The organism is Luteibacter sp. CQ10, assembly GCF_040900725.1.
Classification (GTDB): domain Bacteria; phylum Pseudomonadota; class Gammaproteobacteria; order Xanthomonadales; family Rhodanobacteraceae; genus Luteibacter.
In genome coordinates this window covers 800,012-915,354 of record NZ_JAEUYM010000002.1, presented here as the reverse complement: position 1 = coordinate 915,354, position 115,343 = coordinate 800,012, and the positions used below count along the sequence as shown (strand labels likewise).

96 protein-coding genes (2 of these 96 running past the window's edge) are annotated in these 115,343 nt (G+C 66.6%); 57 read left to right on the top strand and 39 right to left on the bottom strand.

Annotated elements, in window-relative coordinates; translation table 11 throughout:
• Positions 1-138, bottom strand: partial view of an arginine decarboxylase gene (gene speA, locus JNG39_RS12865; RefSeq protein WP_368311878.1) — the 5' portion only. The gene continues 1,746 nt to the left of window position 1, outside the view; 138 of the gene's 1,884 nt are visible here — the first part of the coding sequence; the start codon lies at positions 136-138; its stop codon lies off the left edge, out of view.
• Between the two features lie 256 nt (positions 139-394).
• Here speA and speE point away from each other — a divergent pair, with 256 nt between their 5' ends.
• The 4 genes from speE to JNG39_RS12845 all read left to right on the top strand — a co-directional run bounded on the left by speE (position 395) and on the right by JNG39_RS12845 (position 4,404).
• Complete coding sequence (gene speE, locus JNG39_RS12860) at positions 395-1,252, top strand: polyamine aminopropyltransferase (RefSeq protein WP_368311876.1); 858 nt, start codon at positions 395-397, stop codon at positions 1,250-1,252.
• Between the two features lie 84 nt (positions 1,253-1,336).
• Positions 1,337-2,161: an SAM-dependent methyltransferase gene (locus tag JNG39_RS12855; protein WP_368311874.1), complete on the top strand. Its 825-nt coding sequence runs from the start codon at positions 1,337-1,339 to the stop codon at positions 2,159-2,161.
• Positions 2,162-2,287: 126 nt separating this feature from the next.
• Positions 2,288-2,596, top strand: coding sequence for a hypothetical protein (locus JNG39_RS12850; RefSeq protein WP_368311872.1), 309 nt, complete (start codon positions 2,288-2,290; stop codon positions 2,594-2,596).
• A gap of 89 nt (positions 2,597-2,685) precedes the next feature.
• Entirely contained in the window at positions 2,686-4,404 is a 1,719-nt protein-coding gene (locus tag JNG39_RS12845; protein WP_368311870.1) for a GGDEF domain-containing protein, read from the top strand.
• Here JNG39_RS12845 and JNG39_RS12840 read toward each other — a convergent pair whose 3' ends face one another.
• On the bottom strand, positions 4,405-5,448 hold the full coding sequence (locus tag JNG39_RS12840) for a hypothetical protein (RefSeq protein WP_368311868.1): 1,044 nt from the start codon (positions 5,446-5,448) through the stop codon (positions 4,405-4,407).
• A 177-nt stretch (positions 5,449-5,625) separates the two neighbouring features.
• Here JNG39_RS12840 and JNG39_RS12835 point away from each other — a divergent pair, with 177 nt between their 5' ends.
• The 5 genes from JNG39_RS12835 (at position 5,626) to JNG39_RS12815 (ending at position 9,590) form a co-directional block, all read left to right on the top strand.
• Positions 5,626-5,823: an antitermination protein NusB gene (locus tag JNG39_RS12835; RefSeq protein ID WP_368311867.1), complete on the top strand. Its 198-nt coding sequence runs from the start codon at positions 5,626-5,628 to the stop codon at positions 5,821-5,823.
• 53 nt (positions 5,824-5,876) lie between these two features.
• Positions 5,877-6,509 carry an AAA family ATPase gene (locus tag JNG39_RS12830; protein ID WP_368311865.1) on the top strand — a complete coding sequence of 211 codons (633 nt, stop codon included), beginning with the start codon at positions 5,877-5,879 and terminating at the stop codon, positions 6,507-6,509.
• Positions 6,510-6,573: 64 nt separating this feature from the next.
• Complete coding sequence (locus JNG39_RS12825; protein ID WP_368311864.1) at positions 6,574-7,047, top strand: histidine phosphatase family protein; 474 nt, start codon at positions 6,574-6,576, stop codon at positions 7,045-7,047.
• A gap of 9 nt (positions 7,048-7,056) precedes the next feature.
• Positions 7,057-7,611: a YceI family protein gene (locus JNG39_RS12820; RefSeq protein WP_368311862.1), complete on the top strand. Its 555-nt coding sequence runs from the start codon at positions 7,057-7,059 to the stop codon at positions 7,609-7,611.
• Positions 7,612-7,661: 50 nt separating this feature from the next.
• Positions 7,662-9,590, top strand: coding sequence for a phosphatidylserine/phosphatidylglycerophosphate/cardiolipin synthase family protein (locus tag JNG39_RS12815; protein ID WP_368311861.1), 1,929 nt, complete (start codon positions 7,662-7,664; stop codon positions 9,588-9,590).
• Positions 9,591-9,743: 153 nt separating this feature from the next.
• Here JNG39_RS12815 and JNG39_RS12810 read toward each other — a convergent pair whose 3' ends face one another.
• Positions 9,744-10,247 carry an energy transducer TonB gene (locus JNG39_RS12810; protein WP_368311860.1) on the bottom strand — a complete coding sequence of 168 codons (504 nt, stop codon included), beginning with the start codon at positions 10,245-10,247 and terminating at the stop codon, positions 9,744-9,746.
• A 43-nt stretch (positions 10,248-10,290) separates the two neighbouring features.
• Entirely contained in the window at positions 10,291-11,577 is a 1,287-nt protein-coding gene (locus JNG39_RS12805) for an acetyl-CoA C-acetyltransferase (RefSeq protein ID WP_368311859.1), read from the bottom strand.
• Between the two features lie 195 nt (positions 11,578-11,772).
• Here JNG39_RS12805 and JNG39_RS12800 point away from each other — a divergent pair, with 195 nt between their 5' ends.
• Together JNG39_RS12800 and JNG39_RS12795 are read left to right on the top strand one after the other, a co-directional pair.
• Complete coding sequence (locus tag JNG39_RS12800) at positions 11,773-12,900, top strand: hypothetical protein (protein WP_368311858.1); 1,128 nt, start codon at positions 11,773-11,775, stop codon at positions 12,898-12,900.
• Between the two features lie 125 nt (positions 12,901-13,025).
• Entirely contained in the window at positions 13,026-15,164 is a 2,139-nt protein-coding gene (locus tag JNG39_RS12795; RefSeq protein ID WP_368311857.1) for a putative bifunctional diguanylate cyclase/phosphodiesterase, read from the top strand.
• A gap of 102 nt (positions 15,165-15,266) precedes the next feature.
• Here JNG39_RS12795 and JNG39_RS12790 read toward each other — a convergent pair whose 3' ends face one another.
• From JNG39_RS12790 to JNG39_RS12780, 3 genes are read right to left on the bottom strand one after another with little or no spacing between them, the layout of a single operon-like run.
• Positions 15,267-15,722 (bottom strand): GNAT family N-acetyltransferase, encoded by a 456-nt coding sequence (locus JNG39_RS12790; protein WP_368311855.1) that lies wholly within the window; start codon positions 15,720-15,722, stop codon positions 15,267-15,269.
• A 4-nt stretch (positions 15,723-15,726) separates the two neighbouring features.
• The gene (ntrC, locus tag JNG39_RS12785; RefSeq protein WP_368311853.1) at positions 15,727-17,112 is read right to left on the bottom strand and encodes a nitrogen regulation protein NR(I); all 1,386 of its coding nucleotides are present in this window, start codon (positions 17,110-17,112) and stop codon (positions 15,727-15,729) included.
• Entirely contained in the window at positions 17,105-18,091 is a 987-nt protein-coding gene (locus JNG39_RS12780) for a nitrogen regulation protein NR(II) (protein ID WP_368311851.1), read from the bottom strand. The genes ntrC and JNG39_RS12780 overlap by 8 nt, the downstream gene beginning before the upstream one ends.
• A gap of 655 nt (positions 18,092-18,746) precedes the next feature.
• Here JNG39_RS12780 and JNG39_RS12775 point away from each other — a divergent pair.
• A complete protein-coding gene (locus JNG39_RS12775) occupies positions 18,747-19,952 on the top strand; it encodes an AAA family ATPase (protein ID WP_368311849.1) in 1,206 nt (401 codons plus the stop codon).
• A gap of 522 nt (positions 19,953-20,474) precedes the next feature.
• Here JNG39_RS12775 and JNG39_RS12770 read toward each other — a convergent pair.
• Positions 20,475-20,933: a hemerythrin domain-containing protein gene (locus JNG39_RS12770; protein ID WP_368311848.1), complete on the bottom strand. Its 459-nt coding sequence runs from the start codon at positions 20,931-20,933 to the stop codon at positions 20,475-20,477.
• A 190-nt stretch (positions 20,934-21,123) separates the two neighbouring features.
• Here JNG39_RS12770 and JNG39_RS12765 point away from each other — a divergent pair, with 190 nt between their 5' ends.
• Positions 21,124-21,996, top strand: a complete 873-nt coding sequence (locus JNG39_RS12765) for an SDR family oxidoreductase (RefSeq protein WP_368311847.1) — start codon at positions 21,124-21,126, stop codon at positions 21,994-21,996.
• 76 nt (positions 21,997-22,072) lie between these two features.
• Positions 22,073-23,866, top strand: a complete 1,794-nt coding sequence (locus JNG39_RS12760) for a glycoside hydrolase family 15 protein (RefSeq protein ID WP_368311845.1) — start codon at positions 22,073-22,075, stop codon at positions 23,864-23,866.
• A 21-nt stretch (positions 23,867-23,887) separates the two neighbouring features.
• Here the strand turns inward: JNG39_RS12760 and JNG39_RS12755 are convergent, their stop codons facing one another.
• From JNG39_RS12755 to JNG39_RS12745, 3 genes are read right to left on the bottom strand one after another with little or no spacing between them, the layout of a single operon-like run.
• Positions 23,888-24,691 carry an SDR family NAD(P)-dependent oxidoreductase gene (locus JNG39_RS12755; protein ID WP_368311843.1) on the bottom strand — a complete coding sequence of 268 codons (804 nt, stop codon included), beginning with the start codon at positions 24,689-24,691 and terminating at the stop codon, positions 23,888-23,890.
• A 15-nt stretch (positions 24,692-24,706) separates the two neighbouring features.
• A complete protein-coding gene (locus JNG39_RS12750) occupies positions 24,707-26,230 on the bottom strand; it encodes a GMC family oxidoreductase (protein WP_368311841.1) in 1,524 nt (507 codons plus the stop codon).
• Entirely contained in the window at positions 26,220-27,587 is a 1,368-nt protein-coding gene (locus tag JNG39_RS12745) for an alpha/beta fold hydrolase (RefSeq protein ID WP_368311839.1), read from the bottom strand. The genes JNG39_RS12750 and JNG39_RS12745 overlap by 11 nt, the downstream gene beginning before the upstream one ends.
• Positions 27,588-27,791: 204 nt before the next feature.
• On the opposite strand from JNG39_RS12745, the gene JNG39_RS12740 reads away from it, so the two are divergent.
• The 7 genes from JNG39_RS12740 to JNG39_RS12710 all read left to right on the top strand — a co-directional run bounded on the left by JNG39_RS12740 (position 27,792) and on the right by JNG39_RS12710 (position 35,774).
• The gene (locus JNG39_RS12740) at positions 27,792-28,895 is read left to right on the top strand and encodes a sensor histidine kinase (protein ID WP_368311837.1); all 1,104 of its coding nucleotides are present in this window, start codon (positions 27,792-27,794) and stop codon (positions 28,893-28,895) included.
• Complete coding sequence (locus tag JNG39_RS12735) at positions 28,892-29,632, top strand: LytR/AlgR family response regulator transcription factor (protein WP_368311835.1); 741 nt, start codon at positions 28,892-28,894, stop codon at positions 29,630-29,632. The genes JNG39_RS12740 and JNG39_RS12735 overlap by 4 nt, the downstream gene beginning before the upstream one ends.
• Before the next feature lie 94 nt (positions 29,633-29,726).
• Positions 29,727-30,887, top strand: coding sequence for an acyltransferase family protein (locus JNG39_RS12730; protein ID WP_368311833.1), 1,161 nt, complete (start codon positions 29,727-29,729; stop codon positions 30,885-30,887).
• Between the two features lie 141 nt (positions 30,888-31,028).
• Positions 31,029-32,774: an FAD-binding oxidoreductase gene (locus JNG39_RS12725; protein WP_368311832.1), complete on the top strand. Its 1,746-nt coding sequence runs from the start codon at positions 31,029-31,031 to the stop codon at positions 32,772-32,774.
• Positions 32,775-32,858: 84 nt separating this feature from the next.
• Positions 32,859-33,950, top strand: a complete 1,092-nt coding sequence (locus JNG39_RS12720) for a sensor histidine kinase (protein ID WP_368311831.1) — start codon at positions 32,859-32,861, stop codon at positions 33,948-33,950.
• Complete coding sequence (locus JNG39_RS12715) at positions 33,947-34,630, top strand: LytR/AlgR family response regulator transcription factor (protein ID WP_368311830.1); 684 nt, start codon at positions 33,947-33,949, stop codon at positions 34,628-34,630. The genes JNG39_RS12720 and JNG39_RS12715 overlap by 4 nt, the downstream gene beginning before the upstream one ends.
• Positions 34,631-34,796: 166 nt before the next feature.
• Positions 34,797-35,774, top strand: a complete 978-nt coding sequence (locus tag JNG39_RS12710; RefSeq protein WP_368311828.1) for a TolB family protein — start codon at positions 34,797-34,799, stop codon at positions 35,772-35,774.
• A 9-nt stretch (positions 35,775-35,783) separates the two neighbouring features.
• On the opposite strand, the gene JNG39_RS12705 is transcribed toward JNG39_RS12710, so the two are convergent.
• Positions 35,784-36,251 (bottom strand): DUF1348 family protein, encoded by a 468-nt coding sequence (locus JNG39_RS12705; protein WP_368311826.1) that lies wholly within the window; start codon positions 36,249-36,251, stop codon positions 35,784-35,786.
• Between the two features lie 98 nt (positions 36,252-36,349).
• Here JNG39_RS12705 and JNG39_RS12700 point away from each other — a divergent pair, with 98 nt between their 5' ends.
• From JNG39_RS12700 to JNG39_RS12685, 4 genes are all read left to right on the top strand, one after another.
• The gene (locus JNG39_RS12700; RefSeq protein ID WP_368311825.1) at positions 36,350-36,919 is read left to right on the top strand and encodes a TetR/AcrR family transcriptional regulator; all 570 of its coding nucleotides are present in this window, start codon (positions 36,350-36,352) and stop codon (positions 36,917-36,919) included.
• A 108-nt stretch (positions 36,920-37,027) separates the two neighbouring features.
• Positions 37,028-37,318 carry a hypothetical protein gene (locus tag JNG39_RS12695; RefSeq protein WP_368311823.1) on the top strand — a complete coding sequence of 97 codons (291 nt, stop codon included), beginning with the start codon at positions 37,028-37,030 and terminating at the stop codon, positions 37,316-37,318.
• A 116-nt stretch (positions 37,319-37,434) separates the two neighbouring features.
• Positions 37,435-37,839 (top strand): hypothetical protein, encoded by a 405-nt coding sequence (locus JNG39_RS12690; RefSeq protein ID WP_368311822.1) that lies wholly within the window; start codon positions 37,435-37,437, stop codon positions 37,837-37,839.
• Entirely contained in the window at positions 37,836-38,468 is a 633-nt protein-coding gene (locus JNG39_RS12685) for a GIY-YIG nuclease family protein (RefSeq protein WP_368311820.1), read from the top strand. The genes JNG39_RS12690 and JNG39_RS12685 overlap by 4 nt, the downstream gene beginning before the upstream one ends.
• A 73-nt stretch (positions 38,469-38,541) precedes the next feature.
• Here JNG39_RS12685 and JNG39_RS12680 read toward each other — a convergent pair whose 3' ends face one another.
• Positions 38,542-38,889 (bottom strand): helix-turn-helix domain-containing protein, encoded by a 348-nt coding sequence (locus tag JNG39_RS12680; protein WP_368311818.1) that lies wholly within the window; start codon positions 38,887-38,889, stop codon positions 38,542-38,544.
• 175 nt (positions 38,890-39,064) lie between these two features.
• Here JNG39_RS12680 and JNG39_RS12675 point away from each other — a divergent pair, with 175 nt between their 5' ends.
• Entirely contained in the window at positions 39,065-41,236 is a 2,172-nt protein-coding gene (locus tag JNG39_RS12675) for a TonB-dependent siderophore receptor (RefSeq protein WP_368311816.1), read from the top strand.
• 172 nt (positions 41,237-41,408) lie between these two features.
• On the opposite strand, the gene JNG39_RS12670 is transcribed toward JNG39_RS12675, so the two are convergent.
• Positions 41,409-42,323, bottom strand: a complete 915-nt coding sequence (locus tag JNG39_RS12670; protein ID WP_368311814.1) for a LysR family transcriptional regulator — start codon at positions 42,321-42,323, stop codon at positions 41,409-41,411.
• Positions 42,324-42,446: 123 nt separating this feature from the next.
• On the opposite strand from JNG39_RS12670, the gene JNG39_RS12665 reads away from it, so the two are divergent.
• From JNG39_RS12665 to JNG39_RS12655, 3 genes are all read left to right on the top strand, one after another.
• Entirely contained in the window at positions 42,447-43,196 is a 750-nt protein-coding gene (locus tag JNG39_RS12665) for an SDR family NAD(P)-dependent oxidoreductase (RefSeq protein ID WP_368311813.1), read from the top strand.
• Between the two features lie 30 nt (positions 43,197-43,226).
• Positions 43,227-43,766, top strand: a complete 540-nt coding sequence (locus tag JNG39_RS12660) for a carboxymuconolactone decarboxylase family protein (protein WP_368311811.1) — start codon at positions 43,227-43,229, stop codon at positions 43,764-43,766.
• Positions 43,767-43,941: 175 nt separating this feature from the next.
• Positions 43,942-45,450 (top strand): hypothetical protein, encoded by a 1,509-nt coding sequence (locus JNG39_RS12655; RefSeq protein ID WP_368311809.1) that lies wholly within the window; start codon positions 43,942-43,944, stop codon positions 45,448-45,450.
• A gap of 67 nt (positions 45,451-45,517) precedes the next feature.
• Here JNG39_RS12655 and JNG39_RS12650 read toward each other — a convergent pair whose 3' ends face one another.
• Positions 45,518-46,297, bottom strand: a complete 780-nt coding sequence (locus JNG39_RS12650) for an MBL fold metallo-hydrolase (protein ID WP_368311808.1) — start codon at positions 46,295-46,297, stop codon at positions 45,518-45,520.
• Positions 46,298-46,371: 74 nt separating this feature from the next.
• On the opposite strand from JNG39_RS12650, the gene JNG39_RS12645 reads away from it, so the two are divergent.
• Entirely contained in the window at positions 46,372-47,268 is an 897-nt protein-coding gene (locus tag JNG39_RS12645; protein ID WP_368311806.1) for a LysR family transcriptional regulator, read from the top strand.
• A 26-nt stretch (positions 47,269-47,294) separates the two neighbouring features.
• On the opposite strand, the gene JNG39_RS12640 is transcribed toward JNG39_RS12645, so the two are convergent.
• Entirely contained in the window at positions 47,295-50,162 is a 2,868-nt protein-coding gene (locus JNG39_RS12640) for a beta-galactosidase (protein WP_368311805.1), read from the bottom strand.
• Positions 50,163-50,402: 240 nt separating this feature from the next.
• On the opposite strand from JNG39_RS12640, the gene JNG39_RS12635 reads away from it, so the two are divergent.
• Genes JNG39_RS12635 through JNG39_RS12625 form a run of 3 tightly spaced genes read left to right on the top strand, consistent with a single transcriptional unit; the run spans position 50,403 to position 53,412 of the window.
• Positions 50,403-51,557: a Fic family protein gene (locus JNG39_RS12635; protein WP_368311933.1), complete on the top strand. Its 1,155-nt coding sequence runs from the start codon at positions 50,403-50,405 to the stop codon at positions 51,555-51,557.
• A gap of 59 nt (positions 51,558-51,616) precedes the next feature.
• Positions 51,617-52,696 (top strand): sensor histidine kinase, encoded by a 1,080-nt coding sequence (locus tag JNG39_RS12630; protein ID WP_368311803.1) that lies wholly within the window; start codon positions 51,617-51,619, stop codon positions 52,694-52,696.
• A complete protein-coding gene (locus tag JNG39_RS12625) occupies positions 52,696-53,412 on the top strand; it encodes a LytR/AlgR family response regulator transcription factor (RefSeq protein ID WP_368311802.1) in 717 nt (238 codons plus the stop codon). Before JNG39_RS12630 ends, JNG39_RS12625 begins: the two co-directional genes overlap by 1 nt.
• Before the next feature lie 108 nt (positions 53,413-53,520).
• Here the strand turns inward: JNG39_RS12625 and JNG39_RS12620 are convergent, their stop codons facing one another.
• Positions 53,521-54,456 carry a phosphatase PAP2 family protein gene (locus JNG39_RS12620; protein WP_368311801.1) on the bottom strand — a complete coding sequence of 312 codons (936 nt, stop codon included), beginning with the start codon at positions 54,454-54,456 and terminating at the stop codon, positions 53,521-53,523.
• Between the two features lie 153 nt (positions 54,457-54,609).
• On the opposite strand from JNG39_RS12620, the gene JNG39_RS12615 reads away from it, so the two are divergent.
• Positions 54,610-55,512 (top strand): LysR substrate-binding domain-containing protein, encoded by a 903-nt coding sequence (locus tag JNG39_RS12615; protein ID WP_368311799.1) that lies wholly within the window; start codon positions 54,610-54,612, stop codon positions 55,510-55,512.
• A 112-nt stretch (positions 55,513-55,624) separates the two neighbouring features.
• Here JNG39_RS12615 and JNG39_RS12610 read toward each other — a convergent pair whose 3' ends face one another.
• Positions 55,625-56,656, bottom strand: a complete 1,032-nt coding sequence (locus JNG39_RS12610) for a L,D-transpeptidase (RefSeq protein WP_368311797.1) — start codon at positions 56,654-56,656, stop codon at positions 55,625-55,627.
• A gap of 120 nt (positions 56,657-56,776) precedes the next feature.
• Between JNG39_RS12610 and JNG39_RS12605 the strand changes: the two genes are divergently transcribed.
• Together JNG39_RS12605 and JNG39_RS12600 are read left to right on the top strand one after the other, a co-directional pair.
• Positions 56,777-57,436, top strand: coding sequence for a glutathione S-transferase family protein (locus tag JNG39_RS12605; protein WP_368311931.1), 660 nt, complete (start codon positions 56,777-56,779; stop codon positions 57,434-57,436).
• Between the two features lie 55 nt (positions 57,437-57,491).
• Positions 57,492-58,112, top strand: coding sequence for a transcriptional regulator (locus tag JNG39_RS12600; RefSeq protein ID WP_368311796.1), 621 nt, complete (start codon positions 57,492-57,494; stop codon positions 58,110-58,112).
• Between the two features lie 99 nt (positions 58,113-58,211).
• On the opposite strand, the gene JNG39_RS12595 is transcribed toward JNG39_RS12600, so the two are convergent.
• The 8 genes from JNG39_RS12595 to JNG39_RS12560 form a co-directional block, all read right to left on the bottom strand.
• Positions 58,212-59,753, bottom strand: a complete 1,542-nt coding sequence (locus tag JNG39_RS12595) for a methyl-accepting chemotaxis protein (protein ID WP_368311794.1) — start codon at positions 59,751-59,753, stop codon at positions 58,212-58,214.
• Positions 59,754-59,912: 159 nt separating this feature from the next.
• Positions 59,913-60,518, bottom strand: a complete 606-nt coding sequence (locus tag JNG39_RS12590; protein ID WP_368311792.1) for a histidine phosphatase family protein — start codon at positions 60,516-60,518, stop codon at positions 59,913-59,915.
• Positions 60,519-60,552: 34 nt separating this feature from the next.
• A complete protein-coding gene (locus tag JNG39_RS12585) occupies positions 60,553-60,819 on the bottom strand; it encodes a DksA/TraR family C4-type zinc finger protein (RefSeq protein ID WP_247371700.1) in 267 nt (88 codons plus the stop codon).
• 156 nt (positions 60,820-60,975) lie between these two features.
• Positions 60,976-62,430 (bottom strand): alpha-L-fucosidase, encoded by a 1,455-nt coding sequence (locus JNG39_RS12580; protein ID WP_368311790.1) that lies wholly within the window; start codon positions 62,428-62,430, stop codon positions 60,976-60,978.
• A 149-nt stretch (positions 62,431-62,579) separates the two neighbouring features.
• Positions 62,580-63,056, bottom strand: coding sequence for a VOC family protein (locus JNG39_RS12575; protein WP_368311788.1), 477 nt, complete (start codon positions 63,054-63,056; stop codon positions 62,580-62,582).
• Between the two features lie 90 nt (positions 63,057-63,146).
• Positions 63,147-64,055 carry a LysR family transcriptional regulator gene (locus tag JNG39_RS12570; protein WP_368311786.1) on the bottom strand — a complete coding sequence of 303 codons (909 nt, stop codon included), beginning with the start codon at positions 64,053-64,055 and terminating at the stop codon, positions 63,147-63,149.
• A 58-nt stretch (positions 64,056-64,113) separates the two neighbouring features.
• Entirely contained in the window at positions 64,114-64,941 is an 828-nt protein-coding gene (locus tag JNG39_RS12565) for a copper resistance protein B (protein WP_368311784.1), read from the bottom strand.
• Positions 64,938-66,602, bottom strand: coding sequence for a copper resistance system multicopper oxidase (locus tag JNG39_RS12560; RefSeq protein ID WP_368311782.1), 1,665 nt, complete (start codon positions 66,600-66,602; stop codon positions 64,938-64,940). Before JNG39_RS12560 ends, JNG39_RS12565 begins: the two co-directional genes overlap by 4 nt.
• 125 nt (positions 66,603-66,727) lie before the next feature.
• On the opposite strand from JNG39_RS12560, the gene ligD reads away from it, so the two are divergent.
• Positions 66,728-69,286 carry a DNA ligase D gene (gene ligD, locus JNG39_RS12555; RefSeq protein WP_368311780.1) on the top strand — a complete coding sequence of 853 codons (2,559 nt, stop codon included), beginning with the start codon at positions 66,728-66,730 and terminating at the stop codon, positions 69,284-69,286.
• A gap of 30 nt (positions 69,287-69,316) precedes the next feature.
• A complete protein-coding gene (locus tag JNG39_RS12550; protein WP_368311930.1) occupies positions 69,317-70,216 on the top strand; it encodes an acyltransferase in 900 nt (299 codons plus the stop codon).
• A 115-nt stretch (positions 70,217-70,331) separates the two neighbouring features.
• Here JNG39_RS12550 and bla read toward each other — a convergent pair whose 3' ends face one another.
• The 4 genes from bla to JNG39_RS12530 form a co-directional block, all read right to left on the bottom strand.
• Entirely contained in the window at positions 70,332-71,126 is a 795-nt protein-coding gene (gene bla, locus JNG39_RS12545; RefSeq protein ID WP_368311779.1) for a subclass B3 metallo-beta-lactamase, read from the bottom strand.
• 148 nt (positions 71,127-71,274) lie between these two features.
• Positions 71,275-72,342, bottom strand: a complete 1,068-nt coding sequence (locus JNG39_RS12540) for a PepSY-associated TM helix domain-containing protein (RefSeq protein WP_368311777.1) — start codon at positions 72,340-72,342, stop codon at positions 71,275-71,277.
• Entirely contained in the window at positions 72,342-74,558 is a 2,217-nt protein-coding gene (locus JNG39_RS12535) for a TonB-dependent receptor family protein (RefSeq protein WP_368311776.1), read from the bottom strand. Before JNG39_RS12535 ends, JNG39_RS12540 begins: the two co-directional genes overlap by 1 nt.
• A gap of 82 nt (positions 74,559-74,640) precedes the next feature.
• Entirely contained in the window at positions 74,641-75,318 is a 678-nt protein-coding gene (locus tag JNG39_RS12530; protein ID WP_368311775.1) for an HD domain-containing protein, read from the bottom strand.
• A 97-nt stretch (positions 75,319-75,415) separates the two neighbouring features.
• Here JNG39_RS12530 and JNG39_RS12525 point away from each other — a divergent pair, with 97 nt between their 5' ends.
• Together JNG39_RS12525 and JNG39_RS12520 are read left to right on the top strand one after the other, a co-directional pair.
• The gene (locus JNG39_RS12525) at positions 75,416-76,390 is read left to right on the top strand and encodes a GlxA family transcriptional regulator (RefSeq protein ID WP_368311774.1); all 975 of its coding nucleotides are present in this window, start codon (positions 75,416-75,418) and stop codon (positions 76,388-76,390) included.
• 69 nt (positions 76,391-76,459) lie between these two features.
• Positions 76,460-76,957: a hypothetical protein gene (locus JNG39_RS12520; protein ID WP_368311773.1), complete on the top strand. Its 498-nt coding sequence runs from the start codon at positions 76,460-76,462 to the stop codon at positions 76,955-76,957.
• Positions 76,958-77,005: 48 nt separating this feature from the next.
• Here JNG39_RS12520 and JNG39_RS12515 read toward each other — a convergent pair whose 3' ends face one another.
• Positions 77,006-77,626 (bottom strand): response regulator, encoded by a 621-nt coding sequence (locus tag JNG39_RS12515; protein WP_368311771.1) that lies wholly within the window; start codon positions 77,624-77,626, stop codon positions 77,006-77,008.
• Positions 77,627-77,741: 115 nt separating this feature from the next.
• On the opposite strand from JNG39_RS12515, the gene JNG39_RS12510 reads away from it, so the two are divergent.
• Both JNG39_RS12510 and JNG39_RS12505 read left to right on the top strand, forming a co-directional pair.
• Positions 77,742-78,560: a DUF72 domain-containing protein gene (locus tag JNG39_RS12510; protein ID WP_368311769.1), complete on the top strand. Its 819-nt coding sequence runs from the start codon at positions 77,742-77,744 to the stop codon at positions 78,558-78,560.
• A 26-nt stretch (positions 78,561-78,586) separates the two neighbouring features.
• Complete coding sequence (locus JNG39_RS12505) at positions 78,587-79,234, top strand: DUF6348 family protein (protein WP_368311767.1); 648 nt, start codon at positions 78,587-78,589, stop codon at positions 79,232-79,234.
• Positions 79,235-79,369: 135 nt separating this feature from the next.
• Here JNG39_RS12505 and JNG39_RS12500 read toward each other — a convergent pair whose 3' ends face one another.
• Positions 79,370-79,816, bottom strand: a complete 447-nt coding sequence (locus tag JNG39_RS12500; RefSeq protein ID WP_368311766.1) for a putative toxin-antitoxin system toxin component, PIN family — start codon at positions 79,814-79,816, stop codon at positions 79,370-79,372.
• Entirely contained in the window at positions 79,813-80,817 is a 1,005-nt protein-coding gene (locus JNG39_RS12495) for an LLM class flavin-dependent oxidoreductase (RefSeq protein ID WP_368311765.1), read from the bottom strand. Before JNG39_RS12495 ends, JNG39_RS12500 begins: the two co-directional genes overlap by 4 nt.
• Before the next feature lie 195 nt (positions 80,818-81,012).
• Here JNG39_RS12495 and JNG39_RS12490 point away from each other — a divergent pair, with 195 nt between their 5' ends.
• The 8 genes from JNG39_RS12490 (at position 81,013) to JNG39_RS12455 (ending at position 92,054) form a co-directional block, all read left to right on the top strand.
• Positions 81,013-81,717 (top strand): pirin family protein, encoded by a 705-nt coding sequence (locus JNG39_RS12490; protein ID WP_368311764.1) that lies wholly within the window; start codon positions 81,013-81,015, stop codon positions 81,715-81,717.
• A 236-nt stretch (positions 81,718-81,953) separates the two neighbouring features.
• Positions 81,954-84,554, top strand: a complete 2,601-nt coding sequence (gene mprF, locus JNG39_RS12485) for a bifunctional lysylphosphatidylglycerol flippase/synthetase MprF (RefSeq protein WP_368311763.1) — start codon at positions 81,954-81,956, stop codon at positions 84,552-84,554.
• Positions 84,551-85,336, top strand: a complete 786-nt coding sequence (locus JNG39_RS12480; protein WP_368311762.1) for an AcvB/VirJ family lysyl-phosphatidylglycerol hydrolase — start codon at positions 84,551-84,553, stop codon at positions 85,334-85,336. Before mprF ends, JNG39_RS12480 begins: the two co-directional genes overlap by 4 nt.
• Before the next feature lie 861 nt (positions 85,337-86,197).
• Positions 86,198-87,364 (top strand): HlyD family secretion protein, encoded by a 1,167-nt coding sequence (locus JNG39_RS12475; protein WP_368311761.1) that lies wholly within the window; start codon positions 86,198-86,200, stop codon positions 87,362-87,364.
• Positions 87,357-89,453 carry a peptidase domain-containing ABC transporter gene (locus tag JNG39_RS12470; protein WP_368311760.1) on the top strand — a complete coding sequence of 699 codons (2,097 nt, stop codon included), beginning with the start codon at positions 87,357-87,359 and terminating at the stop codon, positions 89,451-89,453. The genes JNG39_RS12475 and JNG39_RS12470 overlap by 8 nt, the downstream gene beginning before the upstream one ends.
• A gap of 63 nt (positions 89,454-89,516) precedes the next feature.
• The gene (locus tag JNG39_RS12465; RefSeq protein ID WP_368311759.1) at positions 89,517-89,693 is read left to right on the top strand and encodes a hypothetical protein; all 177 of its coding nucleotides are present in this window, start codon (positions 89,517-89,519) and stop codon (positions 89,691-89,693) included.
• Between the two features lie 154 nt (positions 89,694-89,847).
• Complete coding sequence (locus JNG39_RS12460; RefSeq protein WP_368311757.1) at positions 89,848-90,861, top strand: RimK family alpha-L-glutamate ligase; 1,014 nt, start codon at positions 89,848-89,850, stop codon at positions 90,859-90,861.
• Positions 90,858-92,054, top strand: a complete 1,197-nt coding sequence (locus JNG39_RS12455; protein ID WP_368311755.1) for a hypothetical protein — start codon at positions 90,858-90,860, stop codon at positions 92,052-92,054. The genes JNG39_RS12460 and JNG39_RS12455 overlap by 4 nt, the downstream gene beginning before the upstream one ends.
• Positions 92,055-92,262: 208 nt before the next feature.
• Here the strand turns inward: JNG39_RS12455 and JNG39_RS12450 are convergent, their stop codons facing one another.
• Both JNG39_RS12450 and JNG39_RS12445 read right to left on the bottom strand, forming a co-directional pair.
• Entirely contained in the window at positions 92,263-93,030 is a 768-nt protein-coding gene (locus tag JNG39_RS12450) for a transporter (RefSeq protein WP_368311754.1), read from the bottom strand.
• Between the two features lie 105 nt (positions 93,031-93,135).
• Positions 93,136-95,343 (bottom strand): glycoside hydrolase family 3 C-terminal domain-containing protein, encoded by a 2,208-nt coding sequence (locus JNG39_RS12445; RefSeq protein WP_368311753.1) that lies wholly within the window; start codon positions 95,341-95,343, stop codon positions 93,136-93,138.
• Positions 95,344-95,469: 126 nt separating this feature from the next.
• Here JNG39_RS12445 and JNG39_RS12440 point away from each other — a divergent pair, with 126 nt between their 5' ends.
• Positions 95,470-99,774, top strand: coding sequence for a DEAD/DEAH box helicase (locus tag JNG39_RS12440; protein ID WP_368311752.1), 4,305 nt, complete (start codon positions 95,470-95,472; stop codon positions 99,772-99,774).
• 411 nt (positions 99,775-100,185) lie between these two features.
• On the opposite strand, the gene JNG39_RS12435 is transcribed toward JNG39_RS12440, so the two are convergent.
• The 3 genes from JNG39_RS12435 to glk form a co-directional block, all read right to left on the bottom strand.
• Positions 100,186-102,447: a family 20 glycosylhydrolase gene (locus JNG39_RS12435; RefSeq protein WP_368311750.1), complete on the bottom strand. Its 2,262-nt coding sequence runs from the start codon at positions 102,445-102,447 to the stop codon at positions 100,186-100,188.
• Between the two features lie 340 nt (positions 102,448-102,787).
• A complete protein-coding gene (locus tag JNG39_RS12430) occupies positions 102,788-105,520 on the bottom strand; it encodes a TonB-dependent receptor (protein WP_368311748.1) in 2,733 nt (910 codons plus the stop codon).
• 96 nt (positions 105,521-105,616) lie between these two features.
• On the bottom strand, positions 105,617-106,636 hold the full coding sequence (glk, locus tag JNG39_RS12425; protein ID WP_368311746.1) for a glucokinase: 1,020 nt from the start codon (positions 106,634-106,636) through the stop codon (positions 105,617-105,619).
• A 377-nt stretch (positions 106,637-107,013) separates the two neighbouring features.
• On the opposite strand from glk, the gene JNG39_RS12420 reads away from it, so the two are divergent.
• From JNG39_RS12420 to JNG39_RS12395, 6 genes are all read left to right on the top strand, one after another.
• The gene (locus JNG39_RS12420) at positions 107,014-108,303 is read left to right on the top strand and encodes a sugar MFS transporter (protein WP_368311744.1); all 1,290 of its coding nucleotides are present in this window, start codon (positions 107,014-107,016) and stop codon (positions 108,301-108,303) included.
• A 68-nt stretch (positions 108,304-108,371) separates the two neighbouring features.
• Positions 108,372-109,397 (top strand): LacI family DNA-binding transcriptional regulator, encoded by a 1,026-nt coding sequence (locus JNG39_RS12415; protein ID WP_368311743.1) that lies wholly within the window; start codon positions 108,372-108,374, stop codon positions 109,395-109,397.
• Positions 109,398-109,629: 232 nt separating this feature from the next.
• Positions 109,630-111,117: a glycine betaine/L-proline transporter ProP gene (gene proP, locus JNG39_RS12410; protein WP_368311741.1), complete on the top strand. Its 1,488-nt coding sequence runs from the start codon at positions 109,630-109,632 to the stop codon at positions 111,115-111,117.
• A 172-nt stretch (positions 111,118-111,289) separates the two neighbouring features.
• Positions 111,290-112,633, top strand: a complete 1,344-nt coding sequence (locus tag JNG39_RS12405) for a TolC family outer membrane protein (RefSeq protein WP_368311740.1) — start codon at positions 111,290-111,292, stop codon at positions 112,631-112,633.
• A gap of 26 nt (positions 112,634-112,659) precedes the next feature.
• Positions 112,660-113,973, top strand: coding sequence for an ABC transporter permease (locus JNG39_RS12400; RefSeq protein WP_368311739.1), 1,314 nt, complete (start codon positions 112,660-112,662; stop codon positions 113,971-113,973).
• Between the two features lie 5 nt (positions 113,974-113,978).
• On the top strand, positions 113,979-115,205 hold the full coding sequence (locus JNG39_RS12395; RefSeq protein ID WP_368311738.1) for an FtsX-like permease family protein: 1,227 nt from the start codon (positions 113,979-113,981) through the stop codon (positions 115,203-115,205).
• Positions 115,206-115,212: 7 nt separating this feature from the next.
• Here JNG39_RS12395 and JNG39_RS12390 read toward each other — a convergent pair whose 3' ends face one another.
• Positions 115,213-115,343 carry the final stretch of an EamA/RhaT family transporter gene (locus JNG39_RS12390; RefSeq protein WP_368311737.1) on the bottom strand. It continues 709 nt past the right edge of the window, so only the last 131 of its 840 coding nucleotides appear in the window; its start codon lies off the right edge, out of view — the gene reads right to left on this strand; the stop codon is at positions 115,213-115,215.

The following is a 115,343-nucleotide window of genomic DNA, read 5'->3' as shown; positions in this document are numbered from 1 at the left end:
GGGCAGGTCGAGGGCCGGGCCCTCGTCGCCGCGAGGGCGCATCGTGAGGCGGCCGTTGCCGGCCACGTCGACGTAGCCGTTGCTCCAGTGAGGAATCGCGTAGGTCAGCTTGGCGCGATCGATGGTCCAGTTCGCCATGGGCGGGCGGTCTCCAGGTGATTGTGTCGTGTCCCCTTGAGGGGGCGCGGAACAGTCGCAGCGGCGAACCTTGACTCGAACGGGCCTGGCGGCCGGGAGCCTCGCACGCCGCGGGGCCGACCAGACCGCCTATTGTAGCGGCGGCCGACGACATCCGTGTATCGCCGCCGGCCGGCCGATTGGCCGCTTTTTCACCGGGAGCCGGTACAATGCGGCGGTTAGAGACTCCCTTACCCGAATTCCAGGATTCCGCGTCATGTCGCAGCAGCAGCTCAGCTGGTTTACCGAGGCCCACCAGGCTTCGGGCTCTTCCATCGGTTTCCGCGTCGAGCGCCTGTTGCACGCCGAGAAGACGCCGTTCCAGACCATCGAGATCTACCAGACCACCGACTGGGGCAACCTCATGGTGATCGACGGCTGCGTGATGCTCACCGGCCGCGACAACTTCCTCTACCACGAGATGATGACGCACCCGGCGCTGTTCACCCACGCCCGCGCCAAGCGCGTGGTGATCATCGGCGGCGGCGACTGCGGCACGCTGCGCGAGGTGCTCAAGCACGAGGAAGTCGAGAAGGCCACCCAGGTGGAGATCGACGAGCGCGTCACCCGCCTGGCCGAGCAGTACTTCCCGGAGCTGTGCGACGCCAACAACGATCCCCGCGCCGAGCTGCTGTTCATCGACGGCATCAAGTACATGGCCGAGGCCGAGCCGGAGTCGATCGACCTCATCATCGTCGATTCCACCGATCCGGTCGGTCCGGCCGAGGGCCTGTTCAACGCGGCGTTCTACGCCAGCTGCCACAAGGCCCTTCGCCACGGCGGCATCCTGGTGCAGCAGTCGGAGTCGCCGCTGGCCCACATCGAGCTGATCAAGGCCATGCGCTCGGCCATGCGCACCTCCGGCTTCAAGGCCGTGCGCACGCTGCCCTTCCCGCAGCCGTGCTACCCCACCGGCTGGTGGAGCTGCACCATGGCCCGCAAGGACGGCGACCTCTCGGGCTTCCGCGAGCGCGGCGCCATCAGCAAGGGTTTCGCCACCAAGTACTACAACGCCGACATCCACAAGGGTGCACTGGCGCAGCCGGAATTCATGCGCGAACAACTGGGCGACTAAACTCCCCGCGACACCGTGAAGGCCCCTCCGGGGCCTTCTTTTTGCGACATGTGCCCGTCGTGACAATTGCCGTACTATCGCGAGATGAACGCACATTCATCTTCGTCGAACGCCATGCCTCGCGGCAGCATCGCCGTGGTCGGCATGGGCATGACCCTCGGCTCCCACCTGACCCCCCTGGCACGCAGCCACATCGAACAGGCGGACGTCGTCTTCGCAGGTTTGTCCGATGGCGTGGTCGAACTGTGGCTGCATCGCATGCATCCGGACGTGCGCAGCCTCCAGCCGTATTACGGTGAAGGCAAGTCGCGCGTCCAGACGTATCGCGAGTGGGTCGAACTCATGATGACCGAGGTGCGCGCCGGCAAGCGCGTCTGCGGTGTGTTCTACGGCCATCCGGGCATCTTCGCCTGGTCGCCGCACAAGGTCATCGAGACCGCCCGCGCCGAAGGCTTCCATGCGTATATGGAACCGGGCATCTCCGCCGAAGACTGCCTTTACGCCGACCTGGGCATCGATCCGGGAAGCGTCGGCTGCCTGCACTTCGAAGCCAGCCAGTTTCTCTATTACGAGCGCCGCGTCGATCCCTCCGCGTACCTCGTGCTATGGCAGGTGGGCATGATCGGCAACCGTTCGGTAGGCCACCTGGAGAACACGGCCGGCTATCGCCAGGTGCTCGTCGACCTGCTTGCCGCCGACTATCCGCTCGACCACGAAATCATCCTTTACCGGGCGGCGACCTTGCCGATACAGAAACCGCGCATCCGCCGCATCGCCCTGGGCGACCTGCCCCAGGCGTCGTTGCCGCCGGAGGAAACCGTGGTGCTGCCGCCGGCCCGGTCCCTCAGGCTCAATCCCGCCACCCGGGACCGGCTCAAGGCCCTCGATGCGGCGACCGCGACGGCCTGATACGCGACCGGAAGGGGGGGGGCTTCCGGCGGATGCGTGCACTCGATGACGGCTGTCATCATGTCCGAACGAGCCTGATCTCATGCCATTGCGTGAGGTCAGGCAAAAAAACAGGGGGAAACATCCATGACCGATACGCTGGAACTGCTGGAATCCATTGGGCGTGACGCCTCGCTGCGCCATGCCTCGGCCGAGGTGCTGGGCCGCGTGCTCGACGAGGCCAAGGCGTCCGACGGCCTGCGCGCCGCGGTGGCCTCGGGCGACGGATCGAAGCTCGACGTCGATTTCCGCGACGAGAAAAACTACATGGGGCACCAGCAGCCGCCTCCGCAGAGCACGCAGTACCCCGGCGGCGACGAAGAGAAGACCGACGACGACGAGGACAGCCCGGACTCCACCGAGAAGACCCCCGGCGACGGGACGTCGTCCGGCTGATCGTCCGTGACGGGTTGATGCGCATGCGCCGGCCGACGCGCCGTCTCCGAACATGGTTCGCACTGGCGGCCTTACTCGGAGGCGCGTTCGTGCCGGTCGGCCACGCCCAGCAAAACGGCATCGGCGATCCTTCGACCTTCCTCGCGCGCACCGAAAGCCTGCGGACGAAGGATCATCCGCGCTTCGTGCGGATGCTGGAAGAGGTTCGTCGCGAGGCCCCCGCCCTGACGAAAGCGCAGGCATGGTACCTGCGCTACCTCGATGCCTGGGAAGACATGTACGGCGGCGACTATCTCAAGTCCGAAGCCGGGTTCCGCGACATCATCGCCCATGCGGGCGATGCCACGCTCGCCGCCAAGGCCTCGGCGCTGCTGCTGACCAACCTCGCGCACACCCGCCGCTACGAGGAAGCCTTCACGCTTGCCAACAAGGTAACGGCCGACCTGCCGCGGATCACCGATCCGCTGGCGCGATCGATGTCGTTGATCGGCCTGTCGCAAATGTTCGACTTCGCCGATCAGACCGACCTCGCCATTCGTTACGCGCGGATGGCGCAGAACAGCGTGCCGCCCGGTGAATCGCCCTGCCAGTCGCTCACGCTCGAAGTGGCCGCGATGTTCAATGCCCGGCGCCTCACGCCCACCAGCCCCGAGCTGCAGCACACCCTCGGCGTTTGCATCGCCGACGACCAGCCGGTATCGACGAACGCCATGTGGCTCACGCTGGGCGCCGTCTATCTCGGTCGGAACGAGCCGAAGAAGGTCATCGCGCTCCTCGACCGCATCGGGCCGAGCATCCGCGTCAACCGCTATTATCAGCACGTGATCTCGGCCACGTTGCAGCGTGCACAGGCGTTCGAAAAACTCGGCGACGACGCCGCGGCGAAGGCCGGCGCGCTGGCCACCGTCGCCCTGACCAACCCCGACGACCTGAGCGACTGGCAGAAGGAAGCCTACGAGTTGCTCTACCGCGTGGAGAAGAAGCACGGCAACACGACCGCCGCGCTGAACTACTACGAGCGATTCGCCGCACAGGACAAGGGCTATCTCAACGACGTCAGCGCCAAGGCCCTGGCCTACAACCTGGCCCAGCAGCACACGCTGGCGCAACGGCTCGAAACCGAGCGCCTGAGCAAGCAGAACAACATCCTGCGCCTGCAACAGGCCCTGGACACCAAGGCGGTGGAAACCGGCCGCCTCTATATCGCGCTGCTGCTGGCGGTACTCGCCTCCATCGCGCTCTGGCTCTATCGACTCAAGCGTTCGCAGATGAAGTTCAGGAAGCTCGCCCAGCGGGACGGGCTGACGGGCATCTTCAACCACCAGTATTTCATCGAGGAAGCCGACCGCGTATTGCACGTGCTGGCGAGAAAGGACGGATCGGCCTGCCTGATGATCATCGACCTGGACCATTTCAAGCTCGTCAACGATACGCACGGGCATGCCATCGGCGATGCCGTGATCCGCCATACGGTGACGCTGTGTCGCGAACTGCTGCGACCCGCCGATCTGTTCGGCCGCCTCGGCGGCGAGGAGTTCGGCGTGCTGCTGGCCGGGTGCGGACGCGACGAGGGCATGGCGATCGCCGACCGCATCCGCGAAGCCATCGACATGTCGCCCGCCCCGGGCGATGGCGCGGCCGTGTCGTGCTCGGCGAGCATCGGCCTGGCCTGCACCAGCGCATCGGGCTACGGCCTGCAGACGCTTTGTCGCGAAGCGGACGACGCGCTCTATCGAGCCAAGCGCAACGGCCGCAATCGCGTCATCTACGCGGCCGGCCCCGGCAACGGCGACCTGGCCGTGGCCTGATCAACGGCTGCCTTCGACCCTCGCCGGCTCCCAACCCGCCGGCGCTTCCGCCGGAATGCCGTAGGCGTTGAGCGAGGCGAGTACCACGCTCATCTCGGTACCGCCACTGCGGGCGAGCGAAAGCAGCTTCTGCGCCGTGGCCTTGTCGCCCTGCGCCTGCACGTGCAGGCGGCCGAACTGCTGCATCTGCCAGACCAGGTTGAGCCGGGCGTTCTTCGCGGCTTGCTGGTCGGCGGTGTCCGAGGAGAGGGTTTCGCGCAGGTGCAGGCCGAGCGAACGGCCCAGGGGACTGCTGCCCCACTCGAGCACCTTCGCCAGTTTCAGGCAGTCGGCGACGATGCCCGCGTCGGCCTTGTTCGATTCGCAATAGGTGGCGGTGGCGGGAAACACCGGCTGCGGTTGCGCCGCGGCGAGACCGAAGACGATCTCCATCTGCACGCCCGCGGCACCGGCACCCTGCAGGGCGTCGAAGGTGTCGGGAGGCGGCGGCAACTGGCTGACCGACGTGGCGAGCGCCTTCATGCTGCCGCCGAGGTAGTCGTCGTAGAGCTTGGCACCGGCGGCCCGGGCGAGATCGGCGCGGGTGTCCTTGTCCGAGCCCGTGTGGGCGTCGATGCCCAGCTTCAGCAGCCAGACGGCCGCGTTGTCCGGCGCCTGCTTCTGCAAGGTGGCGAGCGCATCGGCATTGGGGCATTCGCCACCCTTGGCGTTGCAGTCGGCCAGTTGGGCCCAGGTCACGGCCGGGCCGGCATCGGCGTTGCGCGACGCGCGCTCGAGCAGGGCGTGGTAGGTCAGCACCTCGGGCGGATCGGGCAGCGGGCGGGCCAGCAGGGCCGCGCCGAGCAACGGATCGGCCTCGGTGCGCAGCGCCAGCACGCTGGCCAGGTCTTTCTGGAATTGCAGCAGGGACTGGGTACGATCCTTCTTCGCCGCCACCGGACCTTTCGCCGGTGCCTTCGCGGCGCCGGGCCAGGGTTGGGTCGCGAGGACCGGCAGCGAAAGCAGGCCGCTCAGGGCCAGGGCGGCGATGCGACGTCCACGCATGAACCCACTCCGTAACATAAAACGACAAGCATACGGCTTCACCATGAACGGAAGCTGGGGGTAGATTCCTTCACGATCGCGAGACATTGCTACCATCGGCCTTCACCACGTATGAGCCCGAACCGGCGGGGGCCGCTCGTCACGCTCATTAATCCTGCGACAGAACAGGAGCTTACAATGGATCAATTCGCCATTCTTGCCAGCGAACGCGCCGGCTTCTTCGTCGGCTGGGGCACGCTTTCCCTGATCAACGCCGGCCTGGCCCAGGGCAAGAACCGCAGCGGACTGCTGTGGTGGGCGCTGTCGCTGATCCTGGGTCCGATCGCCACGCTCATTCTCGTCGTCTTGCCCAAGGTGAGAACGAAACTCTTCTGACCGTCGCCCGGCTTGTGTAGGCTAGGACCCCTCCTACCCAGGCAGATGCGCGCATGCTTACGACGCTCGTGGCAAGCAGCAAGGGCGGTTGCGGTAAGACCACGCTGGTGACCCAGCTCGCCACCCACTGGGTGCAGGCGGGCAAGCACACGGCCATCGTGGATGCCGACCGGCAGCACTCCAGCCTGAAGTGGGCCCGAAGGCGCCCCGAGAACGTGCCGGCCGTGACCGCCATCGAGGGCAGCCGCAAGGCGTTCGACCGGCTCTCCGACGACATCCAGCGGGTCATCGTCGACACGCCCGCCGGCGTGGACGAAAAAGACCTCGAGCCCTATCTCGAACGCGCCGACGTCATCCTCGTGCCGGTGCTGCCGTCGCAGTTCGACCTCGACGCCACGCTCGACTTCCTTTCCCTGCTCAAGCGAATTCCCCGGGTCAAGCGCGGCAAGCTGCCGGTGGGCCTGGTGGGCAACCGCCTCAAGCCGTGGACCAACGCCAGCCAGGCGGCCGTCTCCGACCTGGCCGAGCGCGCGCCGTTTCCCGTGATCGCGGAACTTCGCGACTCGCAGGCGTACGTCTTGCTCACCGCCCTCGGCAAGGGCATCTTCGACTACCACTCGGAAAACGTGCGCGGCCATCAGGACGATTGGACGAAACTGCTGCGCTGGATCAAGCGCAGCGGCTGAAACGGACCTCGCCCGCGTCGACTCCCCGCCACGCCCCGTGGCACCCAGCGAAAGGACAGTACCCATGCGAGAACTCATCCTGTTGCGCCATGCGGAAGCGACGCCGCATGGCAAAGACGGCAAGGACGACCGCGAGCGAGAACTCACCGACCATGGCCGCCGCGAGGCCCACGCGGCGGGCGAATGGCTGAGCAGCCACAAGTTCCACTTCGACCGCGTGCTCTGCTCCCCCGCGGTGCGCACCCGCCAGACCGCCGAGCTGGCCCTGGGCGACGCGGTGAAACCCACCTACGACGACAGCATCTACGATGCCACCGTCGGCGACCTCTACGACCTTCTCGACGCCCAGGCCGACGTCGAGCGCGTGGTGCTCGTCGGTCACAATCCCGGCATGGAGCAGCTGGTAGCCTTCCTCGTGGAAGGCCGGTCGGAGGACTACCGCGGCATGCCCCCCGCCGGCATGGCCCGCCTCATCTTCGATGGACCGTTGCAACCGGGCTCGGCCAAGCTCGAAACCTTCTGGTCGCCCCCAAACTGAGTCCATCGAATGCGCCACCTGCTGTCGGCGATCGCCCTGCTCCTGCTGGCGGCGCCCGTTACCGCTGCCGAACTTCGGATCGACCCGGTGCGCTCGCGCGCCGATTTCAGCGTGCGACTGCTCTGGGTCAGCACGGTCAGCGGCAGTTTCAGCGGCATCCGCGGTGACGTGACCGTCACCCATCCCGACGCCACCGCCGTGGTCACCGCGCACATCGACACCGACAGCATCCGCATGGATTCCGCGCGCCTGCGCCGCTGGGTGCTGGCGCCGGAATTCTTCGACGCCGAACACCATCCGCGCATCGACTTCGTGTCGCTGCCGATCCCCATGCGGGCGCTCACGCAAGGGGGCGAGGTCCAGGGCTCCCTCACCATGCGTGGCGTGACGCGGCCGGTCACCTTCCGCATCGAGTCCAACGATTGCCCTCCTGAGTCGCTGGCCGGCTGCGTGCTGCGCCTGCAGGGCATCATCGACCGCACCGACTTCGAGATGCGCGGCCACCGGGGCGCCCTCTCCGACCGGGTGAACCTCGGCATGGCCATCGTGCTCGAAGCCTCCTGAGCCCGGACGGCTCACGTGCCGTTGCCACGTCTCCCCTAGAATCCCCGGCCATGCGCCGTCTCCTCACCCTCCTTCTCCTCGCCGCCACGCTGGCCACCGGCGGCTGTTCGCTGTCGAAGGCACGGATCCAGAGGGCCGACGCCGTGGTCACCCTCACGGTGGATCGCGAGTCCAGCTGCGACCGTACCGACCATTGCGCCGCACCGTCCCCGCTGATGGACGCCGCCGCCGAGGCCGACGCCGCGTCCACCCCCGCCCGGCCCGTGCACGTGGCCACGCTGCTGGAAGACGGCGATACGGCGCTCGCCGCCCGCGTGAACCTGATCCGCTCCGCGCGCCGGAGCATCGACGTGCAGACCTACATCTGGGAAATGGACGACGCCGGCCAGCTCGTGCTCGACGAGTTGATCCACGCCGCGCGGCGCGGCGTGCGCGTGCGCATCCTCGCCGACCAGCTGTTCTCGTTCGGCGACCCGGCGCTGCTCGCCGGGCTGGCGCGGGCGAGCGACCATCTCGACATCCGCCTCTACAATCCCACCTTCCACAACGCGCACACGACGCCGCTGGCATTCGCCGCCGGCATCGCCTGCTGCTTCTTCCGCTTCAACCAGCGCATGCACAACAAGCTGCTGGTGGTGGACGACCTCATCGGCATCACCGGCGGGCGAAATTACGAAGACCGCTATTTCGACTGGGACGACACCTTCGATTACGTCGATCGCGACGTCATGGTCGGCGGCCCCGCCGCCAAGGCCATGGGCAAGAGTTTCGAAACGTTCTGGCGACACAAGCGCTCGGTGCCGCTCACCCACCTGCGCGACGTGAATCGCGCCATCGTCGCCGACACCGACGACATGCGAACCTGGAAGCCGCCCACCTACGCGCATCCCGAACGCGTGGCCGAGCTCGTGGCCGATGCGCAGGATCCCGCCTGGCTCGCCGAGCACATCGGTGCCGCCACCCTGCGGCTGAACCGCGTGGAATACCTCTCCGACCTTCCCGGCAAGACCGACGAGCCCCGCCGGCGCGAGGCTCGTGAACTCACCCGCCACATCATGGGCCTGGTGCGCAACGCGAAGACCGAAGTCGTGCTGCAGACGCCCTATCTGGTGATGAGCCGCCCGGCCAAGAAGATCTTCGCCAACCTGCGCCAGCGAGACGACCCGCCGCGCGTGATCGTCTCCACCAACTCCCTCGCCTCCACCGACGCGTTCGCGGTGTATGCGATGTCCTACAAGCATCGCAAACGCTACCTCACCGACTACGGCTTCGAGATCTACGAGTTGAAGCCGCATCCATCGAACGCCGATCCCGATGCGCTGGAGGGCCGCTCGCATGCGGTGGCCGTTCCCGCACCCGTCGACGGTGCACCGGCCACGAAGGGCCGGCGCGGGCGCGCCCGGCCCGGATCCGCGCCCAACGGCGCGCCGTCGGAGTCGTCGGGCTTCTTCGCCGTCGGGAGCCAGACCAGTCGAGGCGCGCGCCATCGTCCGGCGCCCCTGCTCACCGCCGGCGTTCGCTTCGGGTTGCATGCCAAGTCGATCGTGGTGGACGACACCTTCGCGATGGTGGGCACGCACAATTTCGATCCGCGATCGGACCACTACAACACCGAGGCCGGCGTGATCGTCTACGACAAGCGGTTCGCCGACCGGCTGCGCGGTTCGATCATGCAGGACACCCTGCCCGGCAACGCATGGGTGATCGGCCCGAGGCAGAAGACCATCCCCGTGCTGTCGTCGATCAACGAGTTCATCGGCGACGTCTCCGAACGCCTGCCGTTCTTCGACCTGTGGCCGTTCCGCTACGCCACCAGCTACGACCTCAAGCCCGGCTGCATCCCGATGCGCTGGACCGATCCGCAATTCTTCGAGTGCTACGAACCGGTAGGCGACTTCCCCGAGGTGGACGTTTCGCTGAAGCTGATCTACACGCGGATGATCACCGCTTTCGGCTCCTCCGCGGCGGGGATCCTCTGAATCGCCGATACGATCGGCTCCCACCCCTTCGGTAGCCAGGCCATTGCAAACGGCCAGCCAAAGGGCATGAGAGACAACCCGTCGAGACCAGCCTACCGAAGGGGTGGGAGCCGATCGTATCGGCGAAAGCCCACGGAGCGATGACGCCGGAACCTACATCGGCGAAGTGAGCTCGAACCGCACCGGCAAATCCGCCGTATACCGCGCTGGCCGGTCCGCCGCCGCGAAGCGCCAGCGGCGCACGGCCTCTTCCGCCGCGTGATCGAGGTCGAAGTCGCCGCTGGAGCGGCCCACCGACACGCCCATGACATCGCCCTCCGGCGTAACGGTGACGCTGAGCACCACCTGCCCCTCGCGATGCGCGCGCAACGCCGAGATCGGGTAACGCGGCGACGGCATGTAAACCGGACGCAGGGGTTCGGGCCGGGGCTCGGCACGAGGTGCCGAAACGATGTCGGGTTTCGGATGGGCCACCGCCACGGGACGCGGTGGCGCGGCCTCCACGCGTTTCGGTGCGGCGGACGGCATCACCACTTCCGCGAGGGGACGCGCCGCCGGGGCGCGCTCATAGGTGAGCGCGGTGAGCCAGCTCGTGCCGGCGATACCGAAAACGAGGCCCAGGGCGCTCAGGGATGTACTGGTGCGTAATGCGAGCATACGGGCCTTGCAGGGGCGGCGCGGGCGCCGCCCGTTCTTTCTGTCAGGGGCGTTCGAGGATCGCCGTCACACCCATGCCGCCGGCGGTGCAGATGGAAATCAGGCCGCGGCCCGAGCCCTTCTGCTCCAGCATCTTCGCCAGCGTGGCGACGATGCGCGCGCCGGTCGCCGCGAAGGGATGACCCGTCGCGAGACTGGAGCCGTTGACGTTGAGTTTCGACGGATCGATCGATCCCAGCGGGCCGTCGAGGCCCAACCGGTTGCGGCAATAGTCGTCGCTCTCCCATGCACGCAGCGTGCAGAGCACCTGGGCGGCGAAGGCTTCGTGGATCTCGTAGAAGTCGAAATCGCCCAGCCCCAGCCCGGCCTGCTTGAGCATGCGCGGCACGGCGACGGTCGGCGCCATGAGCAGGCCCTCGCCATGCACGAAGTCCACCGCGGACACCTGGGCATGGGTGAGGTAGGCCTGGATCGACAGGCCGCGCGAGGCCGCCCATTCGTCGCTGGCCAGGAGCACGGCGGCGGCGCCGTCGGACAGGCCGGTGGAGTTGCCCGCCGTGAGGGTGCCACGGCCCGAGGTCTTGTCGAACGCGGGCTTGAGCGAGGCCAATTTCTCCAGCGTGGTGTCCGGACGCAGGAAGCCGTCGCGCTTGAGCCCGCGGAACGGCACCACGAGGTCGTCGAACAGGCCGACGTCGTAGGCGGCGGCGAGCTTGCGATGGCTGGCCAGCGCCAACTCATCCTGCTCGACGCGACCGATGTGCCACTCCTTCGCCATCAGCTCGCAGTGGTCGCCCATCGACTTGCCGGTGCGCGGTTCGGCCACGCCCGGGAACGACGGCTTGAGTTCCTTGAGCGAGAAGCCGCGCGTGGCGACGGCCAGCTTCTCCTTGAGCGTCTTGGCGCGATTGAGCGCCAGCAGGCGCTTGCGGAGCTTGCGCCCGTACACGATGGGCACGTCGCTGGTGGTGTCCGAACCGCCCGCGATGCCGGCGTCGATCTGCCCGGTGGCGATCTTGTTGGCGATGATGATCGCGTTGTCGAGCGACGTGCCGCACGCCCGCGCGGTGGTGATGCCGGGGGTGGTCGGCGCCAGGCCCGAGGACAGCACGGCTTCACGGGCCACGTTCCAGTCCGCCGAATGGCGGATCACGGCACCCATGGCGACCTCGCCCAGCTCCACGCCGTGCAGGCCGTACTTCTCGACCAGCGAACCCAGCACCTTGACCGACATGCCGAAATTGCCGACGTCGGCGTAGGCCGTGTTGTTGCGGCAGAAGGGAATGCGGACGCCGCCGACCACTCCCACGCGCTTTTGCGTCTTTTCCATGCTTAGAGGGACTATCCGAAACCGAGGGGGTTTGTCCGACCGGGGACGAACCCGTTCGAAGCCGAAGATGCCACGGACGCCGACGATCGCCGACGAAACGCGTATCGGCAAGGCTAACGCGCATCCGCGCTCGGCGAAAGCCTAAAGGGGCACGAATGGTAGAATGCGTTCCTTTGCCGTTCTGGAACGCTGGCCATGACCGAGTCGCTGATCGCCTGCCCTGCCGTCCTGGCGCTGGAACTGGCCGAGGATGGCGCCCCGGACCGGCTGGCGCTCACCCGCGACGAGGTCCAGGCGCTGGCCGCCCTCATGGCCGACGACCTGCGCAAGCTGCTCCCGGGCGTGGAAACCGCCCGCTTCGCCGTGGCCGGCGCCCTGTTCGACGGCGTGGAAATCCTCCGTCCCGGCTTCCCGGTGTTCGCCACCCTCGACGAGCTGGCCCGGCGGATTCCGCGTGTCACCTCGGCCGGCGGCGTGGTGGCCTTCGGCACCCACGAGGGCAACATGCCGGCCCAGCCCCTGGTCCCCGATCCGCGCTATGCGGGCGGCCCGATGCGGCTCGTGCCCTGGATGCTGCTCGTGCCGGCCGACGAGGCCGACGACCTCGCCGCGACGATGGAAACCGAGCTCGTGGGCCGCGGCGAGGCCGGCGAGCGCACGGCGGATTTTCTCATGCGCACCCTGGGCATGCGCCTGGAACACGCCCGTTACCTCAGCCGCGACGACCTCATCGCCCTGACCTGCGTGCAGTACGAACACGTGAACCTCGCCCCGATGTGGACCATGCTCGAGGCCGCCCTGCTCACGCCCTACCAGGAAGAAAACGCCCTGGGCTCGCGCGGCCTGCCCCTGCGCTACGCCGAAGGCCGGGTCGCCATCCCGGGACCGTCGACGTGGTTCGCCGCGTCGGGCACGAAGGGTGACAACCCGGTGCACGAATTCGCCGGCACGCTGTTCGAGCTACGCCAGTACGCCGCCCTGCTCGATGCCCATCGCGTACCGTTGCACCTGGAAGGCGAGCCGCCCCGCCCGGAAGCCTTCCTCGTCGAGCACCTGGCCGATGCCGATCCGCAGTTGCCCGAACCGGTCCTCTACGCCCATGAGGCCGCCGGGCTGGGCATGGCCGCCATCACCGTCGCCCAGCCCGTACCGGGCAAGGCGCGCGTGCTGGCCCACGGCTATCCGCTGGCGCCGGGCGCCCTCGGCCCCTTGCTCGACGCACTGGTGGAACGCTACGGCGCCGCCGCCGAAGTGCATACGCTCGGCCGCATGATGCTCGACGCCGACGGGCGCCTGGACGCACCGGCACCCGCCCTGCACTGAGCGTCGGCGCCGGTCGACCGAGCGGGTCGGTTTTTACGATAAGTCCGATATACGACGGCCCGGCGGCCCGGTTAGAGTGATGCCATCGATCCACCGGCACGCCCATGCACCGCCAGCCACCCTCCATGACGGCCCCGACCGACGCTTCCGGGCGCACGCTGGAAGCTCGGCTGAAGGAAAGCGAAGACCGCTTCGCCCTCGCCTTTCGCCACGCCGCCATCGGCATGGCCATCGTGGCGCCCGATGGGCGGTGGCTCCAGGTGAACGAGGCGATCTGCGAGATCTTCGGCTACAGCGAGACGGAGTTGCTCTCGTCGGCCTTCCAGGACATCACCCACCCCGACGACCTCGCCGCCGACCTGGAACTCACCCGCAAGGTGCTTTCCGGTGAGCGCGTGTCCTTTCACCTGGAGAAACGCTACATCCGCCGCGACGGCGGCGTAGTGCACGCGCTGCTCAGCGTCTCGCTGGTGCGCGACGAGCATGGCCAGCCGCTCTACTTCATCTCGCAGGTGCAGGACATCAGCGATCGCAAGGCCTTCGAAGACGCGTTGTTCCGCGAGCGCGAACTGGCCGAGGTCACGCTCAAATCCATCGGCGACGCGGTGATCACCACCGACACCGATCTCCTCGTCACCTCGATCAACCCGATCGCCGAAGCGATGACCGGCTGGAACAGCCACGAGGCGGTGGGCCGTCCGATGGACGACATCTTCCAGCTGCGCGATCCGCTCACCCGGCGCCCCATCGTCAATCCGCTACGTACCGCGGTGACGAAGAACGCCATCGTGGGCATCACCACCGACGCCATCCTCCTGCATCGCAACGGTTTCGACAGCCCCATCGAGGATTCGGCCGCGCCGATCCACGATTACGCGGGCAACGTGGTGGGTGGCGTGGTGGTGTTCCACGACGTGAGCGAAACGCGCGCCCTCGCGCTGAAGATGGCCCACCTCGCCCACCACGACACGCTCACGGGGCTGCCCAACCGCACGCTGCTGCAATCGCGCATGGACTTCGCCGTGACGGTGGCCGCGCGGCGCAACCAGCGCGCGGCGCTGCTTTTCGTCGACATCGATCACTTCAAGCAGATCAACGACAGCATGGGCCACGCCGCCGGCGACGCGCTGTTGAAGGAAGTGGCCCGGCGCATCCGTGCCACCGTGCGCCCGGACGACACCGTGAGCCGCCTCGGCGGCGACGAATTCGTGGTGCTGCTGCCGCACATCGACAACGCGTCCGACGCGGCCGGCGTCGCCGAGAAGGTGCTCGAGGCCTGCGGTGAAGCGGTGGGCGTCGACGCCTCCGCGCTGGCGATCAGCTTCAGCATCGGCATCAGCCTGTTTCCCGACGACGCGAACGACGCCGAAGCCTTGCTGCGTCATGCCGATACCGCGATGTACGAAGCGAAGATGCAGGGCCGCAACGGCTACCGCTTCTTCAACGCCTCGATGAACGAGCGAAACACCGCGCGCGTGCGCATCGAGGTGGAGCTGCGCAAGGCGCTCGCGCGCAACGAACTGAGCCTGCACTACCAGCCCAAGGTCGACGTCGAACTGGGCACCGTCGTCGGCGCCGAGGCGTTGCTGCGCTGGCAGGTGGAGGGTGAAGACGTCTATTCGCCGGAGCAGTTCATTCCCGTGGCGGAAGACTGCGGTCTCATCGTACCCATCGGCGAATGGGCGCTGCGCGAAGCCTGTCGCCAGGCGAACGCCTGGGCGACCGCGTATCGCCCCCTATCGGTGTCGGTGAACGTCTCCGCGCTGCAGTTCCAGCACACGCGCTTCTTCGAATCGCTGCGCGGCATCCTCGACGAAACCGGCCTGCATCCCACCCTGCTCGAGCTCGAACTCACCGAGCGCACGGTGATGGAAGGCGGCGATCACATCGCCGACCTGCTCAAGCGCATCAAGTCATTGGGTGTATCGCTCAGCCTCGACGATTTCGGCACGGGCTATTGCAGCCTTTCGTACCTGAAGCACTTCCCCGTCGACATATTGAAGATCGACCGCACCTTCATCCGCGACGTGGCCTGGGACAACGACAGCGCGGCTATCGTCAGCGCGATCATCACCATGGGCCGCGGCATGAACAAGCAGGTGCTCGCCGAGGGCGTGGAAAGCGTGGAACAGGCGCAGTTCCTGGGGCTTTCGGGTTGCTCGCAGATGCAGGGGTTCTTGTTCGGCAGGGCCGTTTCCGCGAAGGACTTCGAAGCGCGGATCGGGGAAGTGGACCTCGGCGATCCCAGGCAAGCCGTGGAGTAACCGCTCCGCAGGATTCGCCGATACGATCGGCTCCCACCCCTTCGGTAGCAAGGTTTCGACGACCTCTCTACCGGAGGGGTGGGAGCCGATCGCATCGGCGAATCAACCTCGCAACATCGCCTCGTACATGTAGTAATGGCACCGCTCCATGCCCAGCCCATCGTACGTCGCCTGCGCCCGCTCGTTCTCCGTCTCCACGTAAAGCCGCACACCCACGGCACCCGCCGCCTCGGCCTTCGACCTCACGCTCTCGTACAGGGAACGGAACACCCCGCCCCGGCGCGCCTCCGGCGTCACGTACACGCTCTGGATCCACCAGAAATCCCCGCAACGCCAGTCGCTCCATTCGTACGTGACGAGCAGGCAGCCCACCGCCACGCCGTCGCGCTCGGCCACGAGATAGAACCCCCTGCGCGGCTCGGCGAACACGGCGCGCACGCCGCGTCCGATGGTGTCCGGATCGAGCGCCTTGCGCTCGGTCTCCCAGGCCATGGCGATATTCCAGCGGGCGATGTCGTCGGCGTCGTCGACGGCCGCGGCGCGAATGGTGAGGGTCATGCGGTTATCCGTTGGGCGGGCGGCGCGTACGCGACGCACCGAGTTTGCGGGTGAGGGTATTGCGGCCGACGCCGAGCGCCGCGGCGGCATGCTGGCGATGGCCGTCGTTGGCGATCAGCGCCACTTCGAGCAAGGTCTTGTCCAGGGCGTCGCGGGCGCGGGCATGGATATCGGCTTCGTTCTGCGCCAAGGCGTCCTGCACCCAGGCGCGCAGGGCGTCGGTCCATTCACCGCTACGCGTCTCGCGGCCAGGCAGCGTGCCCAGGTCGGAGGCCAGGATCTCGCTGCCCGGCGCGATCACCGCCAGGCGGCGGCAGAGGTTTTCCAGCTCACGCACGTTGCCGGGATAGTCGCGTTGCTCGACCAGTTTCATCGCGCTTCGGGAAAAGCGTTTCGGCGGCAGGTTGAGTTCGGCGGCGGCCTTGGCGAGGAAGTGACGCGCCAGCATCGGCACGTCGCCACGCCGCTCCCGTAACGACGGCAAGGCAATGCGCACGACGTCGAGGCGATGTTTCAGGTCGGCGCGGAACTGGCCGGACGCCACGCGAGCATCAAGATCCTGATGCGTGGCGGCGACGATACGTACGTTGCCACGCAGCGGCTCGCGACCACCCACGCGGTAGAACTCACCGCCCGACAGCACGCGCAACAACCGCGTCTGCAAGGCCACCGGCATGTCGCCGATCTCGTCGAGAAAGAGCGTGCCGCCTTCCGCCTGCTCGAAGCGGCCGACGTGCCGTCGCGACGCTCCCGTGAACGCCCCCGCCTCGTGACCGAACAGCTCGCTCTCCAGCAACTCCGAAGGGATCGCCGCCGTGTTCAGCGCCACGTAGGGCTTGCCGCTGCGCGCGCTTTCCTCGTGCAGGGCGCGCGCCACCAGTTCCTTGCCGGTGCCGGTCTCGCCCGTAATCAGCACGTTGAGGTCGCTGGCCGCCACCCGCCCGATGAGACGGAAGACCTCGCGCATCGCCGGGCTTTCGCCGAGCAGCGCATTGGCGTCCCGCTTCAGTTCCGGCACCACCACTTCTTCGCGCGACGCCTGCAACGCACGCTCCACCGTCGCCACCGCGTGATCGAGGTCGAACGGCTTGGCGATGTAATCCACCGCGCCCGCGCGATACGCCGCCGCGGTCGTCGCCACGTCGGTAAACGCGCTCATGACGAGCACGGGACCGATGTTGCGCCGGGTGAGGTCTTCCAGCAGGCGCAAGCCATCCTCGCCGGGCATGCGCACGTCGGTGACGAGCAGCGCCGGACGGCTTTCGTTCAAGGCCGCGCGCACCGCGTCGCCCGCGCTGAATTCACGCACCGCGTGGCCGGCGTCGCGCAAAGCTTCGGCGAGCACGAAACGGACGCCGCGATCGTCGTCGGCGATCCATATCTCAGTCATGCGCACGCTCCATCGGCAGGTAAAGGGAAAACACCGTCTCGCCCGGGCGGCTCACGTAGCGCAGGTCGCCGCCGTGTTCGAGCGCGATCTCACGCGACAGCGCCAGCCCGAGCCCACTACCGTCGGGCCGCCCGGACACCAGGGGCTGGAACAGCGAATCGCGCACCTCGTCCGCCACGCCAGGGCCATCGTCGACGACATCGATGCGCAAGGCCGCGCGCACCGTGCGCTCGCCGAGGCGCGCGCCATGCTCCACGCGCGTACGCAGCAGCAAATGGGCCGCACCCGCTTCGCGGGCATTGCGCGCGAGATTGATCAGCACCTGCAACAGGCGATCGCCGTCGCCGAGCGTATCGGGCAGGCTGGGGTCGTAGTCGTGGCGCAGATGCAGCGGATCGGGCTCGGCGAGCACGAGCTGTTCCAACCGCTCGAGCAATTCATGCACGTTCACCGGCACGATCCTCGCCGCGCCGCCATGGCGCAACAAGCCATCGGCCAGCGCCGCGAGGCGGTCGGCCTCGGCGATCACCATCGCCGCCAGCGCCCGCAGGTCGTCGTCGCGCACGCGCCGCTGCAACAACTGCGCGGCACCGCGCAGTCCGGCCAGCGGGTTCTTCACCTCGTGCGCGAAGCCGCGCAGGGTGGCCGACAACGGCGTCGACCCGGAGCCCATGTCCGCCGACAGGGGATGCACCTCCACCAGCACCCGCCCCTCGTCCAGCGGCTGGAGTAGCAAATCCGCGAGCAGCTCGCGCCCCCGGGCCAGTCCCAGGGTCACGGAGCGCAGATGAAACCCCCGCCCCTCCGCCCGCACCCGCTCCAGCTGCCCGGCCAGCCCGGGCTCCCGCATCAGCGTCACCAGCTCCTGCCCCACCGCCGACCGCGGGCCGACGTCCAGCGCCTCGCCCAGGGCGGGGTTGATCCACAGGACGCGCCCGTCCGGGCCGGCCAAGGCGAGGCCGGTGCCTAGCAGGGACAATAGGTTATCGGCGGAGGGTGCATGCATTGCACCAATGTAGGGATGTTGGATGACGGTGGCAATCGGACCTAAGCATTGCCAACTCGGCGGAATCCCATGGTTGCAACGAATGCGCCAGATATAGGACTCGACTGATATCTGGCCCCAGGCTAGCTAACTCGCCTTGCCAGCGCGAACACACGCGTAGCAACTACATAGCGTTCAGCACTGACGAATCACGACGACTTCCCCGGCTATCGAACTAGTTTGACACTAGCACCTTAATCAGCTGGTGTTGCTGCGGACCTCATCGACGAGGTGCCCTTGAGGTGGCAGCACCTCATATCTCCAAGTAACAACGTCGGCATCAGGCTCAAATCATCGTCGCCGGCATGCTCCTGATGATGCGGCTCAGCCCAGCTGCGGCATGGGCGCTCTAGGCGTTCATTCGTTTCCGGTGCGCACCAGGCGAATTCCAGGCGACGAAGTCGCTGGAAATGCAAAGTGGACGCAACCTGATGGCGGAGCGCAGGCCAGAGACGTCAGATAGGCCATAAATGTATATTTTATTACGCAAGTAACCCATATTTTTAACTATTACTTGGAGCTTTTAACAATTTACTTGACAAGATTGCGCGTCTTCGCGTATTGTTAGCCCAATCACTTGGGAAGGTATATGAACGACGATCAACTACAACGGCTGGTGAAGCTAGGGGAGGCTTTCACCCCTGGATCCCCCGTCAACAACCAAGATCTGTTTGCTGGACGACTGGACCAGCTGAGCCAAATTTTCTCGGCTGTAACCCAGCGCGGTTACCACGCCGTTCTTTTCGGCGAACGAGGGGTGGGCAAGACATCGCTGGCGAATTTCGTATCGAGAGTTTTCGCAAATGACCCTGCACGGGTTATCGCTCGCGTCACGTGCGACGCGGGAGACAATTTTTCTTCTATCTGGAAAAAGGCGTTCAAAGAAATTAAGTTCGCCACGACTCGCCCAGCGATGGGCTTCAGCGATAACGCGGAAACTCTAGTTGCGTCGCTAGCTGACTACCTTCCTGACGTGGCGAATCCAGATGACGTTCGACGCGTTCTTGCGTCACTTGCGGTCGACAAGACGGTCTTAGTGGTGCTTGACGAATACGACCGCATCCTGGACAAGATGTCGTCAACGCTCATCTCCGACACGATCAAAGTTCTGTCTGACACCGGCACCAACGCGACGATTGTCGTCATCGGCGTGGCAGATTCAGTGGAAGAGCTCATCGACGGACATCATTCGATCGAGCGAGCCTTGGTTCAAATCCCTATGCCTCGAATGTCTAAAGATGAAATCGGCCAGATCATCGATAAAGGCGGATCTCTTCTCGGAATGACCATCGATCGAAGCGCCAGGCAGAAAATCGTGGACATGTCTCAGGGCGTTCCCTACGTCACACATCTTCTGAGCCTTAATTGCTTCCGCGCAGCGGTCATGGCCGCATCAGATGTCGTTGGCGCTGAGCATGTAGAACTTGGCATCAAAGCTTCGCTCGACCAATGGAATGAATCAATCAAGCGCACCTACTATCAGGCAACGAAAAGTCACCAACCCGGCAACATCTACAAGGAGGTACTGCTCGCCTGCGCTATTAGCGACGACGACGAACTCGGATTTTTCACGGCCTCGGCGGTTCGAAACCCGCTACGTGAAATTACGAAGCGCGACTATGACATTCCGAACTTTGCGGCCCATCTGAAACAGTTCAGTGAGGATCAACGAGGAAACGTGCTCACGAGAGAGGGCCAACAACGACGTTGGCGATATAGGTTCACCAGCCCGATGATGCGGCCTTACATCATCATGCGAGGGCATACGGATGGACTCTGGCGCCTTAACAAATAAGAAAGGGCGACCCGGTTACCGCCGGGTCACCCTTTGCAAATCCTGGTGAATGGAACGCCACCTGGATCTTGTCTTCTCGTGCACTAGAGCCTGGATTGTAATCCGGGAGCCCGGGATAGGCAAGGAAAGCCGTTCCGGAGAAACAATCATGAAAGGTAGTAAAAAGCCCGCGCCACCGGGGTTCAGGTGGATTTTTACGCGCTACCGCAAGGTTCGCGGCAAGTCGAATAAGGTTCTCGATGCTCATGACTATGGGTACGAGGCCTGGGCCTTCCTCGTGAGGGCTTAAGTCGGCAGCGAACCCGTAGCGATGCTACGGGTTCGCACTCTTGGAGGGCGCCCCTTCTCTCCGATCGAATGGAGCAGATCCCCCGTGTCTTTTACTGAAGGCGGGCGGCTTTTTTCCTTCGCCAGTTCCTGGCACATTCAAGCTTCGACTAGTTCTCGATCAACTATGGGAACTTGCGTGAACCAACTATTGAGAATTCGCCCATAGCTCCACAGCCCACGCGATGGCGATTCTTAGCACCCTTCGATTAGCTTAGCCCGCATGGCCTCATAGCCCTTGCGATATCGCTTAGCGAGCGCGATCTTTTGACTATCGGTCAGGATCTTCCCCGCCAGCTGGAAGAAACTCTTCTCCTCTTCCCGCAAGTGCTCGTGAAGCTCCTCGGACAGCTGGTGAACCGTCGCCGTCCAGCGTCGCCCCGCGTGGCTCGGCGTCTGCAGCTTCTCCACAAGCTCATCCATCTTGTGATGGTCCGCCAGGGCATCCCGCGACGGATGCAGGCCGCGGTCGTCCATGAGCATGGGCACGTAGAGGAAACGCTCTTCCGCCGCTTCGTGCGCGGCCAGTTCGATGCGCAGCGCGGTGAAGAGGGCGACCCGGTCGGGGCCGGGCTGGCTGCGCATGAGTTTGCGGATGAGCGAGCGCTGGGTGACGTGGCTTTCGCGCAGCGCCTCGAAGATCGTTTCTGGCATGGAGGAGTCCGGCTTGGCGTCGTCCGCATGCTGGGGTAGCCGTTGTCTTCGCGGCGTGGATGCCGCCGGTAGTCCGCCCTCGGGCGCTCGGTGTCGAGACATGACCCTTTTCTCGTCGCGCCGTGTGCACGCGATGTTGCCGAAGCGGCTGCGAACGTCGTCTGCGTTTCTTCAATCAGGAATGCACTCGATGAACCCGACCGACGCTTATCCGAAGCCGCCCTTCCCCCGTCAGCCCCAGGCCGTCCCCGGGCTTACCAGCAAGATGGATCCCCGGCCGGACCACGGTGAACACAGCTATATGGGCTCCGGCAAACTCACCGGACGCAAGGCCCTGATCACGGGTGGCGACAGCGGTATCGGCCGGGCGGCCGCTATCGCGTATGCCCGCGAAGGCGCCGACGTGGCGATCAACTACCTGCCGGAAGAGGAAGACGACGCCAAGGAAGTGATCGAGATCATCGAAGCGGCAGGGCAGAAGGCGTTCGCCTTCCCCGGCGACCTCCGCGACCAGGCGTTCTGTGAATCGCTCGTGGAGAAGGCGGTCAAGGCGCTCGGCGGGCTGGACGTGCTGGTCAACAACGCCGGTCACCAGCAGGCCATCGACTCGCTCGCGGATCTCTCGCCCGAGGAGTTCGACACGACCTTCAAGGTCAACGTCTACGCGCCTTACTGGATTACGCGTGCCGCGCTGCCCCACCTGAAGGCCGGGGCGGCTATCATCATCACCTCGTCGGTGCAGGCGTTCGCGCCGAGTCCGTCGCTGTTCCACTACGCCCAGACCAAGGCGGCCAACGTGGCGTTCGCCCGCTCGCTGGCCAAGCAGCTTGGTCCCAAGGGCATTCGCGTGAATGCGGTCGCGCCCGGCCCTTACTGGACGCCGCTGCAGACCTCCGGCGGCCAGCCGCAGGATGCGATCGAGAAATTCGGCGAGGAGACCCCGATGGGCCGTCCCGGCCAGCCGGTCGAAATCGCCCCGCTGTACGTGTCGCTCGCCGCGGCGGAAAACAGCTACGCCACCGGCCAGGTGTACGGGTCATCCGGCGGCATGGGTATGGACTGATCCGTTCCGTCCCCGATCCACCCCGAGGCGCCGTTGGGCGCCTCGTCTTTTTTCGCCACGCTGACCGGAATCGCCCATGGCTCCTCGCTTCAACGCCTTCGAACGCCACGACGGCTGCCTGCCCATCGAGGCTTACGGCATTCTGGGTGACGGCCGCACGATCGCCCTGTCCGGTGCCGACGGGAGCCTGGACTGGTGGTGCGTGCCCAACATGGATTCGCCCCCGCTCTTCGACCGCCTGCTCGACCCGCGGGAGGGCGGACATTTTTCGCTCGCCGCGCGCGACCTCGTGCGGGTGGAGCGGCGTTACCGCCCGCGCAGCAACGTGCTCGAAACGACGCTGCACACCCGCACCGGCACGGCAAGACTCACGGAGTCGTTGAACAGCGGCACGGCCGGCCGGCTTCCCTGGGAAGAACTGGCCCGACGGATCGACGGCATCAGCGGCAGCGTCGTCTTCGACGTGCAAGTGCGCCTGGGTCGCCAGGCGGACCAGGCCAACCCCTATGTCGCCCGCCAGGGTCGGCACCCGGTCTTTCATGTCGGACGCGTGCTGGGTGTGGTGCTCGCCACCGAGGGAATCGATCTCTCCGCGATGTCGGACGAAGGCGTCGAGAGCGCCTTCCGTGTCGATGCGGGCCAACGCGAGTTGATGGCCATCGTCGCGGGGCAGGACGAGCCGTTGATCGTGCCGACGCTCGCCGACATCGATGCGCGCATCGACTCGTCCGACGACGAATGGCGCCGCTGGACCGACCAGTTGCAAGTGGACGGCCCCTATCGCGAGCGGCTCATCCGCCACGCGCTCGCCCTCAAGCTCCTGCTGTACTCACCGACCGGCGCCATCGCGGCCGCCGGCACCACCTCGTTGCCGGAAGCGGTCGGTGGGCGGCGCAACTACGATTACCGCTACGCGTGGGTGCGTGACGCCGGCTATACCATCAAGGCGTTCTCGCGCCTGGGTGCGCTCGCCGAGGCCAAGGCCGCCTTCACCTGGCTCATCCGGCGGCTGCGCGACAGCGACGGCGCGCTGTTCTACACGCTCGACGGCGGCCGGCCGCCCGATGTTCGCGAGATCGACCTGCCCGGGTACCGCGGCTCCGTGCCCGTCGTCATCGGCAACCAGGTGGTGCACCAGCACCAGCATGGGGTGTATGGCGACATCCTCGAGACCGCCGCGCGCTTCGTGAAGCAAGGCAACGTCCTGGACAGCGAAAGCGCCGAGGTGCTGAGTCGCCTGACGGACCAATGCGCCGACGATTGGCGGCAGAAGGATTCCGGCATCTGGGAACTGTCCGAGCCGCAGCACTACACCATGTCGAAGGTCAGCGCCTGGCAGGCGCTGGCACGCGCGGTGGAACTGGCCGACGGCGGCTACCTGCCCACCACCTGTCGTGACCGCTGGGCGCGCGAGCGTGACCGCGTCGCCGCCTGGATCGAGGCGAACTGCTGGTCGGAAAAGCTCGGCGCGTTCGAGATGTGGCCGGGAAGCGGCCAGCTCGATGCCTCGATGGCCTTGGCCGTCCGCTTCCGTTTCGATGGGCGGGAGAAGCTCAAGCGGACGCTCGCGGCGATCGATCGCGAATTGGGCGACGGCGCCTTCCACTTTCGCTACAGCGACGCACGCGGCAAGGAAGGCTGCTTCCTCGCATGCACGTTCTGGATGGCCGAGGGCTGGCACCTCCTCGGCGAACAGGCGAAGGCGGAGCGCACCTTGAACGACGCGCTGGATGCGCTCGACGGCGGTCCGGGGACGTTGGCCGAGATGGTCGATCCGGCGTCTCGTGCGTGGCTGGGCAACGTGCCGCAAGGCCTCAGCCACCTGGCGGCCGTCCATGGCATCCTGACGGTGACGGGCGTCGACCTCTAGGCGCGAGGTCGACGTGCGGGCTTATCCCGCGATCGTGAACACGGAGCCCGAGTCCACTCGCAGGCCGGCGCCATTGATGAAACTCGCCTTCTCGGAGCACAGGAACGCGACCGCCGCGGCGACTTCGTCCGCGCGGCCACGACGCTTGAGGACCATGCCCGGACGTTCTTCGTCCAGGAACGAGCGAATGGCTTCGTCGACGCTCGTTCCGCGCTCCTTCGCACGTTTTTCCATCATCGCGTCGGTCATCGGCGTGGCGATGAACGCGGGCGACACGGTGTTGACCAGCACGTTGTCCGATCCGTACGCCTTCGAGAGCCCTTTCGCCAGGCTCAGGATGCCGGCCTTGGAGGCGCAATAAGGCAACTCGTCGGTATAGGGCTGCACCGCATCCTCGGAGGCGAAGAGGACGATGCGCCCCCAGCCGCGCGAACGCATCGCCGGAATGGCTTCGCGACACATCCGCACCGCGCCCATCAGGTTGATGTCGAGCGTGTCGAGCCAACCGTGGTCATCCACGTCGAGGAAGTCTCCCGTGGCACCGGTCACTCCGGCGGCGTTGACGTAGATGTCCGGGTCGCCGAGTTCGCCGCGGACCGTTTCCCAGATCCGTCGCACGTCGTCGGCCTTGCGCACGTCACCGGTGACGGCCACCACCTCGCCGAAGGTCGCCAGCTCCGCGCGCGCGTCGTCGAGCGTTCCGTCAGGAACGTCCGTGAGCGCCACCCTGGCCCCGGCTTCCAGGAGCTGGCGCGCCGTCGCCTTGCCCATGCCCGAATCGGCGCCGCTCACCAAGGCCACACGGCCCGCTATACCCAGGTCCATATCGATCTCCTCAGGTCATGCCCGTTCAAGAAAGCGCTCCGCGGTGCGCAGGCCCAAGGCCATCGTCACCAGGGCGGGATTCGCCGAGAGCGCGCTCGGAAAAAGGGAGTTGTCGCACACGTAGAGGTTGCGAACGTCGAAGCTTCGGCCGTCCCGGTCCACGACCGCGTCGTCCGGCGAGGTGCCCATCCGGCACGTTCCCAGCGTGTGCGCGGAGCGCTCGGCGGCGAAGATGTCCGTGGCGCTGGCGGCGTGCCATATCGCGGACAGCGTGCGTATCGCATGCGCGTTGAGCGCGCGCTCGTTGTCGTTGTAACTGAATTCGATGCGCGCCTTGCGCATGCCGAAGGCATCGCACTCGTCGGACAAGGTCAGGCGGTTGCCGTCGGCCGGCAGGCATTCGCCGTTGATGCCGATGCCGGCCAGCTGGTTGTATCGCCTCAACCGGTCGGTGAGCGCGGCGCCCCACAATCCCGCGCCGCGCGCCAGCGTGGTGGCGAGCGTCGCCGGCTGCACCCCGAGGCTTTGCACGAGGTAGCCGCCCGCGAAATCGGCCTGTGCCGGCCTCACGAAGTCCTCGGAGATGAACGAGGACGGGTACCCGCGGTTCATGCGCATGTCGATATCGAAGGTGCCCCATACCTGCGTGGCCACGTGCGCCATGAAGTGGCGGCCTACCTGTCCGCTGCGATTGGCCAGGCCGGTATGCAGCAGGAGCCGGGGCGTTTCGATGCCACCCGCGCACAGGAAGACGGCACGCGCGCGCAGCCGATGGTCGGCGCCTTGCCGCCGGAATATGACGGCGGAGATGTCTCCCTTCGCGTTTTGCTCGAAGGTATGCACGCGGGCTTCCGTGACCAGCTGCGCCCCGTGGCCCAGGGCCTCCGGCAGATAGGTCACGTCCATGCTGGCCTTGGATGCATTGCCGCAACCCTGGTGGCACGCGCCGCAACGGGCGCACGGCTCACGCAGGCCGTAGTGCCTCTGCAGCACCTGGCGGGTGACCATCGCAGCGGGAGCATCCGTGGCCCGGATGCCCAGCCGGGAGCATCCGCGGTTCATGGCCTGCGCCGACGCGTTGCGCGCCGTCGGCGGGAACGCGTAGCGTCGCCGCACATCCCACGGATAGGTGGCCGGACCGGATACGCCGATGAAGCGCTCGACGCGTTCGATATAGGGAAGCAGTTCGGCATGCGCGATCGGCCAGTCGCTTCCCTTCCCGGTCAGGGTTCGCAGGCGAAAATCGCGCTCATCGGGTCGGGGACAAAAGGCGCCCCAGTGCAGGGTCGAGCCGCCGACGCCCATTCCCGAGTTGTTGGCGCCGAAGGCGATCGGCGTGCGTCCTCCGCTGAGTCGTTCTTCCATCCAGTAGAGGTCGGTCTTGGCTTCGTCCGGCGCGTGTTCGCCAGGCGTGAACGAACGGCCGGCCTCCAGGATCACCACCGAGATGCCGGCGCGGGCCAGCGTGGCGGCAAGCGGTGCGCCGCCCGCGCCACTGCCGATGACCACCGCGTCCGCGGACGCCGGCTCAGCCGCCATGGCGCGACTCCGGGCTCAACTGCCAGGGCTCCGCTTGGTTCGCCCCGGTGACGGCGTAGCCGCGCAGCGTTCCATCGGCGTTCCCGAGCGCGAAGCCGTCATAGCCCATCTCGCTCCACGTACGGGGAAGGCTTGCCCAGGTGCGTGCGAGATCGGCCCGGAGATCCTCGCTCCAGCGCTGCATCTGCGCGACGGTCAGCCCGTCGGCCGAGGGCGACGGCTCCCGCGGCGCGCCGTCGACGATCGCGCGCAACGCGTCGGCTTGCGCATCCGCGCCGCGCAGGGCGAATCCAGGAAACCACTGCTCCACGGTGCGCAACGCACGCGGCCACGCGTCCAGGTCGTCGGGAAGCTCGGCGAACCGCCAGCCGTCGCCCTCGCGGTCGACGAGGGCGGCCTCGATGCGGTTGGCCATGTCGACGGCGTCGACGTCGGGACCCAGCACCTGGCCTGCCAGCGCCTGCAGCGTCGCGCGCTCGTTCGCGGAAAGCAGCGACGCCTGCGCGGGTCCATGGTGGCGAGCCAGGAGGCGCGCGCGCTCGTCCACGCTGACCCGGTCCGAATCGAGCAATGCGACCATCGCATCCGGCAACCGCCGCTCCGTCCATCGAACCATGGCGTGGCGCACGAGCTCGGCCAACGCGCGCGGTTGCTCCAGGGGAATCAGGTGCGCGCATCCCGGGATGACCTGCACGTCACCGGCCTTCGGAAGGTGGGGAAGGTTGAGGCGGCGCTGCGCCGCTTCGCCCAGATCCCCGTCGTCCGCGCCGGCGACGATCATCGCCGGCACGCGTAACTCGCCCACGTCCGCGGACCGATCCTCGCGGCTACCGTTCCGCAGCCAGTCGATCCAGGCGGCGGGATGGGTCCGCTGGATATCGTCGAGGGCCAGGTTTCGCGAGTGGCTGTCCAGCCCACCCGCGATGTTGGCCTCCAGGAACGCTTCGGCATCCTCGCGACGCGGGGGCCCATCCGTGAACCAGCCGATCATGCGCTGCCTGCGCTCTTCGTCCATCGGCTCCGGGGACGGGGGCGACGCGGCGACCAGGATCACCCCGAGGCATCCCGAAAGACCCGCTTCGCCCCGCGACGATCGCGCCGCGACGAGCGAGGCGATCTTTCCTCCCATGCTGTGTCCCACGATCGCCCACGACGTCGGCGATCGCGCCTTGATCTGGTCGACGGTCCAGTCCACGAGGCGGTCGAGCGAATGGGCACCCAGATCCGCTTGGCTGCCAAAGCCCGGAAGGTCCAGCGGCACACCGTCGATGTCGGGCGAAAGCGCGTCGATCACCGTCGACCATTCCCGGCCGCTCATGCCCAGGGCGTGAAGGAAGAACAGCATGGGTCGGGACATTCGATGCGCTCCGTGACGACGGCGTACCTTCGCCCGCGCGTCGTTGCGAAATCGTGCAGGATGCGTCGCGCCGGCAGGGACCAGGCGTCACTCGCACCGGATCGTGAGCGTCCTCCTCTCGCATGCAGCCTGCTTACCCCACCGATGTCCCGCTCGCCCCAGACTCGACGCCTGCCACCGCGGAGATGGATACACTCGGGCGCCATGAGTCCGCCACCCCGCCCCCTGCCGACCGGCCTCCTCGATCGCGGTGCGACGCGCGTACCGAGGGCCCTGGCCGCGGTGTGGATCGCCTTCTGCCTGCTGATGATCTGCTCGTCGTTGCAGGACGCGCTGCGCAATCCGCGGATCCGCTGGTGGGAGCCCGTGGTGTGGGAGGGCAGCTCGGCACTGGTCGGCACGGTCTGGATGTTCCTCGCCATCCGGGCGCGGCCCCGCTACGCGGCGTACCTCGACAGGCCCGCCGCCTGGTTCGGTCGATACCTTCGCTGGTTGCCGCTGACCGCGGTGACGTTCATCGTGTCGGTGTACGCGATCCGGCATGGCGTCTATGCCCTCATGGGCCGCACCTACGAGCACCCAGGCTGGCCGTTTCTCTTCGCGTACGAGAGCGTCAGGCTTTCCCTGTTCGTCGGGCTGTGGCTCGGCGTGCTGTTCGGCTTCGATTCGTACCGGCAATGGCAGGACCAGCGGCATCGCCTGTTGCAGACGCAAAAGGCGCTGACCGATGCCCGGCTCGCGCAGCTCCAGGGACAGTTGCGGCCGCACTTTCTCTTCAACGCCCTAAATACCATCTCGGCCCTGATGCACACCGACGTGCCGCGTGCCGACCATCTCGTGGCCACGCTGGGCGATCTGTTGCGCGTCAGCCTCCGCACGCTGGGAAACGAGATGACGCCGCTCGCCGAGGAACTGCGCGTGCTCGAGCTGTATGCGGACATCATGCGCGAGCGTTTCCGCCATCGCGTCACGCTCGACTGGGACATCGACCGGACGCTGCTCGATAAGCCGGTGCCGTCGCTACTGCTGCAACCCTTGCTCGAAAATGCCTTCAAGCACGGCGTGGAACGCACGGTCATTCCCGTGCATATCCAGGTGACCCTGAAGCGCACCGGCCGCATGCTGGGGCTCGAAGTCAGCAATTCGGGCGGTTTGCCCGAAACGGCGAACCGGGACGGCGTCGGCCTTCGGAACTGCCGGGACCGGCTGGCCATTCTCTACGGTGACGACGCCTCCCTGGCGATCGGACAGGAAGGCGACGTCGTGGTCGCGCGGATCGCCCTCCCGCTCGTGGAGGCCACGTCGTGATCCGCGTCATGATCGCCGACGACGAGGCGCCGGCGAGGGAGAAGCTCGAACGGTGGCTCGCCGAACAGGCCGACATGCTCGTGATCGGCACCGCCGACGACGGCATGTCGGCCGCGCAATGCATCGAGGCCGACCGACCGGACGTAGCCTTCCTCGATGTTCAGATGCCCGCCTTGTCAGGACTCCAGGTGGCGGCACAACTGGAAGCGGCGAACGCACCGCTGATCGTGTTCGTGACCGCCTATGACGAACATGCCGTGAACGCCTTCGACCTGAATGCGGTCGACTACCTGCTCAAGCCGTACGACCAGGCGCGGTTCCTTCGCACGCTTGAGCGAGTCCGGGAGCGATGGCAGGCCCGCCAACCGGGCACCCAGGCGGTGGCGGCAGGGCGATCCGTCGCGCCACCGTGCGAACGCCTGCTCGTGCCGGACGGCGAACGCCTGCAACTGATCGACGTGGCCGCCATCGAGTGGCTGGAGGCCGACGATAATTACGTTCACGTGCATACGGCCACCCGCAGCTACCTGATGCGCAGGACGCTCCAGGACCTGCTCGCGCAACTCGGCGAGGAACGTTTCGCCCGCGTGCATCGTTCGACCGCCGTGAGCCTGGATCGCATCGCCTCGCTCTCGCCGCTGTTCAAGGGCGACTACGACATCCATCTCCGCGACGGCCGCACGCTCCGGTTGAGCCGGCGTTACCGTGACGCCCTGTTCGCCCGCATGGGACGCTGACTTCCGGCTCGCCACGCCCGGTATCCCGCTCGCCCCCTATCGACTGCGGCAACGCCGGCATTCGGCCAGGCTCCTGAAAAAAGGAGCCCGACCCATGTCCGACATCGAATCACCTTCCGAACGCTACGATTTCCTCGACTGGCTGCGCGTCATCGCGATCTTCGTGCTGTTCTTCTTCCATACCGGCATGATCTTCGTCGGCTGGGAATGGCACGTCGTGAACGAGCAGACCATCCCCGCCCTGGCGTGGCCGATGGACATCGCCCATCGCCTGCGCATGCCGCTGCTGTTCGTGATCGCCGGGGCGGGCATGCGGTTCGCGCTACGGCGGCGCAGCGTGCGGCACGTCCTGCGGGAACGCACGCTGAAACTGCTCCTGCCGCTCGTGGTCGGCATGTTCCTCATCGTGCCGCCGCAAATCTACGTCGAGCGACTTCTCGATGGCCAATGGCATGGAAGCTACCTGGGCTTCTACGTGGCGCGGGTGCTCCAGTTCCGGTTCTATCCCGCGGGTGATTTCAGCTGGCACCACCTCTGGTTCATCGCCTATCTCTATATCTATGTGTTGTTGCTGCTTCCCCTGCTGCCGTGGCTGATGCGCATGGCCTCGCGTATCGCGCCCGGGAAGTGGCTCCTGCTGTTGGCACTACCCCTGGGCATCAACGAAACCCTGCTCAAGTCGCTGTTCCCGGAGTCGCACACCCTCGTCAGCGACTGGTACACGTTCAACCACTACCTGCTCCTGACGGCCTATGGCTACGTCATCGCCTTCCTGCCCGGCGCCTGGGCATGGCTCTCGGAGTTTCGCCGCGGGTCGCTGGCGCTGGGCATGGCATCGATCGTGCTGCTGATCGCCTCGTTCCAGACGGGATGGGTGGCCCATGACTCGGTGCTCGACCACATCGGGGCGAACGTCTTCACGTGGGCCTGCGTCATGGCCGTCCTCGGCTACGGCTATCGCTACCTGTCCTTCTCGAATCCCTTGCTCGCCTGGGCGAGGGAAGCCAGTTACCCGATCTACATCCTGCACCAGACGGTGATCGTGCTCGTCGGGTACAAGGTGATCCACGAGCCGTGGACGCCGTGGACGAAATACGCCGTCATCCTCGTCCTCGCCATGGCGGCCTGCCTGGCCCTCTATGAGGGATGCGTGCGGCGGGTTCCGGCCCTGCGCCTCGTCTTCGGGATGAAGCGCGTGGCGAGGAGGCCGGGTCGGCTTGCCGGGCGCGCCACCGCCCTGGAGGATGTCCAGTAACCCGGTGCGGGCTTCGCGAGGACGATTCGCTCGTCCCTGGGGGCCCGCCACTCGTCCCCGAAGCGGCGATTTTCCTCCCTCTGCGAGGGACAGCCGTAGGGCGACGGCGCAGCATCGACGGCAACCCCAAGGAGACCGACCATGGACCGCCGCACGCTGCTGAAGACCGCCCTCGTCCTTCCCCTGCTCCCCTTCGCCGCGAGGGTGGATGCTTTCGTCACCGGCGAAGGGCGCTGGCTGAAACCGGGCGCCGCCGGGTGGCCGACGGACGCCGACTGGGATGCTCTGAACCGGCAGGTCGGCGGGCGCCTGTCGATCCCGAAGAACCCGCTGCTGGACCCGGCCACCCGCGCCGAGGCCCTCGCCAACATCGACAACCAGTTCTACGTCGGTGACCAGCCGGGCCTTACCCAGACCGGGGCTTACTACCGCGCATGGACGTCCACGCCGAGCGCCCGGGTGCTGGCGGCGGAAAGCGCGCAGGACATCGCCACGGCGGTCACGTGGGCGCGGAAGCACCGGGTACGCCTGGTGATCCGCGGCGGCGGACACAGCTACCTCGGCGCCTCCAACGCGGCGGATTCCCTGCTCATCTGGACCCGGCGAATGAACACGGTCGACATGGTCGACGGATTCGTTCCGCAAGGCGCCCGGGCGGGCACCGCCGGGGTGCCGGCGGCCCATGTCGGCGCGGGCGCGATGTGGATCGACGCGTATCACGCGGTCACGACGACCGGCGGTCGCTACATCCAGGGCGGCGGCTGCACCACGGTGGGCTGCGCCGGCTTCGCCAACGGCGGCGGCTTCGGCAGTTTCTCGAAGGGCTTCGGTACCGGCGCATCCAACCTGCTGGAGGCGGAAGTGGTGACCGCGGACGGCAGGATCCGCGTGGTGAACGCTTTCCAGGATCCGGAGTTGTTCTGGGCCCTGAAGGGCGGCGGTGGCGGCAGCTTCGGCGTCATCACCCGGCTCACCTTCCGCACGCACGAGCTGCCCGACATGATCGGCGGCGTATCGGGCACCCTGCAGGCCGACAGCGACGACGCGTACGCCGCCCTCGTGGCGCAATTGCTGCGCCACTTCCGCGACCGCCTCTGCAATCCGCACTGGGGCGAATCGATGGAATTCCACGGCGATCGTCGCGTCGACCTGAAGATGCTGTTCCAGGGTCTCGACGACGACGCGGCGAAAGCCGCGTGGCAACCGCTGCTCGACTGGGTGGCCGCGCGACCGGCCTATCGGTGGAGCGAGCCGTTCTGGGCGAAGGCGCTGCCCGCGCGCCGCTTCTGGGATATCCGCTTCTATCGCGACCACGGCCTCCACTTCGCGGTACCCGACGACAGGCCGGGCGCCCCGGCGTATCACATGATGTGGGCGGGCGATAAGGAACAGGTGGGCACCTACCTCTATGCCTACACCTCGGCCTGGCTCCCATCGCACCTACTCCAGGACGGCAACCTCGCCACCCTGGCCACGGCCATCGTCGAGGCCTCGCGCGAACAGGGATTTGCCCTGCACTTCAACAAGGGACTGTTCGGCGCGTCGCGGGAAACGCTCGACCGCGCCCGCGACACCGCGATGAATCCCGAGGTGCTGGACGCCTTCGCACTCGCCATCATCGCGACGGGCGGTCCGTCGGTGTTCGAAGGCCTGCCCGGCGCCCATCGCGACGACGCGAAGGCGCAACGGGGAGAAGACGCCACGCGGCGGGCCTACGCGCGGCTCACCCGGGTGGCCCCGGGCGCGGGGGCGTATTTCTCGGAGAGCGACTATTTCCAGAAGGATTACCGGAAGGCGTATTGGGGTACGAACGCCTCGCGCCTCGCGGCGGCCAAGCGGCGCTACGATCCGGACGGCGTCTTCGTCGTACGGAACGGGGTGGCCTGAGGGCGCGTCGGACGCCTCAACGGATGACACTGTTCCACCGGCGAAGCCGCCTGCATACTCGGCCCGCTTCGGGAGATGGCGGCCGTGATCGATCCCATGACGTGGCGGACATGGAAAACGCGAGGGCTGCTGCTGGCCTTCTGGACCGCGCTCGCCCTTTCCTACGCGGCGAGCGCGGTGATCTCGTCGCGCGCCGAGGGTCGCGCCACCCCGTGGGGCGGCGTGCTGGTCTGGATGTTCTGCAACTTCTACCTATGGATGTTGCTGACGCCGCTGGTCGCCTGGCTCGGGCGACTGGGTGGCAAGGACGGATGGCGCCGCTTTCTCGCCGTGCACCTTCCCGCCAGCGTGCTGGTGGCCCTGTTCCACACGGTGGTGGCGCTGTCGGCTTATTGGTGGATCAGCGGTCCGTCGCCGTCGATGAAAGACCGAACGCTCGTCGATTTCCTGCGGACGAGCGCCGTCTACGAGACGCACCTGGCATGGATCACGTACTGGGTGTTCGTGGTGGCCTTGCGCGCCGTGGCCTCCCGAAACCATCTGCGCGACGAGCGCCTGCGCAATTCCCGCCTGGAAACGCAGCTCGTCCAGTCGCAGCTGCAGACGCTCCGCGTGCAGTTGCAGCCGCATTTCCTCTTCAACACCCTCAATGCGATCTCGGCGCTCGCGCTGGCCGATCCGATGCAGGCGCGGGCGATGATCACGCGGCTGAGCGACTTCCTCCGGCTCACCCTCGAGGAGCGACACGCCCAGCAGGTGCCGCTGTCGCGTGAGCTGGAATTCCTCGAATGCTATCTCGGCATCCAGCAGGTGCGTTTCCGGGACAGGCTGGTGACGCACATGGACATCGCCGCAGACACCCTGGGCGCGTTCGTGCCCAACATGATCCTCCAGCCCCTCGTCGAGAATGCCTTGCACCATGGTTTGCTGGACAAGCCCGAGCGAGGCACGCTCCAGGTCATGGCGCGTCGCGAAGGCGACGAGTTGCGCGTGGAGATCGTCGACGACGGCCTGGGCCTGCCGACGGAAGGCACGACGACCGGCATCGGCCTGGGCAGCACGCGCACGCGCCTGGACATGCTGTTCGGCGGGCGGGCCACGCTGGCCTTGTCGCGGCGCGACTCGGGAGGCACCCGGGTCGAGGTGCGCCTTCCCTATCGGGAGCAGCCCGCATGACCATCCGCGCGCTGCTCGTCGACGACGAGATGCTGGCCCGGCTGGCGATCCGCCAGGCCCTGGCCTCACACCCCGACGTCGAGGTCGTGGGCGAATGCGCCAACGCGACCGAGGCGAGGCAAGCCATGGCCGCGCTCGAGCCGGACCTGCTGTTTCTGGATATCCGCATGCCCGGCGTCGACGGTTTCCACTTGCTGGATGGCACGGCGAACGCGCGCCCGCCCATGGTGGTTTTCGCGACCGCCGACGCACGGCATGCGTTGCAGGCCTTCGACGTCAATGCGATCGACTATCTCCTGAAGCCCATCGACCAGGGCCGTTTCGACCAGGCCATGGCGCGGGTAAGGCGACACCGGCAAGGTCTCGGCATGGCCGCACCTGTCGCCCCGACCTCCTACCTGCGTCGCATCAGCGTGACGTGTGGCGAACGCGTGCGCGTGATCGCCACGGAGGACATCGACTGGATCCACGCCGACGGCAATTACGTGCACATCCACGCGGCCGGCGCGTCGCACCTGCATCGCGAGCCGCTGAGCGGCCTGCTCGCCGCGCTGGATCCCGCCCGGTTCCTGCGCATCCATCGCGGCATCGTCGTCAACATGGAGCGCATCGCCGAGATACATCCGCTCTTCCGGGAAGCGCCAAGGTCGTCCTGCGCGACGGTACCCACCTCAGCCTGAGCCGCCGGTTCCGTGCGGGCGCGCGCCATGCGCTCGGCATGAGCTGACCGTTCGCACCACGCCGCGCGCCGCTCGTCCCACGGGCGATGCCGCCGAACACATTTCCCATGCGTGGCCGCGGGGTCGTGCCGCATCGTCCGTACGGCAAACCACACGGACACACGCCATGCGCAAACACCTTCGATCATGGGCCATCGCCATCGCCCTGGGATTCGTCGCCATGACCGCGACGGCCGGGGAGATCGTCGGCCCCGGTATCATTTCCACGGGCCTGCAGGAAACTTCCGTCGCCGTTACCGCCGACGGCAAGACGCTCTATTTCATGCGCTCGGATGTCGCCGAGAAGGACGACACCATCCTGGTGTCGCATCGCAACGGCACGGCGTGGTCCACGCCGGAAGTCGCTTCCTTCTCCGGACAATGGCACGACTCCGAGCCCACGCTCTCACCGGACGGCAAACGACTCTATTTCGTGTCGAACCGTCCGACGACGCCCGGCGGCGAACCGTTGACGGCGGACTTCGCGGGGCATCGATTCCCGGGCACGAACCTCTGGTACGTCGAACGCCGGGCGAACGGCGCGTGGAGCGAACCGGTCCACGTCGACGGGGCGATGAACGACGGATCGCAGATCTACAACCCGTCGATCGCGGCGAACGGCAACCTCTATTTCTCGTCGCACCGACCGGATTCGGGTGCGTTCTATCAGATCTACGTCGCCCGTCGCACGCCCACCGGCTACGCCGCTCCCGAACGCATCGACCTGGGCGACGCGAAGAAGAACCGCATGGACCCGGCTATCGATCCCGAGGAGCGTTTCCTCGTCTACGCGGGCGACGAGGGCGATTCGCTGGGCCGTGCCGACCTCTACATCAGCTTTCGCGAGAGCGACGGCCGCTGGGGCACGCCCGTGCATCTCCCCGGCGACGTCAACAGCGATTCGCTGGAGAACGCGCCTTCGCTCGGCCGGGCTTTCGGCGAGCTTTACCTGTCCAGCAACCGCTCCGACGCGCCGCGGTACCCCAAGACCCGCGACGACTTCGCTTCGCTCCAGCGCCGCCTGAACTCACCGTCGAACGGCTCGCGCGACCTGTGGCGGTTCGACATCTCGCAGACGCTGAAGTCTCACGGCATCGGTCATTGACCGGAACGCCTACAGGCCGAAGTCGCTGAGTCCCGGATGGTCGTCGGGACGACGGCCCAACGGCCAGAAGAATTTCCGCTCGCTCTCCGCGATCGGCTGGTCGTTGATACTGGCGTGACGGTTGACCATCAGGCCCTGTTCGTTGAATTCCCAGTTCTCGTTGCCATGGCTGCGGAACCAGTTGCCTGCGTCGTCATGCCATTCGTAGGCGAAGCGCACCGCGATGCGGTTGCCGGTGAAGGCCCATAGCTCCTTGATGAGCCGGTAGTCGAGTTCCCGGTCCCACTTGCGGCGGAGCAGGGCCTTCAGCGCCTCGCGGCCGTCGACGAACTCGGCACGGTTTCGCCAGTGGGTGTCGGGGGTGTACACGAGTTGCACGCGTTCCGGATCACGGGTGTTCCAGGCGTCTTCGGCCAGGCGCACCTTTTCGATGGCGGAGTCGAGGGTGAACGGCGGAAGGGGCGGGCGGATGTCCATGGCGATCTCCAGATAAGGGGATAGACAGGTCTGTCTACAAGCACAGGCTAAATCAAACAGACAGACCTGTCTACCCTTTTCTGCTATCCTCCGATCCCATGAACGACATGGCCTCCAAGCCCGCGCCGACGTCCGCCGCGCGGGAACGCATCCTCAGAACCGCCCATGACCTCTTCTATGGCGAAGGCGTCCGGGCCACCGGCATCGACCGGGTCATCGCCGACGCCGGGGTCACCAAGGCCACGTTCTATCGCCACTTCCCCAGCAAGAACGACCTGGTCGAGGCGTTCCTGCACTTCCGCCACGAGCGCTGGATGACCTGGTTCGACGACGCGCTGGCACGCCATGCGAGCGAGGGGCCGATGGCCGTCGTACACGCGCTGCGCGAGTGGTTCACGCAGTCCACGTTCCGCGGCTGCGCCTTCATCAATACGGTGGTGGAGCTCGGGGGAAGCGTCCCCGCGTTCGAAGCCATCTCGCGCGGCCATAAGCAGGACATGACCGATTCGATCCGTCGATCGCTCCCGGCCGACGCCTCATCGGAAGCAAACGCCTCGGCGATCGCCCTGGCCGTCGATGGCGCCATCATCCGCGCGCAGTACACGCACGATGCGGAGGCGGCGCTGCTGCCGTTGTCCCGGCTCATACAGGCGCTGGTGTCGCGGTGAAGTGAGACCGGAAAGGGGGGCAGCCGATTCATCCTGCCGCAAGGCATCGCTTGGCAGACTCGCGATGGCAGTGACCCCCGGCCTCGTGCCACGTACGGAGATCGAACCATGCGCCATTCCGCCCTGTTTCTCGCCGCTTCCCTGGGCCTCGTCCTCGCCTCGAGCGCCTTCGCTTCCGACCGGCCCGATCCGGCCAAGCTCACCACCAAGTGCCAGGACAAGGCGGCCAAGCAATTCGACGTAAAGAGCGATTACATCCAGTTGCAGCCCCTCCAGGCCGCCGACTCGGGTTATTCGATCGCGGGTATCGCCGACGCCGGCATGGACGGCAAGAAAAGCTTCACCTGCCAGTTCGACAAGAAGGGCAAGCTGGCCAACCTGGTACCCGAAGCCAAGTAAGCGGCCATCGGCGAACACCGTGTACGACGTGTCACGGTGTTCGCTTACGCCGACAACGCAACCCGGTGCCGTGCGTTCTAGACTCACGTATACCTTTCCCGAGGCGTAGAGTCGTCATGATTCCGTTTGCACGTATGCTGCTCGCGTTCGCCGTCGGCGCCTGCGCTGCCGCGCCCGCCCTGGCCCGCGACGACGATCCCGCCGCCCGCCTGGCGAAGATCACCGAAGGTCGCGTCGCGGGAAAGCCGCAGCGGTGCATCGTCCTTTCGACGACCTACAGTTCGCAGATCATCGACAAGACCACGATCGTCTTCCGCGTCGGCAATACCTACTACGTCAACCAGCCGAAGTCCGGCGCCAAGTCGCTGGACGACAATGACCTTCCCGTGATCCGCACCTTCGGGTCCCAATTGTGCGAACTCGATTCCGTCGACCTGATCGACCGTTTCGCGGGTGGTCTGCGCGGCTTCGTCATCCTCGGACCGTTCGTGCCCTATAAACCGGCACCCAAGACCCAGTGAGCGACACCGGCCCCGCGTCGACGGAGGCTCCGCTCCCCCGCTTCGCTTCGCGGGGCAAGGCCTTCGTCTACGTGCTGCCCTGTCGCGACCGCGACTTGTTGAAGGTGGGATTCGCCCGCGATCCGTTGCGCCGGTTCATGGACCTGCATCGCCGGTTCCACACGTTCTTCGATCTCGACCGCGGCCTTCTCGTCGCCGTCGAGAAAGTCGCGCAGGCCCGCGCCATCGAGCGAGCGTTGCTCACGCGCTTCGCCGAGGCGCGTGCCGCCGCGCCGTTGGAAGTCCGCGACGTGGCCGCTGGCAAGACGGAGTGGTACGAGGGCATCGATCCGTCGGTGTCGGCAAGCGCCATCGCCCTTGCACACGAGGGCGGCCACGAGATCATCGCGCCGCTGCGCGTGTGGCTGGCCGCACGACTCGGCGACCATGCCGATCGCATCTACGACTGGGCCGCCCGGATGCACGAAGCGATCGTCGAAGCCCATGCCTACGGCGTATCGGCCGAACGCGCCGAAGCATCCCTCGCCCTGGCCATCGAGCGCTACGAAAGCGTCGGCCTGAAGGCCCGCGAGCTCATCCCGGAGGACGTGGCTCAGTGGTACGAGCGGCATTACGGCGGGTTGGCTTGAGTGGTCCCCTCTATCGGTCGGGGTCGATCACTGTTGCCATCCGTCTGATCGTCCAGCCGAACCTCGAACTCGGTCACGACTCATTCGCCTGCTTGGCGGCCACACCCGTGGCGCGCCGCCGCGGAGTTCTGGGCGGCGCGAGTTCGCTGTCCTGTAATTCGCGTCCGAGTTTGTCTTCCGCGCCGATCTTGTCCAGATCGCTGACCAAACCCAGCACCGAGAGAACGCGAACCACGGTCGCGAGACTGGTGGTGGGATCGCCTTCCTCCAGCTTCTTGAGGGTCGGGACGCTTACGCCCACCCGCTCGGCCATGATCGCCTGGGTCAACTTTCGACGAAGACGCGCTGCACGAAGACGTATGCCGAGGGCCTCGATGGCTCGACGAGCGGAGGGATGGGTTGGCGGGGTACGTTTAGCCATGAGAAATTAAATTACGCTCGAAGGCTCTTGAATGCAATTTAATTTCGCATTTGGCATAAACTTGATTCCTATGAATGCGAATCGTTATCATCTACTGCTAGCCACCTGCGAGTAGCCATCGCCATCGTGCAGGGCCGGCCCCCGATCCACTCTTCGTTACCAAGGGGTCACGACCATGCGCCTTCGACGCCACGCGCTGCCGCGCGTTCGCCTGCTTTCCCTCGCCCTCATGGCCGCCGTGCCGCTCGCCGTGCATGCCGAGTCGACGGACGGCGACGACACGGGCAGGAAAAACAAAGCCACCACGCTCGACACCATCAGCGTGCACGGCCAGCAGACCTCGCCGTACACCGTCGACCAGAGCACCGGGGCCACCCGCCTGCCGCTCACCCTGCAGGACACGCCCCAGTCGATCAGCGTGATCACCGCGCAACGCATGACCGACCAGGACCTCACGTCGGTACGCGGGGTGCTCGACAACACCACCGGCGTGTCGTCCACCGCGTACGACACCGAGCGAGTGGTGTTCTGGTCGCGCGGCTTCATGATCGAGAACATGGCCTACGACGGCGTGCCGGTGGCATCGAGCCTCAACGCGTCGTCGGCCGATGGTTCGCTGGATACCTCGATCTACGAACGCATCGAGGTCGTTCGTGGTGCGACGGGATTGCTCAGCGGCGCGGGCAGCCCGTCGGCGATGATCAACTTCGTGCGCAAGCATGCCGACAGTCCCACGCCCCAGGCGGACGTCACGCTGAGTTACGGTTCGTGGGCGACGAAGCGCATCACCGCGGACGGTTCGACGCCACTCAACGCGTCGGGCAGCGTACGCGGCCGGTTCGTGGCGACGCACGAGGATGGCGACTCGTATCTCGATCGTTACCACCACCTGAAAAACGTCTTCTACGGCGTGGTGGATGCGGACCTGGGCGACAGCACGGTGCTGAGCGTGGGCTACGACTACCAGAAGACCCGGCCGACGGGCGTCACCTGGGGCTCGTTCCCCGCGTTCTACGACGACGGCTCACTGATCCACTGGACGCGGGGCTTCAGCAGCGCGGCCGACTGGACGCACTGGAACAACACCACGCAGACCGCGTTCGCTCAGGTCAAACATCAATTCGCCAACGGCTGGCAACTTCACGCCGAAGCGAGCCATCGCAAGACCGACGCCGACTCGGCGCTGTTCTACGTGTTCGGCTTTCCCAACCGTGACACCGGCGAGGGCGTGACGCCCTATGCGTACAAGAGCCGCCAGCGCGGCCGGCAGAACATGGTGGACGTGTACGCGAGCGGTCCGTTCCAGGCCTTCGGTCGGGAGCAGGAACTGGTCGTCGGCTTCAACGGCTCGGATTACTCGAACGATTACTTCGACCATCCCCATGGCGACCTGCCCGATCCGGGAAACTTCCTGACCTGGCATGGCAACTATCCCTACCCCGATTTCGCGTCGTCCTCGGAATTCGTCTCCGACACGCGCATTCGCCAGCAGGGCCTCTACGCTGCCGCGCGCCTGTCGCTGGCCGATCCGCTGAAGCTGATCGTCGGCGCGCGCCGCAGCCGCTGGAAGAACGACACCGACGACGCCACCGCCGGCATCTACCACACGTCGCAATCGAAGACCCTGCCCTACGCGGGCGTCATCTACGACCTCACCCCGACCTACTCGGCCTTCGCCAGCTACACGAAGATCTTCGATCCGCAGACCAACCGCTTCGCCGATGGCAGCTACCTGGATCCCATGATCGGCAGCAGCCGTGAGGTGGGCATCAAGGGGCGCCATTTCGATGGCGCGTTGAATACGTCGCTGACGCTTTTCGATACGCGACTGAGCAACGTGGCCGAGCCGGTACCCGGCGTGTTCCTGCCCGACGGCATCACCCAGGCCTATACCGCGATCAACGGCACGCGCTCGCGCGGTTACGAACTGGAGGTCTCGGGCAAGTTCACCGATCGCTGGAACGGCACCCTCGGCTGGTCGCACTTCAACGTCAAGGCGCCGAACGAAGGCGCCATCCATACCGCCCTGCCGCGCGTGCTGGTGCGTGCTTTCACCACCTACGATCTGCCGGGAAGCTGGAACGGTCTCACCGTCGGCGGCGGATTCAACTGGCAGAACGCGAGCAAGGCGCCGGTGGATGGGCCGGCCGGCACGCAGTATGTACGGCAGTCGTCGGTGCTGCTCCTTGGTGCCATGGCGCGGTATGCTTTCGACGACCGTGCATCGTTGCAGGTCAATGCCGATAACCTGCTCAATCGGAAGTACTTCGTGCTGGATGATTTCAGCAATCTTTACAACGCGCCACCGGCGAGTTTTACGGTGAGCTTTACTTACAAGTTCTTCTGAGGGGTTGCCTTGGCGTAGGTGGTGTTTTTCGCCTGCCCGGGCGTGAGGCGCTGGGTTCCTGCGTGCGCAGGAACGACGTGAGGTGGTTTGTGCGGGACGTTCAATCCCGTAGCTCGTCGTTCCTGCGCACGCAGGAACCCAGCGCCTTGTGCACGGCCAGGCGATGACGCCGCTACGCCGCCATCGTCGCCGCCACGTAATCCATGAATGCCCTCACCTTCGCCGACGGGTGGCGTTCCTGCGGACATACCAAGTGCACGGGTGACGGAAGCGACCAGTCCGGCAACAGCTTCACGACCTCCCCGCTGGCGATCTCCGGCTCGAACAACCAGGTAGGCGTGTAACACACGCCCATGCCCGCCAGCACGGCGGCACGCACTACTTCGCTGCTATCCGTTTGCAGATCGCCCGCCACGGGCACCCGCTTCTCGGTGCCCACCGGTTCGCTGGCCCCGGGACCGGCGACGAATCGCCAGGCGCGACGCATGCCGGTGCCGGTGTAGACGATGCAGTTGTGATCTACCAGATCGTCGGGATGCGTCGGCGGCTTGATGCCCTTCGGCAGGGAACGCAGGTAGTCGCGGTGCGCCAACAGCTCGCGACGGTACTGACCCACGCGACGCGCGATGAGGCTGCTGTCCGGCAGCTCGCCAATGCGGGCGGCCACGTCGATACCACGCTCGACCAGGTCGATGAAACCGTCGCTCAGCTTCATGTCGATCTTCACGCCGGGGTGTTGCGCCATGAAGCCTCGCACCACCGGCATCAGTTTCAAACGGCCATAACCCACCGACGCGGCTACGCGCAGCCAGCCCTTGAGTTGCTGCCGCCCGTCGACGAGCGACGCTTCCGCCTCGGCGATCTCCGCGACGAGGCGGCGCGCCTGCTCGAAGTAACGCTCGCCTTCCTCGGTGAGGGCCAGCGAGCGCGTGGTACGCGCGAGCAGCTTCGCGCCCAGTTCGCGCTCCAGCGCCGCCACCTGTTTGCTGATCGCGCTTTGCGTACTGCGCGCATCCCTCGCGACGGCGGAAAAGCTGCCCGCCTCCACCACCCTCACGAACACCTGCATGGCTTGCAGCTTGTCCATGGACGCATCCCCATTCATTCCACATTGGACTGAATGATATGACATCGGGCTTTCTAGTGCCGACATGGGGAATCAATCAAAGTTCGCTCCACCGAGCCACCACCCCAAACGCTGGAGCCTGCCATGAACACCCCCGTCGTCCTGATCACCGGAGCCCTGACCGGCATCGGCCGCGCCACCGCGCTGGCCTTCGCGAAAGAGGGCGCCCGCCTCGTCGTGAGCGGCCGCCGCGAGGAGGCGGGTCATGCCCTCGCCGCCGAACTGCGCTCGATGGGCAACGACGCGGAGTTCATCCGCGCCGACGTGCGCCACGAAGCCGATGTCCGCCAGCTCGTGGAAGACACCGTCGCCCGCTTCGGTCGCCTGGACATCGCGGTGAACAACGCCGGTACCGAGGGCCAGCTCGGCCCCGTGTCGGAAGCGACGGTCGACAACTACGAGGGCACCTTCACCACCAATGTGCTCGGCACCCTGCTGTCGATGAAGCACGAGATGCGCGCCATGCAGGCCCAGGGCGGCGGCGCCATCGTCAACGTGTCCTCGATCGCCGGCCACGTCGGTATCGCCGGCGCCTCGATCTACGTCGGCAGCAAGCACGCGGTGGAAGGCATGACCAAGGCCGTGGCACTCGAAGGCGCCGCGATCGGCGTGCGGGTGAACGCGGTCGCCCCGGGTCCGGTCGCCACCGACATGCTCGATCGCTTCGTCGGTCGCGACGAGGACGCCAAGACCGGATTCCTCGCCACCATTCCCGCCAGGCGCGCCGCGTCGGTCGACGAGATCGCGCAGACCGTCGTGTTTCTCGCCAGCGACAAGGCCCTTTACCTCACCGGCCAGATCGTCGCCGTCGACGGCGGCTATTCCGCCCAGTAACGCATCACCCACCCCCTCTGGAGCATCGTCATGTCACGCATCAACGTTCCCACCCGCGAAGAAGTGTCCCCGGCCAACCAGGCGCTATTCGACAACCTGAAGAAAGGCCTCGGCATGGTACCCAACCTCTATGCCACCCTCGCCCACTCGGAGAACGCATTGGGCAGCTACCTCGCCCTGCAGAACGCGAAGAGCAGCGTCACGGGCAAGGCGCGCGAAGTCGTCAACCTCGTGGTCAGCCAGGTCAACGCGTGCGAGTACTGCCTGGCCGCGCATACCGTCATCGGCAAGATGACCGGCTTCAGCGACGAACAGGTGCTGGAGATCCGTGGTGGTACCGCCACCTTCGACGCGAAGCTCGACGCGCTGGCGCGGCTTACCAAGGGCATCGCGAGCCAGCGCGGCAAGGTCGACGATGCGCTGGTCGACGCCTTCTTCGCCGCCGGCTGGACGAAAGAGAACCTGGTCGACGTCATCGTCACCATCGGCGACAAGACCGTCACCAACTATCTGCACGCCGTCACCCGGGTGCCGGTGGACTTTCCGGCGGCGCCGACCTTGGCCGCCTGATGCCAAGGTGATGCGTCCACTCACGCCGGGTGGACGCTTCGTCGGCGCGTGTGTACGCCCATACACGATGAGCGATGTCGAAGATCGGCAAATTTTTCCTTTTATGACGACGACGGTGTTGACGGTCGAACGCAAGTGGGACGCTCAGGGCATTCCATTCTCGCGAGGCACCACGATGAAGCCGACTCGAACCGACGCTCCGGACACCGACGCGTCCCGACGTGATTTTTTACGTAGAAGCTGCGCCGCGCTCGGTGGCCTGGGCCTGTGGGGACTCGGCGGATCGTTCGTGGAAACGGCAAGCGCCGCCATCCCCGCCGTACCTGGAATCATCGTCCGCGCGCGTCGCGAGCTGATCCTGTTCCATGGGCAGTCCAATGCCGTGGGAACCGGGGGCCGACCGGCCCTCACGTTGCAGCAGATGTATGCCAACGTGACGTTCAACGGCGGCGTGCGGCCCGGCACCGATCCCGCCGCGATGGAGAGCCTCGCACCGCTGGTGGAGTACGACGGCGGGCATGGCACGGGTGGCGAAGTGGGCACCAACGCCTGCGCGGACGGGCTGGTGGAATACACGGCCAGCCTCGACGGCGTGCCGTACCCTTCCCAATACAGCCGCTACAGCGCGTTCACCAGCGCCGAAGGCGGACGACCCATCGGCTATTTCGCCAGCTTCCTCAACGACGACAATCTCGGCGGATACCAAGGCTGGCTCGACAGCCGGACGCGCGTCGAGGCGATGCTCGCACTCATGCGGGCGGAGGGCGAACGCGACGGTACCAGCGTCGGCTGGCTCGCCACGACCTGGCAGCATGGCGAGGCGGACTCCACGGGTAACTCGGAAACCCGCACCAGTTACAGGAGCAAGCTCATCGCGCTGGAGCGCAGTCATTGGTTGAAGCTCTGCCAGGTGAACCTGCCCGAGCAGACCTGGCGGCCATTGTGGATCGTGGCACAGGTGTGCAGCCACAACAGCTACGGCGCCACGAACTTCGCCTTCTGCAACCCCATCATCGCGCTGGCCCAGCGCGACGCATGCCTGGCGAGTCCGTACCTGCGCATGGTCAACCCGCAATACATCTTCGACTACGCCGACGAATCGGCGCAGGGCCAGCCGATGCTCCACCTGACCAACGAGAGCCATCGCTGGCAAGGACGTTACTTCGCCCGCGCGATCCACCAACTGATCCAGGATCGCACGCGCGGCCTGCCGCTGCGGAACCCCGCGTTGGACATGGTGGCGGCGCTCCACGTCGATGCGCGCACGATACGCGTGGTGTTCAACGTGCCCGTCGGCGCGCTGACGCTGGATACGACCTGGGTATCGGCGACGCGCAACGCCGGCTTCGACGTGCGCGACGCCGATGACGCCCTCGTGCCGGCCGGTCCCGGCGACGACAACCTCATCGCCGCCGTGACCGTGGTCGCGCGCGACACGTTGCAACTGACGCTCAAGACGGTGCTGCCCGCCAGCGCCAGCAAGATCACCCTGGGCTGGGGCGATGCCGCCGAGGTGGCGCCGGTCGCCGGACGCTTCGGCGGTCCGCGAACCAACCTGCGCGACAGTGCGGGAGATGCCGATCCCTACGTAGCGAGCGACGGAACCGTCCGGCCGATGCATAACTATGCGTTGATAGGTGATGTGGCGATCGTACGGCTCGGTCAGGTCGAAGCGGAACGCTGACCCTCCAACGAACGGTCTGTCGCGACGACGTGGCGCGCCGCCACGCTCCTGTTACCGAATCGCCCGGTCAGCGCAGGTCGATGCGCAAGGGCTGGCCCTTGTCGAAACGGGTCAGGCGGTGGGCGATGCCGAACGTCGCGAAGACGTGGGCAAGCTGGTCCTGGCTTTCCCGCAGGTGTCCCCACCCTTCGTTGTGGACGGCAAGGAGCGTGGCGTGCGGAAAAGCGGCGGCTGCTTCGAGCGCATCCTCGCTGCCCATGGTCATGTGGTAGCGGCCGCGGGGCTCGGCGGCGCCGGTGTAGAGCACGACGACGCGCGGCGAGAAACGCCGCGCCACTTGCGCCGTTCCTTCGAACCACAGGGTGTCGCCGGTGATGTAGAGCAGGTCGCCGGGCTGATCCACGCCCAGGGCGAACCCCACGACGTCGCCGGCATCGACGCCGACCGGCCCGTGCCGTGCCGGCGTCGCGGTGACGAGGAGCGTCTTGCCGTCGCCGCGGCGGAGCGTGCGGGTTTCGAACGGATCGAGGCCGACGGCGTGGCCGCCGAGGCGCCCCGCGCCGGACACCGTCGTGTACGTCGCGCCGACCGAAGGGAGGAGGGCACGGCCCGCGTTGTCGAGGTTGTCGAAATGATGGTCGTGGCTCAGCAGCACCGCATCGAGCCGCCCGACCTGCTCCACGGGAAACGCCGGGCCTTCCGTCTTGTGGTGCGTGACCGGGCTGTGCGGCCCCTGGTACGTGCCGGGGGGATCGAACGTGGGATCGGTCAGCAACCGAAAGCCGTCGTATTCGATGAGCACGGTCGGACCGCCGACCAGGGTCAGCGAGATGTCGGAAGCGGGCATGGGCGGGTTCTCCTTGGATGTGGAAACCAAGGTAGGCCCGCCCTTACCTGCGAACAATTCGGTAATCTTTCGCAATGGCCGATCAAAATCGCGCAGCCCTCGATTGGGAAGACGTCCGGATGTTCGTGGCGCTCGCGCGCCATGGGAGCCTTTCCGGCGCGGCCCGCGCGCTGTCGGTCAATCACGGCACCGTGTCGCGACACGTTTCTTCGCTGGAGGCGGCCCTTGGCGAAAAACTGGTGGAGCGGCGGCCCGATGGCTATGTGCTGACGTCGGCGGGCACGCGCGTGCTGGGCGCGGCGAGCGACATGGAAGCGGCGGCCGCCGTCATCGCGCGCGGTGGCGCGGACGACCATCCCCGGGGGCTGGTACGCATCAATGCCCCACCGAGCGTGTCGCTGGGATTCCTGGTCGAGCGACTGGCCGCCTTCTCGCTCCGGCATCCCGGACTGGACCTCGACGTCGCTACCGACTTCCGGTCGGTGAGCCTCGGGCGCCGGGAAACGGACATCGCGCTGCGCTATGCGCGTCCCGACGATGGCGAGGTGGTGGCCCGGCTGCTGACACCCGTCGGCTTCGGCTTCTACGCCACGGCCGCGGTCAAGGCATGCGTGGAGGACGGCGGCGCGCCGGTCTTCGTCAGCTTCGACGAAGCCAATACCCACCTGCCCGAGGCGGCGTGGCTGACCCGGCACTTTCCCCGGGCACGGATGGGATTTCGCGCGAACCACCACATCGCGCAGGCCATGGCGGCGCGCGAGGGCGCGGGCGTGGCGCTGCTGCCGCATTTCGTCGCCGCCGCCTTCGATGCGCTCGCGCCCGTCCGGCTCGATCCTCCACCGCCCGATCGCGAGCTCTGGCTGGTGACACGGCCGCAATATCGGAAAGAATCCGCGGTGGCGACGGTGGCCGATTACCTCGTGCAGCTGTTCGGTGATGAACGAGGGCGCTTCGGGACGTTCGTTCGATAGCCTGGAGCGGTCCTGGCGATGTGGTGTTATCGCTCGCGCGGGCGCAAGGCGCTGGGTTCCTGCTTTCGAAGGAACGACGTGAGGTTTTTTGCTCGCGACTTCGCTTCTTGCGGTTCGTCGTTCACCGCCTCCTGCCTGAATGCACTGCGGTAGTTGCCCTGCATCACCAGCGACACCTCGCCCAGGCCGCCATCCTGCGCGGTGCTCCAGGCGGCGATGGCGATGGTGTTGTCGCCGTTCGGATGGAGCAATGCCGGCGGTATCTCGAAATCGGTCTGCGGACCGACATCGCTCATGTAATGCCCCACCTGCCAGCCGTTGACGAAAACGATGGCACGGTAGTGACGAGGCACGGCGTCATGGATGCGAACGGCGATCGGCACGTCCTGCCCGGCAGGGATGTCGAGCTTGAAGTGCGTGCGGTACCACGCGACGCCGGGCTTCGTCGTGGCTTGCGGAAGCGTGGCGGACGCCCAGCGTCCGTCGGCGGCATCGGGAAGGTGCCAGCCCATGCGTTCGCCGTAGAGGCCACCGACGTTGAACGGACCCCGCATCGTATCGGGTAGGTCTTCGCCGCCGAGGTTGCCTTGGATCTTCCAGCGGATGGTGGCGGCGTTCCCGGCAAGGGTCGCCGATATCAATCCGCGCGGTTCGCGGAATGCGCCGCTGCGCTCTTCCTGGTTGTGTCCCGTGTTCTCGACGAGTACCGACACCACGTTGTCCTCGCCCCGCTTCAACCACGACGGGTCGATGGGGAACTGGCGTGCGCCACTCGCGTTGCCGCCGAGGAAATGCCCGTTGAGCCATGCCGTGTAGATGCCGTGGTTGCCCAGGTGCACGCCAGTGTTCGCCGAGAGGCGAATGGCCATTTCCTTGCCGCTGGCCTTGAAGTGGCCGCGGTACCAGACGAGGCCGTGGTGGAAGCCGTAGTCGTCGGCGTCCAGGATCGGCAGGTCACCGTGCCAGTACGGGTTGGGCGTGGTGGTGCGATCGGCCGCACGCCAGGCGCGGTCGTCGAAGGCGGCGGCGATTTCCGGCGCGCCGTCGGCCACTCGCCACTGGGTGAGCTTGGGCAGCTCGACGGGCGCGGGACCGTCCAGATGACCTTGCAGGCTGCCGCTTTCGGTCACGACGGTCGCCACCGGCGAGCCGTTCCACGAGAGCCGGTGCACCGCCGCCGCGGCGAAGACTTCGAGATCGCCCGCGTTTTCGGTATCGCCGGTCAGCGCGAGCCCTTCGTTCGCGCGCGTCGCGGTACGGGTGAGGTAGGGGCCACGCACGAGCACGGGCCCGTCCTGCGTGTCCACCTGCCAGAAGCGGATCGCGGCCTCGTCGTCGCCGACGAGCAGCAACAGCGCGTCCTTGCCGTCGCCTATCGCGATCCGGGCGAGCCCGTCGTGGCGATAGTCGAGGCGAAGCGTGTGTGACGCCGCGTCCCAGTGCGTTTCGACATGGCCGTCGATCACGCGCACCTTCGGCTCGCTTCCATAGCGAAGCACGGTCTCGCCGTCTTCGCCATGCCGCCCATAGACGACGGCGACGTCGCGGTCGTCCAGGCGAACCCTCGTCAGCAGCTCCGAGGTGGTGTAAGCCAGGTCCTGCCCACCGAATCGATAGTCGGCGAGGAGCACCTTCGCATCGCGCCCGTCGACGTGAATGGCCGTGCCCGGCTTCTGCGGGATCGTGGTGTGCCCGATATCCAGATGGGTGGCGTCGTCGGTCGTATCCAGCGCATCCGCGTGCCGAAGGATGTAGAAACGCGTGCCGTCATCGGGGTTGACGCGCGCGTTCACCACGAGGCGGCGATTGTCCGGCACCGACGAGGCCACGGCATCGGTGCGCGCCAGCGATGGCACGGCACGAATCATGTAGCCGATGAGCTTTTGCTGGTCGTACTTGCTGGTCAGCTGGCGGCTGGCCGCGATGGCCGAGCCGTAGTCGTACGAGGTGTACACGCCCGGCGACGACAACCAGCCCCAGTTGATGCCGCCGTAGGTCATGTAGAAGTTCTGCATCGTCGAGCCGGTGGCGATGAGCGACTTGTAGAACACGCGCTCGAACGCGGGGCCGGTGAGCTTACGGCAGGCCTCGTAGCCGGGACCGCCCCAGACGTCGAACGAGCCGCCCTGGAACTCCGGGAAGAAAAGGGGCCAACGGGAGGTCCGCTCGCGTTCGCCGCTGAAGTCGTAGACGCCGTTCCAGCGGTCGGGCTTCGTGCAATCGAACTCGAGCGGATACGAATCGTAACCGGGGATGTCGGTGGCACCGAGCCCCTCGAGGAAGTTCTCGTTGTGGTTGCCCGTGAACGGCACGACGATGCCGTCGGCGCGCGCCTTGTCCTCCACGTCCTGCATGTAGCGGCGACCGGCCGGGGAGTCGTCGTAGAACTCGTTTTCCACCTGGTAGAGCAGCACGCTACCGCGCCCGTCGGTGTACTGGTGGCGCGCGATGATGCGGTCGATCTGCGTCATCCACTCCTTGTACGCGGCCGTGTAGTCCGGCGCGGGGGAACGCGGCTTGCCCGAAGTCTCGATCAGCCAGTCGGGAAAACCGCCCGCGTCGGTTTCCGCGTTGATGTACGGGCCCGGCCGCGCGATGACGTAAAGCCCCGCATCGCGCGCGGCATCGAGCAGGCGGTCCACGTCGCGGATGCCTGAGAAGTCGTACACGCCCCGCTTGGGCGAGTGGTAACCCCAGTGGAAGTAGATCTCCACCGCGTTGAACCCCGCCGCCTTCATCTTCTGCAGCACGTCGGTCCAGGCATCCGGGCTGGGCAGGCGCCAATAGTGGAACGATCCCGAGAAGATGTACGTGGGCTTGCCGTCGATGATCATCGAGTGGCGGTCGTAGGCGATGGTGTGCGTCGCCGCCGTGGCGGCCGAAACGATAGCCATGCCCAGCGCCAACGTAGCCACCCGGACCCCATGCCCGGCACCACGGCCGCGCATCCGATGAAAAGCGGACATCCCCTACCTCCGTCGATGTCGCCACGGCGCGCGGCGAAACGGAGCAAGACTGGGTTATTTTGGGTATATAAGCAAATTTGGGGATATTGTGGCTGGTGCGTGAGCCGAATGAGGACCATAATCGGCTCACCAAATGAGCCGATTAGGCTCTGGATTCGGCTCATCGACATGACGACCCACCTCATCCAACCGTCCTGGATCTGGCAGAACGCGGACTGGCCGGCCTTTCGCTGGGAAGATCAGGCCGTCTCTCCACTGCTACGGCAGTGCCAGCAGGCGATGGGCCGTTTGGTGGGAATGGCGAAGTCGTCGGCCGACGACGTCCAGCTTGAGGAATCGTTGGACGCCCTTCTCGCCAATATCGTCACCTCATCGGCGATCGAGGGCGAACAACTCAACGTGGCGTCCGTGCGCTCGTCGCTGGCGCGACGCCTGGGGGTGGCCGACCATGACGCGCAGAAGCCCGCGCCCCGTAGCGAAGGCCTCGCCGAATTGATGCTGGATGCGACCCGCCATCCTGACGAGCCCCTCGACATGGCGCGCCTCCTGCGCTGGCACGCATGGCTCTTCGCGGCGCAGGACAGTCTGCTGCCCCAGCGCATCCGGGTCGGCAGCTTGCGGGGTGACGAGCCCATGCAGGTGGTATCCGGACGGATCGATCGCCCCGTGGTGCATTTCGAGGCTCCGCCGCGGAAGGGTCTGGACGCGCAGGTCGACGCGTTCCTCGCATGGTTCGCCCGCTCGCGAAGCGACGCGACGCTCGATCCGCTCCTGCGGGCTGGCATCACACACCTGTGGTTCGTCACGCTACATCCGTTCGACGACGGCAACGGACGTCTCACGCGTGCGCTCACCGATCTCGCGCTGGCGCAGGCCGAGCCGCAGGCGATCCGGTTCCATGCGATGTCCGCGAGCATCCTGGCCGATCGCTCGGGTTATTACCGCATCCTCGAACGGACACAGCGCAACGGCGTCGACGTCACGGCGTGGCTCGAGTGGTTCCTGCGCACGCTTCACGACAGCCTGTCGACCGCCTTGCGACATATCGAAAGCGTGATGGCGAAAGCCCGGTTCTGGCAGCAACATCGGGAAAAGGCCTTGTCGCCTGAACAGGTCAAGGTCTTGAACCGCCTTCTGGACGGCGATTTCGCGCATGGCATCAATGCGTCGCAGTATCAGGCCGTCACCAAGGTATCCAAGGCCACGGCTACGCGACATCTCGCCGATATGCTGGATAAGGGTGTTCTCGGCCGTCTTCCGGGCGGCGGACGCAGTACGCGCTATCGCGTGATGAGCCTGGGTACGCCGTCCGACGCGCCATAGGCACGGTCTACCGCCACGTCGGCTGATAAGGCGGTTTCCGACGAGATACGATCCCTTCCATGAGCCAACCCCAGCGCCCCCTCGCCCTCGATCCGGTCCACACCCGCCTTCCCTTGTGGATGGTGCTGCTGGCCGGGTCGCCGATCGTGCTGTGCATGGCGATCATGGGCCTGCCCGAACTGGCTTACGAACACGCGGCCGCCTACCGCACCCTGTTCGCGCTGACCTATCTGTTCTGGAGCGTGCCGGTCGCCGCGTTGCAGCGGGCTTTGTGGCGGCGCGTGCCCACATGGGTGCTGATCGTCGCGATGCTCGCGGCGACCTACGTGTGCTCGGTGATCAACAACGTGCTGGCCCAGCTCATGGCGATGCACTGGGGACGGGCGCCCACCTTCACCTGGACGCGCAATCTCAGCGGGCTGGACGGCTGCTGGCTCGCCCTGATCGCCTTCTGCGCCATCCATGCCGTGGTGGCCCATGCCTACGAACTGCGCGCGGCGCGCGAACGCCTGCGCGAGGCGGAGGGCTTCGCCCGCGATGCCGAGCTGCGTGCGCTGCGTTACCAGCTCAACCCGCATTTCCTCTTCAACACGCTCAATGCGATCTCGTCGCTGGTGACCGAGCGCCGCAACGACGACGCCTCGCGCATGCTGTCCACGCTGGGCGATCTGCTGCGTGCCACCCTCGACGGCGGCCATGCGCATGAAGTGAGCGTGGCCGAGGAACTGGCCACCACCCAGCTCTATCTCGACATCGAGAAGGTTCGCCTCGGTGAGCGCCTGCGCCTGGACGTGCGCGCAGGCCCCGACGTGCTGCGCGCCCGCGTACCCAGCCTGCTCATCCAGCCGCTGGCCGAAAACGCCATCCGGCATGGTATCGCCCGGCTTCGCGAACCCGGACGCCTCGATCTTCACGTCTCGCGCGAGGGCCACCACCTGCGCATCGCGCTGAGCAACGACGGCCCGCCACCCGAACCGCGCGCGGAAGGCCGGTCCATCGGGCTGGCCAACGTGCGCCAGCGCCTGTTTCGGCTTTACGGGGACGATCAGCGCGTGGATCTCGCCATCGGCGACGACGGCGGCTGCCGCGTCGACATCGTGCTGCCTTTCATGGCGGCCGATGCGCGGGAGCCCGCTTGATGCGCGTGCTCGTCGTCGACGACGAACCCTTGTCGCGGCGCGGCGTGCGCCTCCGGCTGGCGCGTCACGACGACGTCGCGCACGTCCACGAATGCGGCGACGGCGAAAGCGCGCTCGCCCTGCTTCGCGACCAGGCCTTCGACGTGGCCTTCCTCGACGTACGCATGCCGGGCATCAGCGGCTTCGACGTGCTCGATCGCTTGCCCTCGGAGAGGCGTCCCCTGGCCGTCATGCTCACCGCGTACGACCAGTACGCCCTGCGCGCTTTCCAGGCCGCCGCGCTGGATTACCTGTTGAAGCCCATCGACGACGCGCGCTTCGACGAAGCCCTGTCGCGGGTGCGCTCGCGCCTTGGACACGTCGCAGGCAGCGATGCCATGCATCCCTACGCCCGAAGCTTCACCGCCCGCCTCGGTCACCGCGATGTCGTGGTGCGGGCCGACGACGTGGAGTGGATCGAAGCCAGCGGCGATTACGTGGGACTGCACGTGGGTGACAAGACACACCTGGTGCGGCAGACGATGCAGCAGATCGAGCGCCGGCTCGATCCGAAGCGGTTCATCCGCATCCATCGTTCGACCATCGTGCGGATCGATCGTGTCGCCGAACTGGAGGCGCTTTCCAACCGGGATTGCCTGGTGCGGTTGAGCGACGGGGTGCTGGTGAGGGCGAGCCGGTCTTACGTGGGGGCGCTGCGAAGCAGCCTTGGTCTCTGATCGCTCGCCGGCGGCTTCCCGCCCTGGGTTCCTGCGTGCGCAGGAACGACGTAAGGGGTCTATATACAATGCGCGGGATCCCAAGGAAAGCGATCACGTTCAGCGTCGTCATGCCCGCCGATAGAACGCGCACTGTTGCCCCACGTACACCGCACCGAGAAACGCCAGGACGGTGCAGCCCGCCGCCGAGAGTCCCGCCAGAAGCACATGGCCTTCGGGCACGCCATGCGCGAGCGCCCGGGTGCCGACGACGAACGAGGCGCCGATCAGCATGCGGCCCCCGGCTGCCCATGCCCCGGGGGTTTCATGGGGCACGCCCCTGACCGCGAACCACGCCAGCACCACGGCGAGCCCCGCCAGTCCACCCACGTCGGATGCCCTCACCGGCCACGCCAGCATCATCGCCAGGATGGGCAAGGCGGCCAGGAGGGATACGACGGAAAAAGGCCGCTGCGTGCGCGTCAGCAGAAAAGCGGTGGCCACCGCCCAGGCTCCGATCGCCAGTCCGGCCAGTACGTCAGCCAGGAAATGCCGGCCCAGGTACATGCGCGATACCGCCATCGCCAGCGGCCATGCGGCGGCGAGCATCCACCAGGCCCGTCGCCTACGCTGGCCGACGAAGACCATCAGGCCTACCCACCCTGCCGTGGCGGCGGCGACGTGGCCGCTGGGGAAGCCGAAATCCGGATCGTCCATCGATCGGATCGCGCGCCGGGCGGCAGGCGACGGCAACGACCAGAACGTCGCGCCACCACCGTGATCGACGAGCGGGACGCGCGTCCGCCCTTTGTCGAGCACGCCCGCGTCCACGTCGGAGGGGCGTGGCAGCTCGAAGAAGGCCTTGCCGCCGTGGACGGCCAACGACGACAGCATCAACGCCAGCGTGAGCGAGAGGCCGGGGCGGAGACGGCTCCCGAAGACGGCCGCCACGACCAGCACCAGGTAAACCCAGTCGTACCCCATGAACGTCACCGCACGCATCAGCCACGTCATCAGCGGTGACGCGAACGACTGGAGCCACAGGTGGATATCGGTCTGGAACATCGTCCCTCCTCGAAGCATTCCGAACCGCCAGCATGCCCGCCCTGTCCCATTCGCCGCCATGCCGGGGGACGAACGGCGGGCCCGAAGGGACGATCCGCGGATTCGCGGCGACGCGTATCCTTGCCGCTGCCGCCGAACGCCACGAAGCCGACGATGAACATCACCCTCGACGAGATCCAGAACTTCATCGCCGTGGTCGACACCGGTTCGATCACCAGCGCGGCGCAGCAGCTCGACCAGACCGTGTCGGCCGCCAGCCGCACGCTGGGCCGGCTGGAGCAGAAGCTCAAGACGACCCTGCTGCGCCGGACCACGCGCCGGCTGGAGCTGACCGAGGAAGGCGAGGCGTTTCTCGAAAAGGCGCGCGAGATCGTAGCGGCGGTGGAAAGCGCCGAGGAGCAGATGGCGACGCGCCAGGCCCGCCCCGCGGGACGCCTGCGCGTGGACGCCGCGTCGCCCTTCATGCTGCACGTGGTGGTGCCGCTCATCGCCGGTTACCGCGAGCGCTATCCCGACGTGGAACTCGAACTGCACAACAGCGAAGGCTACATCGACCTGCTCGAGCGACGCACCGACGTCGCGCTGCGTATCGGCCGGCTGAAGGATTCCACCCTGCACGCCCGCCTCATCGGCACCAGCCGCGTGCGCTGCCTCGCCAGCCCCGCCTATCTCGCGCGCCACGGCACGCCGCGGAAGGTGGCCGACCTGGGCGGCCACTCCCTGCTCGGCTTCACCGAACCCGAATCGCTCAACGACTGGCCGCTGCCGGGTCCCGCCCGCCAGCCGCTGCACATCCGTCCCACCATCGGCGCTTCGAGCGGCGAAACGCTGCGCCAGCTCGCGCTGGAGGGTAACGGCATCGTCTGCCTTTCCGATTTCATGACGCGATCGGATCGCGAGACCGGCGCGCTGGTGGAAGTGCTGGCGAAGCAAAACGTGGAGTACCGGCAGCCGATCCACGCGGTGTATTACCGAAACACGGCGATTTCGGCGCGAATCGCGTCGTTCGTGTCGTACCTGGCCGAGGCGATCGGGGAGGACGGGTTCGAGAGGTGATCCCCCTTTCCTCGCGTGAGCATGATTTTCGCGATACGGCGATGCGTTCGCCCGTCGCGGCATGTCCGCGTGCCGAGGTCCTGAATTCCCGCTTGCGCAGGAATGACGGCCCCTAGACACCAGGCGGGTTCGAATCGATCACCTGCACCTTCGGCCCCGTCGTGGACGGTTCCAGGCTCTCGTCCGTGGCGAGCAACACCGAACCCGGCGAGAGCATCGGCACCAGCTTCTCCACGAACTCCCGAGGCACCGTCACCCGGTCCACCAACGCCTGGTCCACCACCCTGCCCGCCTCGTCGCCGTGGCCGGGGATACCGATGGTGATCCAGTTCGGCATGGGCAGGCCGGCGAGCTTCGGCGATTCGGCCGTGCCGCCCTGCGCCACGATGTAGGCATGCGTGCCCACCAGCGGATCCTTGACCTGCACGCGGCTTCGGCCGATTTCCACGCCGTTGCGCAGCACGATCACGACGCTGTCCGGCACGCTGAGCACCATCGAGAGCGGACCGGCGGTGGACAGCTCGGGCTGCCAGCGGAACATCTGTCCGTCGGCGAGCGGGGCGATCGTCAGGTCGGCGCCGTTGCGCGTGTCGATCGGAATCACCGCGGTGGGGTGCACCACGGTGACGGGTGCCGTGCCCTCCTTCGCCACCACCACCGTCATGCCCATGTTGGTGGCTTCGAAAAGCAGCCGGGCGAATTCCGTGGGCATGTGCACGCAACCGTGCGATTCGGGGTATCCGGGCAAGCCGCCCGCATGCAATGCCACGCCGTCCCAGGTGAGGCGCTGCTGGTAGGGCATGGGCGCGTTGTCGTAGGTCTTGGAGTGGTGGTCCTTGTCCTTCTGCAGGATCGTGAACACGCCCGTCGGCGTTTCGTGGCCTTTCTTGCCCGTGCTGACCGTGGTCACGCCGATGAGGATGCCGTTGCGGTAGGCATAGGCCCGTTGCTCGGTGAGGCTCACGATCACGGCCATGGGCGCGAGCGAGGTATCGCGGCCGCCCCAGATCCACTGGCCCGGCTTCAGCTGCGAGGGCGGCAGGTCGGCGGGGCTCGACGTTTTGGCTCCCCAGAACGGCACGGCGGCCGGGGCGGTCGTGGAGACGGACAGCAACAACGCCAGGACGGCCAACGTACGGACCATGGATTTTTCCCTTCGGGCGACCCGTCGAGGGTAGCGGAGAACGCACGACCGGGGCATTGTCGAAAACACGCGCCGCCGTTCGACGCCCTGGTGAGTCCCCCGTTACCCGAGGCCAAGCCGATGTCGTTGAAACTCTATGCCCATCCGTTCTCGTCGTATTGCCAGAAGGCCCTCACGGCCCTCTATGAAAACGGCACGCCGTTCGAGTGGAAGATGCTTTCGCCCGAGCACCCGGACATCTACGCGGAGTTCGCCGAGCTGTGGCCGTTGAGGCGGTTTCCCGTGCTGGTCGACGGTTCGCGCACGGTGACCGAGGCCAGCACCATCGTCGAATACCTCCAGCTCCACCACCCGGGACCGGCACCGATGCTGCCGGACGATCCGCGGATCGCGCTGGAGGTACGCGCCATGGACCGCTTCTTCGACAACTACGTCTCGACGCCCCAGCAGCGCATCGTCTTCGACGCGATGCGGCCCGCGCACCAGCGCGATCCGCGTGGCGTGGAAGAAGCGCGCGGCATGCTCGATACCGCCTACGCATGGCTCGACCGGCACATGGACGGACGCACCTGGGCGGCGGCCGACCGCTTCAGCCTCGCCGATTGCGGTGCGGGCCCGTTCCTGTTCTACGCCGACTGGACGCACGCCATCGATCCGCGCTTCGGCAACGTGCACGCCTACCGTCGGCGGCTGCTCGCGCGTCCGTCGTTCGCGCGTGCCGTGGACGAGGCCCGGCCTTTCCGCCCGTTGTTTCCGCTGGGCGCACCCGATCGCGATTGACGGCCTAGGCCGTCCAACCTGGACAGAAAGTCTGCCCGGGCACGATGATCGCCCCATGGCCGACTTCCTCGCCCCCTTCCTGCCCGTGGCCGATGCCATCGCGGCCCTGCTGAAACCGCATGCCGAGGTCGTGATCCACGACCTCGGCGACGGCACCATCCGCCATATCGCCCACCGGCTGTCCCGCCGTTCGCCCGGGGACGATTCGCTGACCGACATCGACGGGATCGAGACACTCGACCGGCCGGTGATCGGGCCTTATCCGAAAACGAATCACGACGGACGGTCGATGAAGTCGGTGACGGCGGTGCTGCGTGACGGGCGCGGGCGGGCGGCCGGACTGATGTGCATCAACCTCGACGTGAGCATGTTCGAGACGCTGCAGGCGGTCTCGAGGGATTTCCTGCGCTTCGCCGACGCGACGCCACGGGCCGCGGCGCTGTTCCGGGAGGATTGGCGCGAGGAGGTCAACGACGTGGTCGGCGCGTTCCTGGGAGAGCGGGGCACGAGCCTTTCGGCGATGCAGGTCGACGAACGCGAGGCGCTGGTCCGCGAGCTGGACGCGCGAGGCGTGTTCGACGTGCGGCACGCGTCGGGATATGTGGCGCGGGTGCTGGGGGTGTCCCGGGCGACGCTCTACAAGTCGCTGAAGAGCGTTCGCGGCGAACGAGCCTGAACGTTTCGCTTCGCGGGTTTCGCCGATACGATCGGCTCCCACCCCTTCGGTAGCCGGGCTGCGATCGATCTGGCCACCGGGAGCCGTCCGTATCGGCGATCAGACCGCCTCCGTCTCGAACACGAAGTAGGCCACTTCCCGCCGCAGGATTTCCGCGCTCTCGCGCATCGCCCGGCTCGCGGCGGCCGCCTGCTCCACCAGCTCCGCGTTCTCGCGCGTGGTCTGGTCCATCCCGCGTACCGCCCCGTTGACCCGCGCGATGCCCTCGCTCTGTCCCCGCGTGGCTTCCATCACCGAGCCCACGAGCCCGGCCAGCGCGGTCACCCGCTCGCCGATGTCGGTCAGCACGGAGCCCGCGCGATCCACCGAGGCGACGCCGGCCCGCACCGCGTCGTCGCCTGCGTCGATGAGTCCGCGGATATCGCGCGCCGCGGCGGCGCAACGCTGCGCGAGCCCTCGCACCTCATGGGCCACCACCGCGAAACCGCGTCCGTGCTCGCCCGCCCTCGCCGCCTCCACCGCCGCGTTGAGCGCCAGCAGGTTGGTCTGGAAGGCCACCTGGTCGACGAGGTCGAGAACCTCGGTCATCCGCTCGCTGGTGCGCTGGATCTCGCGCATGTTCCCGATGGCGTCCATCGCCACGCGATGGCCTTCGTCGGTCATGGCGCGCGTTTCGGTCACCGCCGCGTGCGCCGCGTTGGCATGGCCGAGGCCGCCGGACACGGCGTGGGCCATGTCGTCCATCGAGGCGGAGGTGTGGCGCAGGTGCTGTGCCTGCGTACGGGTGCGGTCGTTCAGCGCGTCGTTGCCGCGGGCGATGCCCGTGGCCGCATGCGCCACATGGTCGGCACGATGGCGCACCTGGGTCACGACGTTGCCGAGCTGCGCATCCATCTCGGCCAGCGACGTGAGCAGCGCGCCGATCTCGTCGCGGCGGCCCACCTCGATGCGCGCGCCGAGCGAGCCGCCCGCGATGGCGGCGGCCACGTCGATCGCCTGGCGCAGGCGGCGGCCCAGCGAGCGGATGATCGCGATGTCCATGAGGCTGGCGATGACCAGCGCCAGCACCAGCAACACGGTGGAAACGACCGCGCCGTGCCGGACGTCGGCATGCTGCGCCTCGGCCTGGGCCCTGCCGCCGTCGAGCGCCAGCGCGAACAGGTTGGAGAAATCGCTCTTGAGCGGTCCGACGGACGATTGCACGTCGTTGGAGAGCTGCAATTGCGCCAGGTCGAACTGCTCGGCCTTGAGCAGGGCGAGCACGTCGTCGATCGCCTTGTCGGCCGCCTTGCGGTGTTCGGCGGCCAAGGCGACGAGCTTCTTCTGCGACTGGCCCAGGCCACTGGCTTCGAGCGACTTCCATTGCTTGTCGATGTCGTGCCGATCGCTTCCGATCGCCGTCACCGCGTCATCCACGGCGGAAGGCAGGCGCATCAGCGTGGCGTGCACGAGGGCGTCGAGCAGGTCGTTGTAGTCGTTCTGGATATGGCCGACATCGGCCACGGGCGCCAGCGTGTCGCCCACCACCGACTGCAGGCGTCCGTTGGCGGTGCGCAGTTGCACGCCGCCCACGATCCACAGGATGAGCAGGAGAACGATCGTGCCGGCCAGGCGGGCGAGAAGCCGGGCCCGCAAAGTCATGAGGGGGAGACGGGGTCGGGGGAATCGCATGGCGCGCTCGCGAGGAGGAACGGGGGATGCCTCGCTGTCGGCCACGAATTCGGCAACTTTAGACCGTCATCGCGTAAAATATTTTTTATTATCAATGACTTCAAGATGTCATGAAGTCATGCTCGCGGGTCAGGCGTCCGCCAGGTCGGCCACTGCGAGGTTCCAGCGGTCGAAGGTGAAACGGCCGTCGCGCAGCATCAGCGGCGTGTAGCCGCAGTTGCCATGGCGATAGTCGACGGCATTGCCGCCGCCGAGCGCGGACAGCGTGGCGCTGAGGCACTGGCCATGGGTGAGCACGGCGATGCGGCGATGGGGCAAGGCGCGCGCATCGTCGAGGGCCGGCAGCATGCGGGCGGCCACCTCGTGCAGGGTTTCGCCACCATCGGCGGCCGCCGACGGGTCCACCGCGCGAAGCACCTGCATCCAGCGCGGATCCTCGGCCATGGCCTCGGCCACGAAGCGGCCTTCGAGCGTGCCGAACGAACGCTCGACGAGACGCTCGTCGGTGCTGATCGAACAGCCTGCCCGCTCCGCCGCGATCTGCGCCGTGCGCAGGGCGCGAGGCAGGGTGGACGACACGATGTGCGTCACGCCCAGTTCGGCCAGCGTGCGGCCCAACGAGCGGGCCTGCGCGAGGCCAGCGTCGGTAAGGGGGCTGTCCGCCCTGCCCTGCGCGCGTCCGGCGACGTTCCACTCGGTTTCGCCGTGGCGGGCGAGGATCAGGTGTTCGAGCATGGGGATTCCGACGCGGGGGAAGCGTCCATTGTACTCAGCGCAACTGGCTGTCCTTGCTGCCGCGGCGGTTGTACCCCGCGAACGTGGCCTCCTCACGATCGGCCGCCTCCTGGCAGGCCACGCACAGGCGCACCCCCGGCACGGCCTTGCGCCGGGCCTCGGGGATCGGTGCGCCGCATTCCTCGCAGTGTTCGAGGCTGGGGCCCTTCGCCATGCGGCTGCGCGCGCGCTTGACGGCGTCGTCGACGGTGGCGTCGATCTGGTCCTGTACGGCGGTGTCGCCCGCCCATCCGGTGGCCATGGTCGTGTCTCCCGGGTTGCTGCTCAGGGAGCCTATATGGGGGTTTGTCGCGAAAAACGAAATGCCTCGCCGTGTCGCACGGCGAACGAGATTCGTGCGGGCGGTGGCGGTGTCGAAGGCTGTCGCAGCGCATGAATCGCGGACATCTTCGGAACCTTACGCCCGGGGCTCGTCGTAGAGGCCGAACTCCGTGATGCCCGGCTGCTTTCCTTTCAGCACCAACCTCACCCGCTTCGCCGTGGTTCGCGCGATCTCGTGGAACTGGTAGGCATCGGCGGGCGTGCCACCGGACGCGATCGCCACCCATGCGCCGTTGCGCTCCACCTCGACGCGGTACGACGCGATGCGGCTGTCCGCGCCGTAATCCTCCGCACCACGCGGCTCCACGATCGACAGCGTGTTGAACGACACCGGCGCGTCGAAGCGCACCTCGATCCACGCATCGGTCTTGCCCTTGTCCGCCAGCCAGTACGAGCGGAAATTCTCGTCGAACGCCAGGTCGGGCCCCACCGCCTCGTCGCTCGCGCTCGCCCAGGCGGGCTTGCCCGCGGCGAGGTTGGGCGTGGTGATGGTGACGCTTCGTCCGATGCGCGCCACCGGGCCGTCGTTCTTCCACAGCGCGCCGATGTCCGCCAGCCGCTTCACCGCGTTGTCGTCGAAACGGCCGTCGCTGTTCGGCGCCACGTTGAGGATGAGGTTGCAATGGTTGGCGTTGAACGGCACCAGCCACTCGTCGACGATGGTCTTCGCCGCGGCCAGCTCCGAGGTGGGATACGCCTTCTTCCAGAACCAGTCGCGTTGCAGCGTGGTGCCCGACTGCGAGGGCACCGGGCTGTTCGGCGGGATCTTCTGTCCCGCGTGCTGTTCGTACTGCTTGATGTCGGTGTAGTAGAGCGCGGTACCCGGGTAGCTGCCCGCGTTGTGGTCGGTGAGCAGGCAGTCGGGTTGCAGCGACTTCACCAGGTCGTAGATCTCGCGATACGGCAGCTGTTCGTACGAGATGCGCGACCATGAGGCGTTCCACCCATCGAGGATCAGCGCGGTGATGGGACCGTAGTTCGTCAGCAATTCGGTGATCTGCGCCTTGATGAGCGCGATCTTTTCCGGGGTGACGATACGCGCGCGGATATCCTGGCGCAGGTCGAGGATGGAGAAATACAGGCAGGGCTTCAGCCCCGCCGCGCGGAACGAATCGACGTAGCGGCGCACCACGTCGTGCGGATACGACGATTGCATCACGTTGGCGCTGCCGGTCTTCGTCGGCCACAGGCAGAAGCCGTCGTGGTGCTTGGTGGTGAGGCAGGCGTAGCCCATGTTCGCGGACTTCGCGGCACGGGCCCACTGGTCGGTATCCAGGTGCTTCGGGTTGAACAGCTTCGGCGACAGCAAGGGGTCGCCCCACTCGCGCTCTTCGAACGTCGCCATGTTGAGGTGGATGAACATGCCGAAACGCAGGTCGAGGAAGGCCTGCTGGAGATCGCGCAGGCGCGCGGGGTCGACCACGACGCCCTTGGCCGTCTTCGGTGCCTGGGCAAAGGCCTGTTTCGTCGGCCACAGGCTGGCCACGGTGGCCGTGAGGGCCAATGACTTGGCGAAATCGCGTCGGTTCAAGAAGGGTCTCCCGGAAATACGTCCGATAGACCTTCACCTATGAACACCATGTGTGTCAACGAACATACCCGTTCGCCGATACGATCGGCTCCCACCCCTTCGGTAGGACGCTCACGGCCGAACGGGCGGGAGCCGATCGTACCGGCCATTCAACGGGCCGCTTCCTTCAGCCTGGCGATGTCGATCTTGGTCATGTTCATCAATGCCGCCATGGCCTTCGGGCTCTTCGCCAACTCGTCGATCTCCACCGGACAGATCTGCCACGACAACCCGTACTTGTCCTTCAGCCATCCGCAGGCCTGCGCGTTCGGGTCGCCGCCTTCGGACAGGCGGTTCCAGTAGTGGTCGATTTCCGCCTGGTCCTTGCACTTCACCACCAGTGAGATCGCCTCGGTGAACGTGAAAACCGGGCCGCCGTTGAGCGCCGAAACCGGTTCGCCGTCGAGTTCGAAATCGACCGTCATGACCGAGCCCTCGGGACGACCGGAGGGGCCCGAGGCCTCCTTGGAATAGTGGGTGACCTGCCTGATGCGGGAATTCGGGAAAATCCCGGTGTAGAACGTCGCGGCCTCCTCGGCCTGGCTGGCGAACCACAGGAACGGGGTGATGCGCCTGAAACCGGTCATGCCGTTTCTCCCTAAGCGGGTCACGGGACGTGGCCCTTCCTACCCACGTCGAGCGGCCCTGGGCCGGATCGACATCGCCCGAGCGTGCCTTTACGCGGCCGCCGTGGCCAGTTCCACGCAGAAATCGACGAAGGCGCGCACCCGGGGCGGCGCGTTGCGGCGCGAGGGGTAGTACGCGTACAGGGGGAACGTCTCCTCCGCCCAGCCGGGAAAGAGCTCGACGAGGCGGCCGTCGTCCAGCGCATCGCGCACGATGAGCGCCAGCACCTGGGCCACGCCCGCGCCGGCGGTGCACAACGCGTACATCGTGGCCGAATCGGTGAGCGTCAGGGGGCCTTGCGTGTCCACGGTGACGACCTTTCCCTGGCGATGGAATTCCCAGGCGAAAGGCCGCCGGGTGACGGGATCGCGAAACTGCAGGCACGCATGGCGAACCAGCTCGGCGGGCTTGGCCGGGCGGCCGTGCGCGGCCAGATAGGCCGGCGACGCGACGGTGAGCACGCGCGTGTCCAGGAGCTTGCGGCCGATCAGCGAGGAGGACTGCGGCTCGCCGAAACGCACCGCCACGTCGATGCCGTCGGAGATCAGGTCGCCCAGTTCGTCGCGGCTGACGATCTCCAGCTCCAATTGCGGATGCCGGGCCAGGAACGTCGCGATGCGCGGCGCCAGCACCTGGCTGGAGAACATGGGATCGACGCTTACGCGCAGCCGACCGCGCACGGCGTGTGCGTCACCCGCCGCCGACAGGGCCGCATCCTCGATCCCCGCAAGCAGCGGGCCGACCTGGGCATAGAGCCTTTCACCCTCTTCCGTGAGCGTCACCGAGCGGGTGGTGCGGTGGAGCACGCGTACGCCCAGCTTCGCCTCCAGCCGGCTGACGGCGCGGCTCACGCCGGAAGGCGACAGTCCCAACGCATCGGCGGCTCGGGCGAAGTTGCCCGTCTCGACCACGGAAACGAGGACGCTGAGGTTGCCGAGCAGGCGGCCGTCGGTGGGCATGGGATGCACTCGCGCTGGAATGCATGAACCATCGGCAAGACGCCGTCCCGCGTCAACATCAGAACCACAGACGCACGCCCGCCACCCAGCGTCGGTCGGTGACGCGGCGGCCGGCATCGCGCGCGATATCGGCCGTGGCGCCGGCCAGGTGTTCCCAGGCCACGCCCACGTAGGGCGCGAACGAGCGGGTGAACTCGTAACGCAGGCGCAGTCCGCCCTCGAGGCTCGACACCCCGGCGCCCAGGCCGCGTCGCGGATCGCCCCGGCCGTAGGCGTTGATCTCCAGCTCGGGCTGCAGGATCAGGCGCTGGGTGAAGAGCAGTTCGTATTCGCCACGCACGCGGGCCGCGGTTCGGCCGCCCTGGCCCACGTACGCCGTCGCTTCCAGTTCGAACCGGTAAGGCGCCAGCCCCTGCACGCCGAACGCGGCCCATTGCCGCTTCGGGCCTTCGCCGATGTCGCTGCGCAGGCCGATCTGCGCATCCCAGAACGGAGCGATCGCATGGCTCCAGAACGCCTCGACGTCGCCGTCGCGTGGACGTCCGCCTTCCCGCTCGCCCTCGCTGCGCATCCAGAGCTTGTCCACGTCGTTGCCGTACCAGCCCTCGGCTTCCCACGACTGGCCGTGACCGCCCTGCCCCGCGAACGCTTCGAGCCGATCGAGCAGCAGGTTGCCCACGGGAGCGGCGTCGTCCATGCCCATCCTGTCCATGTCGTGCATGGGCGCCGGCGCCACGCCGTCGGACCAGTCGTCGCTGCGCGCGCCGGCCGGCGCCTGGCCGCCCTGCATCGGTCCCATCGTCATGCCGTGCATGGCGTGATCCATCTCCTGGGACATCGCGGGAAAGGCGACGAGCAGGAGCATCGCGACGACGACCGCCCTCACGACACCACCACCTCGCGGAACATGCCCGCTTCCATGTGGTACAGCATGTGGCAATGGAAGGCCCAGCGCCCGGGATTGTCGGCGGTGACGGCGTAGGTCACCTGCTGCGCCGGCTGCACGTTCACCGTGTGCTTGCGTACCTGGAAGGCGCCGTCCGGCGATTCCAGCTCGCTCCACATGCCATGCAGGTGGATCGGGTGGTTCATCATCGTGTCGTTCACCAGGCGCAGGCGCAGGCGCTCGCCCTGGCGGAAATGGATGGGTTTGGCGGAGGAATACTTGACGCCGTCGAACGACCAGGCGAAGCGCTCCATGTTGCCGGTGAGGTGCAGCTCGATGGTGCGCGCGGGCTCGCGGCGGTCGGTGGCGCCGCCGGGCGTATGCAGGTCGGCGTAGGTCAGCACGCGATGCGGGCGCTCGCGCAGGCCCACGCCGGGATCGTCGAGGTTCGTCCTCGGCATGTCCACGCGCATGTCCACGCCGGAGCCGTATTCGGTGCGCGCGTGGTTGGCCATCACCATGTCGCCGCCGCCGCTCATCGAGCCCATCATGTCGCGCATGCTCAATCGCGGGCGCGGATCGAGCGGCGGCACCGCCGCGCTCATGCCGGCGCGTGGGGCCAGGGTGGCACGCGCGTAGCCCGAGCGGTCGATCGACTGCGCGAACACCGTATAGGCGCGGTCCTCCGCCGGCTCCACGATCACGTCGTAGGTTTCGGCGGCCGACAGGCGCAGTTCGTCCACCTCCACCGGCTCCACGTCCTGCCCGTCGGCGGCCACCACGCGCATGCGCAGTCCGGGAATGCGCAGGTCGAAGATCGAGTTGGACGAACCGTTGACCAACCGCAGCCGCACGCGCTCGCCGGGGCGGAACAGGCCCGTCCAGTTGCCCGTCGGCGTGCGACCGTTGACCAGATAGGTGTACGTAGCCCCGGAGACGTCGGCCAGGTCGGCGGGGTTCATGCGCATGCGGTTCCACATGCGGCGCATCGCCAGCGCTTCGCCGAAGCCCTTTTCGCGCGCATCGTGCAGCAGGTCGCCCAGCGTCGGTTGGCCGTAGTTGTAGACGTCGGCGCGCGAACGCAGCTTCGCGTAGACACGCTCGGGGTCTTCGTCGGTCCAGTCGCTCAACAGCAGCACGTAGTCGCGATCGCAGCGATGACGATCGCCATCGCGCGGTTCGATCACGATGGCGCCGTAGAGGCCGCTCTGCTCCTGGAAGCGGCTGTGCGCGTGGTACCAGTACGTACCCGATTGCTTCACGGCGAAGCGGTAGGTGAAGTCGCCCCGCGCGGGAATGCCATCGAAACTCAGGCCCGGCACGCCGTCCTGGTCGGCCGGCACGATGAGGCCATGCCAGTGGATGGACGACGCCACGTCGAGGTGGTTCGACACGCGCAGCACCACGTCGTCGCCTTCCCGCCAGCGCAGCGTCGGCCCCGGCAGGCCGCCGTTCACCGTGACCGCGCGGCGCGAGCGACCGGTGAAATCCACCGCCGCCTCGCGGATGTCGAGCATCGCTTCCCTGCCCTGGTCCGCCGGCGGCTCCATCGCGGCCGTGGCGAACGCCGGGCGGACCACCCCGAACCCCAAGCCCACGCCCGCGAGGCCCAGGCCCTGGACGAAGCGGCGGCGCGGCAGCTGGATGGACGGATCGCGCATGCGTGGCCCGGGGGATCGAAGGGAAAGCCTGGAGGTTAAACACCCGCCCCGCACGTCGACAACTCTGGACATGGCTCTGCGCGCTTTCCACGGGTCATTCACCGCTACCGGCACATCCTCGCCGCATGAGCCTCGACCGGTACCGTCGCAAGCGCGATTTCTCCAGGACGCGCGAACCGGCCGCCGATGCGGCCGTACCCAAGGGCGCGCGTGCCATCTTCGTGGTGCAGTTGCATCATGCCTCGCGGCGTCACTTCGACTTTCGCCTGCAGGTGGGCGACGCCCTGCGCAGCTGGGCGGTACCCAAGGGCCCCAGTTACGACCCCAAGGTGAAGCGCCTCGCCGTGGAGGTCGAAGATCACCCGGTGTCGTACGCCGATTTCGAAGGCGACATCGAGGAAGGCTACGGCAAGGGCCACGTGGACACCTTCGACCGCGGCATCTGGGCCACGGCGGGCGACGCCGAAGCGCAGTTGCGCAAGGGCCACCTCACCTTCGACCTGTACGGCGAACGGCTGAAGGGCCGCTGGCACCTGGTGCGCAGCGGCCGCAAGGAGCGCCAGCCCGCGTGGTTCCTGATCAAGGCCGACGACCGCTACGCCGGCGACCTGGAAGCCGACGACCTGCTCGACGCGAAAATGCGCCAGAGCACGCGCCGCGCGGCGAAGACACCCGCCACGAAGGTCGCCGCGAAACGCGCCACGGCGCGCAGGAAGGCGCCGCCGAAAGCGCGCAAGGTCTCCATCACCAGCCTGCGCAAGGCCGTGGCCGCCACGCCGGGTGCGAAGCGAGCCGCCGTGCCGCACGATTTCTTCGCGCCCCAGTTGGCACGACTGCACGACGCGCCGCCCAAGGGCGACGAATGGCTGCACGAGGTGAAGTGGGACGGCTACCGCATCCTCGCCGGCGTCGCGAACGGTGACGTCACCCTATGGTCGCGCAACGCGCTGGTCTGGAACGAACGCGTGCCCGACATCGTGCAGGCCGTGAAGGAACTGGGCTTGGACAGCGCGCGCCTCGACGGCGAGCTGATCGCCCTGGACGCGCAGGGACGCAGCGACTTCAACGCACTGCAGAAGACGCTGTCCGGCGAAGCGCAGGCGCCGCTGGTCTACATGCTGTTCGACCTGCCCTACCTCGAAGGCTACGACCTGAGCCACACGGCGCTCGTCGATCGCAAGGCCCTGCTCGAGCGCCTGCTCGCCCACGCGCCCGAACGGCTCGGTTACAGCTCGCACAACCTCGGCGACGGCGACCAGGTGTTCGCCATGGCCATGGAACAGAAGCTCGAAGGCATCATCTCCAAGCGGGCACGCGGGGCGTACCACAGCGGACGCAACGACGACTGGTGGAAGATCAAGCGGCTGGAGAGCGACGAGTTCGCGGTGGTCGGCTACACGCCGGCCAAGGGTTCGCGTGTGTCGTTCGGCTCGCTGTTGCTTGCGCGTCCCGCCGACAGCGGCGGCTGGACCTACGTGGGCCGCGTGGGCACCGGCTTTACCGACGAGATGCTTCGCGACCTGGGCAAGACGCTCGCCAAGGGTGGTGCGAAGAAGCCCGTCGTGCGCATCGACGACATCGATCCGATGCTGCGCGGCGCGCTGTGGGTCGCGCCCACCGTGGTCGCCGAGGTCTATTACCGGGGCATCGGCAACAAGCACCTGCTGCGCCAGCCGAGCCTGAAGGCGTTGCGCGTGGACAAGTCGCCGGACGACCTGCGCGATTCGGACCGGTCACCGCGCAAAAAGAAAACGGGACAGGCCACCGGCGAGCTGGCGATTACCCACCCCGACCGCCTCGTCTATCCCGACGACGGCATCACCAAGCAGGACGTGGTCGACTACTACCGTGCCGTGATGCCCTGGCTGTTGCCGCCCATCGCCGACCGGCCGACATCGATCATCCGTTTTCCCGACGGCATCGCCAAGCACGGTTTTTTCCAGAAGCACGTGATGCCAGGGCTGAAACGCGTCGGCACCGCGAAGCTCAAGGAAGACTCCGGCGCCCAGGCCGTCTACCTGTATCCGAGGGATGCGGACGGCCTCATCGAACTGGTGCAGTTCGGCGCCGTGGAATTCCATCCCTGGGGCTCGCACGTCGACACGCCTGACCTCGCCGACCGCGTGGTCTTCGACCTGGATCCGGGCGACGGCGTCGAATGGCGGCGAGTGATCGCCGCCGCGCGACGAATGCGCGACGTGCTGGGCCAGCTCGGCCTGCAATCGTTCGTACGCACCACCGGCGGCAAGGGCCTGCACGTGGTGGTGCCGCTCAACCCCGGCGCCGACTGGGCCACGGTGAAACGCTTCGCGCGCGGGGTGGCCGAGACCCTTGCCGCCGTGCATCCGCTGGAATTCGTCGCCAGCGCCACCAAGCGTATCCGCAACGGCCGCATCTACATCGATTACCTGCGCAACGGGCGCGGCGCCACGGCGGTGGCTTCGTACTCGCTACGCGGGCGGCCCGGCGCGCCCGTGGCCGTGCCCTTGCGCTGGGAGGAGCTGGGACGCCTCGCGTCGGCGGCGGCATTCGACCTGCACTCGGTGCCGAAGCGGCTTTCCCGGCAGAAACGCGATCCGTGGGAAGGCATCGACGCCGTGCGCCAGGACCTGGCCGCCGTGGAAGCCCGGCTCGGCGGCCTCTCGGAGGCACCCGTTCCCCGTAAGCGTTTGCGGACCAAGTAGACTGGTACATCATCGCCACCCTCCGTGCTTATGTTCGCTTCGCTACCTACCGTCCTGCGTGTTCCCCTGGCCTGCCTGCTGCTCCTGGTGAGCACGGTATGCCACGTGCTGCCGCTGTTCGCCCTGACCGCGGTGCGCCTGGTGTTGCCCCTGCCCTTCGTCCGCCGCGCCTGCGCCGCCGTGCTGGTGCGCATCGCCGAGAGCTGGCTGTCCGTCAACAGCTGGCTGTTCGACGCGTTCACGCCCACCCGATGGCATGTCGAAGGCATCGACGGGCTCGGTCGCCACGAGAACTTCCTGATCGTCTGCAATCACCAGAGCTGGGTCGACATTCCCGCCTTGCAGAAGGTCTTCAACCGCCGCATCCCCTTCATGCGTTTCTTCCTGAAGAGCCAGCTGATCTGGGTGCCGCTGCTGGGCCAGGCCTGGTGGGCGCTGGATTTCCCCTTCATGAAGCGCCATACGCGCCAGCAGATCGAAGCCCGCCCCGAACTGCGCAACCGCGATCGCGAAGCCACCCGGCGCGCCTGCGAGAAGTTTCGCCACGTGCCGGTGTCGATCATGAACTTCACCGAGGGCACGCGTTTCACGCCCGCCAAGCATGACGCGCAGGGCTCGCCGTACCGCCACCTGCTGAAACCGAAGGCGGGTGGCGTGGCCTTCGTGATCGATGCGATGGGCGAGGCGATCACCCATATCCTCGACGTCACCATCGCCTATCCCGGTGGCCCGAGCAGCATGATGGACATGATCGCCGGGCGCGTTCGCGAGGTGCGGCTGCACGCGCGGCGCCTGCCGATTCCCGCCGGCATGCGCGGCGATTACGACGGTGACGCAGCGTTTCGGGAGCGGTTCCAGGCGTGGATCAACGGGATCTGGGCGGAAAAGGATGCGCGGATCGATGCGATGCTGGGCACGGGAGCCGCATGACTCCCGTGGCGAAGATCGGGCTCAAGGCGCTGGGTCCCTGCGTGCGCAGGGACGACGAGCGGCATGATTGACTCTCGTGGTGCCGCGAAAACAGGGTTATACGCGTGGCACGCGATCAACGCTTTTCTTGCGCAAGTTCCGTATCGAGCCGCTTTCGACCCGCCTCCGCGTAGCTCTTGCAGGTCTTTCCCTCACCCTGCTCCGGATGCGGCGTGACCAGGATGTCGCAGGGGAGCGACGCCACGCGGTCGAACGTCTTGCGGAACTCGGCGACGAAGGCGGGATGGTCGCTGTACCGGTAGCCGTCCGACGTGAATGCATAGAGGCTGTCGACGAACGCGATGTGCTTGCAGGTCTTCCCTTCGCAGGCATCCCATGTCCACGCCGTGCCGCCATGTGTATGACCAGGGGTGACGTGCGCCGTGAGCTTCAGCGGACCGAGCGTCACCACGCTGCCGTCGACGATGTCGCCTTTCGCATCGACCTTCGGATAACCGTCCTCGCCGGGCGAATACTGCGGGTCCTCGGGATCCTTGCCACCCAGGCGCATCATGTTCGCGCTGGCCGCCGTGGCGCGCACGGTGGCGCCGGTGTCCTTCGCCAGTTGCGCGATGGCACCGGCGTGGTCGTGGTGGGCATGGGTGTTGAGGATGAGCTTGACGTCCTCGAGGCGGAAACCGAGCTTGCGGATGTTCGCCTCGATCAGGGGCGCGTTCTTCACGATCGTGCCGTCGATGAGGATGTGACCCTGCGGCGACGTCACGAGGATGGCGGAGAGTCCCTTCGTGCCGACCTGGTAGGTGTTGCCGTAGATGACGTGCGGCGCGACCGGCTCGCTCCAGGCGGACGGCATCTGGGCGAAAGCGGGCAGGGCGGCAAGGCAGGCCAGGGCGGTGAGCGTGCGGCGCATCGGGGCGTCTCCGGTGGGTTGCGGATGCGCAGGATAAGCGGGAGTTATGGCTTTTTCGTGGGGTTAAACGGCGAAAACCGTACTCCTCGCCATGGGCACCGGCCCGCGCCGGTGCCTACCGCCGTGCATCAGGTTATCGCGCGTGCGCTCATGCGGCTCTTCGCTTCTTCCGAGCCCGCCAGAACAGCAAGCCCGTCACCCACAGGAACATCGGCAACATGCCGGTGACGCACGCGACGATGCGCCAGGCCAAACCACCCACGGCCGCCGAATGGATCGGAAACAGCGCATTGGCCAAACGTCCGCCCGTGCCGAGCTTCGTCGCATCGTCACCACCCACGACCGTTGCCGTCGACGGATCCAACCACAGCGAACTGCGGCCGACGCGATTCCATTCCCCCGGACGGCGGATGCGCATCACCAGGGTGCCGTTGCCTTTGGACGGCAGCATGAGGCGGGTGAGCTGGGCGTCGGGCGCGGCGGCCTGCGCGTTGACGAGTACGGCGGACCAGTCGATGGCATCGGCCGTGGGCAGCGTCGGCGGTCGCGCGCTCTTTTCGCCGGACATCGCCATGAGTCCCGTGCGCACCGCGCCACGATAGGCCATGGTGGTGCCGGTGCCGATCATCACGACCAGCAAGGGCAGGGCGGCCACGCCGACGAAACGGTGGAAACTCGCCCAGCGCAGCACCGGCGGGTTCGCATGGGGCTTGAGGTGTTTCAACGCACGATGGCGTCCCGGCCAGTAAAGCCACACGCCGGAGAAGAGCATGAACAGGCCCGTGCACGCGACCACGCCGAGGACCGTCTCACCCACCTCGCCGCCGAGCAGGTGCGTGTGCCAGTCCAGCAAGGTCAGCAACACGTCGCTCGACTTCGCGCGATGAAGCAGCAGCTCGCCGCTGGTGGCATCGAAGTAGTAGCGGTCGCCCCCTTTCGCACCCGCTCCCCATACCGGCAGTTCGGCGTCGGGCACGGTGACGCTGCGCAACTGTTTCCCTACCGGTGAATGCAGCAACGCATCCAGCGCGCGCCCCTGCGTGTCGAGATCGGGCAGGGCGCGGGAGACGAGTTCGGGATGGCTCGCGGCGAGCAACGGCTCTTCGAAGAGCAGCACGCTGCCCGCCAGCATGACCAGCGCCAGCACCAGGCCGAGGCTCAGCCCGAGCCACAGGTGCAGGGTCTTCAATGCGGAGCGGAAGGGGCGCGATGTCATCAGAAGTCCACCGAGGCCTGCATGAAGTACGTACGCGGCTGGCCCACGTAGATGCCGTCGTTGTTGTCGGTGGAGCGCGTGAAGTAGCGCCGGTCGGTGAGGTTCTTCACGCCCACGCCCAGGCGCAGGTTGGAGAACGACGGACCGAACGCATACTCGGCGCGCGCGTTCCAGGTCATCCAGCCCGGGATGTCGCCGAAGTCGCCATCGGGCGTGGGTTCGGTCTGGTACACCGCCGGCTTGCCCGGGTCGAAGCTCGGCGAGCCCGGCGAATGCTGCTTCGATTGCGCGAAGGCGTCGACGTTGAAGGTCCACCGCGCGATGCCGTAGCGGAGGCCGAGGTTCGCCGTGCGCCGCGAATAGAAGGGCAGGTCGAGGCCTTCGAACGAACCGTGCTTGTAGACCGCATGCGTATAGGTGGCCGTGCCCCATAGCGTGAAGCCTGCGAGCGCATCGCTGTACTGGCCGAGGTCGACGTGGGCCGCCGTTTCGATGCCCTTGTGCGTGGTGGCACCCAGCGAGGTCCAGCCGTCATGCGAATCGGGCACGCCGGGCAGCTTGCCGACGATCTGCAGCTCGTGGTCGAAGTTGATGCGAAACAGCGAGATCTCGCCGCCCCAGGCCTTGCCGTCGTACCGCGAGCCGATCTCGTAGGTGCGCGCGGTCTCCGGTTGCAGGCCGGAGGCGAACTGGTTGCTCGAATCCTTCTGGCCGATCTGGAAATACTGCAACGCGCCGAACGAGGTTTCCGCGTTGGCATAGAGCTTCAGCGCATCGCTGAGGTGGTAGATGACGTTGACCGAGGGGAGGGGCTTGGAATAGCTCTCGCGGCGTTGCAGCGGCCCTTTCACGATCACCGTGGCGCTGGGATGCGCCTCCCATTCGCTGTGGATACGCTCGTAGCGAAGTCCCGGCGTGATCGTCCAGTCGCCCACGTTGATGGTGTCGTCGACGTAGAGCGCATGCGCCTCGTTCGAGCCGGTATTGTTGCCCGACAACACGTAGGGACCGTCATAGGGGCTGCCTTCGAACGGCGTGTACCAGAGGTTCGAGGTGAATTTGTCGTTGCGCAGGGTGCGCTCGTGCATCGCCTCGTTCACGTACCGGTAGCCGACGCCGATCTCGTGCGTGACCTGACCCCAGTCGAACAGCTGCGAGTAGCGCGGCTCGAAGGCGAAGGTGTGGTAATTGCGCGGATAGGCGTTGAGCTGGTGCGTATAGGTGCCGTTGGCGTTCGGCGTGATCGTTTCGATGTGGCTGCCGCGGAAGCTGTCGGTGTAGTAGGTCTGCACCTCGAAGCTGCGCCGATCGTCCACGTGGCTGTACTTGAGCACGTAGTCGGTACGGCGGCCATGGAAGTCGTCGTATGGACGGCGCGACTGGAACGGATCGGCGTCGTAATCGGCCTGGGTGAGGCCGCCGGGCATGCCCGCCTGGCCATCGTAATGGTGAATGCTGCCGGTGAGCGTGTCTTCGGACGAGAAGGCGTACTTCGCCTTGAGCATCACGTCGTCGATGCTCTCGTTGTCTTCGTGTTCGCGAAAACCCGGTCCGTGCATGCCGTTGTAGAGCAGCGCCACGCCGAGGCCCTGCGACGTGGTGCCGCCGACGAAGGCATTGCTGACGGTGCGGATGCCGCCGTGCTCGCCACCTTGCAACTGCACGCCCGCGCTGCCGCCGAACGTTTCGGGGATGTCGCGGGTGACGAAGTTGATGATGCCGCCCACGTTCTGCGGCCCGTAACGCACCGAACCGCCGCCGCGCACCACGTCCACCGCCTGGAGGTTGCCCAGGCCTACCGGGGCCATGGACACCTGCGGCTGGCCGTACGGCGCCACGGCCAGCGGAACGCCGTCGAGCAGGATGGTGGAGCGCGGCGACAGGCGGGAGGTGAGGCCGCGCACGCCCACGTTGAGCGAGACGTCGCTGCCGCCGGTGCCGTTGCTTTCCTGCACCTGCACGCCCGGAACGCGGCGCAGGGCGTCGCGCAGGTTCACGGCACCGGACTCGCGCAGTTCCTCGCGGCGCACCACCGTGCGCGCGCCCGGATGATTCTGCACGATGCCCTTGGCCGTGGTGTCCAGCCAGTTGCCCACCACCTTCACGCCCTCCATCTGGGCGGGAGGCGGAGAGGCCACGTCATCCCCCGCGGCGGCGGAAAGCGACGAACACGCCCCGGCAAGGGCGACGACGAGAACGGTGGGGCGGAACGACATCAGGCGGCCTTGCGCAACGCGAAAGGCCGCCATCGTAGTTGCGAATGATTATCAGATCAAATACGTCATCGCAAAGAGCGGGTCAGCGCGGCCAGGGATTGCCGAGGATCAGGCGACAGAAGTCCATGCGCTGGAAGGTCTTCGGCTCCTTGTACGCCATGACGTCGGCCTTCACGTTGCCGAAGGTCGTCTCCGGCTTGTTGCGGATGCCCTGGTAGAAGTGGTCGATGATGCCTTCCTTGAAGTCCGGCTCGCGCGGATGGCGGCGGGCCACCTCGAGGCGGTCGGCGTCGGCCACGTTACGGAAGCCCATGCCCAGGACGTCCATCTCCACCCCGGCCGTGAGCAGGGCCACTTCCGGCTTCATGAACTCGGGGATGTTCGGGGTGGTGTGCAGGGCGATCGAGGTCCAAACGGTGTAGATGTCGTCCTCGGCCACGCCGTGGCGGCGCAGGAAATCGCGAGCCAGGTTCGCGCCGTCCACCTCGAAGCGCTTGTCCTTGCTCGAATAGGCCGGCACCAGGCCCATGTCGTGGAACATGGCGGCGGCGTAGAGCAGTTCCGGATCGTATTTGAGCGCCTTGCCGTCGCCGGTCAGCGCGGCGAAGAAGAAGACGCGGCGGGAATGGTGGTAGAGAAGGTCGTCTTCGGTGTCGCGGACCAACTCGGTGATCTGGCGGGCAAGATGGCTATCGGGAACGACGACGCCGGCGACCTCGCCGATGGCGTGATGGTCGTGACGATGGGGGTGGGCGTTCATGGCGAGCGGCCTGACGGAGGAAGGTGGGGCCATTGAAGCCTCCGCTCGACGTGACCGGTATTGACGCGACACATCAAATCCTGCCAAGTTGCGCACGATGCAGACGCCACCTCTCACCATCGCCATCCTGGCCCCTCCCGGCGTCCAGATGCTCGACGTATCCGGGCCCGCCGACGTGTTCGCCGAGGCCAACCGGCAGACCCGCCGCGAGCATTACCGGGTGGTCACCGTGGGCACCGCGCCTCTGGCGGTAGCCGCCTCGTCGGGCATGCGCTTCCTGCCCGACCGCACCGTGCTGGAAGACATCGACCGGCTCGATACCCTCCTCGTGGCCGGGTCGCCCGACCTGGCCGAGGCCGCCACCGACCTGCGCGTGATCGACTGGATGCGTCGCCATGCCGGCGTCGCGCGTCGCTATGGCTCGATTTGCAGTGGCTCCCTGCTTTTCGCGCAAACCGGCCTGCTCGACGGCCGCAGGGTCACCACGCACTGGAAGGTGGCCGACCTGCTCGCCCAGCGGCATCCCACGCTGCAGGTGGAGCCCGATGCCTTCTTCATGCGCGACGGCCCCGTCTGCACGGCGGCGGGCGTCACCGCGGGCATGGACCTGGCCATCGCGCTGGTCGAGGAAGACCTCGGCCGTGAGGTGGCGATGGCCGTGGCGTCCGAGCTGGTGATGTTCTATCGCCGTCCCGGCGGCCAGATGCAGTTCAGCCGCCATGGCGAGGCGGCGCCCGCCGGCCGCGGCGCGTTGCAGGAACTGCAGCGGTACGTGGCGAGCCATCCGGGGGAAAACCATTCGGTCGCCTCGATGGCAGGCCGCATGGCGATGAGCGAGCGGCATTTCGCCCGGATCTTCCGTGCCGAGATGAACATGACGCCGGCCGAGTTCGTCGAGACCATGCGCGTGGAAGCCGCACGACGGATGCTGGAAACGGGCGGCGAGACGCCCAAGCGCGTGGCCACGCTATGCGGCTACGCCGACGCCAACGGACTGCGCCGCGCTTTCATGCGACGCGTGGGCATCACCCCGGCCGAATACCGCAAACGGCACGCGCACGCGCGGACTTGACCGGGCCGTCACACCCGGTCGACCGGTGCGGAGGAACCATCGGGGTACTCCCGACCCCGAGGAACCGCGATGAAGACTCGCCGCGTCTACAGCACCGTCGACCTGGATCAGGCGCGCCGGGGCATGAGCGCCGCCCGCTCGGCGGGTGTGCCCGATGAGGATCTTTCCCTGATCGCCCGCTCCGACATCGAGCTCGACGCCATTCCCGAGCGGCGCAAGGACGAGCACACCGACTTCAAGCCCGCCGCCGTGCGTGGCCTGGCCGAAGGCGGTGGCGCGGGACTGCTGGCCGGATTGGTCGCCATGGCGATCCCGCCGCTGGGCGTTACCCTCGCCGGCGCGATGGCGGCCGGCGCGGCCGGTGCCATGGTGGGCGCGTGGACGAGCGCCTTGATGGGTGCGTCGTCGCCGGACCCGGTGCGGCAGAAGTTCGAGGGCGAGATCGAGGCCGGACGCATCCTGCTGGTGGTGGATGGTGACGGCGAGTTGGGTGAACAGGCGGACCGGGCCATCGTAGCCGCCGGCGCGGTGCCGCTTCCCTTCGACAAGGCCACCGCGTTGAGTTGAGTTGAACGCTCGCTTCGCTGCGAGCCTCGGACAGGGCCCTGTCCGCGATCAGAGTTCGATGATGCCCCGGCGCAACGCGATGGCGACCGCATGCGTGCGGTCGTTGGCCTGCAGCTTGGCCAGGATGCTCTTCATGTGCGCCTTGACGGTTTCCTCGGCGATGCCCAGCGCCACGGCGACGTCGCGGTTGGCCTCGCCCATCGCCACGCGCGTGAGGACCTGCGTCTCGCGAGGCGTCAGCTCGTCGTCGGCGGCGTATTCGGCCATCTCGTTGGCGATCTCCGCGGGAATGCGGCGCTTGCCGTCCATCATCTGCTGGATCGTGGAAAGCATCTCCTTGCGCAGTTCGCTCTTGAGGAGGTAGCCCTGCGCGCCGGCCCGGAACGCACGCATCGCCTGCACGTCGCCGCGATAGGTGGTGAGCACGAGGATGCGCGCGTCGGGAAATTCGTCGCGGATCTTTTCGATGGCCGCGATGCCGCCCATCCCGGGCATCTGCAGGTCCATGAGGGTGAGGTCGGGACGCAGCTCGCGGTATCGTTCGATGGCTTCTTCGCCGTTGCTCGCTTCGCCGACGAGCTCGAGGCCGGGTTGCCCTTCGATCACGGCCGCGATGCCCTCGCGAAGCAGCGGATGATCGTCGACGGTCATGATGCGGATGGACGCCATGGAACGGGTGGCCGAAGTGATTCAACCGCAGGAGTATCGCGCAAAGTGCCGTGGCGATATATGGTCGTGGCAGCTGTGACGCCTCCTCCACCCACGCTTTGTGACGATGCGCACGATGACGGGCAAACGACGCACCAAAACGGCAGGCGCCATACGCAGCGGCATGGGCGGCTGGACCTATGCGCCCTGGCGCGGCGTGTTCTATCCCGAGGGACTGGTGCAGAAGCGAGAACTCGAATACGCCAGCCGCGAGGTGAGCTGCATCGAGATCAACGGCACCTACTATCGCCAGCCGGACGCCGCGACGTTTCGTGGATGGGCGGAAAAAACCCCCGAGGGTTTCGTTTTCTCGGTAAAAGCACCCCGGCACATCGTGCAGGCACGCGCCCTGGCGGAGACCGGCGAGCGCGTCGCGCGTTTCGTGGACAACGCCACCGCGCTCGGCGATCGACTGGGGCCGTTCCTTTGGCAATTCCTGCCCACCCGACGTTTCGACCCCGACGACATCGCGGCCTTCCTCGATCTGTTGCCTGAATCACGCGCGGGCATCGCGTTGCGCCATGCTGTGGAAGTCAGGCACGAAAGCTTCCTCGACCCGCGCTGGCTCGACCTGGCCCGCGAACGCGGCGTCGCCACCGTGTTCACCGATTCGGACACCTATCCGTCGCTGGCCGACCTCACCGGCCCCTTCGTCTACGCGCGACTGATGCGCAGCCGGTCCGACGAGGCCACGGGTTACCCGGCCAAGGAGCTGAAGGCCTGGGCCAGGCGCGCGGCCACCTGGGCGGCCGGTGGCGATCCACCGGACCTGCCGCACGTGGGCAAGGCCGCGCCGAAGCTGCCATCCCGCGACGTTTTCGTGTATTTCATCTCCGCGGCCAAGGAGCGCAATCCCGCCGCCGCCGTCGCCCTGGGCGAGCTTACGCACGCCTGATGTCTTTATCGCACTACGGATACTCCATGGATCGCCTCATCCAGAACACCCTGATGGACCTCTTCGCCGAACACGGCGTGGGGCTCGAACCCGACGAAGACTGGCTGCTCACCGAAGGCGACGATTTTCCCGCCGTCCGCGGCATCTGGCACGAAGGCAAGGACGGCGGCATGGGCCGCCTCGACATCGACGTCGTACTCGACGAGGAGCGCACCATCGAGGAAAGCTTCGGCGGCATCGGCGCGGGCAAGGCCGGCTGCCGCGATGCGCTGGACGGTTTCGCGCGAAACGATTTCTTCGTGATGCTGGCGGCTTGCTGGCACGTGGTGGACGAAAAGAAGCTCGCCGTGCGCGAACTCGTCGCCGGGGCCCATCGGTTCACCGTCTACGTCGGCGACTTCACGTTGCGTGGCGAGCAGGACGTGCCGATGGAGGTTCCTGAAGATGCCCTCTCGGCCCTCGAGGCGGCCATCGCCACCGCGCCGCTCACCGCGGACGTGCACTGGATCCGCGTCTTCTACGGCAATGTCGGCGACGGGAAGACGCAGGTGGAGGTGCTGTTGGACAACGAGCCGTGGGCGGCGGGGCACAAGGCCATCGCGTCGGTGGACTGGCCGCAGCACGAGCGGTATTACAGCTTGCGCAATTTCATCGCCTTGGTGCCTGTGGACTGAGGCGGAGGAGCCGCATCACCGCGATCGCGAAGACCGATCGCAGCGCGCTGGGTTCCCGCGTTCGCGGGAACGACGAACCATCACCTTGGAGCTCGTCGTTACTGCGTACGCAGCGGCCCAGTGCGGTGAAACCGGCTATCGCGATCCATCCGCATCACGAAACGCAGGCCAGTCCTCGGGCCGCAGGATGTCGAACAACCCTTCGCGCTTCGTCCGCCGCGCCAGCCGCAACACTTCGGCATCGCGTGAGAACAGAATGGCCGCGCCCGACGCGGCGGCCAGCTCGAGAAACTTCTGGTCATCGCTATCGCGGCACCGCGGTGGCTTCGTCACCGCCGACATATCCGGCAACACGCGCAGCAACGCATCGAAACGCCCGGCGGCATGCGAACGACGCGCGTCGTCCAGTTTCAGCGTCGGATACGCCAGCACCGCCATCCACTCGTCGCGGCAATCCGCGCGCGTCACCGCTTCCACCTCGCCCGCCTCGATGGCCGCGACGAGCGTCGCCGCACGCGGATCGCCGAAAACGAACGCGTCGAGACAGACGTTGGTATCCAGGACGACGCGCGGCGGTATCACGCCGTGGCTTCCGCCAGGCGCTCGCGCTGCGCGGCCACGAGGGTGTACGAATGCTTGCGCGCCTCGTGGTCGAAGATTTGCGCGGTAATGATCAATTCGTCCGCGCCGGTGCGCTCGATGAATGCCGCAAGCCCGTCGCGCACGCTGTCGGGCGAACCGACCACGGCACAGGAAAGCGCGTGATCCACCTGCGCCTTCTCCATCGGTGTCCACACGCCATCGAGGGTGTTCACCGGCGGCGGCAACTGGCCCGGCGCGCCGCGCCGCAGGTTCCAGAACGCCTGCTGCTGCGAGGTGAACAGGCGGCGCGCTTCCTCGTCGGTATCCGCGGCCACCACGTTGATGCCGAGCATCGCGTACGGCGCCTCCAGCACCTCGGAGGGGCGGAACATCGTGCGATAGACCTCCAGCGCCTTCATCATGAGATCGGGCGCGAAGTGCGAGGCGAACGCGAACGGCAGGCCCAGCTCGGCGGCGAGGCGCGCGCTGAACAGGCTCGACCCGAGCAGCCATAGCGGCACGTTCGTATCCATGCCGGGCACGGCGCGCACGGTCTGGCCGGGTTGCAGCGGCCCGAGGTAATGCTGCAGCTCGAGCACGTCGTCCGGGAACCGGTCGTCGCTGGGCCCCATCGCGCGGCGCAAGGCCCGGGCGGTGCCCTGGTCGGTGCCCGGCGCGCGACCCAGGCCCAGGTCGATGCGGCCCGGGTACAACGAGGCGAGCGTGCCGAACTGCTCGGCGATCACCAGTGGCGCGTGGTTGGGCAGCATGATGCCGCCGGAACCGACGCGGATCGTCCGGGTCGCCTCGGCCACGTAGCCGATCACCACGGCGGTGGCGGCGCTCGCGATGCCCGTCATGTTGTGGTGCTCGGCCAACCAGTAGCGGTGGAAGCCGAGGGATTCGGCATGGATGGCCAGGTCGCGCGAATTGCGCAGGGCGTCGCCCGGCGTGGCGCCGCGCACCACGGGGGACAGGTCGAGCACCGAAAACGGGATCATCGGGAAGCTACCTCGAATAGGGAGGGCGGCACGGCCGCCGATGCGTCCGACATGGGCCTGCCCGTCCGCAAAACAACCCTCACAAGGCACGTTCCGGAAACGATGCGTTCGGCGCGTCGATGCGCCACGCCGCGCACGGAGGAGGAAAATACACCCATTCCGTCAACCCAGTCCGGTTATCCGGGGGAGAAGCTCATGATCGACATTCGCCCGTTCGCCAGCCTCGGCGGCGCCAACCACGGCTGGCTCGACGCCAAGCACCATTTCTCGTTCGCGTCCTACCACGACGACGAGCGCGTGCACTGGGGTGCCCTGCGCGTATGGAACGACGACGTGATCGCGGCCGGCAGCGGTTTTCCGCCGCACCCGCACGACAACATGGAAATCATCACCTACGTTCGCCAGGGCGCCATCAGCCACGAGGACAGCCTCGGCAACAAGGGCCGCACCGTGGCCGGCGACGTGCAGGTGATGAGTGCGGGCACCGGCATCAAGCACGCCGAGTACAACGCCGAGAAGGAAGAAACCCGGATCTTCCAGATCTGGATCATTCCCGAGAAGCGCGGTGGCGCTCCCTCCTGGGGCACCCGTGCCTTCCCCAAGGATGAGCGCGCCGGTTCCTTCGTGACACTCGCCAGCGGCATGGACGACGATGGCGACGCTTTGCCGATCCGGGCCGACGCCCGCGTGGTGGGTGCCACGGTGAAGGCCGGGCAGACCGTGGAATACACGCTGGGCGAGGGCCGCCGCGCCTATATGGTGCCGGCCGTGGGCAGCGTGGAAGTCAACGGCCAACGCCTGAATGCGCGCGACGGTGCCGCGATCCGCGATGAGAAGGTGCTGCGGGTGACGGCGCTGGAAGACGCCGAGCTGGTGCTGGTGGACAGCGCCAACCTGTAAGGCCGTTCGCCGATACGATCGGCTCCCACCCCTTCGGTAGGCACCTTGCCACCGCGGGGGTGGGAGATGCCAGCCGGCCATGCCGTCCATAGGCACGCTTGCTACCGAAGGGGTGGGAGCGGACCGTGTCCGCGAATCCTGCGAAGCGAAAACTCCGCACTGGCCGCTGCCCTCGCAGGCCGCTCTGTGGCACCCTACACGCCCTTACGAACGGTCATCCCTGGGGTTGCGGCACGGTGGAGCACGAAACGAGTCCGGGGCTCCCGAACACCACCGCGAAGCCCGCGTTCTACGCGACCCTGCTCCGGCGCATCGGCGGCCCGCTGCTGTCGGTCGGCTTGCTGTGCTTGGCGCTCTGGGCGCTGCACGCCATGTCCAGCGAGGTCACCTACCGGCAGATCGCCGGCTACGTGCACTCCCTTTCCGACGGCGACATCGCCCTGGCCGTGCTGCTGACCGCGGCAGGCTACGCCGTGATGACGCTCTACGACTGGTTCGGCCTGGCCAGCATCGGCCGCCGGCTGCCGGCCAGGCGCGTGGGCCTGATCTCCTTCATCAGCTATGCCTTCTCCAACGCCCTGGGCATGTCGCTGCTGGTCTCGGGCTCCATCCGCTACCGCTTCTACGTGCAGGCCGGCCTTTCCACCGGGGAGGTGGGGCGCGTGGTCCTCTACACCACGCTGAGCTTCTGGCTGGGGCTGGCCGCGCTCACCGGCGTCACGCTGTTGCTGGTGCCGATCCCCGCCGACATCCCGTTCGCGAACCTTCGCATCCCGCTGGCGATCGTGCTCGCCCTGGTGCCGGCGGGCTGGATCGCCATGGCGCTGACGATGCGCCGCCCCCTGCGGATCGGCCGCTGGGCGATGGCCGCGCCCGCGCCGGTGGTGGCCGTGCGGCAGGTGCTGATCGGCGCGCTCGACTGGGGGCTGGCCGCCGGCGTGCTCTACGTCTTGATGCCCGAGGCCATCGTGGGCGGCTTCGGGCACTTCCTCGCCATCTTCGTGCTCGCCCAGATGGCCGGTCTCATCAGCCACGTGCCCGGTGGGCTGGGCGTGTTCGAAGCGGTGATGCTGGCCGGCTTCGGCGCCACCGGCAACGAGGGTCTTGAAGCGCCCATCCTCGGCGCGCTCGCCGCCTATCGCCTGGTGTACTACCTGCTGCCACTGGCCGCCGCCACGCTGATGGTGATCTGGCGCGAGGTGCGCGCCCTGCGCCACGCCACGCTGGTCAGCCCCTGGTTCAGCGCCGTGCTGCCGCCGTTCTTCGCCGGCCTCACCCTGGTCTGCGGTGCCGTGCTGCTGTTCTCCGGCGCCACCCTGGCGATCCCCGGCCGCATGGACATCCTCCGCGGCTTCGTGCCGTTGCCCTTGGTGGAAGCGGCGCATTTCCTCTCCAGCGTGGTGGGCATGCTTCTGCTCATCCTCGCCCGCGGCCTCCAGCGGCGGCTCGATGCCGCCTACGTGCTGACCCTGGTGATGCTCGTTCTCGGCGCGGTGTTCTCGCTGCTCAAGGGCATCGACTACGAGGAAGCCTCGCTGCTGTGCCTGCTGGCCCTGGCCCTCGCGCCGGCGCACCGCCACTTCTATCGCCGCGCCTCGCTGTTCCGCGCCACCTTCTCGCCCGGCTGGGTGCTGGCCATCGCCGCCGTTTTCGGCTGCGCCACCTGGCTGGTGTTCTTCAGCTTCAAGCACGTGGAATACAGCAACAACCTCTGGTGGGAGTTCAGCTTCCGCCACGGTGGCGCGCCTCGCGCCCTGCGTGCGCTGGTCGGCGCCGCCGCCGTGGTGATGCTGTTCGCGCTGGCCAACCTCATCCGCCCCGAACGCCCACGCCGCGCGCGTCCGGGCGAAGAGGAAATGGCCCGGGCGATGCCCTTGCTGAAGACCTTCGATTCGGCGCAGGCCCACCTGGCCCTCGTCGGCGACAAGACGCTGATGTTCGCCCCCGACGATCGCGCCTTCCTCATGTACGACATCGAGGGCCGCAGCTGGGTGGCCATGGGCGACCCGGTGGGCGAGGACGAGGACGCGCGCCGCGAACTGGTCTGGGCGTTTCGCGAGGCCTGCGAACGCGCCGGAGGATGGCCGCTGTTCTACCAGGTGCGCCCGGCCGACCTCGACCTCTACCTCGAAGTGGGCATGAACCTGCTGAAGATCGGCGAGGAGGCCCGCGTGCGCCTGGAGACCTTCAACCTCGACGGCAAGTCGAAGAAGACCCTGCGTGGCACCGTGAACAAGCTATCCCGCGACGGCCTGCGCATGGAGGTGGTGCCGGCCGAGCGGGTGCCCGCCCTGCTGCCTCGGCTGAAGACGATCTCCGACGCCTGGATGCGCGACAAGAAAGTGCGCGAGAAGCGTTTCTCCCTGGGCCTTTTCGACGAGCGTTACCTGGCCCGCACGCCCATGGCGGTGGTCTGGCAGAACGACGAGCCGGTGGCCTTCGCCAACATGTTCCTCACCACGTCGAAGGAAGAAGCCTCCGTCGACCTCATGCGCCACCTGCCCGAAGGCCCCGCCGGCATCATGGATTTCCTGTTCATCGAACTGATGGTCTGGGCGAAAGCCGAGGGCTATCGCTGGTTCAACCTCGGCATGGCGCCCCTGTCGGGCCTGACCAACCGACGTACCGCGCCGCTGTGGAGCCGCTTCGGCGCCATGGTGTTCGGCCGCGGCGAGCGCTTCTACAACTTCCGAGGGCTGCATCGTTACAAGGACAAGTTCGATCCCGAGTGGGAGCCGCGCTACATCGCGGTGGGCGGCGGCATCGCGCTGCCGCTGGCACTGGCCAACGTCGCCAGCCTGATCTCAGGCGGCCTGGGCGGAGTGGTGCGCCGGTGAGGAAGATCCTTCGTTACGTCCTGCTCGGCCTGGGCCTGGTCCTCGCCGTCGGCTTGCTGGCCTGGCATCCCTGGACGCGCGCGTCGCTGGAAGTTTCCACCGTCGAACTGCCGGCGCTGACGTCGCCCCCGAAGGGCCAGGAAGACCTGCTGGTGGTGATCTACTCCGGCGACGGCGGCTGGTGGGACCTCGACCAGCGCCTGGGCGCCGTGTTCACCCAGCGCGGCGTGCCGGTGGCCGGCATCAGCACCTTCAAGTACTTCTGGCGATACCGTTCGCCCGAGGAATCCGCGCACGACCTCGACCGGTTGCTCGACAAGTACACCGCGCAGTGGCAAAAGCGTCGCGTTCTCCTGATCGGTTATTCGTTCGGTGCCGACGTGCTGCCGACCATCGTGGAAGGCATCCGGCCGGACAATCGCGCCCGCCTGAGCCAGCTCGTGCTGCTCTCGGGAAGCCGCGACGTGAACTTCGAGATCGAGCTCGAGGGCTACATGAAGCAGGGCTGGTGGACCACGCACACCCATAATCTCCTGCAATGGATCAACCCCGTCGTGCACACCGACGCGATGCCGCCCATCGAGCGGCTGGGCGGCAAGCCGCCGATGGCCTGCTATTACGGCGAGGAAGACGCCGACGACAGCGTCTGCACCGATAGGCGCCTGCCCGCCTTCGTCACGGTCTACAAGAAGCCCGGCTCGCACCACTTCGACGAGAACTACGAGCGGTTGGCCACCGAGCTGATCCAGCGCATGCCCGACAACGCCTCCACGTCGCCTTAACGCGTACGCGAGGTCGGCGGGCGAAGGCCTTGTCACGGAACCTTCACCGCGGCGCCACCGTAAATTTCCCTATTCGGTATCACGCTGCTCGTTCGGGAGGGAACGGCAGAGGATCCGACCATGCAGAGAGAACCCGGAAAACGCGATTACGGCACCTCGGACTGCGCGCAGCTGCGCAGCCTGGCCAGCCGCGGCACACCGCCGCCCCCGACGGCCAAACCGGCACCGCGCGAGGTGCCCCAGGCACGCCATCCGTCCCGTCCCGGGACTCGTCGCGTCCCGGCTTGATGGCGATTTTGAGGAACATCTCCTCTTATCAGGCAAAGTTTGCCGATTTTTAAGAATCCTCCTATATCCGTCGGGCACGCGCGTGCGGGAGATAACGTCCATGCTCCGGACGGTCACCCGGCCACCGGGGCAGCGAATCGCCGATGACCGATCCGACGGCAGGATGCCGTCCGTCCCTAGTGCCAGGATCGATCCCCCCTTCATCGGCGATAACGCCGCGCCGGCTTCGCCGGGCCGCGTTATGTGGCTTGCCACTTGACCAAGGGACGGTCGCCATGGCCCTCCGCGTGAGCGCGAGGGCCATGTTTTTTGCCAGCGGAACCGCGCTCGTCATCGTCGTAGGCGATCTTGACTGTGAACTCCGACCAATCTTGACGCACGGCATTTCGGTGTGTAGGTTAAATGAAGGACACATGAAACGCTGATTTACCGCGCTCATGTCAGGGATTAGGGGAATGGGCAGGTATGCTTTTTAGACAAGAAGTCTTGGCAGCGCGAGCACAACCGCTTCATGCCGTTGTCATTCGTCCTCCTCGATTAGGCTGGGCGCTTTTTGCCGCAAGCGTGCTCTGCTTGGCGTTCACCGCCGTCATCCTCGTTTCGTTCCACTACACCCGTCGTGAACAGGCGGCGGGATGGCTTGTGCCGATCGGAGGCCTCGCCAACGTCGTAGCACCCGCTCAAGCGAGCATCGTCAATATCTTGGTTGCGGACGGCTCGCATGTACATGCTGGAGATGCCCTCCTCATCCTGTCGAGCGAGCGGGAAAGCCTCGAGCATGGAGGCATGTACGCGGAAGCATCGCTGCAACTCGCCGACAAGCGGGCATCCCTGATAGCCGACGCACGTATCCAGCCAGACGAAGCGCAACGTAAAAAGGCGCTCTTTCGCGAAAAAATCGCGCTCCTAGAAGGCCAGGCCGAGGCTATACGCCAACAACTCGCCTTGGAAAAGGGCCCCTCCGAGACTGCTCGCGACCTGTATGCTCAATGGAAGATATCAGCGAACAAGGGATTTATCAGCAAGGCTCAACTCGCACAGCAAGGGGACGTCGTCCTCCAACATGAGTCGAAAGAACGAAGCCTGCAACAGCAAGGACTCGCACTCGATCAACATATTGCTGAGGCCCGTTCCGAACTGGCCGGAATCGATATGGAAACGGAACGTAGCATCCGGGACATCAAGCGAAGGATCTCTGATATAGATTCGTCGTTATCAAGTAACGCAGCCGCGCGCCAGACCGTTCTTCGCGCGCCCAACGACGGATTGATATCCACTGTGCTGGTCCACGCCGGCCAATCGGTGTCCGAACATCAACTGCTTCTCACGCTGCTTCCTGGAAAAGCAATCCTTCAAGCTGAGCTATGGCTGCCGAGCAGGGCCATCGGCTTTCTCGAAGCCGGCGCGCAGGTACGACTCCGCTATGAAGCCTACCCATACCAGAAATTCGGAATCCAGACGGGCCGCGTAGCGACGATCGCCAGAAGCGCTGTTCCCGCGCCCGACATCAACCGGCAAAACGGGCAAGAGTTCAAGGAAGCGCGGTATAGAGTCTTGGTGACCCTGGATAGGCAAACCATTGTCACGTACGGGCACGATGAACCATTGAAACCCGGCATGGCGATCGACGCCGACATCACTTTAGACCGCCGCCGTCTCATCGAGTGGATGTTTGAGCCCTTCCTTGGATGGCGAAGCCAATGGACCAACGCAGAAAGAAAGGTGTCGGCCCATGGCTGATGGTCAACGTGAGTCGGCGAGTCGCGGGCGTGATATTCGCCTTGTGCTGCAGACCGAGGCAACCGAATGCGGGCTCGCGTGTCTGGCGATGATCTCAAAGTACCACGGCCACGATATTGAACTCCCCCAGCTTCGGCGGCTTTACGGAACCTCGCTTCGCGGCAGCACCTTGATGGGCATGGTCCAGATAGCCGCCGCGTTGACGTTCGACGCAAGACCTATGCGTGCCGAACTCGACTACCTCCCGACGTTGAGCGAACCATGCATTCTGCACTGGGACATGAATCATTTCGTGGTATTGAACCGTTGCGCCCGAGGCAAGGCGGATATTTTCGACCCCGCGCGTGGCCGGGTTCGAATGAGCTTCGACGAGATGAGCCGTCATTTCACGGGCATAGTGCTGGAGATAAAGCCTTCACCAAGCTTCAGGGCAACAAAAGGCACGGCTAAGCGCATCTCCCTGCGCGGCTTGCTCGGCAAGATGCAAGGTCTGAAGCGATCTATGCTACAGATATTCGGACTCGCACTCGCTATCGAGATACTCGCGCTCGCGCTGCCGTTCCAGCTGCAGTGGGTCATGGACCAGGTAATCGGGACAAGCGATCGTGGCCTGCTCGTCGCCATTGCCATCGGCTTCGGCTTGGCCGCATTACTTCAGCTCGTGCTTTCCATTGGCAGATCTTGGCTCATTAGTTGGTTGGGAGCCACTATCCAGATGCAGTGGACGCACAACCTCTTCAGCCATCTCCTTGAACTGCCACTGGACTTTTTCCAGAAGCGCCACATTGGCGACGTCGTATCACGCTTCAACTCATTGCAGTCCATACAAACGACGCTGACCGGTGGATTCGTCGAGGCGATCCTTGATGGAGTTTTCGGCCTGCTCACGTTGGCGATCCTAGGTCTCTACAGTCCATCGCTAACTGGCACAGTCGTCGCCTTTATGCTCGCCTATGCCGCTCTTCGTGTCCTCGCATATCGCACATCCTGGCGGCTCGGCGAGGAACGGCTCGTACATAGCGCACGGCAACAAACCGAATTGATGGAGTCGGTCAGAAACATTCAGGCAATCAAGATTGCGAACAAGCAAAACCTAAGGATTCGTCGCCTCGACGACGCCGTCAATCAAGCGGCCCTTAGGGATATCGCAGTACAACGATTCGACATGGCTTTCGGTGCGGTGAATCGCGGCCTCAATGCATTGCAACGCATCATGGTCATCACGTTGGGAGCCCGCCTGGTGGTGAAGAATCAGTTCTCACCCGGTATGTTCGTTGCCTTCGTTGCATATTCCGACCAGTTCGGAACCAAACTTGCCGGATTCATCGACAAGCTCGTCGAATTCCGCTTTCTCGATCTCCACAAGGATCGAATCGAGGATATCGCCCTCGCTGAGGCCGAAGCCGACCAGTACGCCACACATTCGACGCCCGAACCACTAGCTTCGATCGAAGCGCGCAACCTCTCGTTCCGCTACGCCGAAAGCGAACCATGGGTCTTTCGCAACCTCAACTTCACCATAGAAGCCGGTGAGTCCGTCGCAATCACGGGACCATCGGGATGCGGCAAGTCCACATTGGCCAAGATCCTTCTTGGCTTACTCCAACCCACGGAGGGTAGCGTACTTGTTGGAGGCGTGGACGTGCGACATCTTGGACTGCGGCGCTACCGGGAAATGGTCGCCTCCGTGATGCAGGATGATCACCTTTTCGCCGGATCGATCGCCGACAACGTCACCTTTTTCGACGAAAGCCCCAACGCAACGCTTGAGCACATCGCCACAGCATGCATGCGGGCCGAGATTCACGACGACATCATTCATATGCCGATGGGCTATGAATCATTGGTAGGGGATATGGGATCCATGTTGTCAGGCGGACAGCGGCAGCGCGTGATCCTAGCCAGGGCGCTATATCGTCAGCCGTCGATCCTCCTGCTGGATGAAGCCACGAGCCACCTCGACGAAGATCGGGAATGCCGGATTAATCGACTGATCAGCACACTCGACATGACGCGCATCGTGATAGCCCATAGACCAAGCACGATAGAAAGCACTGATCGGATCATATCGCTTATGTCAGCGACGTAATCGCACACGTCCGCTAGACGAACGCATTCCGGCACGGTGCCGGGATTACCAAGGAGAAAGAAGATGGAAAACCAGAACGTTGTTGAAGTGGTCCGCCCGCTCGGCCGCCAGTTGGCCCACGAGCTCTCGGCCGAAGAAATCAACCAGGTTTCCGGCGCTCTGCAGAAGGTCAGCAAGACCGTCTGCGCCGGCGTCTCGTCGGGTGGCGACGCTGGCGTCGACGCAGGTATCGACTGGTAATAAGCAAAGGAGACGGGCGCGCTATTACGCGCCCGTCTTTCATCATTCGCCTTTCTGCTGGGAAGCCTCCATGAGATCCATACTGATCGTATCGTCTCCTGCCGACCTCCACTCGGTGTGCATCGCATGGATGCTCCGTAGGAGAGGGTGCCGAGTGTCATTTCTCGATACCACCAGCCATGAATCGAGCGAGCACTATAGCTACCTCCTCACATCGATGGATGAAGAGACGATTCGGTTGGACGGCATGGAACAACCGGATGTCGTCTGGCGACGCAGGATCTATCCACGCGACCCGAATCCGCGAGTGCACGCATCCGATCGTCGTTTCGTAGAGGGGGAATTGAGGCAGTTCGAACGATCGATACTTGAACTCATTCACCATCGAGGTGGAGCGCACTGGGTCAATCCCCCAACAGGTGCGGCGCTGGCCGAAAACAAACTCCTACAGCTTCGGATCGCCGCGAAAGCAGGTGCGATCATTCCCGTCACGCTCGTTTCCCGTGACCCGGTGGAAGTAAAGGCTTTCATTTCCGAGCACGGCGCTGTCGTCGTCAAGCCGCAAATTGGGCATTTCTGGATCAATGATGGCGAAGTCGCATTTCAGACTCAGGCGAGCATCGTCAGCCCGTCAACACCATTGGATGATGATGCGATTCGGGTCTGCCCCATGATATACCAGGAAAAAATCAAGAAAGTCGCCGATATCCGCGTCGTCAAGATGGGAGATAGCTGTACCGCCATTCGAATGGAGCAACCGACTGCCGGCGATGCTCGGATCGACTCGCGACTCAACATGTTTCATCCGGAAATGCGGGCCTCCGCTTTCCCGGTGTGTGCCCGCATTAAGGCCATCATGGATGCCATGTGCGACCAACTTGGCATTGTCTATGCGAGTTGCGATTTTGCACAGACCTCAGAAGGCGACCTTGTATTTCTCGATCTAAATCCCGCGGGACAATTTATGTTTCTCGAATCGTTCGTCCCTTCCATTCCAATCATGCATCAGTTCACGAATTTTCTGATCGGCAAGAAGGATGATAGGCGCGTTCTCACCATCGACGATTTTACAAAAAGCGACGAATATCGATATTGGGAGGCGCATCTAAGTGTTGGCTATGGTAACGCCTACCGGCCATCCCATGTCATATCGGAAGAGGTGGCATGATGGTTTCAAGGCTCGTCGTGCTTTCCGCGCTCGCTGCTTTTGCATCCCCGATCCTCCATGCGGCCACGCTCACCAGCCAGCGACCTCCGTCCGCTGATGAAGTCTTGAGCGGCTACGAAAGGAGCCCTCTGGAATTTCAGAAGCGTTTCGCCGCATGGTGCGAGGATGCCAATCATGCCGATGACGATGACTGCATGACTTATGGCGATGTCGCGACGTGGGCCGGCCACTACGCCAATACCCCCGTCGAAGTCGTTCCTCCCGTCGCGCTTCCTGGCTCCGGCAGTGGTTTCACCATCTCAAGTGCGATTACAGCCATCCCCGAATGGACGGAAAGGCAACGCGTGGTGATTTTCAACGAGGTCCACGATCATCCGGAAACTCGCCTTCTCCCATTGGAGCTACTTCCTGTCTTGCGCAAGCAGGGATTTGATACGCTGGCTCTCGAAGCGTTGAGTGTGGGCGACGGCGCATTGGGATCACGCGGCTACCCCGTCTATAAAAGTGGCTATTACACGCGAGAACCGATCATGGGACGTCTTGTGCGTGAGGCATTACGACTCGGCTTCAAGGTAACCGGCTACGACGTCACCAGCGACCGGCAACTGGACGTTGCATCCCGCGAGGAAGCCCAGGCCGAGAACCTTGCGAACAGAGTGCGCGACGGAGGCGGCCACCGGGTTGTCGTCCTTGCAGGTCTCGCCCATGCGTATAAGCGGAAGGGTGGCTATCTGCAGGGACAGGAGCCGATGGCAGCCCGTCTCGGTCAAAAACTGGGGTTCACGCCTTTCGTCATCGATCAGGTTTATGCCTTCGATGGGGCGACGGGTCGCACGATGCCTGGCAACGGACTGTTCGTGCTTCAAAAAAACGGCAAGCCCTGGGCGGCCGAACCGGCCCAATTCGACGTATCCATCATAGGCCACGTACAGCGCTCCGGTCCCGCACGGGATGGCTGGGCCACACTGGCGCCGTCCGAGCGACTGGTGCACATCACCGCGGCCCCTTGCGGAAGCGATCCTTGCCTCGTACAGGCGTATCGCAAAGGCGACGTCGCCACGGCCGTGCCGCTGGATGCCAGCATGACCCAGGGCAAGAAGGACATCACCTTGTTGCTTCCCTCGGGCGGGATCGAGGTGCGCTATATCGGCACGCGAGGTAAAGCCATCAAGGTCGTTCCGTTGTCTCGGTGACATGCCCGCGCTTGGCATTGTCATCGCGAGTGCTTTAGGCTCTCGCGATGGGTTGCCTACCAATTCCCGTTTTCGCGCTGCTGGGCTGCGGCATCGGATACCTCGTCGACGATAGGGTCGGCTCGCTCTTTGGAGCTGGCATTGGACTGCTGCTGGGATTGCTAGGTACCGCAATGGTCTTCCTCGCCATGCGACGGGCGAATCGCGGCTAGCTTTTCCGTCCGAAAAATACGGACACGCCCAGTCCCGCCCGCACCGAGGGCCCGTGGCTTCCGACCCGATGCAACACGTAAGCGTCCAACTGCGCGTGGTCGCCTATCGTATAGGCGAGCCCACCGCCAGCCTGCACCTCGTTGCCGTCCTCAGCGTCGTGAATGGCATCCATCTCCACGTATCCCATCCAGTTTTCGCCGAACGTGCGGCCGAAGGTCGGGGCGAGCGTCCAGGTATTCCGGCCCTTCAGGCGGTCGAGGTTGGCGTAGAGCGTATTCTGGTGATCCTGGTCGGGCTTCCACTGCATCGTGCTGCCCAGGCTGTACTGGCGCGCGCCGTTGCCGAAGTCTTCGTCGCCGTTGGCGAAGGTCACTTGGCCCAAGGCCGCCCAGGTGAAGCTCCCGTCGCCGTCGGTGCCTGAAGGCGCGTACTTGAGCGCGACGCTGGTGTCGCCGTGACCCACGGCATGACGACGCGTGCCGCCGCCGCGCTCCTCGAGCCGGTTCCATGCCGAGCCGCCGAGCTGGCCTTCCCAGGCACCGCCCAGACCGACGCGGATCAGGCTGTCGGCGGTGTAGGTGCGATCGAGCAGGCCGTCCTGGCGTAGGCGTTCGTAAGTGGGCAGGCCCTGTTCGAGCGCGAGCGTGCCGACGGGGAGCACCGACGTGGCGAAGCCGGCGCCGGGACGATCGAAGTCGGGCGGATCGGCGAGGGCGACCGCGGGAAGGGCGGCGAGCGCGAGGAGGGCGAGGCGTGTTTTCATGCGGTCATTCTTCGCATGAACTGTCGTTTTGACGTGTAGTGTCGGGCGAAGGCCGGACGCCTCGCCGTAGGCACCGGCCTGCGGCGATGAATCGGGTTGTCGCGACTACGGCGCCTTCGCCATCGGAAAACTCTCGGGCAATTCGATCTTCGCCTCACCTTCGAAATCCACCGCCGTGCGGCCGAGCTTCAACGTGTAGCTCCCGGCGCCGATGCGCCAGCGTCGCCCCGCGTCGTCCCAGCGCGCCAGCGCCAGCGGTTCCAAGGGAATATCGACGCGGCGGCTCGCTCCCGGATCGAGCGTGAGCTTCGTCCAGCCGGCGAGGCGGCGCGTGCCGCCGGACGGGCCCGTGACGTAGATCTGCGGCACGTCGGAGGCCGCGACCTTGCCCGTGTTCTTCACGGTGAGGTGGGCGACCGGGCGACCCGACGGATCGGTGTCCACGCTGAAGCCGTCGTAGGCGAAGCTGGCGTAGGTGAGGCCGTAGCCGAACGGGAACAGCGGCTCCTTGCCGGTCTTCTCGTACCAGCGGTAGCCGACGTCGGCGCCCTCGATGTTGTAGTCGATGCGTTCGGCCGGCGCGCCGCTGGCGGGCAGGCCCGCGCCCTGGATGACCGGCCGCGGCAACTGCGACTCGTCCTTGGGCCAGCTCAGCGGCAGGCGGCCGCCGGGCGACACCTTGCCGTACAGCAGGCGGGCGATGGCGTCGCCGCCGCCCGAGCCCGGGTACCACGCCTGCAGCACGGCACCGACGTGATCGAGCCAGGGCATCTTCACCGGGCCATTGGTTTCCAGCACCACGACCGTGCGCGGATTGGCCTTGGCCACGGCCTCGACCAGCGCGTCCTGCCCGTCGGGCAGCGCGAGGTCGGGCGTGTCGAAGGATTCGGCCGCCCACTTGGTCACGAAGACGATCGCCACGTCGGCGGCCGCGGCCGCTTTCGCCGCGGCGGCAGGGTCGGTACCCGGATCGAACGTGGCCTTTTCCGCCATCGGCCGGATGAACGCGAGCGGCGCCGACGGGTGGTATTTCACCGGACCCGGCCAGGTCGTGGGCTGCAGGCCGGTCACCGGATCGCCGGAGAGGTCGGTGACCAGCGACGATCCGCCGCCGGCCAGCACGCCCTTGTCGGCATGGCCGCCGATCACCGCCACTGACTGGCCCTTGCCGGCCAGGGGGAGCAAGCCGGCCTCGTTGCGCAGCAGCACCGCGCCGGCTTCCTCGGTATCGCGGGCCACGTCGCGATCGGCCGCGACGTCGATCTTCCCGACCTTCGGCGGCTCGTCGATCACGCCGTGGGCGAACAGGCTGCGCAGGATGCGGCGGGCCATGTCGTCCAGCCGTTCCTTGGGAAAGCTTCCGTCGGCCAGTGCGGCGCGCAGCGGCTTGTCGAAAAAGACCTCGCTGTCGAAGGCTTCCGCGGCCGATTCCTGGTCGAGCCCGGCCAGCGCCGCCGTGGCGCCACTGTGCGCACCGCCCCAGTCGGACATCACGAAGCCACGAAAGCCCCACTCGCCCTTGAGCACGCGGTTGAGCAACCAGTCGTTCTCGCCCGCCCAGGTGCCGTTGACCTTGTTGTACGACGACATGACCGAACCGGGATCGCCCTTGGCGATGGCCAGCTGGAACGCCAGCAGGTCGGATTCGCGCATGGCCACCGGATCGAGTTCGGCGCTATGCGAATTGCGGCCGGTCTCCAGGTCGTTGACGGCGAAGTGCTTCACCGTGGCGACGAGGCGGTTGTCCTGCACGCCCTTCACCGCCGAACCCACCAGGGTGCCCGCGAGCACCGGGTCCTCGCCCGCGTATTCGAAGTTGCGGCCGTTGCGCGGATCGCGCGCGATGTTGACGCCACCGACCAGCATCACGCCGAAACCGCTGTCGCGCGCCTCGCCACCGATCATGCGTCCACCCGCCCGGGCCACGGCGGGATCGAAACTGGCGGCGGTGGACAGCCCGGCGGGCAGCGAGATGCCGCCCTTGCCGGCGTAGGCCGGACGCGCGACGCCCAGGCCGGCGTCGGTCTCCTGCACCACGGGAAGGCCCAGGCGCGGAATCCCCGGCATGTAGCCCGCGCCACCGAGCGCGCCTTCGGGCGGCGTGGCTTCCTTCTCGTTTTCCTTTCTGCCGAATTTGGAGTGGATGAGCGCGAACTTTTCGTCGTCGCTTATCGCCGCCACCACCAGTTCGGCGCGCTTGTCGGCCGACAGTGAGCGATCCATCCAGGGCCTGTCCGGCGCCGTGGCGGCCGCGGCGGTACCGGCGAGGCCGATGGCGACGGCGAGGGCGGTGGGGCGCAGGATGGAGGGCATGGGCGCGGCTCGATCGGGAAAAGCAGAACCTTGGCGCCGTAACGTTTTTATCGCAACCCTCGAGACCGTGAAGGGTTACCCTCGATGCTTGCCGGGGAGCGTTTTCGCCCCCATCTAAGTGGTTCAATGAATTCACAAAAGTCGATGCCGCTCGCCGCCTTCCATCCCGCCGTGGCCGCCTGGTTCGAGGCCACGTTCCCCGCGCCCACCGAGGCGCAGGTGGCGGCATGGCCCGCCATCCGCTCGGGGCGCGATACGTTGGTGGCCGCGCCGACCGGCTCGGGCAAGACGCTGACCGCCTTCCTGTCGGCCATCGATGCGCTGGTCCGCGAGGGCGTGCGCGACGGGGGGCTTCCCGATCGCACCACCGTCCTCTACGTCTCGCCGTTGAAGGCGCTGTCCAACGACATCCGCATCAACCTCGAGGCCCCGCTGGCCGGCATCCGCGACGAACTGCGCAAGCAAGGCCTGCCCGACGTGGAAATCCGCACCGCCGTGCGCACGGGTGACACGCCCTCGTCCGATCGCGAGCGCATGCGCAAGCGGCCGCCGCACATCCTCGTGACCACGCCCGAATCGCTCTACGTGCTGCTCGGCTCCGCGTCCGGCCGCGCCATGCTCGGCCACGTGCGCGAGGTGATCGTCGACGAGATCCACGCCGTCGCCGCGAGCAAGCGCGGCAGCCATCTGGCCGTGTCGCTCGAACGGCTCGCCTCGCTCGCGCCGCGGCGCATCGTGCGCATCGGCCTGTCGGCCACGCAGAAACCCATCGCGAAGGTCGCCGCCTTCCTCACCGGTCGCGAAAGCGCCGACTGCGCCATCGTCGACATCGGCCACGCGCGCCAACGCGACCTCGCGCTCGAGGTGCCGCCCGTGCCGCTGGAAGCGGTGATGTCCAACGACATGTGGGAGCTGGTCTATAACCGCCTCGCCAACCTCGTGGAGCAGCACCGCACCACGCTGGTGTTCGTGAACACGCGGCGCATGGCCGAGCGCGTGGCACGCCATCTCGCCGACCGCCTCGGCAACGACGCCGTCACCTCGCACCACGGCAGCCTGTCGCGCGAGCAGCGCCTCGACGCGGAGCAACGGCTCAAGCACGGCAAGCTGCGCGCGCTCGTCGCCACCGCCTCGCTGGAACTGGGCATCGACATTGGTGACGTCGACCTCGTCTGCCAGATCGCCTCGCCACGCTCCATCGCCGCCTTCCTGCAACGCGCCGGCCGCGCCGGCCACGCCGTGGGCGGCACGCCGAAGGCACGCCTGTTTCCCACCTCGCGCGACGACCTGGTCGAATGCGCGGCCCTGCTCGACTGCGTGCGTCGTGGCGAACTCGACACCCTCATCATCCCGGACGAGCCGCTCGACGTGCTCTCGCAGCAGATCGTGGCCGAGGTCTCCTGCCAGGAATGGGACGAAGACGCGCTGTTCGATACCTTCCGCCGCGCGTGGCCATACCGCGACCTCAAGCGCGACACCTTCGACGAAACCGTCCGCATGCTGGCGGACGGCTTCACCACGCGCGTGGGGCCGCGCGGTGCGTACATCCACCGCGACGCGGTGAACCGCCGCCTGCGCGAGCGCCGCGGCGCGCGGCTCGCGGCGGTCACCTCCGGCGGCACCATCCCCGAAACCGGCGACTACGCCGTGCTGCTCGAACCGCAGTCGGTCACGGTCGGCACGGTGAACGAGGATTTCGCCGTCGAGAGCAACGCCGGCGACATCTTCCAGCTCGGCAACCGCTCGTATCGCATCATCCGCGTGGAAACCAACCGCGTGCGCGTGGAAGACGCCCAAGGCCAGCCGCCGAACATTCCGTTCTGGCTGGGCGAGGCGCCCGGCCGCACCGACGAACTCTCCGAAGGCGTATCGCGCCTGCGCCAGCACATCGACGCCTGCCTGGAAGAGGGCGGACGGGACGCCGCGCTCGCCTGGGCGACGGGTGAACTGTCGCTGTCGAAGGCCGCGGCGGAGCAGATCGTCGATTACCTCTTGCGTGCACGCGCTGCGCTCGGCGCCTTGCCCACCCGCGACACCGTGGTGTTCGAGCGCTTCTTCGACGAATCCGGCGGCAGCCAGCTCATCATCCATACCCCCTTCGGCAGCCGCATCAACAAGGCCTGGGGGCTGGCGCTGCGCAAGCGTTTCTGCCGCAAGTTCAACTTCGAACTTCAGGCCGCGGCCACCGAAGACGCCATCGTGCTGTCGCTCTCCACCAGCCACAGCTTTCCGTTGGAGGACGTGGGGCGCTACCTCAACTCGAACACCGCCGAGCACGTGCTCGTGCAGGCGCTGCTCGACGCGCCGCTGTTCGGCGTGCGCTGGCGCTGGAACGCCACCACCTCGCTCGCCTTGCCACGCTTCACCGGCGGACGGAAGGTCGCACCGCAGTTGCAGCGCATGAAGGGCGAAGACCTGCTCGCCACGGTCTTCCCCGACCAGGTGGCCTGCGCGGAAAACCTCGTCGGCGAACGTGAGGTGCCCGACCATCCGCTGGTCAACCAGACCCTGCGCGACTGCCTGCACGAGGCGATGGACGTCGACGGCCTGCTCGCCTTGCTGCGACGCATGGAATCGGGCGACATCCGCGTGGTGGCGCGCGATCTCGCCACGCCGTCGCCGCTGGCCGCCGAAATCCTCAACGCCTCGCCGTATGCCTTCCTCGACGATGCGCCGCTGGAAGAGCGTCGCACGCAGGCCGTGCAGTCGCGGCGCTGGAACGACGCGGAAACCGCCGACGACCTCGGCCGCCTCGACGCCGAGGCCATCGACGCGGTGCGCGTGGAGGCGTGGCCCGAAGCGCGCAACGTCGACGAGATGCACGAGGCGCTGATGCTGCTCGGCGCGGTCACGCCCGGCGAAGCGCGCGACAACGCCGGTTGGGCGAAGCTGCTCGGCGCGCTCGCCAAGGACGCCCGCGCCACCTTGCTTACCCACGGGGGCACCGCGCTGTGGGTCGCCGCCGAACGCCTGCCCGCCTGGCAGGCCATCCACGACGGCCTGTCGATGCAGCCGCCCATCGCGGCACCCGCCGAATACGCCGCGCAGGCGTGGACGCGCGAAAGCGCGCTGGTCGACGTGGTGCGTGGCCGACTCGGCGGCCTGGGCCCCGTACCGGCCCAGGCGCTGGTCGACTCGCTCGGCGTCGACGCTCTCGACATCGAACTCGCCCTGGGCGCGCTGGAAACCGAAGGCTACGTGATGCGCGGCCCGTTCACGCCCGGCACGACCGAGGTGGAGTGGTGCGAGCGCCACCTGCTCGCACGTATCCACCGTTACACCATCGGCCGGTTGCGTCGCGAGATCGAACCGGTGGCGCCGCGCGATTTCCTCCGCTTCCTGCTGGATTGGCAGCACGTCACGCGCGGCACGCAGGTGTCCGGGCCCGATGCGCTCGCCGGCGTGATCGCCCAGCTCGAAGGGTTCGAGGCGGCGGCGGGCGCGTGGGAATCGGAGCTGCTGCCTTCGCGCGTGTCGGACTACGGCATCGGCTGGCTCGACGATCTCTGCCGCGCGGGCCGCGTCGTCTGGAGCCGCCTGCGACCGGGCACGGGTACGGGCGGCCCGGTGCGGGCCACGCCCATCGTGTTGCTGCCGCGCAGGCAGTTGCCCGTCTGGTCGTCGGTGGCTCCGGCCGCTTCCGACGAAGTGAAGCTGTCGTCGCGTGCCCAGGCGGTGGCGGATACGCTGCGCGACGAAGGCGCGCTGTTCTTCGACGAACTGGCGACCGCCACGCGCCTGCTGCGCTCCGAACTGGAAGACGCGCTCGGCGAGTTGGTCGCCGCCGGCCGCGCCACCGCCGACAGCTTCGCGGGATTGCGCGCCCTGTTGTTGCCCGCATCCAAACGCGGCAACGGTCGGCACCGTCGCACGCAACGCCACATGCTCAACGGCATCGAGGACGCGGGCCGCTGGTCGCTCGCCCGCCGGCCGCGCGAAGACCGCAACGATGCCGATGCGCTGGAACACGTCGCGCGCACGCTGCTGCGCCGGTACGGCGTGGTGAGCTGGCGCATCCTCGAGCGCGAGGCCGCCTGGCTACCCGCGTGGCGCGACCTGCGTCGCGTGTATCACCGCCTGGAGGCGCGCGGCGAGATCCGCGGCGGCCGTTTCGTCGACGGCCTGGTCGGCGAGCAGTTCGCCCTGCCTGAAGCGCTCGCGGCGCTTCGGCAGATACGTCATCGCGAGCACGACGGCGAGATCGTCTGCATCGCGGGCACCGATCCGCTCAACCTCGTCGGCAGCATCGTGGTCGGTTCGAAGGTACCGGCCACGATCGGCACGCGCATCGCCATCCGCGACGGCATGCCGCTGGGCGCGATGGTGGCGGGGAAGTTCGTGACGATGATGGCGCTGGAGGCGGAGGAGGAGAGGGCGGTGCTGGGGGCGTTGCAGCGCCGGGCGGATATGCGGGCGCCGGTTTACCGATAGCGTCCTGCGTCGTCGCTTCGTCTGCTTTCGCCGATACGATCGGCTCCCACCCTTCGGTAGGCATCTCGTCGAAATCATGCCGCCGATGGGCCCACGCCTTCAGGCAGCCATCTCGTCGAGACCTTGCTACCGAAGCGGGGAGCCGATTCGCCGATACGATCGGCTCCCACCCTTCGGTAGGCATCTCGTCGAAATCATGCCGCCGATGGGCCCACTCCTTCGGGCAGCCATCTCGTCGAGACCTTGCTACCGAAGCGAGGAGCCGATTCGCCGATACGATCGGCTCCCACCCTTCGGTAGGCATCTCGTCGAAATCATGCCGCCGATGGGCCCACGCCTTCGGGCAGCCATCTCGTCGAGACCTTGCTACCGAAGGGGTGGGAGCCGATCGTATCGGCGAATCGGGCCACCTCAGCGCAATTGGATATCCGCGATCACCCACATCTTCGGCCCCGGCTTGCCGGTGATCACGAAGCACAGGTCGTGCGTTCCCTCGCGCTTGGGCAACACGCCTTGCAACGTGGCGCGCCGGTCCTTGGCCTTGGACAGGTCGATGGTGGCCAGCTTCGGACCGTCGCAGGTGTCCTGGTGGATCTCGATCTCGCCCGCGCGTGAACGCGACTTGCGCGACACGACGTTCTTGGCCGCCTTCCACAGCGCGTAGTTGTACGGAAGACGATCGACGGTGATCGCCGCGCCGTAGCGCCCGTCCAACGGCACGTTCTTCCAGACCCAGCAGGTATTCATGATGTCGGCCTTGTAGATCGGCCGCACGCCGTCGACCATCTCCGGCGCCTCGATGCGCAACGGGAGATCGTCGGTGCAGGTGTCCAGTTGCACGCTCGTGCGATGCAAAAGCGACTTCGCGTCGATCGCCTCCTCGCGCACGCCGGCCAGCCCGAAGCCGCCTTCGAACGTGTTGGCCTTGACGGTGGTAGGCAGGCTCACGTCGAACGGTGCGGTATAGGCCGTCGATTGGGGGGTCGGCGTGCTTCCGTCGGTGGTGTAACGCACCGTGCCGTAGCCGGTCTGGCTGGACAACGTCACGCGCGCGCCGTCCTTGCCCGCGGGGGCGACGGAGATCGCGACGGCGAACGCGCTGTCGGCGGGGATGATCCCGGCCGAGCGATAACGCGCCATCTGCACGGGCAGGCGCGCGAGGAAGTCGTTCCAGTCGGCGCGCGGCGACCAGGTGCGCTCGGCGAGCGCGGCCATGCGCGGGAACGTCGCGTGCTGGATGCGATACCAGTCGTGCATGTGCTCGGTGAACAGCGTCGCCTCGGCGCCCAGCACGTGCTCGGCCTTATCGGCGCCGATGCCCGGCACCATGGGGTCGAAGTCGTAGAGCGTTTTCAACGTCTCGTCCGACGGACGGCCCGGCGGCTCGTCGGGGAGACTGGACTGCACGCGGTCGAGATACAGGACGGGCGAGGGCGCCAGTACCACGTCGTGACCGGCGTTGGCGGCCTTGATCGCGCCCTCGGTGCCGCGCCAGGACATCACCGTGGCGCTCGCCGGCACCTTGCCGTCGAGGATCTCGTCCCAGCCGATCAGGCGACGGCCATGCTTGTCGAGGTAATCGCCGATGCGGGCGATGAACCAGCCCTGCATTTTTTCCTCGTCGTCGATGCCCAGCTTCTTCATGCGCGCCTGCACCGCCTTGGAGCGCTCCCATTCGTCCTTCGCGGCCTCGTCGCCGCCGACGTGGATGTACGACGAGGGGAAGATCTCCATCACCTCGTCGAGCACGTCCTGGAGGAACACGAACGTGGCGTCGTCGGTGTTGAACAGGGCCGTGTTGACGCCCCAGTCGGACGACACCTTCTTGGGTTTGCCCGTGCCGTACTGCGGATAGGCGGCCACGGCGGCCTGCGCGTGCCCCGGCATCTCGATCTCGGGTACCACGGTGATGTGCCGCTCGGCGGCATAGGCCACGATCTGCTTCGCGTCGTCCTTGGTGTAGAAGCCGCAGTAGCTGTCGCCGCCGGCCGTATCCGATCCCACCGCCTTGCGGCACGAGCCGACCTCGGTGAGCTTGGGATATTTGTCGATCTTCAGGCGCCAGCCCTGGTCGTCGGTGAGATGCCAGTGGAAGGTATTGAGCTTGTGCATCGCCATCTGGTCGATCAGGTGCTCGATGTCGTGCACCGACTGGAAGTGGCGGCTGGAATCGAGCATCAGGCCACGCCAGGCGAAGCGCGGCGCGTCGACGATGTGCACGCCCGGCACGCCGTTCTGCGAGGCGGGATCGGTCAGCAGCTGCCAGTAGGTGACCGCGCCGTAGAACAGGCCGGTTTCATCGTTGGCGGCGATGCGCACGCCCTTGGCGTCGACGTCGAGCGTATAGGCCTCGTGGCCCTTGACGGTGGATCGGGTCGCCAGCGAAATGCCCGCACCCGGCTTGCCCTCGACGATGGCGGGCGCGAAACCGCGCGCCTGGCGCACCCATCCCTGCAATTGCCCGGCCACGCGTTTCGCCGCCGTGTCGCCCGGGGCCACGACGATGGGCGTCTTCGCGTCGATGCGGTAATGGCCCGGCGCGCGGGTGAGTTGCGCGGGCATGGGAATCAACGAGAGCGGCGTCGTGTCGACGGGGCCCCCGGCTTGCTTCGGCGCCTGGGTGGCGCAGGCGGACAGGCCCAGGAGGAGGGCGACGAGGAGGGTGCGGCGCATCGGGATTCCCTGTGTTTCGAAAGCTCGAACGTGAAACGTAAGGGGTGGATGGCGGATCGTAAAGTGCTTAGGTGACGATGCGTACGTGCCCCTTTCGCGAAAACCGGCCTCAAGGCGCTGGGTTCCTGCGTGCGCAGGAACGACGGGTCATGGCAGCGCGCGTCACGTATCCCCCTCACGTCGTCCCTGCGTACGCAGGGACCCGATGCGGGGCAAAAGGTCTTCGCGACCACACACCCACAAAAAAAAGCGGGCCCGGAAAGCACATCGCCGGGCCCGAGGGGAATGAAGCTTCGAGGGGTGTGGCGGCCGTCCGTGGCCGCGTATCCATGACGCGTCGTCAGAGGTCGAAATGCACCGAAGCCATGTAGCGACGGCCCGTGGTGTACCTGGCGACCGGCAACGACTTGGTGCCGATGTACTGCTTGTATTCCTCGTTGGTCAGGTTCATGCCCGCGAGGGTGAACGAGACCTTGTCGTTGAGCTTGTACCCCAACGTGGCGCCGAGATCGGCGTAGTCGTCGGTGGTGGCCGGCGGCGCACCGGCGACGTAGCCACCCGCCAGGTACTTGCTGCGCCAGTTGTACGTGATGCGGGCACTGAAGGCGCCCATTTCGTAGTACGGGCTGAGCGAGTAGGCATTCTTCGAGTTGTACGGCAGCGCGCCGCCCGCATCGAGGGTGCCCTTGGCATAGGTGTAGTTGGCGGTCACGCCGAAGCCGGTTTCGCCGAACGCCTGCTGGTAGCTGAGGCTGCCGCCCCGGATCTTGCCCGAGCCGACGTTTTCCGGACGGCTCACGTCGTAGGTGCAGAAGCCGTCGGCCGTGCACAGGCCCGCGGCGAGCTGCGAGGCGAACGTGGCCGGATCGGTCGAGGTGGCGGAGTTGAAGTGACGCTCCTGGACCACGTCCTGGAACACGTAGTCGTCGACCTTCTTGTAGAAGCCGGTGAGGGCCAGGTACGACTGCGGCGCGAAGTACCACTCGGCGGACAGCGAGAAGTTCTTCGACTTGTACGGCTTGATGTTCGCGTTGCCGCCCGCGCCGGTCAGCACGGTGTCGTTGAGGAACAGGTTGTTCACCTGCAGGTTGTACGGCGCGCGGGCGATCACCTTGGCCGCCGCGAAGCGCAGCACCACGTCTTCGGCGAGATCGTAGGCGACGTTGAGCGAGGGCAACCAGTTCTTCGTGGTCTGCGAGGCCTTCACGTACGTACCCGCCGGCGCCGGCAGCACGGGCGCGCCGAGGTAGTTGTAGCCGTAGCCGTCGGTCTTGGTGTCGACGTAACGGATGCCCACGTTGCCGTGGAAATCGCCGCCGGCGAAGTTCGCCTGGGCGTAGGCCGCGTTGGTCTTCTCGATGATCTTGAACGTGCCGTTGAGGAACGTGCCCGGATCCTCGTTACCGCCGTTGGTGCTGCGCACCCAGGCGTACTGCGCATCCGGGTCGGGCATGATGTGGCTGGCCGCGCCGTCCCACAGGCCCACGCCGCTGAGGTTCGTGTAGCCCGAGGTACCCAGGTCGGCGAGCGAGATGGGCGCGTTGGGGCCGTACACGTGGGCGTTCATCGCTTCCTCGTGGCGATTCCAGCGGTAGCCCACCTGGATTTCGTTGACGAAGCTGTCGAAGTTCTTGCTGAAGTCGAGCTGGCCGTACGTATCGCGCGAATGGGCGTCGTAGTCGCCGTAGTTGCCCGGCCAGCCGCCGAGGCCCGGGGCGTCGCCCATGTGCCAGTTGGCCGGGTCACGCGCGGCCGCCGGGCTGTCGAAGTTGAAGCCGTGGTTGATGTCCCAGGTGTAGCCGCCACCGTAGACCGGCTCCATCACCGCCTGGGAGATGTCGTTGTTCACCGCCTTGCTGTAACCGGCGGCGCCGCTCAGGGTCCAGCTGTCGCCGCGATAGGCGGACTTCACGTCGAACGCCGAGGTGCGCACCACCGACTTGCGGATGTTGCTGTCGAAGGTGCCCTGCGCGATCGCCGGGCAACCCACGTTGTCGTTGCCGCAGACGTGGCCGCCGGTAATGACGCCGTTCGGGCCGGGCGTGAAGCTGGTGATGTTGCCCAGCGTGCCGGACGAGCCGGTGAACGGGTAGAGCGACTGGTTCCAGTTGTCGAAGTTCTCGCGGATGAACAGCGAGTTGACGTCGATGTCCCAGTTGTCGGTCGGCCGGACCTGGAAGCCCAGCGTGGCGGTGTCACGCTTGCGCTTCTGCTGGAAGTACGCCGCGTTGACTTCGTCGGGTACCTTGGCATTGGGGTCCAGCGTGCCGTTGGCGATGCCGTCGGCGACGTATGGGCTCGCGGCCCACTTCGACACGGGGCTGTAGCTGAAGATTTCCAGGCCGCGGCGATCGATCTTCTCTTCGTAATGCTGCAACGAAGCGATCATGCCGAAGGTGTTGGAGGTGTTCTTCCAGCTGTACAGCACCGAGCCGGACGGACGGCTGCCGTTGCTGGCCTGGTCGTTGTAGTTCAGGCCGAAGCTGCCGCGGACGGTGTTGGCCGGCAGGTCGAGCGGCTGCAGCGTGTGCAGCATCACCGTGCCGCCGAGGCTGCCCTCGGGCAGGCGCGCCTCGGGCGACTTGTACACTTCCAGGCGGCCGACGATCTCGGGCGCCAGCATGGTGAAGTCGAAGCCGCGGTTGGGCTGCGCACCGTACTGCCACGGCGTCTGCGAGATCGGCTGGCCGTTGAGGAAGGTGAGGTTGAGGCTGGGATCGGTGCCGTCGATCGACACGCGGTCGCCCTGGCCGAACTGGCGATCGATCACCACGCCCGGCACCTGGGTCATGGCTTCGGCCACGTTGGTGTTGGGGAACTTGCCGATGTCCTCGGCGGTGACCGCCTCGACCACGGCGTCGGCGTTGCGCTTGGTGTCGAGCGACTTCTCCAGGCTGGCGCGGATGCCCGTGACGGTCACGCCCTCGAGCTGGGCGGCCTTGGCGGCATCGGCCTTTTCCTGGGCGGTCTGGGTATGGGCGGGCTGCGTCGTGTCCTGCGCGACGGCCGTTCCGGCGATACAACACAATCCGGCGATGATGCTCGCCGTGAGCAGGTTCCTGCGATGCGACATGGTGTCCTCCCCTCAGAGGATGAATGTTTTGCGATCGATGGGGCCTTTCGACCCCGGCTTCCTAACTTGACGCGTGACGCGTTCCTTTCCCGCTCTTCAATGAGCGGTCGAACCGTGCAGGTAGAGACCGGCGGCACCGATCACACCCAACTGTCCGTGGTCCATCAGACGTACCGGCACTTGCTGGAGAAAGGCGCGCATGACGCCCTTGTTGAAAAACCTGTTGGCGAAGCTGCTGGCGAGCAGGCGGTCGCGTACCTGCGGCAGGATGCCGCCGGCGAGGTACACGCCGCCGCGCGCGCCGTAGAGCAGGGCGAGGTCGCCCACGAAACTGCCCAGTAGCCCGCAAAAGACATCCAGCGCCTCGACCGCGGCGGGATCGCTCCCGTCCAGCGCAGCGCGCGTCACGTCCGAGGGCTCGGCCAGCGTCGCGTTCGTGCCGCGCAGCGTCGAGATGGCCCGGTAGAGATTGACCAGGCCCGGGCCCGAAAGCGCCGCCTCGTACGACACGTACTCGCGACCGCGGGCGAGCTCGCGAAGGATCGCCATCTCGCGCTCGTTACCCGGTGCGAGCGAGATCTGTCCCGCCTCGGTGGGCAGCACGGTGGCGTGCGGCGAACCCGGCAACAGCACGGCGGAACCCAGGCCGGTGCCCGGCCCCATCACCAGCACCGGGCCCGTCACCGGTGCCGCGCTGGTGGGGATGATCGGCTGGGTTTCGTGGGTCTGCAGGAACTGGCAGGCGTAGGCGACGGCCTCGAAATCGTTGACCACGGCGAGGCCGGCGAGGCCGAGCGTGTTGCGGATGTCACCAATGGAGACCGACCACGGCAGGTTCTCGTTCACCACGGCATCGCCCAGCACGTAACCGGCGGACGCCACGGCGCAATGCTTCACCACGGCCTGACCGTCGAGTTGCGTCACGAAGTCCTGCAGCACGGCGGTGAGGCTCGGCCAGTCGGCACAGGCATAGCGTTCGTAACGCAACACCTCGATGCCGTTGCCGGCACGGCGCACGAGACCGATGCGGGCATGCGTTCCGCCCACGTCGGCGGCGAGGAACGCCTCCGCCTGGGACGCACGCACGATCTCCCGCTGCTTGGCCGATTCGCCCACTCGATGCTCCCCGATGATCGCCCTGACGTCGTCACGATGAAAATTCCATGACGGCTTGATTCGAGCGGAGTCTGTAAGCCGGATGACAACGTTGTCAATGGGACAAAAGGACAAGACACGCGAATTTCCGTCATGCGGCGCAATAGCCGTCATGCACGTGGTTTCAACGACTTGAGAGAAATGCCCCACTTAGATCGTGATTATTCGCGACCGCCCGCCATGCTGCGACGCAACATCGAAAGTTGGGAAGGCTGAGCTTGCCGCGCGGGGGAGCACGTATCCGCATTGACAACGTTGCGCGCACGAGTCAATAAAGGGACAAATCGCCGCGCGCCCGACCGTGTCGGCACGCCACGCACAACCACCGGGGAGCACCCATGTCGTCCACTTCGGCCGCCGTCGACCAGACGCGCCCATCCAGTCTGGTGCCGATGATCATCATCGGCGTCCTCTTCTTCATCTTCGGCTTCGTGACCTGGCTCAACGGTCCGCTGATCACCTTCGTGAAGCTGGCCTTCAACCTGGACGACGTCAACGCCTTCCTCGTGCCGATGGCGTTCTACCTGTCGTACTTCTTCCTCGCCCTGCCCTCGTCGTTCATCCTCAAGAAGACCGGCATGAAGAAGGGCATGGGCCTGGGCCTGTTCGTGATGGCCATCGGCGCGGTGATGTTCGGCCAGTTCGTGACCATGCGCGTCTACCCGGGAGCCCTCGTCGGCCTGTTCGTGATCGGCGCGGGTCTTTCGCTGCTGCAGACGGCATCCAATCCGTACATCTCGATCCTCGGCCCCATCGAGAGCGGGGCGCAGCGCATCGCCTTCATGGGCATCTGCAACAAGCTCGCCGGCGCGGCCGCGCCGTTCGTGTTCAGCGCGGTGGTGATGAGCAACATCCGCACGTTCGGCGACCAGGTGGCCGCCACCACCGACCCGGTGCAGAAGGACGCCCTGCTGGCCGCCTTCGCCGCCAAGGTGCACATGCCGTACATGGTGATGGCCGGCCTGCTGGTGGTGCTGGCGATCTGGGTGGTGCGTTCGTCGCTGCCGGAGATCAAGCCGTCGAGCGACAACTCCGAGCGCGCCATCGGCCACGCGAAAGGCAGCCTGCTGAGCTTTCCGCACCTGTGGCTGGGCGTGCTCTGCCTGTTCGTCTACGTGGGCGTGGAAGTCATGGCGGGTGACGCCATCGGCACCTATGGCCAGGGCTTCGGCATGAGCCCCGCCGACACGCAGCACTTCACCTCGTTCACCCTCATCGCGATGCTGGTCGGCTACGTGGCGGGCTTGTTGCTCATTCCCAAGTTCGTCTCCCAGCAGCGTTACCTGGCGTTTTCGGCGATCCTCGGCGTGGCGCTGTCGATCGGCACGTATCTGACCAGCGGCTACGTCTCGGTGGGGCTGGTCGCGGCACTGGGGTTCGCCAACGCCATGATGTGGCCGGCGATCTTCCCGCTGGCCATCAAGGGCCTGGGCCGGCTTACCGAATTCGGCTCGGCCTTCCTCATCATGGGCATCGCCGGCGGCGCGATCATCCCGGTGATCTTCGCCCACCTGAAGCAGACCCACGATTTCCAGGCCGTGTTCCTCTGCATCATGGTGCCCTGCTACCTGTACATCCTGTATTACGGCGCGGCGGGCCACCGCGTCGGGCAACACGTCAGGGACTGACGCACATATATCTTCGCCAGGAGACGGCCGTCCATTAGGATGGCCGTCTTGCCATAGAGGGTCGTAGATTGCGCAGCCCCACCATCAAGGACGTCGCCGAACGCGCGGGCGTCTCGCTGAAGACGGTATCCCGCGTCATCAACCACGAGCCGTCCGTGCACGCGCGCACCCGGGACAAGGTGCAGCGCGCGATCGAGGCGCTCGACTACCAGCCCGACCAGGCGGCGCGCAGCCTGCGCAGTTCGCGCACCTACGCCCTCGGCCTGGTCTACGACAACCCGAACGCGCACTACGTCATCGCCATGCAGAACGGCGTGCTGTCGGTGTGCCGGGAGCGCGGCTTCGGCCTGCAGATCCATCCCTGCGACTCCTCGGCCCCCCGGCTCGCCGAGCAGCTGGGCGACCTGGTCCGGCGCAACCGGCTGGCCGGCCTGGTGCTGTGCCCGCCGATGTCCGAGCAGCCCGCGCTGCTGGCCGCGCTCACCGAGCAGAAGGTGCCCTTCGTGCGGATCATCTCCGCGCGGAAGGATCCGAAGGACGGCTGGCCCTGCGTGTTCGTCGACGACCGCGACGCCGCCTACGCCATCACCGAACACCTCATCCAGCTCGGCCACCATCGCATCGGTTTCCTCTGGGGCGGCAAGGATCACCGCTCCAGCCCCGAGCGTTACCAGGGCTATGAAGACGCGCTGCGCGAGTACGGCCTGCCGGTGGACAAGAAGCTCGTGGTGGAAGGCGACTATTCCTTCGACGACGGCTTTCGCGGCGCCCGCAAGCTGCTCGCCCTGAAGGAGCCGCCCACCGCGATCTTCGGCTCGAACGACGAGATCGCCGCCGGCGTGCTGGCCGCCGCGCGCTCGGGTGGCGTCGACGTGCCCTGGGAGCTATCCATCGCCGGTTTCGAGGACAGCCCGTTCTCCAAGCAGTCGTGGCCCGCGCTTACCACCGCCCGGCAGAACACCGAGGAAATCGGCCGCCATGCGGCCCAGCGGCTCATCGCCGAACTCGACCGCGACGAAGGGCACGTGATCGACAACGAGGGTTTCAGCCCCGAGCTCGTGGTCCGCGGCTCGACGGCACCGCGCAGGCTCTGACGCCGGCACCCGGCCGATGCGCCGGGTGCGCTACGCTCTCTTAACACCTCATTTGTTAAATTTCCGGGGTTGTCTCCGCCGCGTTGCCTGTCGACGCGTTCCGCGGAGCATTCCCCGCGAGTCTTCCGACCGCGCCAGGCGACGCCTTCGACGCGTTGCGCATCCCTATCCCAGGACGGTCCTTCCGGCCATGCCGGCGTATGCCCGTCCGTGCGAACAGGAGCACGTAAGCATGCCGGACTACACCGGAAACGACGCCCACTTCGGTTGGTTCACCCGCCGCCGCGCGAACCTGAAGCCCGACGACCTCACCATCGTCGACGAGCCCATGCTGAGGCGAGCCGTCGGCGCCGCGGCGCTGGGCAACGCGATGGAATGGTTCGACTTCGGCGTGTACGGCTATCTCGCCGTCACGCTCGGTCACGTGTTCTTCCCCGGCAACAGTCCCACGGCGCAGGTGATCGCCACCTTCGCCACCTTTACCGTCGCGTTTCTCGTGCGTCCGCTCGGTGGCCTGGTGTTCGGCCCGCTGGGCGACCGTTTCGGACGCCAGCGCGTGCTCGCCGCCACGATGATCATGATGGCGCTGGGTACCTTCGCCATCGGCCTCATTCCCTCGTACGAACGCATCGGCCTATGGGCACCCGCCCTGCTGTTGCTCGCCCGCCTGCTGCAGGGCTTCTCCACCGGCGGGGAATACGGCGGCGCCGCGACGTTCATCGCCGAATATTCCACCGATGCGCGACGAGGACAGATGGGGAGCTGGCTGGAGTTCGGCACGCTCGGCGGCTACATCGCCGGCGCGGGCGTGGTGACCGCGCTGACGTCGCTGCTGGATGCGGACGCGATGCTCGACTGGGGCTGGCGGATACCCTTCCTCGTCGCCGGCCCGCTGGGCCTGCTGGGCCTGTACATGCGGATGAAACTGGAGGAAACCCCGGCATTCAAGGCGCATGCGGAAGCGATGGAGGTCCAGGGCGACGTGCCGCGCGTCGGCCTCCGGGAGCTGGTCGCCGTGCATGGGCCGCAACTGCTCAAGTGCATCGGCCTCGTGCTCGTGTTCAACGTCACCGACTACATGCTGCTCACCTACATGCCGAGCTACCTCACGGTGACGCTCGGTTACGGCGAGGCGAAGGGACTGCTGCTGATCCTCATCGTCATGCTGGTGATGATGCCGCTCAACGTGATCGGCGGACATTTCAGCGACCGCTTCGGGCGCAAGCCGATGATCATCGGTGCCTGCGTGGCGATGTTCGCGCTCGCGATCCCGTGCATGCTCCTGTTGGGTACCGGCAGCGACGTGCTCATTTTCACCGGCCTCATGCTGCTCGGCGTCGCGCTGGTCTGCTTCACCAGCACCATGCCGTCCACGCTGCCCGCGCTGTTCTATACGCCGGTGCGCTACAGCGCGCTGTCCATCGCGTTCAACGTATCGGTGTCGCTGTTCGGCGGCACCACGCCCCTGCTCACCGCGTGGCTGGTGGAGCGCACGGGCGACCCGCTGGTGCCGGCGTACTACCTGATGGCGGCGGCCGTCGTCGGCATGGTGACAATGGCATTCGTCACCGAAACAGCCGGCCTGCCGCTGCGCGGTTCGCCGCCCGCGGTGGCCGATCATGCCGAGGCACGCGAATGGCTCGCGGGCGACGCGCCGCTCACCGTCGATGCCGAACTGCCCGCCCCGGCGGACCCGCACGCCGCCGTAAGCGCGGGATAGTCGATCCCGTCCAGTGTCCGCACCGGCGTGTCCGCGGACACTCACGCCGCACCGCGCACCGCTGCGTGGCGCGCTTCGTGCCATGGCATGCAACTTGCTCCCGGCCGCTTGACCCGCCTGTCGCGCACGATGCGGCGCGGCACTCCACACAAGCGTGCAAGGACAATCGACGATGGGGACGAAAACCTGGGCAGGCCGGCTCGTGCTGGCCCTCGCATGGCTGCCGGCCATGGCGGGCGCCGAAGACCTGCTCGACATCTACCGGCAGGCCGTGGCCAACGATCCGGTGCTGGCCGGCGCGGATGCCCGTCGGCTGGTCGCGGCCGAAGCCGTGCCGCAGGCCCGGTCCGCGTTGCTTCCGCAGCTTTCCGCCGGCCTCCAACTGCAACAGTTCCATCCCGGCCGCATTTATGCCGACGGCAGCGACCAGGGCACGTCGGGCGACGGCGGACACAGTCGCGAACGCGACCTCTCGCTGTCGCTCGACCAGACCGTGCTCGACCTGTCGAAGTTCTCCCGCGAGCGCGGCGCGCACGATACCGCCGACGCCCAGGAGGAAACCTATCGCGGGGAACTGCAGAACCTCTACGTGCGCGTCGCCTCGGCCTATTTCGCCGCCCTCGTGGCGCAGGACCAGCTCGCCGTCTTCCGGTCGTACGAGGACGCGTACAAGCAGCAGCACGAGCAGGCCTCCGAATTGTTCAAGGACGGGCTGGCCCCGGCCTCGGACCTCAGCCAGTCCGAAGCCTATTACTTCTACATCCGCTCGCAACGCGTATCCGCGGAGGATGCCCTGAAGGACGCGCGCCGCGCCTTGCAGGAAATCACGGGCAAGGAACCCGGCCACCTGAAGACCTTGCGTGACGACCTGCCGATGCAGCCGCCGTCGCCGAACGACGCCAAGGCCTGGGTGGACCAGGCCATGAACATGAATCCGGATCTCCTCGCCGCCGGCCATCTGGTGAGCGCCGACGAGCATTCCATCTCGGCGGCTCGCGCCGGCCACCTGCCGACCCTCGGGCTCTCGATGGGTTACGACAAGACGGGCGCGTGGTCGAGCACGACGCGAGGCGGCGCGGGTTACGGTCCGGGCAATACCACGCTGGGCCTCGTACTCAACGTGCCCATCTTCAGCGGTGGGCTGACCCAGTCGCAGGTTCGCCAGGCGATCCACCAGCGTGACGCCGACCAGGAAGACCTCGAGGCCCTGCGCCGTCGCACCGCGCGCGATGCATACAACTATTTCAACCTCGTCGCCGACGGCATCGGCCAGGTGGAGGATGCCCGGGGATCGGTCGAGGCCGCGAAGAAGACGGTCGAGTCGATCAAGGCCGGTTACGACATCGGCACGCAGAGCCTGACCAACGTGGTGGTGGCCATCGAGATCCTCGCCAACGTGCGCACCCAGTACATCACGGTGCGCCACCAGTTCATCCTCAACAAGCTGCTGCTCAAGCGCGCGGCGGGCGTGGCGTCGCTGGACGACATCCAGGACATCAACCGCCTGCTCGAATGAACACCCGTCCCATCCCGGAGCGCCCCATGCTTTCCTATTACCTGCGGCTGGCCGTGGGCAGCCTGCGGCGGAACAAGACCGTCACCGCACTCATGATCGCCGCCATCGGACTGGGCATCGGCGCGTGCATGACGATGCTCACCGTGCTGCACGTCATGTCGGCCGACCCCATCCCCGGATCGAGCGCGATGCTGTTCCATCCCCAGGTCGAACCGCGCGACGCGGAGAGCGCGGGCAAGGATGCCGAGCCGCCGGACCAGCTCGCGTGGAGCGACGCCATGAACCTGCTGCGCGAAGGACGACCCGGCCAGCAGGCCGCGATGAGTGCCGGACGCGTGGTGCTGCACGCGCCCGGTGGCGAACGGAGCGCCAGCTTCGTGGACACGCGGTTCACCACGCCCGGCTTCTTTTCCCTGTTCGACGTGCCGTTCCTGGACGGGCATGGGTGGAGCGACGACGACGAGGAAAAGCGGGCTCGCGTGGTGGTGCTGGGACAGCATCTCGCCGAGCGTCTGTTCGGCAACGCGAAAGAGGCGGTCGGGCGCTCCGTCCGCCTGGGTGACGCCGACTTCAGGGTGATCGGCGTGATACGCCGCTGGCAACCCGTTCCGTTGTTCTACGACATCGGCCGCGGCGCCTACGCGCAGACCGAGGACATCTTCATGCCGCTCCACACGGCGGTGGACCTGCACATTCGCAATGCCGGCTCCGTCATCTGCTGGGGCGACAACGCGACGCTCGACCGCGACTCGATGGCGACGTCGAACGAATGCGTCTGGCTGCAACTCTGGGTGCGACTGGATACGCCAGCGCAGGTGGAGGCCTACCGGCATTTCCTCGTGAACTATTCGCGGGAACAGAAGGCCCTGGGGCGTTTCACCCTCGCGCCGAACGTTCGCTTGCGCAACGTCACCGAATGGCTCGAATACAACCGCGTGGTGCCCGGCGGCGTGCAGCTGCAGGCGCTGCTCGCCGTAGGCTTTCTGCTCGTATGCATGGTCAACACGGTGGCGTTGATGCTGGTGAAGTTCACCCGCCGCTCGGCCGAACTCAGCGTGCGCCGCGCCATGGGCGCGCGCAAGCTCGACGTCTTCATGCAATTGCTCGTCGAGGCCGCGATCGTCGGCGTCAGCGGCGGTGCGATCGGGCTTGCGCTGGCCCATGCCGGCCTGTGGATCGTCCGCCAACAGCCCAGCGACTACGCCTCGTTCGCCCGCATGGACGTCCCGATGCTGCTGTCCTCGGTGGCGCTCGCCGTGGCCGCTTCGCTTGCCGCCGCCGTCTTTCCGGCCTGGCGCACCTGCCGGCTACCGCCGGCCCTCGCCATCAAGATCCAGTGACCCGCATGCATCCGATCATCAAAGCCCTCAAGCATCACAAGACGGCCGCCGTCCTGTTGACCCTGGAGATCGCGCTCACGCTGGCGATCGTCGCCAACGCGCTGCTCGTCATCGGCGACCGGTTGGGAAGCATGACGGTCACGACCGGCCTCCCGGACGCCGAGCTGGTCTGGGTGAAGGTCTCGGGAACCGATCCGGGCATCTCCGCGACCGAATGGGAAGCGCGCACGCGCGCCGACCTGGCCGCCTTGCGCGGCATCCCCGGCGTGGAAAGCGTGGCCAACGTCAATTCCGTGCCGTTGAGCCCCACCGGCTACACGCAGCTCTGCCTCTATCTCAAACCGGGCTCCACGGATCGCCTCTGCAACGTCGCCCTCTACGCGGGCAGCCCGGGATACGTCGCGACCCTGGGATTGCACGTCGTCCGGGGGCGGAACTTCACCGACGGCGATCACGGACGCTTCGACCTGTTCGCGGTCGATCCCGGCGCACCGCCGCCGGTGATCGTGTCGCGGTCGATGGCCGCCCGCCTGTGGCCGGGCGAAGACCCGCTGGGCAAACCGGTGTACTTCGACAAGGACGGCATCCGCGCCAGCCGCGTCGTCGGCGTGAGCGGCCACCTGCTCAATCCCGTGCTCGCGGGCGACCCGGCAAAAGACGACCTGAACCTGCTCATGCCCGTCCTCGACGTCCACGACGGACGCTTCGTGCTGCGCGTGCGGCCCGGCACGGTCGATCGCGTCGTCGCCACGCTGCCGCGCGTGCTCGCCGCCAGCGATGACCGCCTGGTGATCAACAAGGTACAGCCGCTCGCGGAGACCGTTCACGACTATTTCCGTGACGACCGCGCGCTGGTGTGGCTGCTGCTCGGCGTGATCGCCAGCCTTCTGGCCCTCACCGGTTTCGGCATCTTCGGCCTCACCGGGTTCTGGGTGCAGGAACGCGTGCGCGTGATCGGCATCCGTCGCGCCCTGGGCGCCACCCGGACGGACATCCGCACCTATTTCCAGCTGGAGAACCTGGCCATCGTGACGGGAGGCGCGGCGTTGGGCGCGATCATGGCGTGGTCGCTCAACCTGTGGCTGATGCTCCGCTACGAACTGCCCAGGCTGCCGCTCCTGCCCGTGGCCGGCGGCGTGCTGCTGGTCTACGCGATCGGTCAGCTCGCGGTGCTGCAACCTTCGCTGAGGGCGTGCCGTGTTTCTCCGCTGGCAGCGGTGCGCCAGGCCTGACGGGCGGTCAGGCCATGACGGCGATGGCGGCGACCGCCAGGCCGATGCCCAGCCAGTTCATCGGCGAGAGTCTCTCGCGAAACCCGACCGCTCCCGCCAGGGTGCCCAGTGCCACCACGCCGACGTTCATGGAGGCGA

Bases quoted from the DNA above. Each gene is read 5' to 3' on its own strand.
- JNG39_RS12710 (WP_368311828.1), top strand. From the start codon at position 34,797: ATGCGCAAACACCTTCGATCATGGGCCATCGCCATCGCCCTGGGATTC.
- JNG39_RS12610 (WP_368311797.1), bottom strand. From the start codon at position 56,656: ATGGTCCGTACGTTGGCCGTCCTGGCGTTGTTGCTGTCCGTCTCCACG.
- JNG39_RS12790 (WP_368311855.1), bottom strand. From the start codon at position 15,722: ATGACCCTCACCATTCGCGCCGCGGCCGTCGACGACGCCGACGACATC.
- JNG39_RS12430 (WP_368311748.1), bottom strand. From the start codon at position 105,520: ATGTCGCATCGCAGGAACCTGCTCACGGCGAGCATCATCGCCGGATTG.
- JNG39_RS12605 (WP_368311931.1), top strand. From the start codon at position 56,777: ATGTCGTTGAAACTCTATGCCCATCCGTTCTCGTCGTATTGCCAGAAG.
- JNG39_RS12595 (WP_368311794.1), bottom strand. From the start codon at position 59,753: ATGACTTTGCGGGCCCGGCTTCTCGCCCGCCTGGCCGGCACGATCGTT.
- JNG39_RS12530 (WP_368311775.1), bottom strand. From the start codon at position 75,318: ATGAACGCCCACCCCCATCGTCACGACCATCACGCCATCGGCGAGGTC.
- JNG39_RS12750 (WP_368311841.1), bottom strand. From the start codon at position 26,230: ATGGCGGCTGAGCCGGCGTCCGCGGACGCGGTGGTCATCGGCAGTGGC.
- JNG39_RS12640 (WP_368311805.1), bottom strand. From the start codon at position 50,162: ATGGCTATCGTTTCGGCCGCCACGGCGGCGACGCACACCATCGCCTAC.
- JNG39_RS12525 (WP_368311774.1), top strand. From the start codon at position 75,416: ATGCAGACGCCACCTCTCACCATCGCCATCCTGGCCCCTCCCGGCGTC.
- JNG39_RS12655 (WP_368311809.1), top strand. From the start codon at position 43,942: ATGAAGCCGACTCGAACCGACGCTCCGGACACCGACGCGTCCCGACGT.
- JNG39_RS12535 (WP_368311776.1), bottom strand. From the start codon at position 74,558: ATGTCGTTCCGCCCCACCGTTCTCGTCGTCGCCCTTGCCGGGGCGTGT.
- JNG39_RS12795 (WP_368311857.1), top strand. From the start codon at position 13,026: ATGACGGCCCCGACCGACGCTTCCGGGCGCACGCTGGAAGCTCGGCTG.
- JNG39_RS12825 (WP_368311864.1), top strand. From the start codon at position 6,574: ATGCGAGAACTCATCCTGTTGCGCCATGCGGAAGCGACGCCGCATGGC.
- JNG39_RS12510 (WP_368311769.1), top strand. From the start codon at position 77,742: ATGACGGGCAAACGACGCACCAAAACGGCAGGCGCCATACGCAGCGGC.
- ntrC (WP_368311853.1), bottom strand. From the start codon at position 17,112: ATGACTGAGATATGGATCGCCGACGACGATCGCGGCGTCCGTTTCGTG.
- JNG39_RS12615 (WP_368311799.1), top strand. From the start codon at position 54,610: ATGAACATCACCCTCGACGAGATCCAGAACTTCATCGCCGTGGTCGAC.
- JNG39_RS12725 (WP_368311832.1), top strand. From the start codon at position 31,029: ATGGACCGCCGCACGCTGCTGAAGACCGCCCTCGTCCTTCCCCTGCTC.
- JNG39_RS12815 (WP_368311861.1), top strand. From the start codon at position 7,662: ATGCGCCGTCTCCTCACCCTCCTTCTCCTCGCCGCCACGCTGGCCACC.
- JNG39_RS12765 (WP_368311847.1), top strand. From the start codon at position 21,124: ATGAACCCGACCGACGCTTATCCGAAGCCGCCCTTCCCCCGTCAGCCC.
- JNG39_RS12745 (WP_368311839.1), bottom strand. From the start codon at position 27,587: ATGTCCCGACCCATGCTGTTCTTCCTTCACGCCCTGGGCATGAGCGGC.
- JNG39_RS12445 (WP_368311753.1), bottom strand. From the start codon at position 95,343: ATGCCCTCCATCCTGCGCCCCACCGCCCTCGCCGTCGCCATCGGCCTC.
- JNG39_RS12830 (WP_368311865.1), top strand. From the start codon at position 5,877: ATGCTTACGACGCTCGTGGCAAGCAGCAAGGGCGGTTGCGGTAAGACC.
- JNG39_RS12690 (WP_368311822.1), top strand. From the start codon at position 37,435: ATGATTCCGTTTGCACGTATGCTGCTCGCGTTCGCCGTCGGCGCCTGC.
- ligD (WP_368311780.1), top strand. From the start codon at position 66,728: ATGAGCCTCGACCGGTACCGTCGCAAGCGCGATTTCTCCAGGACGCGC.
- JNG39_RS12520 (WP_368311773.1), top strand. From the start codon at position 76,460: ATGAAGACTCGCCGCGTCTACAGCACCGTCGACCTGGATCAGGCGCGC.
- JNG39_RS12840 (WP_368311868.1), bottom strand. From the start codon at position 5,448: ATGCGTGGACGTCGCATCGCCGCCCTGGCCCTGAGCGGCCTGCTTTCG.
- JNG39_RS12575 (WP_368311788.1), bottom strand. From the start codon at position 63,056: ATGACCGGTTTCAGGCGCATCACCCCGTTCCTGTGGTTCGCCAGCCAG.
- JNG39_RS12645 (WP_368311806.1), top strand. From the start codon at position 46,372: ATGGCCGATCAAAATCGCGCAGCCCTCGATTGGGAAGACGTCCGGATG.
- JNG39_RS12650 (WP_368311808.1), bottom strand. From the start codon at position 46,297: ATGCCCGCTTCCGACATCTCGCTGACCCTGGTCGGCGGTCCGACCGTG.
- JNG39_RS12395 (WP_368311738.1), top strand. From the start codon at position 113,979: ATGCATCCGATCATCAAAGCCCTCAAGCATCACAAGACGGCCGCCGTC.
- JNG39_RS12850 (WP_368311872.1), top strand. From the start codon at position 2,288: ATGACCGATACGCTGGAACTGCTGGAATCCATTGGGCGTGACGCCTCG.
- JNG39_RS12665 (WP_368311813.1), top strand. From the start codon at position 42,447: ATGAACACCCCCGTCGTCCTGATCACCGGAGCCCTGACCGGCATCGGC.
- JNG39_RS12635 (WP_368311933.1), top strand. From the start codon at position 50,403: ATGACGACCCACCTCATCCAACCGTCCTGGATCTGGCAGAACGCGGAC.
- JNG39_RS12570 (WP_368311786.1), bottom strand. From the start codon at position 64,055: ATGCCCACCGACGGCCGCCTGCTCGGCAACCTCAGCGTCCTCGTTTCC.
- JNG39_RS12470 (WP_368311760.1), top strand. From the start codon at position 87,357: ATGGCTGATGGTCAACGTGAGTCGGCGAGTCGCGGGCGTGATATTCGC.
- JNG39_RS12855 (WP_368311874.1), top strand. From the start codon at position 1,337: ATGAACGCACATTCATCTTCGTCGAACGCCATGCCTCGCGGCAGCATC.
- JNG39_RS12455 (WP_368311755.1), top strand. From the start codon at position 90,858: ATGATGGTTTCAAGGCTCGTCGTGCTTTCCGCGCTCGCTGCTTTTGCA.
- JNG39_RS12630 (WP_368311803.1), top strand. From the start codon at position 51,617: ATGAGCCAACCCCAGCGCCCCCTCGCCCTCGATCCGGTCCACACCCGC.
- JNG39_RS12550 (WP_368311930.1), top strand. From the start codon at position 69,317: ATGTTCGCTTCGCTACCTACCGTCCTGCGTGTTCCCCTGGCCTGCCTG.
- JNG39_RS12620 (WP_368311801.1), bottom strand. From the start codon at position 54,456: ATGTTCCAGACCGATATCCACCTGTGGCTCCAGTCGTTCGCGTCACCG.
- JNG39_RS12400 (WP_368311739.1), top strand. From the start codon at position 112,660: ATGCTTTCCTATTACCTGCGGCTGGCCGTGGGCAGCCTGCGGCGGAAC.
- JNG39_RS12760 (WP_368311845.1), top strand. From the start codon at position 22,073: ATGGCTCCTCGCTTCAACGCCTTCGAACGCCACGACGGCTGCCTGCCC.
- JNG39_RS12420 (WP_368311744.1), top strand. From the start codon at position 107,014: ATGTCGTCCACTTCGGCCGCCGTCGACCAGACGCGCCCATCCAGTCTG.
- JNG39_RS12435 (WP_368311750.1), bottom strand. From the start codon at position 102,447: ATGCGCCGCACCCTCCTCGTCGCCCTCCTCCTGGGCCTGTCCGCCTGC.
- JNG39_RS12440 (WP_368311752.1), top strand. From the start codon at position 95,470: ATGAATTCACAAAAGTCGATGCCGCTCGCCGCCTTCCATCCCGCCGTG.
- JNG39_RS12680 (WP_368311818.1), bottom strand. From the start codon at position 38,889: ATGGCTAAACGTACCCCGCCAACCCATCCCTCCGCTCGTCGAGCCATC.
- JNG39_RS12775 (WP_368311849.1), top strand. From the start codon at position 18,747: ATGAACGACGATCAACTACAACGGCTGGTGAAGCTAGGGGAGGCTTTC.
- JNG39_RS12560 (WP_368311782.1), bottom strand. From the start codon at position 66,602: ATGCGCGATCCGTCCATCCAGCTGCCGCGCCGCCGCTTCGTCCAGGGC.
- JNG39_RS12515 (WP_368311771.1), bottom strand. From the start codon at position 77,626: ATGGCGTCCATCCGCATCATGACCGTCGACGATCATCCGCTGCTTCGC.
- JNG39_RS12740 (WP_368311837.1), top strand. From the start codon at position 27,792: ATGAGTCCGCCACCCCGCCCCCTGCCGACCGGCCTCCTCGATCGCGGT.
- JNG39_RS12590 (WP_368311792.1), bottom strand. From the start codon at position 60,518: ATGCTCGAACACCTGATCCTCGCCCGCCACGGCGAAACCGAGTGGAAC.
- JNG39_RS12405 (WP_368311740.1), top strand. From the start codon at position 111,290: ATGGGGACGAAAACCTGGGCAGGCCGGCTCGTGCTGGCCCTCGCATGG.
- JNG39_RS12600 (WP_368311796.1), top strand. From the start codon at position 57,492: ATGGCCGACTTCCTCGCCCCCTTCCTGCCCGTGGCCGATGCCATCGCG.
- JNG39_RS12835 (WP_368311867.1), top strand. From the start codon at position 5,626: ATGGATCAATTCGCCATTCTTGCCAGCGAACGCGCCGGCTTCTTCGTC.
- JNG39_RS12755 (WP_368311843.1), bottom strand. From the start codon at position 24,691: ATGGACCTGGGTATAGCGGGCCGTGTGGCCTTGGTGAGCGGCGCCGAT.
- JNG39_RS12505 (WP_368311767.1), top strand. From the start codon at position 78,587: ATGGATCGCCTCATCCAGAACACCCTGATGGACCTCTTCGCCGAACAC.
- JNG39_RS12800 (WP_368311858.1), top strand. From the start codon at position 11,773: ATGACCGAGTCGCTGATCGCCTGCCCTGCCGTCCTGGCGCTGGAACTG.
- JNG39_RS12670 (WP_368311814.1), bottom strand. From the start codon at position 42,323: ATGGACAAGCTGCAAGCCATGCAGGTGTTCGTGAGGGTGGTGGAGGCG.
- JNG39_RS12820 (WP_368311862.1), top strand. From the start codon at position 7,057: ATGCGCCACCTGCTGTCGGCGATCGCCCTGCTCCTGCTGGCGGCGCCC.
- JNG39_RS12625 (WP_368311802.1), top strand. From the start codon at position 52,696: ATGCGCGTGCTCGTCGTCGACGACGAACCCTTGTCGCGGCGCGGCGTG.
- JNG39_RS12700 (WP_368311825.1), top strand. From the start codon at position 36,350: ATGAACGACATGGCCTCCAAGCCCGCGCCGACGTCCGCCGCGCGGGAA.
- JNG39_RS12585 (WP_247371700.1), bottom strand. From the start codon at position 60,819: ATGGCCACCGGATGGGCGGGCGACACCGCCGTACAGGACCAGATCGAC.
- JNG39_RS12770 (WP_368311848.1), bottom strand. From the start codon at position 20,933: ATGCCAGAAACGATCTTCGAGGCGCTGCGCGAAAGCCACGTCACCCAG.
- JNG39_RS12490 (WP_368311764.1), top strand. From the start codon at position 81,013: ATGATCGACATTCGCCCGTTCGCCAGCCTCGGCGGCGCCAACCACGGC.
- JNG39_RS12730 (WP_368311833.1), top strand. From the start codon at position 29,727: ATGTCCGACATCGAATCACCTTCCGAACGCTACGATTTCCTCGACTGG.
- JNG39_RS12540 (WP_368311777.1), bottom strand. From the start codon at position 72,342: ATGACATCGCGCCCCTTCCGCTCCGCATTGAAGACCCTGCACCTGTGG.
- JNG39_RS12465 (WP_368311759.1), top strand. From the start codon at position 89,517: ATGGAAAACCAGAACGTTGTTGAAGTGGTCCGCCCGCTCGGCCGCCAG.
- JNG39_RS12660 (WP_368311811.1), top strand. From the start codon at position 43,227: ATGTCACGCATCAACGTTCCCACCCGCGAAGAAGTGTCCCCGGCCAAC.
- JNG39_RS12450 (WP_368311754.1), bottom strand. From the start codon at position 93,030: ATGAAAACACGCCTCGCCCTCCTCGCGCTCGCCGCCCTTCCCGCGGTC.
- bla (WP_368311779.1), bottom strand. From the start codon at position 71,126: ATGCGCCGCACGCTCACCGCCCTGGCCTGCCTTGCCGCCCTGCCCGCT.
- JNG39_RS12675 (WP_368311816.1), top strand. From the start codon at position 39,065: ATGCGCCTTCGACGCCACGCGCTGCCGCGCGTTCGCCTGCTTTCCCTC.
- JNG39_RS12805 (WP_368311859.1), bottom strand. From the start codon at position 11,577: ATGGAAAAGACGCAAAAGCGCGTGGGAGTGGTCGGCGGCGTCCGCATT.
- speE (WP_368311876.1), top strand. From the start codon at position 395: ATGTCGCAGCAGCAGCTCAGCTGGTTTACCGAGGCCCACCAGGCTTCG.
- JNG39_RS12695 (WP_368311823.1), top strand. From the start codon at position 37,028: ATGCGCCATTCCGCCCTGTTTCTCGCCGCTTCCCTGGGCCTCGTCCTC.
- JNG39_RS12810 (WP_368311860.1), bottom strand. From the start codon at position 10,247: ATGCTCGCATTACGCACCAGTACATCCCTGAGCGCCCTGGGCCTCGTT.
- JNG39_RS12705 (WP_368311826.1), bottom strand. From the start codon at position 36,251: ATGGACATCCGCCCGCCCCTTCCGCCGTTCACCCTCGACTCCGCCATC.
- JNG39_RS12715 (WP_368311830.1), top strand. From the start codon at position 33,947: ATGACCATCCGCGCGCTGCTCGTCGACGACGAGATGCTGGCCCGGCTG.
- proP (WP_368311741.1), top strand. From the start codon at position 109,630: ATGCCGGACTACACCGGAAACGACGCCCACTTCGGTTGGTTCACCCGC.
- JNG39_RS12495 (WP_368311765.1), bottom strand. From the start codon at position 80,817: ATGATCCCGTTTTCGGTGCTCGACCTGTCCCCCGTGGTGCGCGGCGCC.